The following is a 93022-nucleotide window of genomic DNA, read 5'->3' as shown; positions in this document are numbered from 1 at the left end:
GGCACGAACATACTCAGTTGCGTTTTGACTTCGGTCTGGTCGACGGTTTCAACCCACACGTTTTGCCCGGTGCCCCAATAGAGGGTCAATGTGTCGCCAACCGCCATGTTCCCCCACGGACCCGCCTGGCACAGCAGACCATAAAGTGGAAAATTGCCCAACGCGGCCGCGATGTTGATGCCCCAGATTTTCACAGGAGTTTGCGCTACCGGGCCGGTGCGACCAGGAATCACGAGTTCCGCGAGGACGAGGGGCTTGCTGGGGCTGGACATGGCGTTGACTCCGTGGGCAAAGGCGACGGAGTGAGTTAACGCGTAATGGTGGGCTTGCGCACCTGTCAGATCTGACAGGTGCAGGCCTGAATCCGACGGGTGGTGCGGAGTTCAAGTGGTACCTGTCAACGAGCGTGGTAATTGAACGTTAGCTTTCGCGACCAAGCTCGCTCCCACATTGGATCCTGATCGGACTCAAAAACCTGTGGTCACTGGAGGTCGGTCGAAGGCTGCCTGACAGGCAATACAGCGCCCCAGCGGTGTAAGACCCGCCTGCATTTCATGGGCATGGTTCCAAGTGGTGAAAATCGATACTGGAAAAAACCATTTGCGTTCAATCAGGGTAAATCCCATGACCGGCGAAATTTTCGTGGCCTACGATTGAGATATGACAGCGGTTAACAAAAGGGACGCTTATTCAGCGCATGCCAAACACGTTTCGCTGAAGATATTCCCAGCTAAAAAAACAAAAGATCGCAGCCTTGCGCTGGGATCTTTTGCTTTATCTGGTCACTGCGCCGTCAGAATCTGCCCGGGCTTGATTACGCCGAAGGCGAGCCTCGAACCCACCATGTACCGCGCCCCCCGAAACATCTTGAGCCCGCCGACATCCACCTTGTCTTCCTCCGTATACATACACACCACCACACTACCTGGCGAAGCGATGACGGGCATTTTCAGATGGCCTAGCATCAGGTTAAGCGCCCAGTTGAACGAGATGATCGGCAAATTTTCGATTTGAATCTTGCCGCTTCCATTCTTCAACCGGAAGTCCTGGCGTGCGGTGATGCGCAGTTTGCCTCCGCCGGGTTCAAACGCCGGCTCGCCATAACGCACTTCCAACTCCGCCCCTATCCCCCACTGGTTCATATAATAAGCTGGCGAAGCGAACACCTTGAACAACGCCTCACTGTCGTGAATGTTCCCGGCGTGACGGAACAGGTAGTTGTAGGAATAGTGGTAAGCGATACCGTCCAGTTCAGGCCTGATGGCGTTGATCGGATTGTTCAGGTAGCCAGGGATATAGGAATTAGCCATTTTTTCAAAATGGCGGAAGTCCAGGCCAAGGTCGAAGGTAACCTCGTAATAGATCGAACTCTCCTTGGGGTTGTCCTGTAACAGCCCTGAAACATACTCCAGCGTCATTCCTTCGAGTTTTTTGTAGGTGCGGTCTACCATGATCGTGGTCTCGGTGCCCCGGGGTTATTCCCGCGTCTATGGCAGCGCGACACAAGACTGCTGTCTACTGTCAGATCTAACAGGTAGCGAAGCCTTTCAGACAAACGGCACGTCAGGAATCACGCCGCAAATCCGGCGGAATCGGCAAATCATCCTTCAGCGGATCCGGGCGTTTGCCCTTGCCAGCGCGGTGCTGGCGGATCTGGTAGACGTAGGCCAGCACCTGAGCAACCGCCAGGTACAGCCCGCCGGGAATTTCTTCGTCGAGTTCGGTGGAGTAGTAGATCGAACGCGCCAGCGCTGGCGACTCGAGGAGCATGACGTTGTTGGCGACGGCGATTTCACGAATCTTCAACGCTAGAAAATCGCTGCCCTTGGCCAGCAGCATCGGCGCGCCGCCCTTCTCTGCGTCGTACTTGAGCGCCACGGCGTAGTGGGTCGGGTTGGTGATGACCACGTCGGCATCAGGGATTGCCGCCATCATGCGGCGCTGGGACATTTCGCGCTGGGTCTGGCGAATGCGCTGTTTGACCTCTGGCCGACCTTCCTGATCCTTGTGCTCGTCACGCACTTCCTGCTTGGTCATTTTGAGCTTTTTCATGCTCTCCCAGATCTGCACCGGCACATCCACCGCGGCGATGATGATCAGGCCGCAGGCCAGCCACAGCGAACTCCAGCCGACCAGCACGACGCTGTGAATGATCGCCTGTTCCAGCGGTTCATGGGCGATCCGCAATAGGTCATCGACGTCTGCCGACAACACCATCAAGGCCACTGACAGGGTAATCAGAAATTTGGCCAGCGCCTTCAGCAACTCGACCACGGCCTTGAACGAAAACATCCGCTTGAGGCCTGCCGCCGGGTTCATCCGGCTGAATTTGGGCGCCAGGGAGCTGGCGGCGAACAGCCAGCCACCCAAAGAAATCGGCCCAATCAGCGCGGCCAGCAACAAGGTGATCATGATCGGCTGAATCGCCAGCAGGGCGATCAGGCCCGACTGCAACAAAAACCGGCCCATGGCGCCCTGATCCATGACCACTTCGCGGGACAGATTGAAGTTCAGGCGCATCAGATCCATCAATTCTTCGGCGAGCATACCGCCGAAGATCAGCAGCGCACCGGCACCGGCCATCATCACCGCAAGGGTGTTGAGCTCTTTGGAGCGGGCAATTTCACCCTTCTCACGGGAGTCCTTTTTTCGTTTCTCCGTGGGGTCTTCTGTTTTGTCCTGACCGCTTTCGCTCTCTGCCATGACTCAGCGCGCCCGTGCCAGTTCGCGTAGCAACTGCAAGGCCTCAGTGGCCAGCGGTTGATACTGGTTGAGAATGTCCGCCAAACCGACCCAGACAATAAACAGCCCGAGCACCAGGGTCAGCGGAAAGCCGATGGAGAAAATGTTCAACTGCGGCGCCGCCCGGGTCATCACACCAAAGGCGATGTTGACCACCAGCAGCGCGGTCACTGCCGGCAACACCAGCAACAGTGCAGCCCCCAGAATCCAGCCGAGCTTGCCGGCCAGCTCCCAGTAATGCGCGGTCATCAAGCCGCTGCCTACTGGCAGCGTGGTGAAGCTTTCGGTGAGGACTTCGAACACCACCAGATGGCCGTTCATCGACAGGAACAGCAACGTCACCAGCATGGTGAAGAACTGCCCGATCACCGCCACCGAGACGCCGTTGGCCGGGTCGACCATCGAGGCGAAGCCCATGCCCATCTGGATCGCGACAATCTGCCCGGCCACCGCGAACGCCTGGAAAAACAGCTGCAGGGAAAAACCGAGCACCGCGCCAACCAGAATCTGCTCGGCAATCAGCAGCAAGCCGCTGAGATCAAGAGGGCTGACGGCCGGCATCGGCGGCAACCCCGGGACAATCACAACGGTGATCGCCACGGCAAAATACAGGCGCACCCGCCGCGGAATCAGGGTTGTGCCGAACACCGGCATGACCATCAGCATCGACGCCACACGAAACAGCGGCAGCATGAACGTCGCCACCCAGGTGCTGATCTGGGTGTCGGTCAGCTGAAGCAGCGACTGCATGGCTTAGCCGATGACCAGCGGAATGTTTTTGTACAGGTCGATGATGTACTCCATGAACGTCTGCACGATCCACGGACCACCGACGATCAGGGTCACCAGCATCACCAGCAGACGCGGCAAGAAGCTCAAGGTCTGTTCGTTGATCTGCGTGGCGGCCTGGAACATGGCGACCAGCAGACCGACGAGCAGGCTCGGCACCACCAGAATCGCGACCATCAACGTGGTCAGCCACAGCGCTTCACGAAAGATATCGACCGCGACTTCCGGCGTCATGGCGAGACACCTCCAAAACTGCTGGCCAGCGTGCCGATGATCAGCGCCCAGCCATCGACCAGCACGAACAGCATGATCTTGAACGGCAGCGAAATGATCAGCGGCGAGAGCATCATCATACCCATGGCCATCAGCACGCTCGCCACGACCAGGTCAATGATCAGGAACGGGATGAAGATCATGAAGCCGATCTGGAACGCGGTTTTCAGCTCGGAGGTGACAAACGCAGGCACCAGAATCGTCAGCGGCGCCTGATCAGGCGTGGCGATATCGGTACGCTTGGACAGGCGCATGAACAGCTCGAGATCGCTGGTGCGGGTCTGCGCCAGCATGAAGTCCTTGATCGGCACCTGAGCCTTTTCCACTGCCTGCTGGGCCGTCAGCGTTTCCGCCAGGTACGGCTGCAACGCGTCTTTGTTCACCCGGTCGAACACCGGCGCCATGATGAACATCGTCAGGAACAGCGCCATGCCGGTGAGGATCTGGTTCGACGGCGTCTGTTGCAGGCCGAGGGCCTGTCGCAGGATCGAAAAGACAATAATGATCCGCGTGAAACTGGTCATCAGGATGACCGCCGCTGGAATGAAGCTCAGCGCGGTCATGATCAGCAGGATCTGCAGGCTGACCGAATACTCTTGCGCGCCGTCGGCGTTGGTGCCCAGCGTGATCGCCGGAATCGACAACGGATCGGCGGCGAACGCCAGTGGCGCGGCCAGCAACAGGGCCAGCGTCAGGACGATGCGGAGCGCAGCCATTACTTCTTATCCTTCTGATCCTTGCCGAGAATCTTCAGCAACTGCTGGGCGAATTCCGGCGTGGCTTTTTCGCTGTTATCGGGCACTTCGACTGGCTCTTTGAGCACATGCAGCGCGGTGATGGTGCCGGGGCTGAGGCCGAGCAGAATCTGCTCGTTGCCGACCTGTACCAGCAGCAGGCGATCGCGCGGGCCCAGCGCGCGGGAGCCGATCAGTTCGATCACCTGACCCTTGCCCGCCGGCCCCGCCTGCTGGACCCGGCGCAGCAGCCAGGCGAGGAAGAAGATCAACCCCACCACCAGCAGCAAGCCGAACACCAGTTGCGTCAATTGCCCGGCCACGCCGCTGTTGACCATTGGCGCCGCCGCGACAGGCGCGGCGGCGGTGGCGCTCGGCTCGGCGGCCAGCACGCTCAAGGGCAGTGCCAGCAGCGCCCAGAGAAACCGTTTCACTCAGCGCAGCTTCTTGATGCGTTCGCTTGGGCTGATCACGTCGGTCAGGCGGATGCCGAACTTCTCGTTGACTACCACCACTTCGCCGTGTGCGATCAGCGTGCCGTTGACCAGCACGTCGAGCGGCTCACCGGCCAGACGATCAAGCTCGATCACCGAACCCTGGTTGAGTTGCAGCAGGTTGCGGATGTTGATGTCGGTGCTGCCCACTTCCATGGAAATGGACACAGGAATGTCCAGGATGACGTCCAGGTTCGGACCGTCCAGCGTCACCGGATCGTGGTTCTTCGGCACGCTGCCGAACTCTTCCATCGGCAGACGGTTGGAGCTCGACACGCCGGCATCGGCGGCCAGCAGTGCATCGATGTCGGCCTGACCGGCGTCACCGGTCTCTTCCAGGGCAGCAGCCCATTCATCGGCCAGTGCCTGATCGTCCTGGGCGTTCATATCGTCGTTCATCATGTGTCCTCGGCGGGCAACAATTCAGTTAAATACGGGGGTGAAAACGCCGCCTCAGCGACGCTCGATCGGCTCGATCACCTGCAACGCGAGGTTGCCTTTGTGCGAGCCCATCTTGACCTTGAAGGCCGGTACGCCGTTGGCGCGCATGATCATGTCTTCCGGCATTTCCACCGGGATCACATCGCCCGGCTGCATGTGCAGGATGTCGCGCAGTTTCAACTGGCGGCGAGCCACGGTGGCGCCAATCGGCACGTCGACATCGAGCACGTCCTGACGCAGGGCGTTGACCCAGCGCTCGTCCTGATCGTCGAGGTCCGACTGGAAACCGGCGTCGAGCATCTCGCGCACTGGTTCGATCATCGAGTACGGCATGGTCACGTGCAAATCACCGCCACCGCCATCGAGTTCGATGTGGAAAGTCGATACGACAATCGCTTCGCTCGGGCCGACGATGTTGGCCATGGCCGGGTTCACTTCCGAGTTGATGTACTCGAAATTGACTTCCATGATCGCCTGCCAGGCTTCTTTCAGGTCGACAAACGCTTGCTCCAGCACCATGCGCACCACGCGCAGTTCGGTCGGGGTGAATTCACGCCCTTCGATCTTGGCGTGACGGCCGTCGCCACCGAAGAAGTTGTCCACCAGTTTGAACACCAGTTTGGCGTCGAGGATGAACAGCGCGGTGCCGCGCAGCGGTTTGATCTTGACCAGGTTGAGGCTGGTCGGCACGTACAGCGAGTGCACGTATTCGCCGAACTTCATTACCTGCACGCCACCGACAGCAACGTCTGCCGAGCGACGCAGCATGTTGAACATGCTGATGCGGGTGTAACGGGCAAAACGCTCGTTGATCATTTCCAGGGTCGGCATGCGTCCACGGACGATGCGATCCTGGCTGGTCAGGTCGTAGCTTTTGACACTGCCGGGTTCGGCAGCGTTATCGGTCTGTACCAGACCATCGTCGACGCCATGCAACAGCGCATCGATTTCATCCTGGGACAGCAGATCCTGCACGGCCATGTCGTGTTCCTACTGCAGTACGAAATTAGTGAAAAGCAACTGTTCGATCACCACTTTGCCCAGCTCTTTCTGCGCCACTTCCTGAACGCTGGCGGTGGCCTTCTGGCGCAACATTTCCTGACCGACCGGGGTCGCCAGTGTGGCGAAATCCTGGCCGGAGAAGAGCATCACCAGGTTATTGCGGATCACCGGCATGTGCACTTTGAGCGCTTCCAGATCGGCCTGGTTACGCGCCAGCATGGTGATACTCACCTGCATGTAGCGCTGACGGCCATTCTGGTTGTAGTTGGCAACGAAGGCCGGCGCCATTGGCTCGAAGATCGCCGGTTGCTTGCCGACCGGCGCGGCATCGGCCGCCTCGGCGGGCTTGCTCTGGGCGCTGTGCATGAAGAACCAGGTCGCCCCCACGGATGCACCAATGGCCACCAGCAACGCCAGCACGATCACGATGATCAGCTTGAGTTTGCCTTTGGTTGCGGGGTCTTTTACTGCTGCAGCTTCGCTCTTCGCCATGCCAATAATCCGTCACTAATCGGGGGTTTCACAGTCGCACGGCAAGGCAAGAGCAAGTGTTATGCCAGAAGTGTCAGCGCTATCTGAACGGTGCCACAAAACCAATGTGGGAGCGGGCTTGCTCGCGAAAGCGCTGTGACAGACAACATCAATGTTGAATGTGACATCGCATTCGCGGGCAAGCCCGCTCCCACAGGGGGTACAGCGTCGTGTCAGGCGTAATAGTCGACCGCGCTGCTGCCAATCACGCTTGTGGTTTGAGCAGCCACTTCAGCCACGGTCGCCGGGGTCAATTCTTCGTCTGCCGAATCCAGACGCCCACCAGCCGCGCGGGCGCGGCCCTGCTGACCCTGTTGCGCCTGTTCCTGGCCCTGCCAGCCACGATTCTGATCAGACACGTTGACGTCGACCTGGCCCATGCCCTGCTGGGTGAACATCTCGCGCAAGCGGTGCATTTGCCCGTCGAGGGCTTCGCGCACACTCGGATGCGCACTCATGAACGTCACTTGGGTCTGCTGATCCGGGACCATGTTCACACGGATATCCAGACGGCCCAGTTCAGCGGGCTGCAACTGAATGTCGGCGGCTTTGAGGTTGACGCTGGACAGGTACATGACGCGGTTGACCACTTCCTCGGTCCAGCCGCTCTGGTGCATGGCGATCGGTTGGTTCACCGGCAGCGCATTCGCGGTTTTCGGTGTCGCGGCCTGGGTCAGCGCTGCCAGACGGTTGGCGAAGTCGTCGACGCGGGTGTCGCTGGTGGCTGCTTTCAAATCTTTCAGGCCATCGTCGATCAGTCCGCTGAAAGCCTTTTCGCCGCCCTGGCTGGTGCTGTCCTTGTCGGCCTGTACGTCAAGCATGCTGGCCATGCCGGCGGCAAAGTTCTGTGCCGAGGTCAATTCGCCATCGGCCTGAGCCTGGGCAGGGGATGCTTTGGGTTGCGCCTGGCTGGCGGCGGAAATGTGCCCGCCCTGCTCCATCGCCATGCGCACGGCCGGCAATGAATCGAGTGGGTCGGCCGAGGGGTCGAATTCGCTGTCGGTCGGCGCCGGATCTTTGACCATGCCCGGTAAGACCGCCAGCGCAGGGGCTTCGGTTTCCGGCTGGGCTGGCGTTGCGACTACCGGCGCTTGCACGACAGGTGTCGCCACCAGCGGTTGAACGACTTGCACCAACGCAGGGTCAAGCGCCGGGTCTACAGGCGCGGCATCCACCACAGGGGTCTGCACAGTTTCTGCGGCAGCGTCATCGGGAACCGTCTCGCCGTCGCTGGCAACCGGTTTTTCGGCAGGCAACGCTTTGCCGCTATCGGCAACCGTCGGCTCAGGCGCGGCAGCGTTATCGTTGCCGACATCCTTTTTGCCGCTGTTGTCAGCGGCCTTGTCACGTGCCGGTTTGACTGAACTGTCAGGGTTCACGGCAGGCTTGGCCGGCGCCTGATCGGCAAACACCTTTGCGAAGCTGGAAGCCTTGTCCCCGGCATCTGCGGCCACTGTCGACGTTTTGGCAGAGGCGGCTTGCGCCTTGGCCTGGGCGGCGGTCTGAAGAAGAATGTTAGGGGTCGCAGGCATGACACGGTCTCCGCTGCACTGGGATCGTAGGTACAGTTACGGAAGATGGCTGCAAGTGCCGGGCCAGTTTAGCCCGGCGCTTGAGAAAAGTGCCGGACGGCGGCGCTTAGTGGGTGTGGGTGTGGTGTTTTTCGTCTTCGTACACAGAGCGCACGTCAGAAAATTCCTTGTGGATGTCGGCGACCAGTTGAGCGAGTGCTTGCGGATTTTTGTCTTTGGCGTTCGACTCCAGCTCCTGGCACAACGCAGCCAGCCAAACCGCACCCATGTTGCTGGCACTGCCCTTGAAGCTATGGGCGATATCGGACAAGGCTTTGGCGCTGGTGGTGCCCTGTAACTCCTGCAGGCGGCTTTCCGAATCCGCCAGAAAGGTTTCCAGCAACTCCTGATAGCCGTCTTCCATCACCTCACGCAAGGTGTCGAGGACGTCGCGGTCTACATGTGGGTCAGTCACTTGCTCACTCCTTGATCAAGAATGGGCGGATTATGCCTCAATCTCCCAGAAAAACTCCACGCGAGCACTACGACCTTGGTCCGACCACCGGGCGTTATGCCCTAATTGGCGTACCAGACTGAGTCCGCGCCCCGACAAACGGACAGCGTCCAGCGGTCGCTCCATGACCTGATCCACATCGAAGCCTTTGCCGCTGTCTTCGACCCGGACGACCAGACGTCCGCCCTCGCCCAGCGGCTCAACCTGCAGATGCACGCGGACGAAACCGTCCTGCAGAGCCTGTAGCCGTTCGTTGCGCAATTCGTAGTAACGGGCGAAACCCGACGCATCGCGCTTGAGACTGGAATCCAGCCCCAACACACCGTGCTCCAATGCATTGGAATACAACTCGGCGAGCACGCTGTACAACGCGCCGCTCTGCGCGCGCAGTCCATGTACCTCCTGCAGCAATTGCAGGAGAAACGGTAACGGATTGAAACGCTTGAGCGTAGCGCCGCGAAATTCGAAGCTGACCGACCAGTCCAGCGGGCACGACTGGCCGCTGTCGGAATACATCGGCGCCGAGCCTTGCGCCTGCGCCGATTCGAGCAGGCTGACTTCAACCATGCTGACATCGTCGCGCGCCTGCCCGCGAAAATCGCGCAGGGCTTGTTCAATGTCCTCGAACAGCCGGTCTGGCTCTCGATTAGCGGCAAAAACCTGCTGCAAGCGCTCGACGCCGAACAACTGATCGTTGGCATCGCTGGTATCGATCACCCCGTCGGACAACAGAAATACCCGATCTCCGACCGCCATCGAATGCACTTGAGTGCGGTCGTCGAACGCCTGCGGACTCAACACCCCCAACGGCAAATGGCGCGCGGCCAGCGGTTCGCGCTCGCCAGTGGCAAGGCGGTGCAGATACCCGTCGGGCATGCCGCCGTTCCACACCTCCACCGAGCGCCGCTCGGAACTCAGGCACAGCAAAGTCGCGCAGCAGAACATGTCTACCGGCAGGATGCGCTTGAGCTTGGCGTTCATCTCGCGCAACGTTTCGGCCAGGCCGTAGCCCTTGGCGGTCATGCCATAAAACACTTCGGCCAGCGGCATCGCGCCAACCGCCGCCGGCAAGCCATGCCCGGTGAAGTCGCCAAGCATGACGTGCATGTCGCCGGCCGGCGTGTAGGCCGCCAGCAGCAGATCGCCGTTGAACAGCGCGTAGGGCGATTGCAGGTAACGGATGTTCGGCGCGCTCAGGCAACCGGAATGCGCGACCTTGTCGAACACTGCCTTGGCCACGCGCTGTTCGTTGAGCAGGTAATCGTGATGTCGGGCGATCTGGTCGCGTTGTTCCAGCACCGTCGCCTGCAAACGGCGCAAGCGATCCATCGCCTTGATTTTGGCGGCCAGGATCACCTGGTTATACGGCTTCGCCAGAAAGTCGTCGCCACCCGCCTCCAGGCAACGGGCCAGCGCCTCGCTTTCGGTCAACGAGGTGAGAAAGATGATCGGTACCAGCGCTTCCCCTGCCAGTGCCTTGATCTGCCGGGCGGCCTCGAAACCGTCCATCACCGGCATCATCGCGTCCATGAGTACCAGATCGGGCTGCTGCTGGCGAAAAACCGCAACGGCTTGCGCGCCATCAGCCGCGGTCAGCACTTCATGGCCCTGGCGACGGACGATCGTCGACAGCAGCAACCGGTCGGCCGCGCTGTCTTCCGCGATCAGGATCGTCAGCGGCTCAAGCGCCTGCATGGCCGTCAACTGATGTCGAACAGTTTGTCGAAATTGGAGATCGCGAGGATTTTCTTCACGTCGGAGCTGCTGTTGACGACGCGGATGTCCGCGTCGTCGCCGCCCGCGTGGTCACGCAGCAGAAGCAACATGCCCAGCGCGGAGCTGTCGAGGTAGGTGGCTTCTTTCAGATCGACCACAATGGATTCGGGTTTCGTATTGAGTTTTTCATACGACTCGCGAAATTCCTGGTGGCGACCGAAATCGAAGCGCCCTTTGATCGCGATTGTCAGCTTGTGACCATCTGGCGACACTTCTGTAACGACTGACATTGACTGGCTTCCTTGTCATTGACGAACCTGTACAAGGTTTAGCATCTGGATAGGGATGGGGCAAGGCGCAACGCTGGAACAAATGTGGGGGAAGTGTGGGAGCGAGCCTGCTCGCGAAGGCGTCATGTCAGTCAACATTTGCATCAATGGGTCGAATGCCTTCGCAAGCAGGCTCGCTCCCACAGGAGATTTGGGTGAAGGCTAGAACGCATCACGCCGTGGCAAGCGCTGCGACAGTTCATCGAGCAGCTTCTGCTCACGCTTGTCTTCGAGGCGTTGCGCCTCGTCGCGATAGCGCTGGACCAGCTTGCGCAGGCCTTCGACGCGAGCGAAGGCCTGTTGCCAGGCTTCGCGGGCCTTGTCCAGATTGTTCTGGTGCCAGACCAGACTCTGACGCTGTTGATCAACCGCGGTGTCGAGTTGCGCCAGAAAGCCCTGAAAGCCGAGCAACCACTGCCCTGACACGCCGGTGCTGCCGCGCACGATCCATTGCTGCGAATAATCCAGACGAAAGGCATTGAGGTCGGCCAGTTTGCTTTCAGCAACCTTCACCTGCCCCTGAAAATAGGCGAGGCGCTGCACGGCGGTTTTCTCGGCCTTCTCGGCCATGTCCACCACCGGTGCCAGGCGCGCGGCGCGGCTGACGGCCATGAGCGGTTACCCGCCTGCCGCGGGGGCGAACAGGGTTTCGAGATAAGCCTGGCTTTCGCCCATGTTGATTTTGTCGTTGAGGCCCTGGCGCTGATACCTGACCAACTGCGGTTGCAGGGAAATCGCCAGATCGGTCTCGCGATCGCCGCCAGCGACGTAGGCGCCGACGCTGATCAGGTCGCGGCTCTGCTGATAGCGCGACCACAATTGCTTGAAATACTGCGCGCGCTGCATGTGCTCGGCCGAAACCACCGCCGGCATCACCCGGCTGATCGACGCTTCAATATCGATCGCTGGATAGTGCCCTTCTTCGGCCAGACGCCGGGACAGCACAATGTGGCCATCGAGCACGCCCCGCGCCGAGTCGGCAATCGGGTCCTGCTGGTCATCGCCCTCGGACAACACCGTGTAGAACGCCGTGATCGAACCACCGCCCCTCTCGGCATTACCGGCGCGCTCGACCAGTTTCGGCAGTTTGGCGAATACCGACGGCGGATAGCCCTTGGTCGCAGGCGGCTCGCCAATAGCCAGGGCGATTTCCCGCTGGGCCTGGGCGAAACGCGTCAGCGAATCCATCAGCAGCAAAACGTTCTTGCCCTTGTCGCGGAAATACTCGGCGATGCGCGTGCAGTACATCGCCGCGCGCATACGCATCAGTGGTGCATCGTCCGCCGGCGAGGCGACCACGACCGAACGCTTGAGGCCTTCTTCGCCGAGGATGTGTTCGATGAATTCTTTAACTTCGCGACCGCGTTCGCCGATCAGGCCGACGACGATAATGTCGGCCTCGGTGAAGCGCGTCATCATGCCCAGCAACACCGATTTACCGACACCGGTACCGGCGAAAAGACCCAGACGCTGACCACGGCCGACCGTCAGCAAACCGTTGATGCAGCGGATGCCGACGTCCAGCGGCACGCTGATCGGGTCACGGTTGAGCGGGTTGATTGTCGGGCCATCCATCGGCACCCAGTCTTCGGCCTTCATGCCGCCCTTGCCGTCCAGCGCACGACCGGCGCCATCGAGTACGCGGCCGAGCATGCTCATGCCCATCGGCAGGCGCCCGGTATCGGCCAGCGGCACCACACGGGCACCGGGAGCGATGCCGGCGACACTGCCGACCGGCATCAGAAAGACTTTGCTGCCAGAAAAACCCATGACTTCCGCTTCCACCTGGGACGGGTGGTAGCTGTCGTCATTGATCACCATGCAGCGGGTGCCCATGGCGGCGCGCAGGCCTTCAGCCTCAAGGGTCAGGCCGACCATGCGCAGCAGACGGCCTTCGAGAATCGGCGCACCGGCAATCTCGGTGGCCTCGGCATAGGTGCTCAGGCGCTTGGCAAAGCTGGTGCGTTCAAGGCGCATCGCTGGCGTCCGCGCGCGGCTCGTCAGGGTCGACAGCCGCTGGGGTGTCCTCAGGGATTTCCAGGCTCAAGTCAGGCGCTGCGGGGTGCAGAGCCTGCTCGTGCAACTGGTCGAACAGTTTCGCCATAACCTGCGTCACCCGCGATTCAACGCTGGCGTCGATGCGGCTGTGCTCGGTTTCAACCCGGCAACCGCCCGGCAACAAGGACTCGTCTTCGACGATGCGCCAGCTTTCTTCATGGCGTTCGCGCAGGGCTTTGACCTGAGCGAAGTCCTGCGGGTTGACGTACAGGCGCACGTTTTCAACGCCCAGCGGCAACAGTTTGAGGGCGTCACGCATGACGTGTTCGATCTGGGTCGAATCGATGGCCAGTTCGCGCTTGATCACTTGTTTGGCGATGTGTTGCACGAGGTCGACCAGCGACTTTTCAATCTGGGTGTCTTGTTCGGCGATCGGTTCGAACAGGTTGGCCATCAGCAGCTCAAGGCTGGCGATTTTCGCCGCCAGCGCTGTTTCAGCTTCCTGACGTACCTTGAGCGTGGTGCTGTGAAAACCTTCTTTCTCGCCGATGGCAAAGCCCTCGTTGTAAGCCTCCTGACGGATGCTTTCGAGTTCTTCCAGAGTCAGTGGCTGGACTTCTTCCAGCGGCACTTCCTCCATTTCCGGCGGTTCGGGTTCCGGCTCAGGCTCGGGTTCCGGTTTCGGCGGATCGAAACTGGGCATTGCCCAGGATTCGAAGCCACGAACATCGCGGGCGCGGATCAGATCCGTCACAGACTCGTCAGGCTTGTCCATGGGCTTAGATCATTTCCTCGCCACCCTTGCCACCGAGCACGATTTCGCCGGCTTCGGCCATACGACGGGCAATGGTGAGGATTTCCTTCTGCGCGGTTTCGACGTCGCTGACGCGCACCGGGCCTTTGGCCTCGAGGTCGTCGCGCAACAGTTCGGCAGCACGCTTGGACATGTTCTTGAAGATCTTCTCCTTGACGCCTTCGTCCGACCCCTTGAGGGCCAGCACCAGCACGTCGGAAGACACTTCGCGCAACAGCGCCTGAATACCGCGGTCGTCGACGTCGGCGAGGTTGTTGAACACGAACATGAGGTCTTCGATCTGACCGGACAGGTCTTCGTCGACTTCGCGGATCGAGTCCATGAGCTGGCCTTCGATCGAACTGTCGAGGAAGTTCATGATGTCGGCCGCACGCTTGATGCCACCCAGGGTGGTGCGCGAGGCGTTCGAGTTGCCGGAGAACTGCTTCTCGAGAATCTGGTTGAGTTCTTTCAAGGCTGCCGGTTGCACGGTGTTCAACGACGAAACGCGCAGAATGATGTCCAGACGCACTTTGTGGTCGAAGTTGCCGAGCACTTCACCGGCCTGATCCGGGTCGAGGTACGCGACCACGATCGCCTGGATCTGCGGGTGTTCGTAACGGATGACGTCGGCCACCGCGCGCGGCTCCATCCATTTCAGGCTGTCGAGGCCGCTGGTGTTGCCGCCGAGCAGGATGCGGTCGATCAGGCCATTGGCCTTGTCCTCGCCCAGGGCCTGGGTGAGCATCTTGCGCACGTAGTCGTCGGAACCGACACCGAGGCTGGTCTGGTCGCCGACGATGTCGACGAATTCGCTCATCACCTGCTCGACCTGCTCGCGGTGGACGTTACCCATCTGCGCCATGGCTACGCCGACGCGCTGGACTTCTTTCGGGCCCATGTGGCGCAGCACTTGCGCAGCATCGGTCGACCCCAGGGACAGCAGCAGAATCGCGGCTTTGTCGACCTTGGTCAGTTTGACGGCGGCGGCTCGGTTATCACTCATCTGCGTTAATCCACTCTTTCACGACCTGAGCCACGCGACCCGGGTCTTCAGCTACCAGACTCTTGATTGCATTCAGTTGCGCGTCATAACCCTCGCTCGGGCTCGGCAACAGAATGCTCTGCGGACCACCGAGGCTCACGCGGTCGTTGGACAGTTCGCCATCCAGGCCGCCCATGCCACCGAGTTCCACGTCGCTGCCCAGACCGGCCAGCTCCTTGCCTTTGCCGCCACCGGTGATGTTGTTGAGCACCGGACGCAGCACACCAAACACCAGCACGAGGATGAACAGCACACCCAGCACTTGTTTGACGATGTCCCAGAACCAAGGCTGGGAGTAGAACGGAATATCGGCAATCACTTCGCCGCGCTCGGCGGAGAACGGCATGTTGATCACGCTGACACTGTCGCCACGGCTGGCGTCGAAACCGACGGCGTCCTGCACCAGACGAGTGAAGCGCGCCAATTCGTCGGCGCTCCACGGCGCACGGCTGGTTTCACCGTTGGCAGGGTTGATCTTGACCTGATCGTCGACCACCACCGACACCGACAGACGATTGAGGCGGCCCTGTTGTTGTTTGGTGTGGCTGATCGAACGGTCGAGTTCGAAGTTCTTGGTCGATTGCAGACGCTTGTCGGCCGGGTACGGCGCGAGCATCGGCTGGCCGGTGGCCGGGTCCATGATCTGCTGACCGTTCGCGTCAACCAGCGGTTGGCCCGGTTGAATCATGCCGGCCGGTGCGGCGGTGCCACCAGTGGTTTGCGGCGCCGAGGCCGGCGACGGTGGCTGGTTGCTCAAGGCACCCGGCACACCTTGCGGGCCATTGCTGGCGGTGCGTTGTTCATTGACCGACTGTTCGCTGCGCAACGCCGGTTGATCCGGGTTGAACTGCTCGGCAGTCGATTCAACGGCGCTGAAATCGACGTCGGCCGAGACTTCAGCCTTGTAGCGATCGTTGCCCAGTACCGGTTGCAGAATGTTGTGCACGCGCTGGGTGAGCATGCTTTCCATGCGGCGGCTGTAATCGAACTGCTTGCCGGCCATGGTCATTTCGGAATTCTCCGCCTGATCGGAGAGCAGGTTGCCCTTCTGATCGACGACGGTGATCTGCGATTTGCTCAGCTCGGGTACGGAGGTTGCCACCAGGTTGATGATCGCCACCACCTGACCCGGCTCCAGCGAACGCCCGCTGTACAGCTCGACCAGCACCGAGGCGCTTGGCTTGCGCTCGTCACGGACAAACACCGAACTTTTTGGAATCGCCAGGTGCACACGGGCACCCTTAACGTTGTTCAGGCTGGAAATGGTCCGCGCCAGTTCGCCTTCGAGGCCGCGACGATAACGGGTCGCTTCCATGAACTGGCTGGTGCCCAGACCTTGTTCCTTGTCGAGGATTTCGAAACCGATGTTGCCGTCGCTGGGAGTGACACCAGCGGCCGCGAGTTTCATCCGCGCACGGGACAGGTCGTCGGCCTTGACCAGCAAGGCGCCAGAATTGGGTTCTACGTTGTAAGGAATGTCAGCGGCGGCCAGGGTTTCCATGACCTGCTTAGCGTCCAGGCCGGCGAGGCTGCCGTACAGGGGACGGTAATCCGGCTGCTGCGACCACAGCACCACGGCAAAGCCAATCGCCACGCTCGCCGCCAGACCGACCAACAGGCCGACCTGACGCAGCACGGTCATCTGGGAAAGGTTTTCCAGAAAGGACAGGCCGAACAGCGGCGGTTTGCCGTCGATCGGGGTGGCCTTGGCCGGAACGTTATCAGCGACTGCTTCTGCCATGACTTATTTCGCCCTTAAACCGGCATCTGCATGATGTCTTGGTAAGCCTGAACCAGCTTGTTGCGCACCTGGGTCAGAGCCTGGAACGACACGCTGGCTTTTTGCGAAGCGACCATCACGTCCGTCAGGTCGACGCCGCTCTTGCCGATTTCGAAAGCGTTGGCCAGTTGAGTCGAGGCCTGCTGGGTATCGCTGACTTTATTGATCGCCTGACCGAGCATGTCGGAAAAGCTGCTGCCCGCCAGTTCAGGGACAGCGGCAGTCGATTTACGCGCAGACATGGCATCCACTTTCATGGCCTGCATGTCCATCATCAACCGATTAAATTCAATACCTTGGCTCATGGTCTACTCTCTTGGGCGGCCCGCAATTTTTTGACACTCACTCGGCGGGTACACAGGTATTAGCAACAAGGGTGCCAGCTCATGGGCACCCTTCCTAGAAAAGCATTCTGAATGTTTTGCAGGAGCGCTCAGGTGGCGAACAGATAGCCTTCGACATCCATTCCGGCATCGCGCATTTGCGCCAGTTTGTAGCGCAGGGTGCGCGGGCTGATGCCGAGCTTTTCTGCCGCTTCCTTGCGCCGGCCACGCTCGGCGCGCAGGGTGTCGATGATCATCTGAAACTCCCGGCGGCGCAGGTCATCGCCCAGGGCGCCGGCCGAATCCACGTCGATTTGCACTTCGCGAATCGCCGGCGCCGCGACCGGCAAAGGAGCGAATGTCACCGCACCGGCCAAGCAGAAATCCTGTGGCTGAATCAAACCGCCCTGCTGCAAGATCAGCGCGCGCTGGATGGCGTTGTCCAGCTCACGCACATTACCCGGCCACGGATAAGCGGTCAGGCAAGCTTGCGCTTCGGGCGACAGCTTCGCCGCTGCGTGCTTCATTTTATTGACGTGTTTGGCCAACAACTTTTCCGCCAGCGGCAGGATATCGGCAGTGCGCTCGCGAAGTGGACGCCAGGCCAGGGGGAAAACCGACAAGCGGTAAAACAGGTCTTCACGGAAGCGCCCCGCCGCCACTTCGCCGGCCAGATCGCGGTTGGTCGTTGCGACCACGCGGATATCCAGGCTGATCGGCTTGCGTGCGCCGACCCGCTCCACTTCCCGCTCCTGCAACACACGCAGCAGCTTGGCTTGCAGGCCCAAGGGCATTTCGGAAATTTCATCGAGCAGAATCGTGCCGCCTTCGGCCTGTTCGAACTTGCCGGCCTGTGAAGCGATGGCACCGGTGAACGAACCTTTCTCGTGACCGAACAACGTCGCTTCGAGCATGTTGTCTGGGATCGCGGCGCAGTTAATCGCGATAAAGGGCTGACTGGCCCGCGGCGATTGCTGGTGGATATAGCGCGCCAGCACCTCTTTACCGGTGCCGGATTCGCCGGAGATCAATACGGTCGAGTCACTGCGCGCAACCCGCGCCGCCAGCTCCAGCAACTGCGCGCTGGCAGGTTCGACCGCCACCGGGCCGTCGTCTGCGCTCGCACCGAGGCTACCCAACGCATGCCGCGCAACGAGGTCGAGCAACGCTTTGGGTTCGAACGGCTTGACCAGATAATCCGCCGCGCCCTGGCGCATCGCATCGACCGCACGCTCGACCGCGCCATGGGCGGTCATCAGGAGCACCGGCAACTGCGGCTGTCGCGCACGCAGCAGGGCGAGCAATTGATGACCGTCCATGCCCGGCATATTGACGTCGCTGACCACCAGGCTGAACGCTTCTTGCGCGACCGCCGTCAACGCCTCCTCAGCGCTACCGACCGCCTGATAATCATGGCCGGCGAGCAGCAGCGTATCGGCCAGCGCTTCGCGCAGAGAACGGTCATCCTCGACCAACAACACCTTGATGCCCATGAGGTTTATTCAGCTCCCTGTGCGGCGGAAAACAGCGGCAGGATGACCTGCGCACATGTGCCGCGTCCGACCCGCGAACGCAGCAGCAATTCTCCCTGATGCGCCCGGGCCACTGCCTTGACCACGGTCAGGCCAAGGCCCGTACCAGTGACTTTGGTGGTAAAAAAAGGCTCGCCGAGGCGCGCCAAAACGGTCGGTTCGATGCCACTGCCGCTATCGCTGACGCACAGGCGCAGCGTGTTATCGCGGGTGTAGCAATGCACTTTCAGACGTACATCTGCGGCGCTGGCTTGAATCGCGTTTTCAATCAGATTCAGCAGCGCGCCGACCAGTGTGTCACGGTTGCACAGCAACTCACCGGTATAGCTGTCGCACTGCCAGCGAATCGGCAAATCCTGCACATGGGTCAGCGCCGCGGCTTGCAGCGATTGCATCAAGGCATGAGGTGTAAGGCGGTCGGTCAGCGGCAACTCGCCGCGAGCGAATACCAACATGTCGCGTACTTGATGCTCCAGCTCATGCAGACGCTCCTTGAGGCGTCCGGCGAAACGCTGCTGGGTTTCCACCGGCAATTGCTGCTCAGTCAAATGACTGGCGTAGAGCAACGCGGCGGACAGCGGCGTGCGTATCTGGTGCGCCAGCGAGGCAACCATGCGCCCCAGCGAGGACAAGCGCTCGTGGCGCGCCAGTTGATCTTGCAGATGACGGGTTTCTGTCAGGTCGTTGAGCAGCACCAATTGCCCCGGTTCGGCATCCAGCGAGCGGGTGGCAATCGACAGGCGCCGACCGTTTTTCAGAGAAATTTCGTGACCGTCGTCTTCACGCGGCGCGAAGCAGCGAGCGATCACCTGACGCCACAACTCGCCTACCAGCGGCAAGCCGAGCAAATCGATGGCGGCCGGATTGGCTTCGCGCACGATGCCGCGACCGTCCAGCACAATGACGCCGCCGGGCAACAGATCAAGGAGGTTTTGCAAACGATTGGCCAAGCGCTCTTTTTCTGCCAGCTCCTGCATGCGCTGGGCGCTGACCACTTCCAGCTCACCCTTGAGCTCGGTGACCCGCGCTTCCAGCAGGCTGTAGGAGTCGGTCAACTGGCTGGACATCTGGTTGAACAGCGCGAACGCCTGCTCAAGTCCCTGACGGCTTGCCTGCTCCACGGATGAGGGTTGCCCCACGATGTTGGAGGCAGAAGAGATCTGGGCGACTTGGGGCATTGTGCTCTCTCGCTTGGCTGACCGTCAGTGAAACGGAACGTTGCGAGGGATGTAGCAATACCCGTGCCTAAAAAAAACGGCTTATAAATGAAGGCGTTGAAAAACAGGCGTCAATCATCCGCCTGTTCGTCTCCTCCGGCCCGGCTCATGCCGTACTTGCGCATCTTCTCCACCAGGGTGGTGCGACGGATGCGCAGACGCTCGGCAGCACGGGCAACAATGCCATTGGCATCGTCCAGCGCCTGCTGAATCAGGCCCTGTTCCAGACCACCGAGGTAGTCCTTGAGGTCCAGGCCTTCCGGCGGTAGCAGCGCGTTGGCGCCGAAATCCGGAGTGTGGCCGTTGATCGCCACACGCTCTTCGAGGTCGCTGCGCAGGCTGTCGACCATTTGCTCGTCTTCGTCGTCGACGTAGCGGAATTTCTTCGGCAACTCGACCACACCGATCACCCCGTACGGGTGCATGATCGCCATGCGCTCGACCAGGTTGGCCAGCTCACGCACGTTACCCGGCCAGCCGTGACGACACAGCGACATGATCGCGGCCGAGTTGAAACGGATCGAACCGCGCTTTTCGTGTTCCATGCGCGAGATCAGCTCGTTCATCAGCAACGGGATGTCTTCGACGCGCTCACGCAGCGGTGCCATCTCGATCGGGAACACATTCAGGCGATAGTAGAGGTCTTCGCGGAAACTGCCAATCTCGATCATGCTTTCGAGATTCTTGTGGGTCGCGGCGATGATGCGCACGTCAACGCTCTGGGTCTTGTTGCTGCCCACCCGCTCGAAGGTGCGCTCCTGCAACACGCGCAGCAGCTTGACCTGCATCGGCAGCGGCATGTCGCCGATTTCGTCGAGGAACAGCGTACCGCCGTTGGCCAACTCGAAGCGGCCGGCACGGCTGGTGATCGCCCCCGTGAAGGCACCCTTCTCGTGGCCGAACAATTCGCTTTCGAGCAGCTCTGCCGGAATCGCTCCGCAGTTGACCGGCACAAACGGCGCATCACGGCGCTTGGAGTGGTAATGCAGGTTGCGCGCGACCACTTCCTTGCCCGTGCCGGACTCACCGAGGATCAGCACGCTGGCGTCGGTATCGGCCACTTGCTGCATCATCTGACGCACGTGCTGGATCGCACGGCTGGTGCCGACGAGACTGCGGAATAAATTAGGTTCGCGATGACGGCCGCGCTCGCGGGCCTGGTCGTACATCTCGCGATAGACCTGGGCACGGTGCAACGAATCGAGCAATTTGCTGTAGCTGGGCGGCATTTCCAGGGTCGAAAGCACCCGGCGACGCTGGTCTTCAGGCAGGTCAACGGAAGAATTATCGCCCATCAACAAAACCGGAAGGAACTCATCCCAGGTTGCGAGTGTCTTTAGCAAGCCCAAAAGTGCACCAGGAGCATTCACGGTCCCGATCAGTACACAAATGACTTCACGACTAGACGACAAAGAGCCGACTGCCTGCTGCCAGTCATGGCTGCCGCAGGGTAAATTTTCTTCGCCAAGAAAATTTAATATCACCGCCAGGTCGCGGCGGCGGACGCTATCGTCATCGATCAGCAGAATTTTGGTTTCACGCCACATGCAATAGCAACTTCCCTAGTCAACTCAATGCCCGAAATCAGGGGCAAGCGAGACGCTTGCAGGACACCATGTGCCTGTAGACGCCTTAAATCTGGAAACAGCCACTAGTTAAGTCAAAAAACCGTGCACAGTCAAATTTATGGCGCATATGCCTGGATTAACTGGGGGTTAATTAACCAAACAGATGGTAAACCTTTGCCGCTTTCTGCGCCTGGGTGATCTGCGACATCTCGTTGGCTATCGCCTGCCGCTCACCCATCGCCACCTCAAGAAGCTCCTTGTAAACGAACAGCAGCTCTTCGAGGTTGTCGCGCAAGGCGACTTCGTCCAGCGCAGCTTCCGCCATGACGTCTTCCATGCAGGAACGGCAAGCCAGATCCAGCTCACCAATAGCTTCCCAGTTGCGTTCGGCCAGCGCACTGACCAGCGCCTCACGGGTATCGGCGATTCGCTGCAATACAAGACTCATGGTGATCTCCTTCAGAACTGCGGAGCCGGCACAGGTGCAATGGCATCCCAGCCTTCTTTTACCGTTGTCAGCAGGCCCGCCACCTCATCGAGGATACGCGGATCGCTGCTGATGTTCGCCTCGGCGAGGCGCTTCATCATGTAGATATACAGACCATCCAGATCGGCCAGCGCCTCTGCATTGTTTTCCAGGTCGAGGCCTTCACGCAGGCCACTGACGATACCGATGGCCTTGCTGATCGATGTGCACTTGGCGGGAATGTCCTTACGCTCGATGGCGCCTTTGGCCTGAGCGATACGCGCCAGACCACCTTCCATCAACATTTGCACCAGGCGGTGCGGGCTCGCTTCGGATGTCTGGGCGTGTGCGCCGACTTTCTGGTACTGCCGAAGGGCTAACATCGGATTCATGTTCTACCTCATTGCCACAATGACTCGTCTAACCAGTGTATCGCCAACGAGTCACAGAACTTTAGATCAAAAGACAAAAACCCGGCGCACGCCGATAAAGCGTAGCCGGGTTTTTGTCGTTACTACTTGTTACTTCGCAGACTGCTGAGCATTCAGCGAGCTGAAGAACGACGTGATGTTGCTCGCCGTCGCCTTCATTTGCCCCACGAGCAAGTCCATGGCGTTGTACTTGGCGGTCAAGGTTGCCGTCAGGTTGGCAACGCGCAGATCCAGCGCCACCTGCTGCTTTTGCAGGCTCGATGTCAGATTGGTCAGGTTGGAGCTGCGCTGATCGAGCAGACCGCCTGTCTTGACGTACGGATCAACCGCCGCGCTCATGCGCGCCAATAAACCATTCTTGGCGTCGGTGCCGCTGAACAGCTGCTGAACCTGGCCGGCCATGCCCGGCGTTTCCATACGCTTGTTGAACACCGCGGTGTCGAGCGTCAGCAAACCGGTCTTGTTGTCGGTCAGCACGCCCATCTGCGACAGCACGGACAATTGGCCTTGCCCGCCAGCCCCCGGATCGGTCAGCTGGGCACGGATATCAGCCATCAGCGAACGTGGCAGAGCGTCACCGGTAAACGCGGCAGACACGGTCAGATTACCGTCGGCATCCGCTGTAGCCTTGGACAGCGTATCGACCGTTTTCTTCAGCGTGTTATAGGAATCGATGAAGGTCTGCAGCGATGTCTGGATCCCGGCGGTATTAGTCGCGACCGACACAGTCGCCGGCGTTGGCACACCGCCCACGACAGGGCTCGCGGTGACCAGATTCAGGGTCATGCCGCTGATTGCACCGGTCACGGCATTGGTCTTGCTCGTAACGGCCAGGCCGTCAATGGTCAGGCTAGCATCCATGGCCAGGTTACCGACGGCTCCGGACGCGCCTGGCGCCGGGCTGTCGCCCATCTTCTGGGTGCCGTCGATTTCCAGGCCGGCGATGCCGCTGACCTTCAAATCCATGCCGGCGCCCGTCTTGTTCGAGCTCAGCACCAGACGCGAAGACCCGGTACTGTCAGTCACGATGTTCGCGGAAATACCGTTGCTGGCCTGTGCGGTGTTGATCGCATCACGCGTGGACTGCAACGTTGCATTGGCCGGAATCTCGACATTGTAATCAGTGCCATTCTGACTGATTTTCAGAGTACCACTCGGAATGGCACTGGCGGCCCCGCCGGCAAAGGCGGCACTGGCAACTTTCGAGCCGGTGGCCAGGTTTTTCACGACGACGCTGTAAGTACCCGGTACGGCGGTTTTATCCGAGGTAGCACCGACCACCGTTGGCGTGTCAGACGTTGCGGTAAAACCGGCAAACGCCGGGCTTGAGGCCTTGTTCAGATCGGCCATAGCCTTTTGATAAGCCGCCAGCGCGCTTTTCAGCGAACCGACGCCGGAAATTTTCAGGCTGTTGGTTTTGGTCGCGGTATCGATCTGCGTCTGCTTGGCAGACTTGTCGGCGTTGACCAGCGCGGTCACGATCGCGCCGATGTCCAGGCCGGAACCCAGTCCGGAACCCGGTAGAATTGGACTTGCCATGTGCATCTCCCTTCAGATTGTTGCCATTCTTTTGACCGTTACAGGCGTCTTGGGAACGAGCAAACACTATTCATGCCATTTATCAGACTTTGGCGTCGAACAACACGTGGCTTGCATTGGCAAGACTGTCCGCCAGTTTGAGGGCTTCGGCGGAGGGAATCTGCCGAACGACCTCACCCGTCTCGCTTGCGATCACCTTGACGATGACCTTTCCGGAGTGCTCATCGATAGAGAACTCCAGGTTGCGCTTGATCGATTGGACGAACTTCTCGATCTCCTGCACAGCCAGTTTCAACTTGGCGTCATCCGTACCCTGACGTTTACGGTCAGCGACCGGAGCATCGGCCTGCGTAACTTTTGGTGTCTCTGACGGCTTGTCAGCAACCGGTATCGCTGCCTTGGGAGCCGGATAAGACACGTTAAGCTTTACGCTCATGTCCATGCCCATCACCTCCTAACGTAAAAAAGCGAGAGAGCACGACAAGCGCACTCCCCCGCTCAAACTCATTCCGAATTACTGAAGCAGCTTCAGTACAGCGGAAGGCAGTTGGTTGGCTTGAGCCAGAACCGAAGTGGAAGCTTGCTGCAGGGTTTGCTGCTTGGTCAGGTTAGCAGTTTCTGCGGCGAAGTCGGTGTCCTGTACACGACCCTGAGCAGCGGTGGTGTTTTCAGTGATGTTCTGCAGGTTGGAGATGGTGCTGGTCAGACGGTTTTGCGAAGCACCCAGGCTGGCGCGGGTTGCACCGATGTTAGCGATAGCTGCGTCGATTGCAGTGATCGCGCTGTCGATGGCAACAGCAGCGTCAGAAGGGCTGGCACCGGTCAGAGCCAGAGTGCCGCTACCTACCGACAGGCTTACTGCGTCAAACTTGCCGCTCAGTACCAGGTCGATGTGGTTAGCCGAACCGGTGTTTGCACCCACTTGCAGGGTCACAGTACCAGCCGAACCGTCCAGCAGGTTTTTGCCGTTCAGGTTGGTCGAAGCCGAGATACGGGTGATCTCGTCGGACATCTGAGCGAATTCAGCGTTGGTAGCGGTCTGGTCAGCAGTGCCGTTGGTACCGTTACGGGCTTTAACAGCCAGTTCACGCATACGCTGCAGGATGTCGGTAGTAGCTTGCAGAGCGCCTTCAGCGGTCTGGGCAACGGAGATACCGTCGTTGGCGTTCTGGATGGCCTGGGTGTTACCGCGGATCTGCGAAGACATACGGTTGGAGATCTGCAGGCCAGCGGCGTCGTCTTTGGCGCTGTTGATTTTCAGGCCGGAAGACAGGCGCTGCATCGAAGTGGACAGAGCGTCGGAAGCGCGGTTCAGGTTCTTCTGAACGTTCAACGATGTGGTGTTGGTGTTTACTGTTAAAGCCATGACGAATTCCTCGTTGGTTGGGTACTGCGGCTTCCGGCCCTGGCAACCGCCGGGTATGGCCTAGAGAACCTTCGTAATAGTTATCGTCGGGTTTGCAGGTTGCTTGAGGGCTTTTTGAAAAAAATTTGCCATCACCCTGCCACCCCCGAGAAAACAAAGACTTAGCAGCACGTCCACCGTGAAAAAATGACGTCATAAAACCGGCTGTAGCGCGAAGCCGCGGGCCAGCGCCATGGAGCGCTTCAGCTCTGCACGCTTTCCAGCAATTCAACCAGCTCGTATTCCATAGAATCGGCCAGACTCAACCAGTCCTGACGCTCCTGACATTCGAGCATTTGCATCAGCACTTGTGCCCATGCCTGCTGAACATCTACAGATGAAGAGGACAGACATTGCTGGGCCTGTTCGAACACATCGACCATCGTCAGTGCCGCTTCGACGTCACGCCCCAGGCGAAACAAAGCCGCGCATTGGCGGCACTGATCCTGACTCTGCCTCAGCGCACTCATTGCATGAACTCCGGATTGAAGGAAGCCCCGGCGATCAACGCACCGGCGCGGCTGCTGTTGAAAAATTCGACATGGGGATTCGCGGCAATATAACGCTCCAGTACGCACAGATAACCGCGAAAATTCAGCTGAGTGCTGACCCGCTGGCCATGGCCGTCACGCACCCAGTGCCGCGCCTGATTCACCGGTGGCCCCAGATCGCCATCGTCCCAGCCGGCGTGGGTCTTGTTCATCGGGAAGGCAAAGTCAGCACCAAACAGGGTGATGCGCGCGGCACCCATTTTTACCGCCAGATCCACCGCCGGGTGAATCACGCTGCCGCCGACGTGCAACTGGCCTCGCGGATATTGCTCGCGCAAGTGCGCGTAGATCGGGCTTGCGCAATAGCCGCCGTAGCGTTTGCCTTTCCACGCGTTCAATACCGTCGGATCACTCATCGGCAGATACACCAGCGGGATGCCGTCGGACTCTTCAAAAGGCAGATGACGGAAACTGATGCGCTGGTCGATGCTCACCACCAGGTCCGGCGCAATACCGTGTTCGCGCAAGGGGCGATAAGCGGTGTCCACGCAAATGAACAACGGTCGCTCCGCCCGCTGGCGGATCGCTGCCAGACGTTCGAAATGTTGCTCCAGGCTCGGCCCGGTCGCAATCACATAGACCTCCCGGCCGGTGCAAGTGCCGAACAGCTGCGCCACATCTGCATCGCCGAGCAACACCGGCAGGCATTCTTGCAAACGCTGCTGAATGGCCGGTGACTGCGCATCGAATTCGCGGTTATTGAATGTCAGGTGGATTTCATTGACCAGCCGATCACGGACCTTCGCATTGAAGTCGTCGGCCAGCAGCAGCTCGGCGGGCAAAGCAAAAAACGGCGTGAACAGGTCCGGGTGATCACCGGCATAGAACAACTCGACGCGCGGATCGTCCAGCCACTGGCGCTGATCGAGCAGCTGCAGCACCAGCGCGAACAACGCGCCGTTGAGGATGTGCACGTACAGCCGTTGCAGTCCTGCGCGCTCCAGGAGCAGGCCGGGCAAATCGCCGAGGCCGGTGCCATAGACGTGCAGTTGCGCTTTATCGGGCAGGCTCGCCGCCTGAATTTGCGCTTCATGAAGACGGTCGTGGCGGCTGGTGAGTTGAATGCCGCCAACGCTCAGCGTCGAGCCCAGCCCTTGCACCAGTTCGGCCTGGACGGCCGCGCTGTCTTCAGCCATCAGTCGCTCGAACAGCGCAGGCCAGCGCCGTTGCAACACCTCGGCATTGGCTTGGAAAAACTCGCTCATGGCGCCCCGCGCTCCTTTCAGGCAAAAAAATAGCGTTCAAGGTTAACCTTGAACGCTATTTTTGTATCCGTGGTTTTTAACCCTGCTTACGGACGATAGATGATCGCCGAGCCCCACGACAGGCCGACGCCGAAACCGCTCAGCGCAATGCGCTGCCAGTCGGAGTCGAGCACGTGTTTTTCCAGCAGCAGCGGGATGCTCGACGACACGGTATTGCCGGTCTCGACCATGTCCTTGATGAACTTCTCCGGCTCGCCTTCGAAACGCCGCGCCACGGCATCGACAATTGCCGCGCTGCCCTGGTGGATGCAGAACGCGTCGATGTCATCGGCTTTGAGGCCAGAATCATCGAGCAGCTCGTGCAAGTGCGCCGGGACTTTCAGCAAAGCGAAGTTGAAGACCTGACGACCGTTCATGAAGAACACGCCGTTGCTGACCTTCAAGTGCGGAGCGCCGGAGCCGTCCGTACCGAACTTGGCCTTGCCCAGCGCCCACGTCGGTTTTTCGCCCATCCACGTTGCGGTGGCGGCATCGCCAAACAGCATGGTGGTGTTGCGGTCTTCCGGGTCAACGATTTTCGAATACGGGTCAGCGGTGATCAGCAAGCCATTCTTCAGGCCGGCGGCTTCCATGAAGCCCTTGATCGCGTAGATGCCGTAGACATAACCGGAGCAGCCCAGGGAAATGTCGAACGCTGCAACGTTGGTCGGCAGGCCGAGTTTGTCCTGAACGATGGCTGCGGTGTGCGGCAGGCCTTCTTCGTCACCGTTCTGGGTGACGACGATCAGCGCGTCGATCGATTCACGTTTCAGTTCAGGGTTGCTGGCAAACAGCGCATTGGCCGCTTCCACGCACAGATCGGAGGTTTCCTGCTCAGCGTCTTTGCGCGGCAGGAACGCCGAACCGATCTTGCCAAGGATGAATTCTTCATCCTTCTCGAATTTTGCACCTTGTGCGTAATTGTCCACGCCGGCTACAGGAACGTAGCTCGCAATGCTTTTTATGCCAATCATTACGGCTTCCCAATAAAAAACAGCCCAAAACCACCGCTCGCAAGGATTCGAGGGGCGCCGACAAACAGAAAACGGCCGCCATAACGGGCAGCCACGGGAAGCGCAAAGGGCTATCACTGGAACCGCAAAACGGGCCAGGCGCCATCTCCCCGGTCAATACAATACAGTGAAGATGCGCGTTATGACTCGCAGGTCACGCTATTTTGCCGAATCGATGGCAGATTGGCCTATTCGACCAGCGACCAGTCCAGCGGCGTGCCGCGCTTGATCGCGGTGCGTGCATGGCGACCGAGGACAGCTTCGGCGTGCTTGGGCGGCAGGCCGAGACCGGGGCGGATGGCGCGCAGATTGTCTGCGGTGAAGGGCTCACCGGCCGCCATATCAGCGGTGACGTACAGCGAGCGGCGATAGACCAGCGACTTGCGCTCGGCCTCGGTGACACCGTAATGCACCTGCCCGAGCGCCTGCCAGGCACGCTCGGTTTCGACGACCAGACTGGCCATTTCCGCAGGTTCCAGGGAAAAGCTGGCATCCACGCCACCGGCCGAACGGTCGAGGGTGAAGTGCTTTTCCACGACTGTCGCCCCCAGCGCCACCGCCGCCACCGACACGCCAACGCCCATTGAGTGATCCGAGAGCCCCACCTCACAGCCAAACAGCTCGCGCAGATGCGGAATCGTGCGCACGTTGCTGTTGAGCGGAGTCGCCGGATAGGTGCTGGTGCACTTGAGCAGAACCAGATCCTTGCACCCGGCCTCGCGGGCGGCGCGCACGGTTTCATCGAGTTCGGCGATGCTGGCCATGCCGGTGGAAATGATCAGCGGTTTGCCAGTAGCCGCCACACGACGTATCAGCGGCAGATCGGTGTTTTCAAAACTGGCGATCTTGTACGCCGGCACATCGAGGCTTTCGAGAAAATCCACTGCGCTGTCATCGAACGGCGTCGAGAATGCGAGCATCCCCAGCTCTTTGGCGCGGGCGAAAATCGGCGCGTGCCACTCCCACGGCGTGTGGGCTTTTTCATAGAGATCGTAGAGCGACGTCCCGGCCCACAGACTGCCCGGATCCTTGATGAAGAACTCGCCTTCAGCCAGATCCAGGGTCATGGTTTCGGCGGTGTAAGTCTGTAATTTCAAGGCATGCGCGCCGGCCTTGGCCGCAGCCTCGACAATCTGCAGAGCGACGTCGAGGGACTGGTTATGGTTACCACTCATCTCGGCAATGATGAACGGCGGCGCATCGGCACCGATCGTGTGGTGACCAATCTTGAAACTAGGCATGCGGGTGATCCTTCAAAACTCGGGTGAACGCGCAGGTCTCTTGAGTAAACCCGGCGTCGCGAAAAACTTTCATCGAAGACTGATTGGCCGGCACGACCCGGGCGCTGATGAGCGTCAGTTGCGGCCAATGTCTAACCACGAACGCCTCGCCACGGCTCAGCAACGCCCGGCCCCAGCCGAGGCCGAAACGCCCTTGCAGCAGATAGATCGAAACTTCGGCTTCGAACCCGCGCAAGTCGTAGCGCAGCACCCCGACCGGGCCGTCGTCCGCCTCGGCAATCAGCAGCAGCCGCTGCGGATTGCGCACACTCGCCGTCAGCCAGTTCACGTGTTGCGGCCAGTCGATGACGCCGGTTTCCAGTGACCAACGTCGCACTGGCTCGGCATTGCGCCCATCGAACAACAACTGCGCATCGTCCAGCGTTGCCGGGCGCAGCTTGAGCACCGCGCCAGCCAGTGCCGCCGCCACCCGTTCGGCACCGCGTCCGTCGACCAATTGCCGCGAGCGTTCGGCCAGACTCTGGCGCAGATAAAAATTGTTGGCGACGAAGCCGACCGCATCGCGCAACTGCGCAACGCTGACTTGCTCACGGGCGCCCAGAAAGACGTGCGCACCGGCGGCGGCCATGACTTCACCGTTGGCCTGCTGGTTGTTCGACACAGCGATGCAAATCGTCGGCAAGCCCAGCGCCGCGCGCTCCCAACTGGTGCCGCCGCCGGCGCCGATAAACAGATCCGCCTCAGTCATGCGCTGATGGAAATCGCTGACGAAACTGTGCAGGCGCCAGTTCGGCCGCGTCTCGGCCAACGCCTGCATCTGCGTCCACGCCGGGTTGTCGGCGCCAGCGACGAAATCAACCTGCAATTCAGTGAAATCAGACAGTGCCGACATCGCGTGATGGGTCTGCATCGCCGCATCGAACCCGCCGAAATTCACCAGTACCCGACGCGCCTTCGGCTTGATCTCGATGGCCGCGCAGTTGAACTCCTCACGCAGCATCGCGTAGCGCGGACCGAGCAAGGTGCGACAGCCTTCGGGCAGCAGCGGCGCGTAGTGTTCGCTGAGACCGGACAGGTTCTGATTAAGCAGCAGATCAACGCTGTAGCGCCGGGTGGCCAGATCGTCCACCGCGGCAATTCGGTGCGCCCAGCGTCGCGCGGCGGTTTGCCAGAGGTGATCGAGGCCGTAGTGGTCGGCGATGATCCAGTCGAGCATGGCCTGCCCGTCCAGCAGCAGGCCCAGGGCGTCGATGTCGAACTGCCACGGCAACATCGATTCAATGGCCTGCAGCGGGTCCTCATCGGGATAGCGCTCGGGCAGCGCAAAGGTCTCGAAGCCCTCGGCTTTCAGGGCTTCGAGTCGATGCCCTGGCAAACGCCGACAGGCAAACGCGACGTGACTGCCCTGCCTGCGCAGCACGCGCGCCAGGGTCAGGCAGCGGGCAATGTGACCGCTGCCAATAGTCGGCGAAGCGTCGGCGCGAATCAGCACTCTCATTGCAGTTCTCCGCCGGCCTTGAGCGCGGCGTACAGGTATTCGGCGCGCTTCCAGTCTTGCGGTGTGTCGATGTCTTGCACCAGATACCGCGGCAGAATCACCGGCAGGCTGGCGGGCGAATACAGCACATCACCGCGCAGCCACGCCTCGCTGCGCCCCCAATAAAACTGTCCGGCATCCTGAAACGCCTCGGACAAGTCCTGCGAGCGAGTGTTGCGAAACTCGGGATACAACGCGTGCAAGGCGCCCTGCCCGTCCAGTGTCAACGCCCGTTGCACCGGAAAAGCGAAATCGCAAACGGAGAAGGCAAATGATCGATCCGGATGTCGCTCCAGCAATTCGAAGCCCTGACGCAGATAGCGCGCCTGCAACAGCGGTGCAGTGGCGTAAATGCAGCAAGCGAAATCGAAGGATGGTAACTGCTGCAGTGCGTGCACGATGACCGCCGCAGTGCCGGTGAAGTCATCGGCCAGTGCTGCCGGACGCAAAAACGGCACCTGGGCACCGTGGGCTCGCGCAACGTCGGCAATCTCGACGTCGTCGGTGCTGACCACGACTTGTTCGAACAAGCCCGAATCCAGCGCGGTGCGGATCGAGCGGGCAATCATCGGCACGCCGTCGAACGGCAACAGATTCTTGCGCGGGATGCGTTTGCTGCCCCCGCGTGCCGGAATGATTGCGACGTTGCTCAAGGACGTTTTTCCAGCAGAAACCAGGTGACATCATCCGCCGGGAATTGCCCGTCGCGGTGATAAACGAAACCATAGTCGAGCAGTTGCAGATCGGCGTAGCGATCAAGCATTTCCCCGGCGAAATCGCGCTTGAACAGCTTGCCGCTGTTGCCGCGATAGGACACTTCAACCGGTGCCGGATTGTAGTACTCGGCGATGAGAATATAGCGCTGACTCAGCTCGTAAAGCTGCGCATAGGCGCTCGGCAACAACCCCGGGGCCAGATGGATCAGCACGCCTTTGCTCAAGGTCAGGTCATAGCGGCGCTCGCGGGGAAAGTCCAACAGCGAGCCGTGCCAGATCTGTGCAATGTCCAGCGCCCGGGCCTGCGCACAGGCGCTTTCATTGATCTCCACACCGAACAGCTCACAGCGCGGCAGCAAGTGATGCAGTGCCTGCAAATTGTTGCCGGCGTTGGTGCCCAGTTCCACCAGACTGTCGATGCGCCCGGCGCGGCTCAGCGCTTTGGCAAACAGCGCCAGATTGGCGGCCACCAGCGGTTGGCCGACGTTACGCTCGACGTACTGGTTGCCGAACTCACCCTGCCAGAATTTTTCCTGCTCGCTCAGTTCACGCATCACAGTCTCATTCATCGCCGCAGCGGTGGTCATTCGGTCAGTCGACGCAGTTGCTCGACTACATGATCCTGCTGCTCATCAGTGAGCAACGGGTACAGCGGCAAACTGATCGCTTCGGCGTAATAGCGCTCGGCCTCGGGGAAATCGCCTTCAGCAAACCCCAGATCACGATAGTAAGGCTGCAAGTGCACGGGAATGTAGTGCAGATTGACGCCGATGCCGGCGCTGCGCAAACCTTCGAACACCTGACGATGACTCAGGTTGCAGCGCTCGGCCTGCACGCGCACCACGTACAAGTGCCACGCCGACTCGGCCTCTGGTTGTGCGCTTGGCAAGGTCAGCGGCAAGTACGCCAGCAACTGATCGTAACGCGCCGCCAGTTCGCGGCGCCGGCCGATGAAATCGTCCAGCTTGCTCAGTTGTGACAAGCCCAACGCCGCTTGCAAATCGGTGATCCGGTAGTTGAAGCCCAGCTCGATCTGCTGGTAATACCACGGCCCGTGGCTGGGCTCGGTCATGTGTTGCGGATCGCGGGTCATGCCGTGGCTGCGCAGGCGTTGCAGACGCTCGGCCAGCGCCGGGCGATTGGTCAAGACCATGCCGCCCTCGGCGCTGGTGATGATTTTCACCGGATGAAAACTGAACACCGTCATCGCCGCGAATTCACCGCAACCGACCGGGCGCCCGGCATAGCTGGCGCCCACCGCGTGCGAGGCATCTTCGATCACCGTGAAGTTGTAACGCTCGGCCAGTTCGGCAATCTTGCGCAGATCACAGCTCTGCCCGGAGAACGCCACCGCGACGAGGACTTTAGGCAGCGTGCCGTCGCGCTCGGCCTGTTCGAGCCTGGCCTCGAGAGCGTAGGCGTCGAGGTTCCAGGTCAACGGATCGATGTCGACAAAATCAACGTCAGCACCGCAATAGCGCCCGCAATTGGCCGAGGCGAGAAAGGTGTTCGGCGAAGTCCACAAACGATCGCCCGGCCCCAGGCCCGCAGCCAGACAGGCAATGTGCAATGCCGCCGTGGCATTGCACACCGCCACGGCAAAATCGGCCTGACAGCGCTCGGCCATCGCCTGCTCGAAACGCTCGATGGTCGGCCCCTGGGTCAGCCAGTCCGATTGCAGCACCTCGACCACCGCGTCGATGTCCGCCTGATCGAGGCTTTGCCGACCGTAGGGAATCATGTCGACAGCTTCGCGTGCAGATCGGCGATCTGTCCGACCGAGAGAAAATGCGGGTTGGTGTCGGATCGGTACTCGAAATCTTCGCTCACCGCACGACCATGCTCGCCGAGTTTGTCGACAGCAAAATCGACATCGACGCTGGTAAAGCGAATCGACGGCTGAATGGTGTAGTGGTCATCGAACTCCAGAGTCATCCGCGCATCGTCCAGCGGCACCATCAGTTCATGCAGCTTTTCGCCGGGACGAATGCCGACGTTTTTGTGCGGCAGATGTTCAGCCATGCCGCGCGCCAGATCGACAATGCGGATCGACGGAATCTTCGGCACAAACACTTCGCCGCCGTGCATCCGCGCAAAGCTGTCGAGCACGAACTGCACGCCGTGATCCAGAGTGATCCAGAACCGCGTCATGCGTTCGTCGGTGATCGGCAACTCCTGCGCGCCGTCGGCGATCAGCTGGCTGAAAAACGGCACCACAGAACCGCGCGAACCGGCAACATTGCCGTAGCGCACCACGGCAAACCGGGTCTGCTGCTCGCCGGCAATGTTGTTGGCCGCAACGAACAGTTTGTCCGAGAGCAACTTGGTCGCGCCGTACAGATTGATCGGGCTGGCGGCCTTGTCGGTGGACAAGGCCACGACTTTTTTCACACCGTTGTCGATCGCGGCGGCGATGATGTTTTCCGCACCGTTGACGTTGGTGCGGATGCATTCGGTGGGGTTGTATTCCGCCGCCGGCACTTGCTTGAGCGCAGCGGCATGCACCACGTAATCGATACCGCGCATGGCCTGACGCAAGCGATCGGCATCACGCACATCACCGATGAAATAACGCATGCACGGCGCGTTGAACGTTTGCTGCATTTCGTACTGCTTCAGCTCGTCGCGGGAGAACACCACCACGCGCTTGGGCTGGTATTGCTCGAGCAAGCGACGGATGAAATTGCGCCCGAACGAGCCGGTGCCGCCGGAGATGAAAATCGATTTACCGTTGAACATGTCTTGGTTCCTGTCCGGCCAGCTCAGGCGAGCAACTGTGCCCAATTGATCGAGGCATTTTCGCCCAGAGTGAAACCTTTGCCGGTCAGGGCCAGGTTAGCGTTGTAGGCCGGGTCCTGTGCAAACGCTTCGGGCCATTTTTCACGCAATGCTGCCAGTGCCGCTGGCGCCTGTGGCAGCTCGCCGGTGTGCAGCACCTGCACCAGTGGCGTCCACACGGTGAGGTAACCGGCCTGCCCGGTCTTGAGGCACAGATCGACGTCAGCATAGCCTTCGGCGAAGGTCGCTTCATCCAGTCCGCCAAGGGCATTGAACAATTCCTTGCGCACCATCAGGCAAACCCTGGAAACGGCCGAGTAATTTTGCTCGGCGGCCAAACGCTGCATGTAGCCTGTGGCCGTGTGTCGTTCGCCGATGAAAGGCGAACCTACACCAGCGTTGAGGCCGAGGATCAAACCGGCCTGAGCGATGTTGCCGTCACGGTCGACCAGTTTGGCACCGACGATGCCCACTTCCGGACGCTGCGCATGATTGAGCAACGAGTCGATCCAGTTCGGATTGACCACCTCGCTGTCAGCGGCCAGCAGCACCAGGTATTCACCCTGTGCCTGTTCGCTGGCGGCGTTGTACAAGGCGACCTCGCTCAGCGGCTGATCGGCACGCAGTACATTGACCTTGGCGTGACGCAGCGTGCCCAGCCAGTCGTTGACCGCTGCCGACTGATTGGCGTTGGCTGCCAGTAGCACTTCGTAACGGCTGTAACGGGTCTTGAGCAGCACGCCTTCCAGGCAGCGACGCAGTACCGGCAGGTCATCGATGACCGGCACAATGATCGACACCAGTGGCTGCTCGGTGTGGCGATAATCGATCTGCCACGTGCCCGGCGTGGTCGATGTGACTTTGGCCTTGTAGCCGCGATTGCCCAAGTGCCGCAGCAACGCCTGACGCTCGTGGGCGTTTTCTTCCAGAGGCGCCTGCTCGGTGATCAGCAGCGGCTCGTCGAGATGCGCGAGGCCGTCAAGGCCGCCCTGCTCGATGATGCGTAGCAACAGATCGAGTTCCAGCGCCTTGCTGAAGTCGGCCTGATAACCGCCGGCCTCGAGCAAGACTTCGCGGCGGATCAGCCAATGCCGCGCCATCAGCGACGGCACGCTTTGCAGCAGGTCGAGATTGAAACCAGGGCGGAACACGTCGATCAGCGCGCCGTTTTCCTTGCGCTGGATTTCGTCGGTGGCGACCGCACGCACACCGTCGGCAGACATCAGTTCGAGGCTGGCGCGCAACAGGCCACTGGCGGTGAACTGGTCACCGGCCTGAGCCAGCATCAACCAGTCGCTTGGCGACTGCTGAACGCTCTGGTTGAGTTTATCGACGACATTGCCGGGGGTGACCCGGACAAAATGCAGGGTGTTTTGCGCCGTGGTCGCTGCCGGTGCTTCGCCAGTGGTGAACACGACAATCTTGAACGCTTTGCAATGGCCTTCGAGCAGGCTGTCGAGCGACACCTGCAACTTGTCGATGTCGTTATCCAGATCGAGCAGGAAAATGCCGAATTGCGGTCCGCCGTCTGTCGCCAGATGCTGCCCTATCGATTTCAGTTGCTCGATCGCCGGCGCGCGGGCGGCCAGCCATTGCAGCAGGCGACCGGATTTCATTTTGTCGAAGACCGCCTGATGGTCGCCAACCGTCAAGGTCTCAAGGCGGGCGATCCACTCTTTCAGAGCTTGTGCGGCTGACGGATCATCGGCAAGTTCCAGTTGCGCCGCCAGGCGCTTGGCCACAGTCAGGTTGAACGCATTCAGATCATGGGCTTGCCACAACCGGTCAACTACGCTGTCCGGCGTGTCGTTGTTGCGCGCCTGTAGCAAGTGCGCCTGACGCGTCCACACGCCTTCCAGCCCCTCCAGTTGAAGACGACCGGCCGGCAGGGTATGCAGCATGAATTCAAGCTGTTCCAGAAGATCGAAAAACGCCTGGTTGTAGAACGGCATCTCGACGTACTGCAGAGGACCGAAACGCCGATCAGGCCGTCTCAATTGCTGATTCCAGGTCGACTCGAAAATCAACTCCGCCGTCAACGCCCGGCGGACAGCCAGGCTATCAGCCATGGCCGCAAAGCTTTCCAGCACAAATGCCTTGGCCTGTCGGGCGTCGAGCCCTTCGATACCGGTGGGCAGCGAGACAAGAAAATCAGCAAAGGCTTCTCGTTCGGCGACCGACTTGGCATCGAGATAGGTCAGCGAGTGATACACATCGGTATTGTGCTCGGAAACGCCATAGTTGATTTCGCGCACCACATAGGGAATCGGCAAGATCCGTGCTTTGGCGCTGCCCAGCAGGAAATAAACGTGACCGATTTCCTGCCACTGAAAATTGGTCCCCGGCGGCAACGATGAGTGCCAGGTTTTCATCAGGTCGGTACGCGTCACTGCGTAAAACGGCGGGATGTACTGCGTCATGTAGTCAATGACGCGATCTTGCGCCCGGTCGGACGCATAGTCTTCCTGGACTTTTTTGTCGCGGCGGAAGTAGTGCACGCCGTCGGCCTTAGCCAGGTACATCAGGCAATAGCCATGGCACATGCCGTAGTCACGGTTGGCCTGAAGAAAGCCGACGGACTCGTAGAGCGAATCGAGCACGATGAAATCGTCGTCAGCCGCCAGCACCATGTACGGCGTGGTCAGCTGTTCCACACCGTAAGCCAGTTTGGCCTGCATGCCCCAGTAAGCGAATTGCGGAACGTGGTGATAGTCGACGGCGGAAAAATCGCCCTCGGGCCGCTCCGGCGTGGAGTCCAGCACCATGATCCTGCAGGGCAAGCTGCTGTAATATTTTACCGCCCGGCGCAGGAATGCCGGCCGATTGTGCGTAATCAGCACCACGGTCAACAGCTCGTCGAGCGGTAATTCAGAACGGTACTTGCCTTGCATAACTTCTCTCCACAACCGGCGACTCGCCGAAACAACGCTGGGTAATGTTGCGAATTAACGGACGCGACGCAGGTAGCCGTCGGGCGCCACGGTGATCAGCAGTTTGTTCTGCATCTGCCGATCGATTTCAAAGTCGTTGTTCTCTTCCAGGTATTTCCACACGGCGGTTTTCGGGTTATCGCCGTGGCCCCACGGGCGATCCGGAAAAAAGTCCGCCGGCATGTCTTCAACCACGGTGTCCATCACCACGCAGTAGCTGCCCACCGAAACCAGCGGCGCATACAGACGCAGCTCTTCGAGTACGTGGTCGTGGGTATGATTGGAATCGAGCACCAGAATCACTTTCTTGCCTTCGGCAATGGCGCGGACTTGCTGCGCGGTCGCCTCGTCAATGCTCGAGCCTTCGATCATCTGGATGCGCTTGGCCATCGGGTGGCTTTCGATCGCTTCGCGGTTGTGCGGACGAATGTCAAGGTCGATGCCCAGCACTTCACCGTGGCCTTGCAGCTCCAGCAACGAGGCGTAGTAGATGATCGAACCGCCGTGGGCGATGCCGCACTCGATGACCAGGTCCGGTTTGACCTGCCACATGATCTCCTGCATGGCCATCATGTCTTGTGGCAGCTGGATGATCGGGCGGCCCATCCACGAGAAGTGGTAGCTGTATTTATGGCGCGCCGACTCGTTGAAGAACTCCCGGGCCAGACCTACCACTTTCTGGTCGTCACCCTGACGCGCGATCTCTTGCTGGCATTCGTTTTCGAAGGCTTGATGGATGCTGTTTTCGGTCATCTTGATAGTCTCAGGGGTCACTGGAACGAAGCGCTGTCGACGGCGTGATAGACGAAGCGTGCGTCGGTCATCCGCTTGATCTCTTCGAGGTAATTGGAATTCATCACAAACAGGTTGGCGCCGTCCGGCAAGGCATCCATGGCCTCCTGCGGCGAGGACACCCGCGCACCGCTGAGCGGCAGGTAACGCCCCTGTTTGGCCGGGTTGATGTCGACGACGCGATCAACCGCCACACCGGCGCGCTGCAAGGCCAGCGAATAGATCACGCCTTTGGACGACGCGCCCCAGATGGCCGAGCCCTGTGCCGGCGCGGCCCGAATGATCTGCACGGCACGCTCGAGACTGGCGGTGAAGGTGTTCGCCAGCGTCAGCAAGGACGGTGTCTCGACCGGCGCCGGTTGCAACGTCGAGAGATCGGCGACGATGTACAGGTATTGACCGCCAAACAGATGTCCAGCCTCCAGCACGTTGCCAAACATGGCGCGCAGGTCGGCGAGGCGGAAGTAATTGACGTGCTCATAGAACACGTCGAACCAGGCGTTGTGCTCGACAATCCAGTCGAAACACGGCACTTCGATGTAGATCTGTCCGCCCTGATTGGCTGCCGCCATTTGCGCCAGAAACGCCAGCGGATCGCTGATGTGTTCCAGCACATGACGCAACACGATCGCGTCCGCCGCCAACCCCAGCTCGCGGGTGAACGGTGCCTTGATCACGTCAGGGTTATCACCTTCATAAGAGGGGTCGATCCCGGTAATGGCGTAGCCCTTCTCCCGCAACATCTCGAGGAAATAGCCTTTGCCGCAGCCGACTTCAATCAGGTTCCGGCCTTTGAAGTGTCGGGCCAGGATCGCTTCAACATCATTGAGGTGCTGCTGAAACTGCGCCGAGTGCGCCTGCTCGTTTTGATAGTCGGCGTCATAGCTCAGCTTGTTGGCATCGAAGGCCTGGTTGAAGATCAATCCGCTCTGGCTGTCCTGCACCAGAACGATATCTGCCGACGCTGAGGCTCGTGCTTCTTCGGCACTGGCAAACGTGCGGTTCTGCAACACCGGCAAGCCGGTCGCGCGATAAAGCTCATGCAGCATGTTCTTGCCCCTTCAGTTGCGAGATCCGCCGGGCATCGCCCCAGAACGCCATGGGCTCATGGGCGGAATAACCGTAATGGCCCAGATTCAATTCGATCGTGGACTGGCGTTCGCGGACTCGTTGCTCAACCAGCGCCCGTACGGAAATCGGCCGGCCACTGCAGCAGTTGATGACGCCATCGACATCTGGCCGGCCGATCAGCGAGGCCAGTTGTGAGGCCGCCTCGGTAATTTCCAGATAATCCCGGAGCTGGTCGCCCATCGACATATTGAACTGTGCTTCACCGCCATCGATGGCGCGGTCCAGGCTGGCCAACAAACTGTTGGCGTTCTGGCCTTCGCCATGGAGGTAGAACAACCGCGCCCATTGCAGGCAGAACGCATGCTCATGCTGCAAGGCTTGAAGAAACAGGCGCAAGGTGTGCTTGGCCAGGCCGTACGGTGTGCAGGGCTGGGGCGAGACTGACTCGGCCAACGGGCCGCTTTGCAAGCCGTATTCAAAACATGTGCCCGTGACCAGCACTTGGCTCACACCGGCAGCGACCGCGCGTTTGAGAAATGCGTAATCCGCCGGCAGGTTGCGTTCGAAATGGAACAGCGCCTGATAGTTTGGCAAGCCGCTCCAGGCCAAATGCGCGACGACATCCACGCCTTCAACCAAACGCTCGACATCAAGGTCCGGCGCGTGCAGATCGGCGGCGACAAATTCCACCTGCGCAAACCACGGCAAACTGCGGGCCGAGTCGAGGTCGCGCGCAACCGCACGCACCTTGAAGCTTCTGCAAAGCAAAGCGCTGACCAAGTGGCGACCGACGAAACCGGTGGCGCCAGTGACCAGCACAGTGGTGGTGGCCGCGGTCAAAGCTCGACTCCCTGAAAATGCTCGTCGAGCAGCGGATGACTGGCATCCTTGGCTGACAAATTCTTGACGGGCAGCGGCCAGGAGATCGCGAGTCCCGGATCAAGGGCCGACAACCCCGCTTCATGCTCCGGTGTGTAGTCCGCATCGGTGAGATACAACACTTCCGATTCGTCAGTCAGCGATTGGAAGCCGTGGGCAAATCCGGCAGGAATCAGAAAACTCCGGCCATCGTCAGCGCGCAGCTCTTGCGCATGCCATTGCAGATACGTCCGCGATTTCGGCCGCAGGTCGACCGCCACATCCCAGACCGCGCCGCGCAAGCAAGTGATCAGCTTGGATTCGGCGTAACCGGCTTTCTGATAATGCAGACCGCGCACGCTGCCCTGTCCGACCGTGCGCGAATGATTGATCTGGCGGATCGCAAAAGGACGACCCTGCGCGGTCAGACGGCTCTGGCAGAACAGTCGGGCGAAACGCCCGCGCTCATCGCAAAACACTTTCTGCTGGATGAGGTACAGGCCCTCCAGTGGTGTTTTCTGCAAGGTGTAATCGGTCATGAACGCTCTCTGTACAGATTCAATTGGTTCAAGGTCACGGCGCGCATGTCGTCGCCGTTCTGCCAGGCCAGATGCCAGTCCAGCGTTTGCGTCAGGCAGGCCTGTAACGACCAGCGTGGTTGCCAGCCGAGCACCTGACGCGCGCGGCTGCTGTCCAGACGCAGCAGACCGGCTTCGTGCAGTTCACTCGGTTCGATGCGCAAACCACGGGCTTGCGGCCAGCGGTTGGCGAGCAGTTCGACGACTTCGCCGACGCTGCACATGTCCGCCTCACCGGGACCGAAGTTCCAGGCGCCGGCGTATTCCGGGCCTTGCTCGTAAAGGCCCGCCGCCAGTTGCAGATAACCGGCCAGCGGTTCAAGGGCGTGCTGCCATGGGCGCACCGCTTGCGGGTAACGCAGGGTCACCGGCTCGTCTGCACTCCAGGCTTTGAGTACGTCGGGAATCAGGCGCTCCGGGGCAAAATCACCGCCGCCCAGCACGTTGCCAGCGCGCGCGGTGGCCAAGGCCAGCCCGTGTTCGGCGTGCTTGTCCGCCGGAAAGAACGATGCGGCGTAGGACTGCGCCAACAGCTCGCAACAGGCCTTGCTGCTGCTATACGGGTCGTGACCACCGAGGGCTTCGTCTTCGCGGTACGGCCACAGCCATTCCTTGTTGGCGTAGACCTTGTCGGTGGTGACCAGCACGCAGGCGCGCACGCCACCAACCTGACGAATCGCCTCAAGCAGGTTCAGCGTGCCCATGACGTTGCTGGAGTACGTACCGAGCGGGTCGCGATAGCCCTCGCGCACCAAGGGTTGGGCGGCCAGATGCAGAACGATCTCGGGCTCGGTCTCGGCGATGATTTCCAGCAAGGCGCCGAGGTCACGCAGATCGCCGCGCTGGTCGTTGATACCCTCGCTGACCCGCGCCAGTTGAAACAGGCTCGGCTCGGTCGACGGGTCCAGCGAAAAACCGCTGACTTGCGCACCGAGGCTTTGCAGCCACAGGGTCAGCCAACTGCCCTTGAAACCGGTGTGCCCGGTGATCAGAACGCGTTTGCCGCGCCAGAACTCTGCACTCAGGCCCATTGCTTCCATGGGGCCTCCCCGCTCTGCCACAACGCTTCGAGATGGTTCTTGTCGCGCAAGGTGTCCATCGGTTGCCAGAAGCCCGAATGTTCATAAGCATGCAGTTGTTCCAGCTCGGCCAATTGCATCAGCGGCTCGGCTTCCCAACTGGTGGCGTCGCCGGCAATGTACGGCAGCACTTGTGGGGAAAGTACGAAGAAACCGCCATTGATCCAGCCGCCATCACCACGCGGTTTTTCGGTGAAGCCCATGACCTGACTGCCAGTGCGTTGCAACGCGCCGTAGCGGCCGGGAGGCTGCACAGCTGTGACGGTCGCCAACTTGCCGTGCGCTTCATGAAAGCGGATCAGCGCGCCAATATCGATATCCGAAACGCCGTCGCCGTAGGTAAAGCAAAAGGCTTCCTCATCCTTGAGGTAAGGCGCAGTGCGCAACAGTCGGCCACCGGTCATGGTCTCCTCGCCGGTGTCGACAAGCGTGACGCTCCACGGCTCACTGTAATTCTGGTGCACCTCCATGCGGTTCTCGCGCATGTTGAAGGTGACGTCGGAGGTGTGCAGGAAGTAGTTGGCGAAGAAGTCCTTGATGGCGTAGCCCTTGTAGCCGAGGCAGATGACGAAGTCGTGAATTCCGTGCGCGGAATACTGCTTCATGATGTGCCAGAGAATTGGCTTGCCGCCGATCTCGATCATCGGCTTGGGCTTGAGGTGCGACTCTTCACTGATGCGCGTGCCGAGGCCACCCGCCAAAATAACTGCCTTCATCGTCTCCCCTCTTGTTCTTCACCGGGCTGCGCATGGCTTTGTTGAGCGTTGCGAGCCTTCTGGCTAACCCTTTTGCCGCCTGCGGCGCCGCTGCGATGACGGCAAGCGCTCGTTTTATGGCGATTTGCGGGGCACTTGCAGGAAACGCGCCAGCTCATGATGGGGCGGCGGCGGGAGGTGTTTGATCGGGGTTACCTTGCGAGTCATGCAGATGCTCAAAAGCCGGAGCAAAAGCCAGATCAAGAGCGAGATCAAAAGATCGCAGCCTTCGGCAGCTCCTACCGTTGGATCGTTTGTATCTGGTAGAAATTTGTTGGCCGGCAGGCCGTCATCGCGAGCAGGCTCACTCCTACAGTTGAATCGAGTACATCAGCGAGAACAGGTCGGCTGTCAGGCCGTCATCGCGAGCAGGCTCGCTCCTACAAAAGCAAAAGCAAGCAGCGCAGCTGCCCGCGGCGAAGCCGCCCCACTCAACAATGAGCGTTAGCTCGAGTGCTTTTGATCCACGGGCGACTTCGGGAGGCTGAGTGGAGGGATGGATCCGGGCGTGGGAGCGCAGCGACCGTTTGGCGCAGCCAGACACAGCGGAAGGAGGTGCAGCGAAGCAAACCGGAAACGCTGCGCCCGGATCAATCCCGCAGCGAAGGAACCCGAGCCTGCGAGGGCCGAACGCAGGAGCAAGCCTTTTTGGGTACTTTTTTCTGGGCCGGCATTCCGGGCGTCTGGAAAAAGTGCCTCGCCGTAAGGGCGAAACCGCCAGCAGCAGCCCCCGAAAAAACGGATACTCACCCAAAACCCCAAGAGCATGGCCGGCCCAAAAGCCGCCAGGTCAAACACAAAAAAGGGATGAATCAACCACGATTCATCCCTCCTTCAGATCAAGTCAGGCCAGACCAACGACCCGACCAATCACCCGAACATCGCAAACCCATCACCACCAACAGGCAGCTCAAAGACATGGCCATCTGCAGTCTGCAGATGCTCGATGGTGTTCCCCCCCGCGTACCAACCCAAAAGTTTCACGCCGTTGTCCGGCACACCACTACCTCCGCCGTTGGCGTTGTGCAGATAAGCGTCGTCACCGACACGGGTCACATTCAATTGGCTGACGTTGGCGATCGCATTAAGAATCAGCGTGTCGTTGAGATCCAGCCCCTCATCCTTGATCGTTACCAGCCCGGACGTGTTGACGATATAGGTGTCATCGCCCTGCCCACCATATGCTGTACCGCCGGCATTCGACTGCCCGGTGAGGTTAAGGATCAGCACATCGTTGCCTTCGTCACCAAATAACGTGTAATGGCTGCCCGCACCGGTAAGCACATCATTGCCCTCGCCGCCGCTCGCGCGGGTGAACAGGCTGTCACGCGCATCGACGATGACATCGTCACCCGCGCCGCCGGACAAGGTGTCGGACTGCCCGGCGGCATCAAGGCCGGACGCCAGGCCCCCATAGATGTAATCGTTGCCGTCGTCACCGTAAATCCGGTCATCGCCCGCCCCGCCCTCCAGAACGTTATTGCCCCACTCGCCTTCCAGAACATCGTCGTACTGGCTACCGCGCAGGCCTTCAATATCGATGTAGGTGTCATAAAGCGCGATGCCACTTTGCAGGCCCCACTTCAGCGAGGCGCTCAAGCCCTCCGTGCTGTCGCCGTAGCTGACGATATCGATGCCCGCACCACCCTCAAAGCGATCGCCACCGGCTCCACCCGATAACACATCGTTCCCGGCACCCGAGACGATGGTGTTGCCCTCGTCATTGCCGTACCCGGTGAAGTCACCCGTCCCGGTATAGGTCAGGTTTTCAACAAACGCACTGAGTTTCAATTCAGACAGACTGGTGTACACGTGATCAGTACCGCCCATGAAGTCGGCGTCCTCCTCCACCGTCACGCCGGTGCTGTCGATCGTATAGACGTCGTCGCCGCCACCGCCCGCAACCGTCACACCGCTGGCATTGACGGTGAAACGATCTGCGCTGCTGGAGCCGATAACCTTTTCCACGTCCAGCAGCGTGTCGCCTGTCGCATTGACGCCTTGGCCGACCAGGACGTTGACCGGATCGAAGGCATAGCGATAAACCACAGTGTCGTAACCGTCGGCACCGTCTATGACCATCGAATCATGATGGCGATAAATCACATCATCGAACCCTGATCCCTTAATCGCCTCGATGCCGGTGAACATGTCGCCATAGGCAATGGTCAGTCCGTCGTAGTTGGTAAAGTCTTCGACTCGCACCCCTTCCAGGCTGTCGCTGTAGCTGACGGTATCGTAACCCTCGCCACCAACGAAGTGATCGGCACCATCACCACCCCACAGCCAGTCGTTGCCGGCACCACCGATGATTTCGTTGTCACTGGCATTGCCATAAGCCTTGAAATCGCCGATGCCGGTGAAAGTCAGCTTCTCAATGAACGGGTCCATCTTCATGGTGTTGAGGCTGGTGCGTAGCTCGTCATAACCCAAATAATCTTCTTCGATGATCGTCACACCTTCACTGTCGACGATGTACAGGTCGTCCCCGGCGCTACCCTCCAGCGTCACCCCGCCAACCGAACTGGCAAACGTATCGTTGTGGAAAGTCCCGAAAATTTTTTCCACACCGATGAGCGTATCCACCTTGCCTTCAGGTCCTGAGGCCGTCGCCCCGGCATTGCCCAACTCGACATTGATGCCCGAAGACATCGCGTAATACGTCGCCGTATCAAAGCCTTCACCGCCATCCAGGACATCATTCCCTGCACTGCCGATCAGGACATCATCCGACTCCAGTCCATAGAGTTGGTCATTGCTCTCGGTGCCGGACAGGACGTCCGCTTCGCGCGTTCCATTCACTACTGACATTTGTGTCTTCCTTGCGTTGTTGTTGAAAGCGGATCTCGATCGGGGGGCCTGCGCTCCGACGGATGAACAAACGAATATAGAAATATCGACAGCGTCAGAGCAAACCTTGAGGTGCCAGGCAAGTTTTCAGCTGAATTGAGCGAGTGCTGATTCCAGGCAAAAAAAAGGCGACCGAAAGGTCGCCTCTTTAATGCTGTTCAAACCCAAGCGATCAATCCGCCAACCAGCCATATTCCCAATACCGCAGGTTATCCCCGCGCAAGACGTAGTCACGAAGCACCACCTCACGCAATTCATCGCCCATGCGATAACTCGCATCCGGGTCGGCCAAGTGCATGCGAATCGCTTGCAGCCATTCATCGGTGCTGTTGGTCTTGACCCGCGTGCACGGCAAATAACCACGATAAGCCTCGGTATCGGTGCAGACCACCGGGAAGCCGCAAGCTCCGTACTCAAGCAGCCGCAGGTTGCTCTTGCAGTCGTTGAAGATGTGGAACTCCAACGGAGCCAAAGCCAGATCCAGGTTCAGGCTGGCCAGTTTGGCCGGATAGACATCCAGCGGAATCACACCGTGGAATTCATGCATGTACGGCCGTAGATCGTCCGGGCACATGCCGAAGAACACCCAGTCGACTTCGTTGGCCAGCTCACGTACCACGTCGGCGATTACCGCCAGATCGCCGTGGTGACTGGTGCCACCGCCCCAGCCGACACGCGGTTTTTTCGAGGTGCGGCGCTGGCTGCGCAGATGCCCCCACAGATCCTTGGCCAACATGTTCGGCACCACGCGAATGTCGTGATGCATGTCCGACAGCGCGTTGGCCAGCGGCGCGGTCGAGACCACCACGCGATCGCACAAGCCGATCGCGCGGCGCACCATGCGCTCCATGTCCTGCTTTCCCGGCATGTTGCGGATGTGGGCATTGCGATGGGGAACGTCGATCACGTAGTCGTCGAGTTCAAAAATCCGTCTGGCGTGGAAGAACTTCTTCAGCGGCGGGATTTCATCAATGGTGTGCTCCGAGTAGCGCCCTTGCAGGACGATCACATCGGGGGACTGACGCTCGATATCGATGATCGACGGCAAACCATAGCAGACCCGCCCCTCCACCCGGTTGGCCGCTTCCAGCTCGATCATTGGCTGGCTCATGCGGTAGTGGCCGATTGCAGAGGCGTTGATCGGTACCGCCAGTACATTCGGCAGTTGCGCCTTGGAGAAGGCGCTCCAGCCGGTGCGCAGGCCCGGCTCAAGACTGAAGTTGGTGGCGCCCACGCCCTGCAGCGTCAGGTTGACGTTGTACGCTGGATCGCGCGCAACCAATGGTAGCCAGCGCTGATAAAACGTGTCCTTTTCCTCGGCGTGCTGCGCTTCCTCTTCCGGCGTCGTCGCCGTACTTGGCCGCGCGCCCAGCGCCAGCACGGCGTGCGGATTCATCACCACCAGATAACCGTCGCGGCCGACGCGCAGACACAGGTCCACGACATTGAGCGTTTGCTTGAGATCCTGCTCATCAAGGCCACCAGCGCTGTCGAAGACTGACTTGCGGATCATCAGGCAGTCACTGCCCACGGCGCTCAGGTCATGCACCGCCTGCAAGCGGTACATATAACCTTCCGACTGCATCGGCTGGCCATAGAACGGCAGCCCGACCGGCCCGTTCAAGCCGAGAATCAGGCCGGCGTGCAGCACGCCGCCATCCGGGTTGAATAGCTTGGCACCGACCACACCGACTTCCGGCCGCTGCGCATGATTGAGCAATTCATCGAGCCAGTCGGCCTGAGTGATCACGGCAAACGCATTGAGCATCAGCACGTACTCGCCGCGCGCCTGCTGCACGGCGAAGTTATGCACGGCGGCGGCATTGCCTTTCTGCGGGTACTTCAGCACGCGAATCCGGTCGCTGCCCAGTTGCGCCATGCCATCCAGCCACGCCAGCGCCTCGGCGCTTTCGCTGCCGTTATCGACCAAAAGCAATTCGTACTCGCCGTAGGCGGTCTTTTCCAGCAGTGTCTCGACACAGCGTTGCAAGGCTGCTGTCTGGTCCTGCGTGACGATGATCACCGAGACCAAGGGACGCTGGTTGTAGTGATAGTCGACACGATTGAGCAATTCGCGACTGCCGCGCCTGATGTCGTGAGCGATACCAAGGCGTTGCAGGTGCGCTTCAAGAATGCGCGGGCTTTGCTCGACGACGCCCGGTGCAGTCAGCCACTGCGACAGATCGAATTTCGATTCCAGCAACACCTCAGCGATGTGGCCGACGACCTGCAGGCCGTCGCTTTCGACCATCCGCCAGAGCATGTCGTGGGGCGCCAGTTCGGCGAACGCCGGGGCGAAACCGCCGAGCGCCAGAAAGCGCTCGCGCTGAAACGCCAGCGCCCGGCCGACATACGGATAACTGCGCATGAGGTCGAGGTTGAAATCCGGTTTGAATGCCGGCTCCGCCGATTCGCCGTCGCGCAGACTGCCCTCATCGCTATACAGACAACTCAGCGACCGCGAATGCGCGATGCGATCGGCCATCACCAGCAACGCCGGCGCCACCGGGCAGTCACCCGGTTGCAGCAGATAGAACCAATCGGCGCCTTCCAGTTGCGGCAGTAGCGTGTTGATCTGCTCCAGGCCGTCATCCTGCAACGGCATGTGAAACACCCGATCCTGCAACTGCGCTTCGGTACACGCCGTAGACAGCACCAGTACCAGTTCTGGCGGATAATCCTGGGCTGCGAGCGCAGCAAGGGTGCGTTCCAGACCATCGCGACTGCCCTGCGCGTCGATGATGATCGGTACGATTCTCGGCTGATGCGACCAGCCCGCGAGCGTTTCCGGCAGCCACTTGCGCTGCGCCTCGGTGAGTACCCGACATGCCAGCCACTGCGCATACAGCTCACCAAAACTGAAGCTGTCGACGCCCACACCCAGTTCCTGACGGCTCTGCTTGGTGCCTAGAGTGCGACTCAGCGGCAGCTCTTCCCAAACCCGAGGCGACGCATCCGCCTTGGTCAGTTGCACATAGCGAACCCAGCCTTGTGCCGGTGCCGACTCGCCGCTGCGGGCTTTGAGCATTTGCAAGATCCACTCGCGCTCAACCTCGGCGGCATCTTTCATCGGCTGCTGCGCGCTCAGACGTTCAGGGTAAAGTCGCTCGGCGCTCAGTACATTGTTGGATGTCACCATGTTGCCGCGCCGCAGCAGGCAGACATACAAGGCAAAATCCAGGGTCGCGACGAAGCACGCGCCCTCTTCGGTCAGGGCCGGCAACAATTCGGCGACATCGGCGCGCCGGAACAACGCGCTGCTGAAGCCGCCGAGTACGTTGACCGGGAATTTTTCGAAAATACTGAGAACATCGTCGCCTTTGAGCAAGGCGTTCACGGGCGACAACGGGCTGTTTTCCAGACGCGCCGGCAAGATGATGTCGTTGGCATCCCACAGCAGCCGTTGCGCCAGCACCAGACTGACTTCGTCGCGCTGCAACTCATGGGCTTGCTGTTCGATACAAGCCGAGTAGAGCAAGTCATCGTCACACAGGAACTTGATGAACTCGCCGCGCGCCTGTTCGAGGCAGGCCTTCAGATTACCCACCAGCCCCAAAGTCTTTGGATTGCGTACGTAGCGCACCAGCACACCCGTCTGCTCCGTGACTGAGCTGACGATATCCTTGATCTCGCTGCCACGACTGTCATCGCACACGACGATGTCGAGATTGCTGTAAGTCTGGCTGACAGCACTGTTCAGCGTCCGCTCGAAAAAACGCGGATTGAACGCGGGAATGGCAATGCTGACGAGGGGAAGTGAATTCACGGCGGGCTCACAGGCGGTACGAGCCCGCTCGGAAAAGCGAGCCCTGATTATCGCGAAAAAACATTGACTGAGGGACAGCGCAAACGGGCGCTGATGCGCCCGCTACACCGTCAGATCTTGTTGAACAGACCCAGCTGGCTGATCTTGCTGAACGCCAGTTGCGCGGCTTGTAGCATGGTTTGTTGCAAGGTCAGGCGGGTCATGACTTCGGCCGGGTCGGAATCGCGGATCGAGCCTTGCGTCGTGGTGTTCGCCATGCTCAGGCTGTCGTTGGTGGTGGCCTGCATGTCCAGCGCCTGGCCGCGGGCACCAATGGTGGTGACCGAGGCGCCGATCTGATTGGCGGCGGCGTCGATGTTGCCCAGACCCGCCTCCATCGCGCCTTGCAGCTTCTGCTTGGCGACCGGATCGCCATCGACCGGGATGTTCAATGCAGTAATCATCTGGCCCAGAGTGTCGAGCACATTCTGGGTCTGGTGATTGTTCGGCTGGATCGAGAACTGATCGCCAGTCGCCGGTGTACCGCCCAGCGCGAAGGTCACACCCGCCGCGGTCGCGTTGCCACCGACCACGGTGCCCGAGGACACCGGCTTGCTGTCAGCCGTCACTGGCGCTGCGTACAGATCGAAATCGGTGGCGCTGGTGAATTTGAGGACTGCGCCACCCTGCGGGAATGCTGCGGTGTAGGCGGCCTGGTCAGTAATGGTCGAGCCGGTAATTACCGAGGCCGAGGTATTGCCAGGGCTGCGCGTGGTGGTGAACGAGTCAGGCGTGCTCGACAGCTGGAAGCTGTGCCCGGCAATGACCGCATCCGGGTTGGTGTCACCGGCCTTCAGGTTGATGTTCAACTTAAGGTCAACGCCACGGAAGCTGACAGTCTGGTTGGCGCCGCTGCTGTTGCTGACCAGGCCGTTCTGACTGGCCTCGGCGGTCACATCGTTGCCCAACGCATCGGTGATTTTAAGTTGGGTGCTGCTGACGAAATCGATGGTATACGGCTGCCCGGCCGTGAACTTGGCGTCATACGTGGCGGCAGTGCCGACAGTGCCGTTGGACAGCACGACACGGCCGTCATCCAAAGCTGGAGCGGTCATTTTGGTGTTGGTGCGACCGGTATTGATGGTCTGCTGGAACGCGTCCCAACCGGTGGTATTGGTGCCGACGGTCATGCCATCGCCAATGCCCAGATTGATGGTGGTCTGGTCGCCGTTGTAAGTGAAAGTACCGTCGGCATTTTTCGAGTACGGCGCGGTATCGGTTTTAGAACCTGAGAACAGGTAATTGCCGTTGGCATCCTTGGCGTTCATCAGGCCCAGCACTTGTTGCTGGATCTCGCCCATTTCCGAAGCGTAAGCCTGGCGATCCTTGTCGGTGATCGTGCCGTTGTTGGCGGCCAGGGCCAGCTCTTTGGCTCGCGCCAATGCGGTGGTGATCGAGTCCAACGTGGACTCCTGCACGTTCAACGCACTCTTGGTGGTATCGACATTAGTCTTGTACTGATCGAGCATCGCCGCCTGCTGCCCCAGCTGCAGCAAACGCCCGGCACCGATCGGATCATCCGCCGCGGTGTTGATACGCTGCAGGCTGCTCGCCTCGCTGGCGGTGGCAACGGCCTTGTTGAAGTTACGCTGATAGTCCGAAGCTTGCGTTCCGTAATACTGGGCGGTGGAAATGCGCATGAATTACGACTCCTTAAAGGCTGTTGATCAGCGTGGCGAAAGTTTCCTGCGCAGCTTTGATGATCTGCGAAGACGCTGTGTAGTACTGCTGGTATTTGACCAGGTTGCCGGTTTCCTCATCCAGGTTGACCCCGGACAACGAATCGCGCGCGCCTTTGGCGTTATCCAGAATCGCTGTGGTCGCAGCGCTGTCGGATTTGCCCTGGGCGGTCTTGGTACCGACGTTGGTCACCAATTTGTTGTAGGCGTCGGTCAGGCTGATGCCCTTGCTCGCCGAACCGGTATCGACTGTCTGCCTGGTCTGCAGGCCGACCAGCGCCTGGGCATTGCGGTTGTCCGAAGACGCCGCGCCGGTCAGGTTCATGGTGAAGGTTTCGCCCGTCTTCGGCGTGCCGCCGACGGTGGTCTGCACGCTGAAGGTTTTCTGCACGTTCGGCGTGACGCTGGTGTCCAGCACCGGGTTGCCGTTGGCATCGACGATGCCGACTTTCAGGTCCAGGGTATTCGATTGGCCAGGCACGATGGTGCCGGTGCCCAGCGTCCCGCCCCTGGCGTCGACCAGGGTGTACGACTGGCTGCCGCCGCTGGCCGCGCCGAAGACCAGTTTGACCGGCGTCGAATTCTTCAGCGCCGCCTGCATGTCAGCCTGGGCGGTCGGGTTGTAGATGTCGATCTTGTCGCTGAGCGTCGGCTGGGTGTAAGTGCCCAGACCATTGGCGCTGGCGACTCCGGTCAACGGACCTGCGGCAGCGATTTTCTTCGGATCGGTGAGTACCGTCTGGATGCTCGCGGCCGCATTGCGGGTCGGAGTGACCTTGAAGGTGTCACCGGCGCTCAAGGCGCCACCCTTGAGGGCCAGGGTGAAACCGTCGATCACCGGCGGCGGATTGGTCGTGGTGCTGAAAGTGCCGAGGTCGGTGCCGTCGGAGCGCTTGACGGTGTAGTCGGTGGCGCTGGTAAACGTGACCTGATAATCGCTGGTGGTCAGCTTGCCGGTGTCCTTGATGGTCACATCGAGGTTGCCGGAGCCGGCGCTATTGCCATCCTGGGCAATGCTGCGCTGACTGATCAGCGCGGCACTGTTGATGTTGTTGAAAATCGCCGCGCCGAAGTCACCGTTCTTGTCGATGCCCTGGGCTTGCTGGCTGTTGATCTGATCGGCAATCACCAAGGCCACACGGCCCAGCTCATTGAGCGATGGGTCGAGGACTTCCTTGCGATAGGTCAGCAGACCGCCGATTTCGCCACCGTTGATTACCGAGGTGATATCGATGGTGCTCGAACCGCGATCCATCTGGATCGACATGCGCGACGGATCGGTTTTGCTGGCGACCATGCTCAGGCTGTTGGTGGTGTTGCCGATGACCAGCGGCTGACCGCTGCCGACATAAATGTCGAAGCTGGTGCCACGCTCCACGACCTGGGCACCGGTCAGCTCCGAGAGCTGGCGCACGGCTTCGTTACGGCTGTCGAGCAGGTCGTTCGGCGCCCCACCGCTGGTGGAGATCTCGCCGATTTTCTGGTTCAGGTTGGCAATCGAAGTGGCGAGCTTGTTCACCTGGGCGGTCATGTCGCCGAGGCTGCCATTGATCGTGGTGTTCTGATCGTTCAACTGTTTGGCGAGGGTGTTGAAACGGCTGGTCAGCGCCTGCGCACCGGTCAGCACCGATTGACGGGACGTGTCATCGGTGGCCGACGTCGAGACGCCCTGCATCGACGTGAAGAATTTCTGCAGCACACCGGTCAGGCCGGTGTTGGTGTCGGACAATATGGCATCCAGCGGCGTGGCCTGCGCCAGGTACGACGCCGCTTCGCTGTTGAGCGAGGTCGCCGTGTGCAGCTGGCTTTCCAGATACGAGTTGTACACCCGGCGCACGTCAGCCAGGGTGGTGCCCGTACCGATGAAAACGGTGCCGTACTGCTGCGACGCCTTGGTGCCCTGTACGGTTTGCTGACGTGAATAACCGGCGGTGTCGACGTTGGCAATGTTGTTGCCTGTCGTAGCCAGAGAGGACTGGCTGGCCGACAGTCCCGACATCCCGATATTGAGCAAACTCATGGTTCAGACCTTATTACCTGGTGCCTTATAAAGGCGTGGTGGAGACACCCGCCGCAGCGTAGTTTTCAAAACTGTTCATCTGCTTGGCAATTTGCGAAATCTTCGTCGCGTAGTTCGGGTCGGTCGCGTAACCGGCCTTTTGCAATTCGCGTACAAACTGTTCTGGGTTATCGGCGGACTTCAGCACTTCTTGATAGCGATTGTTGCTCTGCAACAACGTCACCAGATCGTGGAAGCTGTCCTTGTACGAGGCGTAGGAGCGGAACTCGGCCGTCTCCTTGACCATCGCGCCATTGCGGAACTCGCTGGTGATCGCCCGCGCGGAATCGCCCTTCCAGTTGCTGCTGGCCTTGATGCCGAACAGGTTGTGACTGCTGCTGCCGTCCTGGGCGCGCATGACCGATTTGCCCCAGCCGGTTTCCAGCGCGGCCTGGGCCACCAGATAACGTGGATCGACGCCGATACGCTCGGCGGCTTCCTTGGCCATCGGCAGCATGGTGTTGACGAATTGGTCGGCGGAACTGAAAGCTTTCTTCGCTGGCGCCAGCGGAATCTGCGCCATGGCGCGACCGTAAACCTGCATCTGCCCGCCCGCAGCTTTCTGCTCTTCGGCGCGGGCCAGCCAGTCGCCGTTGTACAGCGGACCGGTGCCGGGTACGGCACTGGTCGCGGCGCGCGAAGGCAGCGCGTTGGTCGGCGCCGTGGTGGCGGTCGTCGGTGCCGACGGCACCAGTCCGGCGAGCAAGCGATCGGCCAGTTTCGGCGGCAGCGCCAGGCGCCGCTGATTGATCAGCGCCATATCATTGCGATGAGAAATATCGGTGTTCGGCGCATTCACCGAGCGTGACGCCCACAATGGACGTTCGCCATTGAGGCGCGACAACGGACCGTTGGTGGCGACGGTGCCAGCGGCAATCGGTGTTGGCACGGCCGCAGCCTTGGCTTTGGCTTCTTCCTGCTTGGCAGCAGACGCGGCAGCGGCTTCACCCGGCGCCATGGGTTTGTTCTTCGACATCTGGCGCATCAGCACGTCGGCCAGGCCGATACCACCGCCCTCGCGGGACATGGAAACCGCCAGTTGCTGGTCGTACATTTCCTGATACTGCTTGGCCGCCGGGGTGTTGAGCGGATTGTCCTGACCGAGCGCATCGGTGGCCGAACGCATCGACTTGAGCATCTCACCGAGGAACAGCGATTCGAATTCCTGCGCCACTTTGCGCATGTTCGCTTCGCTGTTCTTGTCGCCGACCTTGAGCTGGCTCAGACGATTGAGGTCCGAGTAAGACCCCGAATCGCTGCTGCTGACCAGACCGCTTTTACGTATATCCATGGTGAGCAGCCTCAGATCACGATCAGGTCGGCTTGCAACGCGCCGGCCTGTTTCAGTGCTTCGAGAATTGCCATCAAGTCACCTGGCGCTGCGCCGACCTGGTTCACCGCCCGGACGATTTCATCCAGCGTGGTGCCCGGGCCGAACTTGAACATCGGCTTGGCTTCCTGTTCGGCATTCACCCGCGAACGCGGCACGACAGCAGTCTGGCCGTTGGACAGCGGGCCCGGCTGGCTGACAATCGGGTCTTCGGTGATGGTCACGGTCAGGCTGCCGTGGGTGACGGCGGCCGGCGAGACTTTCACGTTCTGGCCGATGACGATGGTGCCGGTGCGCGAGTTGATGATGACTTTCGCCACCGCCTGTCCCGGATCGACTTCGAGGTTTTCCAGGATCGACAGGTAGTCGACGCGCTGGCTCGGATCGAGCGGTGCGGTGACGCGGATCGAACCGCCGTCGATGGCTTGCGCAACACCCGGGCCGAGCATGTCGTTGATCTTGTCGACGATACGTTTGGCGGTGGTGAAGTCGGAACGATTGAGGTTCAGCGTCAGGCTGTTGCCCTGGTTGAAACCGCTCGGTACGGAGCGCTCCACCGAGGCACCGCCGGGAATGCGACCGGCCGAGGGAACGTTGACCGTGATCTTCGAACCGTCACGGCCCTCAGCGTCGAAACCACCGACCACCAGGTTGCCCTGGGCCACGGCATAGACGTTGCCGTCGATGCCCTTGAGCGGGGTCAGCAACAGGGTGCCGCCGCGCAGGCTCTTGGAGTTACCGATCGAGGACACAGTGATATCGACCTGTTGACCCGGCTTGGCGAACGCCGGCAGATCGGCACTGATCGACACCGCCGCGACGTTCTTCAATTGCACGTTGCCCGAGCCCGGTGGCACCTTGATGCCGAACTGCGAGAGCATGTTGTTAAAGGTCTGCAGGGTGAACGGGGTCTGCGTCGTCTGGTCACCGGTGCCGTTAAGCCCGACCACCAGGCCGTAGCCGATCAACTGGTTGGAGCGCACGCCGGAAATGCTGGCGATGTCTTTCAGCCGCTCGGCGTGGGCGTTGAAGGCCGCCGACAGGAACAGCGCAGCGACCATAAGGCTCTTGAAATTCAAAGTCGCCACCTAGAAAGGGAACAGCGGGCTGAGGAAGAAACGGTCGAACCAGCCTGGCTGACTCGCATCGGCAAACGCGCCAGTGCCCGAGTAGGTGATGCGTGCATCGGCGACACGGGTCGACGACACGGTGTTGTCGGTGGCGATGTCATCGGCGCGGACCAGACCGGCGATGCGCACCAGTTCGTCACCGGTATTGAGGGTCAACCACTTCTCGCCACGCACGGCGATGATGCCGTTGGGCAAAACGTCAGCCACCGTCACGGTGATCGAACCGGTCAGGCTGTTGCTCTGTCCGGATTTGGCGTCGCCCTTGGTCGAACGGTCGGCGCTGTAGCCGGCGTTCAGGCTCAAGTCACCGCCACCAATCGGGTTGTTGGTGGTCAGGCTGGAGCCGAACAACGAGGTCAGGCCGACCGAGTTATCGCTGTTCTTGTCCGTCTGCGAGTTGGCGTTCTTGCTCGCCTGGGTGCGCTCGTTCAGGGTGATGGTGATGATGTCACCGACGCGGAACGCCTTGCGGTCGCTGTACAGGTTCTGCTCGAAACCGGCCTGATAGATCGAGCCATTGTTGGCCGCCGCCGGCAACGGCGTGCGCGGCAACACCGGCGCGTAGTAAGGGTCATTGGGCTTGGGCGTCGGAGCGACGCAGCCCGCGAGCGAGACGACCCCACTCAATGCCAGAACAGATACAAAGCGATTCATGACCCTACCTCACGGTGTTGCCGGCGACCCTGCGGTCGCCCCAAAGACTTGATTACAGATTCTGCGTTACGAACGAGAGCATCTGGTCGGCGGTGGAGATCACCTTGGAATTCATCTCGTAAGCGCGTTGCGTGGTGATCATGTTGACCATCTCTTCCACGGTGCTGACGTTGGAGGTTTCCAGGGTGTTCTGCAGCGTGGTACCGAAACCGGCCAGGCCTGGTGTGCCGACTTGCGGCGCGCCGGAAGCCGCGGTTTCCAGGAACAGGTTGTTGCCCACGGCTTGCAGACCGGCCGGGTTGATGAAGTCGGCGGTTTGCAGGTTGCCGATCACTTGCGACGCCGGGTTGCCGGCGATGGTGACGGAAACGGTGCCGTCGCGGCCGACAGTGAAGGTCTGCGCGTCGTTCGGGATAACAATCGCCGGCTCCAGAGCGAAACCGCTGGCGTTGACGATCTGGCCATTGGAGTCGAGGTGAAAAGTACCGTCACGGGTGTAGGACGTGGTGCCGTCCGGCTGCAGAATCTGGAAGAAACCGCGACCGTCGATGGCCATGTCCAGCGGCTGCTCGGTGGTTTGCAGGCTGCCGGCAGTGAAGTTTTTCTGCGTGCCGACAATGCGCACGCCGGTACCCACTTGCAGACCCGACGGCAATTCGCTGTCCTGGGTCGACTGGGCGCCTGGCTGACGCTTGATCTGATAGAGCAGGTCCTGGAACTCGGCGCGGTCACGTTTGAAACCCGTGGTCGAGACGTTCGCCAGGTTGTTGGAAATGGTGGTCAGGTTGGTGTCCTGGGCGGACAGACCGGTTTTGGCAACCCATAGAGCCGGAAGCATTCGATTCTCCTCGTGCGCCTGTTTTACGGCGCGACGTTCTGATAATTAGCTGATCTGCAAGACCCGAGCCATGGCCTGGTCGTCGTCTTTGGCGGTGTTCATCATCTTGACGTGCAACTCGAACTGCTTGGCCAGGGCCAGCACCGAGGTCATTTCTTCCACGGCATTGACGTTGCTCGACTCAAGGAAACCCGAAACCAGTTTGACGTTGGCATCGGCCTGGGCCGGCTGGCCGTCCTTGGTGTAAATCGAACCGTCGAGGCCTTTGTTCATGTTCTTGATGTCCGGGTTGACCAGCTTGATGCGGTCGACTTCGGCCATGACACGCGGGCCTTCGCCCATCGCCCGGATGCTGATGGTGCCGTCTTCGCCGACTTCGACCTGCTGCTCCGGAGGCACGGCAATCGGCCCGCCATTGCCGATCACCGGCATGCCGTTGCCGGCGCGCAAGACGCCGAGGGCATCAATGTTGAGACTGCCGGTGCGCACGTAGCTTTCGCCACCGTTGGGGTTCTGCACGGCGATAAAACCGTTGCCGGTCACAGCGACATCGAGGTCGCGACCGGTTTCCACCAGCGAGCCTGGCGAGAAGTCAGTGGCCGGCCGTTCGCTCATGGCAAACGCGCGCGCCGGAAAGCTGTCACCAAATACCGGCATCGAACGCGCCTGCTCCAGGTCGCGCTGAAAACCGTTGGTGGAGATGTTCGCCAGGTTGTTGGCATGCGCCCGCTGCGCCAGTGCGTTCTGGCTGGCGCCGGTCATTGCCACATAAAGGTACTTGTCCACGCTCTTTCCTCTGCATGCCGGACGTTTGCCGCCCACTGCTGTACTGCTGAGCCATAAGCAATTTGCAGACCAACTTTTTATTGGCGGACGAAGGCCCGGTAAACAGGGGACTTGAGGGGCTTACAGGGGAAATTTGAAATGTGTCGAAGACGAAAAACCGGCGGTGTCATGCCGCTGCGCGGCAATCCCAAGTTTGGCGGGTGACGGAAATCTTGTGGCGAGGGGATTTATCCCCGTTCGGCTGCGCAGCAGTCGCAAAGCCTGCAAATGAGGTCGTCCTGCAGGAAAACCGGGGCGGCTTCGCCACCCAACGGGGATAAATCCCCTCGCCACAGAGACTGCATTCAGCTTTCGGGGTTCTTGCCCACTTCATACTCACGCAGCTTGTTGGCAATGGTGGTATGCGAAACGCCGAGCCGCTTACCCAACTGGCGACTGCTCGGATGCTCAGAATACAGGCGCTCCAGCACCGCTTTTTCGAAGCGCCCGACGATCTCGTCCAGGCCACCCTCCAGCGAAAAATCGCCAAGCGGCTGACGCACGCCGTAATCCGGCAGACGAATATGCTCGGCCTTGACCGTACCGCCCTCGCACAGCGACACCGCTTGAAACAGCACGTTCTCCAATTGCCGCACGTTGCCCGGCCAGTGGTAATGACTAAGGCGATCCATCGCCGCCGGGGCCAGTTTCGGCAACGGGCAACCGATCTGCCGGCTGGCCTGATCGAGAAAGTGTTCCACCAGCGGCGTCAACCCGTCGAGGCATTCGCGCAGCGGCGGGATGTGCAGCGACAAGACGTTCAGGCGGTGGTACAGGTCCTGGCGAAACTCGCCGCGCGCGCACAATTCAGACAAATCCACTTGGGTCGCGCAGATCACTCGCACATCCAGATAGACCTCTTCGTCGCTGCCGACGCGGCGGAAGCAACCGTCCTGCAGAAAGCGCAGCAGTTTGACCTGCAAGCGCGGGCTCATCTCGCCGACACCGTCGAGAAACAGCGTGCCGCCTGCGGTCAATTCCAGCAGGCCAAGTTTGCCTTCGGCACGCGCGCCTTCGAAAGCACCGGGGCCGTAGCCGAACAATTCGGTCTCGGCCATCGATTCCGGCAGCCCTGCACAGTTGAGCGCCATCAACGGCGACTGCCCGCGCGGACTCGCCAGGTGACAGGCGCGCGCCAGCAATTCCTTGCCGGTGCCGGTTTCGCCTTCAATCAATAACGGCGCATCCAGTGGTGCCATGCGCCGCGCTTCACGGACCACGGCAGCCATGACTTTGGAACTCTGAAAGATGCTGTCGAAGCCACGCAGTTCCTGCTTGCGCACGTTATAGATGCGCTCGCCGACGCGGTCGGCGCGGTGCAGGGTCAGAACGGCTCCGGCCATGGCCTCGCTGTCGTCATGCTCCGATTGCAACGGCGCGATGTCGGCGAGAAAGACGTCGCCCTTGACCTTGACTCGCATGCCGTTGATCCGCGACTTGTTCGCGCGCACCAACTCCGGCAAGTCGAAATCCTCGGCGTAGCGCGACAGCGCAATCCCCGGCACCTCATCGACGCGTACCCCGAGCAACTGCGCCGCCGCGCGGTTGGCCGCGACAATCGAGCCGCCCATGTCGATCGACAGCACCGGAAACTCCAGCGCCCCAAGCAACGCGTTCAACTCCATGTGCCGACGCTCGCTGGGCATCAGCCCGACGCGCTTGACGCCAAACACCCCGGCAATCGCCTCGAACTTGGGGCGCAAGGCCTGGAATTGAATGTTGATCAGGTTCGGGCAATGCAGATAGATCGCGTTGCCATGCTCGCCGCCAACCTCACCGCGCGCGACGTTGATGCCGTACGCCACCAGCAGATTGAGGATGTCGCGCAGGATGCCGATGCGGTTCTGGCAGTGGACTTTGATGCGCATAAAAACACCTGAATGAACGACGGAGAACCTGTAGGAGTGAGCCTGCTCGCGATAGCGGTATATCAGTCACATCATTTTTAGCTGGCCCACCGCTATCGCGAGCAGGCTCACTCCTACAAGGGATTGGTGCCCGACTTTCTGTCGAGGCACGCAGATAGTTGTCAAGATTATGTGACAGCACTAGCCATTTTCAAACCTGCCAATCACTGCAAATGCTGATTAGCCGACAAAGCGTAACGATAACTTTACGAAATTAGCCGAATTTTCCTACATGACTGCGTTTAAACGTGCTGCATCTCCTGCCACTCTCGGGTAATCCTTGAGCCATCGCTGGACATAACAAAAACGAATTCCCCTAGCAGGAGAGCAGCATGAAGCAGACGCAATACGTGGCCCGCGAGCCCGATGCGCAAGGTTTTATCGACTACCCCGCCGAAGAACACGCGGTGTGGAACACGCTGATCACTCGCCAGTTGAAAGTGATCGAGGGCCGTGCGTGCCAGGAATACCTGGACGGTATCGAAAAACTCGGTCTGCCCCACGACCGCATCCCGCAGCTCGGCGAGATCAATAAAGTGCTCGGCGAGACCACCGGCTGGCAGGTCGCCCGGGTGCCGGCGCTGATTCCCTTCCAGACCTTTTTTGAACTGCTCGCCAGCAAGCAATTTCCGGTGGCGACTTTCATTCGCACCCGCGAAGAACTGGACTATCTGCAAGAGCCGGATATTTTCCACGAGATCTTCGGCCACTGCCCGCTGCTGACCAACCCGTGGTTCGCTGAATTCACCCACACCTACGGCAAACTCGGCCTGCAAGCGACCAAGGAAGAGCGCGTGTACCTGGCGCGGCTGTACTGGATGACCATCGAATTCGGCTTGGTCGACACTCCGCAAGGCAAGCGCATTTACGGTGGCGGAATTCTGTCCTCGCCGAAAGAAACCGTTTACTGCCTGTCGGACGAGCCTGAGCATCAAGCCTTCGATCCGCTGGAAGCCATGCGCACGCCCTATCGCATCGACATCCTGCAACCGCTGTACTTTGTCCTGCCGAACCTCAAGCGCCTGTTCGACGTCGCTCATGAAGACATCATGGCCATGGTCCGCCAGGGCATGCAGCTGGGCTTGCACGCGCCGAAATTTCCGCCGAAACCCAAAGCCGCCTGAACCGCGACTTTTGCTGACAATTGCGTCTGTCAGTCGCCGTCACTTTGCTTTAGCGTGACGGCATATACGCTTTAATAAAAAAAACACACTCGATTTCAGGAATACACCATGTCCACTTTGAACCAAGCCCACTGCGAAGCCTGCCGCGCCGATGCGCCACAAGTCAGCGACGAAGAACTGCCGATCCTGATCAAGCAGATCCCTGACTGGAACATCGAAGTGCGCGACAGCATCATGCAGCTGGAAAAAGTCTTCCTGTTCAAGAATTTCAAACACGCGCTGGCTTTCACCAATGCCGTCGGCGAGATTTCCGAGGCCGAAGGCCACCACCCGGGCCTGCTGACCGAATGGGGCAAAGTCACCGTGACCTGGTGGAGCCATTCGATCAAAGGCCTGCACCGCAACGACTTCATCATGGCCGCGCGCACTGACGAAGTGGCCAAGACCGCAGAAGGACGCAAGTAATGCACTTCGACGCCATCGCCCGGGTGCCCGGCGACCCGATCCTCGGCTTGATGGAGGCGTATGCGCAGGACAGCAATCCGCGCAAGTTCGACCTCGGCGTTGGCGTCTACAAGGATGCCCAGGGCCTGACGCCGATCCCTGAAGCGGTGAAAATCGCCGAAGCGCGGCTGGTCGAAAGCCAGGACACCAAAACCTACATCGGTGGCCACGGCAACCCGCTGTTCGGCAAGGTCATCAACGAGCTGGTGCTGGGCGCCGACTCGCCACTGATCAGCGAACAACGCGCCGGCGTCACCCAGACCCCGGGCGGCACCGGTGCGTTGCGTCTGGCTGCGGACTTCATCGCTCAATGCCTGCCGGGCAAGGGCGTGTGGTTGAGCAACCCGACCTGGCCTATCCACGAAACCATTTTCGCTGCCGCCGAGGTCAAGGTCAGTCACTACCCGTACGTGGGCAGCGACAACCGCCTCGATGTCGAAGCCATGCTCGCCGTGCTCAAGGAAGTGCCCAAGGGTGACGTGGTGCTGCTGCATGCCTGCTGCCACAACCCGACCGGTTTTGACCTGAGCCATGACGACTGGAAGCGGGTGCTTGAGGTGGTGCGCAGCCGTAATCTGCTGCCGCTGATCGACTTTGCCTACCAGGGCTTTGGCGATGGCCTGGAGCAGGACGCGTGGTCGACGCGCTTGTTCGCCGCCGAAATTCCGGAGGTGCTGATCACCAGTTCTTGCTCGAAGAACTTCGGCCTCTATCGCGACCGCACCGGTGCGCTGATCGTCTGTGCAAAAAGCGCCGACAAGCTCATCGACATCCGCAGCCAACTGGCCAACATCGCCCGCAACCTGTGGTCGACGCCGCCGGATCACGGCGCGGCGGTAGTCGCGACCATCCTCGCCGATCCAGAGCTGAAAGCGCGCTGGGCCGATGAGGTGGAAGCCATGCGACTGCGTATCGCGCAATTGCGCAGCGGTCTGGTCGAAGCGCTGGAACCGCATGGTTTGCGCGAACGCTTTGCGCACATTGGCGTACAGCGTGGGATGTTTTCTTACACCGGGCTGTCACCAGATCAAGTGAAAAACCTGCGTGAGCGGCACAGCGTGTACATGGTCAGCTCTGGCCGGGCAAACGTCGCCGGCATCGACGCCACCCGCCTCGCATTACTGGCCGACGCCATCGCTGACGCCTGTAAATAGTTTCTGCAATACACAACCCTGTGGGAGCGGGCCCTGTGGTGAGGGGATTTATCCCAGACCGGCTGCGCAGCAGTCGTAAACCGTTGCTCGCGGAGTGTCAGACATTCCGCGAATGCAGGGTCTGGGGCCGCTTCGCAGCCCATCGGGGGTAAATCCCCTCACCACAAAAGCCCGCTCCCACATTTGTTTTTTGCGGTGGCCTCCGTGCCCTGCGGCCATCTGTCGCATTATTCTGAATTAAAAGTCTGATTGTCATTTTTCCTGCTGTATCCTGCGCAGGCTTTGTAAAAGCGCGGAGCACCTGATCTATCAACAGACTTAGCGAGGAGCGCGACCATGCACGAGATTCCTAATCTCCCCTTCCCAAGCCTGCACGTACCTGAGCAGACGACCCCGCAACACGCCGGCGCCCAACAGCCCGAGCCGCAAGAAGCCGCTGACAGCCGCAACGCCGACAGCGAAGAGTAAAGTCCCCGCCGTACAGACCGTGTGGAAAGCGCTAAGATGCGCTTTCCACACTGCCTGAAGCCGAGCCCGCCATGACCGATGAATTTTCTGCAAGCCAAGCTGCCGTGCTGATCGGCGCCACCGAGAAAATGATCGAGATCTGGAATCGCCTTCCCCCTGAGAAACAGGCCGCCCTGCTCGAACGTTTCGGCAGCGAAGAAAACGCCCTCGCCGCTCTCGTCACCACGCAATTGGTCGCCCCGGCGAAATCCTGAAACGGCCGCCCCGGCAAATAGTTTTACTTTTCCCCGCCCCTGATCGTTTCACGCCGGTATCATGAGCAGCCTATCTAATCTGCTGCTCCTGTGGATCGTTACCCATGTCGCCCTCTATATCCGAACCCCAGCGCCCCTTCGCGGTTACGCTGCAAGTGGTTTCCATCGTCCTCTTCACCTTTATCGGTTACCTGAACATCGGCATTCCGCTCGCCGTGTTGCCGGGCTATGTGCACAGCGATCTGGGCTTTGGCGCAGTGATCGCCGGGCTGGTGATCAGCGTGCAATACCTCGCCACCCTGCTCAGCCGTCCGTATGCCGGCAAGATCATCGACAACCAGGGCAGTAAACGGGCAGTGATGATTGGCCTCGCCGGATGCGGCTTGAGCGGTGTGTTCATGCTGATTTCGGCGTGGACGCACAGCCTGCCGATGCTCAGCCTGATCAGCCTGCTGATCGGCCGGCTGGTGCTGGGCAGCGCGGAAAGTCTGGTCGGTTCCGGCTCGATTGGCTGGGGTATCGGCCGTGTCGGCGCGGCGAACACGGCCAAGGTGATTTCCTGGAACGGCATCGCCAGTTATGGCGCGCTGGCGATCGGCGCGCCGTTTGGCGTGTGGCTGGTCAGCAGGCTGGGCCTGTGGAGCATGGGCGTAAGCATCATCCTCCTCGCCCTGCTCGGCCTGGCGCTGGCGTGGCCGAAGATCGCAGCGCCGATCGTCTCCGGTGAACGCCTGCCCTTCATGCATGTGCTCGGCAAAGTCTTTCCCCACGGTTGCGGACTGGCGCTGGGCTCGATCGGTTTCGGCACCATCGCCACCTTCATCACCCTGTATTACGCCACGCAGCATTGGGACAACGCGGTGCTGTGCCTGAGCCTGTTCGGCGCCAGCTTCATCGGTGCACGGCTGTTGTTCGGCAACCTGATCAACCGCCTCGGCGGCTTTCGCGTGGCGATCGCTTGCCTGTCGGTGGAAACCCTGGGCCTGTTGCTGCTGTGGATTGCACCGGACGCTAATTGGGCCTTGGCCGGCGCGGCGCTGAGTGGCTTCGGCTTCTCGCTGGTGTTTCCTGCGCTGGGCGTTGAAGCGGTGAATCTGGTGCCTGCTTCCAGCCGCGGTGCGGCGGTCGGTGCCTATTCACTGTTCATCGATTTGTCGCTGGGGATCACCGGACCGTTAGCCGGGGCGATTGCGGCGGGGTTCGGTTTTGCCTCGATCTTTTTGTTTGCCGCTTTTGCGGCCCTGAGCGGTCTGGCGTTGAGCGTGTATCTGTACAAGCACACGGCGAAATATCGCGAGGATTAGAAGTCGACCTTGCCGCGTCCGGCCTTGATACTGCCGCGCTTGGTCTTCGATTCGAGGCGGCGCTTCTTCGAGCCGAGGGTCGGCTTGGTCGGGCGGCGCTTCTTTTCCACTTTGGTGGCGCTTTGAATCAACTCGACCAACCGCTCCAGCGCATCGGCACGATTGGCTTCCTGCGTGCGGTATTGCTGGGCCTTGATGATCAGCACGCCGTCGCTGGTGATGCGACTGTCACGTAGCGCCAGCAGGCGCTCCTTGTAGAACTCCGGCAACGAGGAGTTGGGAATGTCGAAGCGCAGGTGCACGGCGCTGGAGACCTTGTTGACGTTCTGCCCGCCAGCGCCCTGGGCGCGGATGGCCGTCAGTTCGATCTCGGCATCGGGCAGATGCACATTGTTGGAAATCACCAGCATGGAAAAGCGTCCGTGTTCAGAGGGTGCAGGATAACGCGAAAACCATTGCAAGCCTGCTGGAGTTCCCCTGTAGGAGTGAGCCTGCTCGCGATAGCGGTATATCAGGTTCATATTTATTGACTGACACACCGCTATCGCGAGCAGGCTCACTCCTACAGTGGATTTGTGTGAGGCTCAGAAATGACAAACCCGGCACGCTGGCCGGGTTTGTCGTTTCTGCCTGCGAGGTTATTTCGCCGTCGCCGGCACCACCGGCTGCACACTGCGTTTGTTCTTGACCACGTAGCAGACCCACATGAACACGACCCACACCGGAATCGCGTACACCGAGATCTGAATCCCCGGGATCAGCAACATTACGCCGAGGATGAACGCAACGAACGCCAGGCAGATGTAGTTGCCGTACGGGTACCACAGCGCCTTGAACAGCGGCGTCTGCTTCGTCTTGTTCATGTGCTGGCGGAACTTGAAGTGCGAATAGCTGATCATCGCCCAGTTGATCACCAGCGTTGCAACCACCAGCGACATCAACAGTTCCAGCGCGTGCTGCGGGATCAGGTAGTTGAGCAGCACCGCCACCAGCGTCACCGCCGCCGAGGCCAGGATCGACCGCACCGGCACGCCGCGCTTGTCGATCTTCGCCAGGCCTTTCGGCGCGTCACCCTGCTCGGCCATGCCCAGCAACATGCGGCTGTTGCAGTAAGTGCCGCTGTTGTACACCGACAGCGCCGCGGTCAACACGACGAAATTGAGGATGTGCGCGGCGGTGTTGCTACCGAGCATCGAGAACACCTGCACGAACGGGCTGCCGCTGTAGGAGTCGCCGGACGCATTGAGGGTTTCCAGCAGGCTGTCCCACGGAGTCAACGACAGCAGGATTACCAGCGCGCCGATGTAGAAAATCAGGATGCGGTAGATCACCTGATTGATCGCCTTCGGGATTACGGTTTTCGGTTTGTCGGCTTCAGCCGCGGTGAAGCCGAGCATTTCCAGGCCACCGAAGGAGAACATGATGATCGCCATGGCCATCACCAGACCGCTCACCCCGTTCGGGAAGAAACCGCCGTGGGACCACAGGTTGCTGACCGACGCTTGCGGGCCGCCGTGGCCGCTGACCAGCAAGTAGCTGCCCAGGGCAATCATGCCGACGATGGCGACGACTTTGATGATCGCGAACCAGAATTCGGCTTCACCGAAGACCTTGACGTTGGCCAGGTTGATCGCGTTGATCAGCACGAAGAACGCCGCTGCGGAGGCCCAGGTCGGAATGTCCGGTGCCCAGTAATGGATGTACTTGCCGACCGCGGTCAGCTCCGACATGCCCACCAGAATGTACAGAATCCAGCAGTTCCAGCCCGACAGGAAACCGGCGAAACCGCCCCAGTACTTGTGCGCGAAATGGCTGAAGGAGCCGGCCACCGGCTCTTCGACGATCATTTCGCCCAACTGGCGCATGATCATGAAGGCGATGAAGCCGCAGATGGCGTAGCCAAGGATCATCGATGGACCGGCGGATTTCAGCACCCCGGCAGATCCCAGGAACAGGCCGGTACCGATCGCGCCACCAAGGGCGATCAGTTGAATGTGGCGATTTTTCAGGCCGCGCTTAAGCTCGCCTGATTGCGAGGGTTGTCCACTCATGAAAAAGGTCTCACGCAAGGTTTGATGATGTTCAGTAGACGTTGCTGCAAGGTTGCGATTTCAGGCAGCCCCGATCAAACCCCAGCGCAGGCACCAGGAGTTCAGCTCATTTACAACGGTCATGCGTCACCTGTTTGTTTTTATCTGTGACGAAATCGAACCCGACACGCTTGTGGCGCGGCGGAGTGAACAAGGCGGGTAGCCTTGAGATTGGCGCGATTACGCAGAGGGTCACAGTTAAAACGCGGCGCATTGTACACCGCTAACCCCCTGCTGCCAGACCCCGCTGGATCAGCGTGGCGGTTGCCGGGATTGCGTGTATCCGCCTCGAGACACTCGGGCGGCTGCAAAAATTGAGTCAGGCCTTTGCAGGCCATCGGCGTGGACGAGGAACAAACCGTCCCACGGGGAGAAGTGGAAATCAGTCGCGGCGTTCATTGCGCCTCCTTCTTGTTATGCGCCTGCACGACAGGCATGGGCGCATCACACCCTGCCCGAGCGCGGGAAACAAGCGCGCCAGAGCCTTGCGTGGCGCCTGCGCTGGCGGGTTTCGGAAGATTTTCCTTACAGCCTTGCAGGAGCAGGCAAATGCCAGCCGTTACCGGGCAATTTCGTCACGTTTTCTTTACGAGGCGTAACGTAAAATTTCCGAATCAGAAATTTCCGAAGGATGTCTGCATATTGACGGTAGCTAGCTTGCTATCGAAGCCAGCGGCTTAGTTTTTTGTTTTCAAATAAGAAAATCCATCCTGAAAAACAGAACAAAAAGTCTATTTAAAAATTAAATGGATAAAATTTTGCATTAACAAAAAGCCTCAACTAGGTTTTTCACGTCTCACCGGCCACCTCGACCGGTCAGTCATAAACCGTGAAAGTCATCTAGGAGATCGACCATGCAAGCACTGGAAAAAGACTTGGATACCGAACTGCAACTGGACGAATGGTTTGAAGCACCGACCCATGAGGCCGCCGTGGAAATGATGCAAGCCGACGCGGTGGTTCCGTTCGGCACGGCGATGTGGCCTCTGTAACACATCCCCGGGCAGGCACGGTCCGGCCGGTCGTGCCTGCCGCTTTCGTCACGGTCAGTCAGGGAGGATTCATGGATAAGTCCCGCGCGATCTCGCATTTCCTTTACTACCTCGAACATCACCCCGCCCTTGCCGGCCTCGACTCGGCGAAGGTATTGCTCGGCCACACTGCCGACTACGAAGCCCTGACCGGCGCCATCGCCGAACAGGCCGGCGAGCATCCACGCTTTCGCTTCAGCGCGCGACGCCTGGACCTGGAAAGCACCGCAGCGCTGGCTACGGCAATTGCCGACAGCGATCTGTACATTTTCTTCTACGACTCTTCCACCCTGCCCAACCCGCGCCCCGACGGCCCGGAGTTCGTCCGCGCTCTGCAAGCGGTGATGGCGGACAACTGGAAGAAGTCGCTGCTGTTCAAGGATTATGGCGACTATTTCTACGACACTTTCAGCATTACCCCGCAGCGCATTGCCGGACTCAACAGTCACCTGATCCAACGCATGTCCCAAGCGACCACGCTGAGCTTCAAGGATGACCACGGCTCGTGGTTCGAAACACCGATGAGCAGCATCAAGAAGTGGACCGACATCAACGGCGTCGGCAACTTCGACCTCGCCCCCGGCGAAATCGCCACCCACAGCGAAGCCATCAACGGCCACGTTAAATTCAAGGGCACCTTTCTCAGTACCATTCCGTTTGCGCGCAAATACGGCGTGCTGGAGTCACCACTGGAGTTGTGGATCGAAAATTCGACCATCAGCCGCATCGCCACCGACGTACCGGGGCTGGAGCACGATTTCAGCAAATACCTGGACGCCAACCCGTCGAACCGGCGGATCGAAGAACTGGGGATTGGCACCAATGAAGGCGTGAAAGACCTGTATGCGCGCAATGCCGGGTTTGAAGAGCGGCATTGTGGCTTGCATCTGGGATTGGGCGGTGGCGCCAAGGGCAGCCATCATCTGGACCTGATCTTTTCTGGCGGGGTGTTGGCGCTGGATGACAAGCCGGTGTTTGATGGGCGCTTTGTGTTTTAGGCGACTGACGCCTTCGCGAGCAGGCTCGCTCCCACAGGGATTTGTGTACGCCGCAGATCCAATGTGGGAGCGAGCCTGCTCGCGAAAGAGCCCTGTCAGACGCTGCATGAGTTGCGTCAGACGAAAAAAAAACGCCAACCCTGCGGTTGGCGTTTTTTCATTCGGCGCTAAACCCGATCACTCCGGTTTCTTGCGACCAAACCCCGGACGCTGACCCGAGCCCGCCGGTGCGCCGCGACGCTTGCCCGAGGGCTTGTCGCCGTCGACCAGTTTGATCCCCGGACGCTTCGGCGCCGGTTTGGCCGGACGCTTGTTAGTGGTGTCGGCTGGACGATCAGCCACCGGCGTACCGCGACCGGCAGGCGCGCCACGTTCGCCACGCTCGGTACGGCCATTGGCTGGACGCGGTGCGCGCTCGCCGTCACGGGCAACCGGCTTGCGACCTGGACGCTCGCCTTCGATCTGCGGCTCGCGGCCTGGGCGTGGACCGGTCGGTGCGCCAGCGGCTGGGCGCAAGGTGCGCACGCGCTCGGTCTTGGCCATCGGCCGCGACGATTTACGCTGCATACGCTCCAGCTTGTCCTTGCTCTTGGCGTTCAGTTGCGGCATGGCTACCGGCGTCAGGCCGACTTCAGCACTGAGGATGTCGACTTCGTACTGGCTCATTTCGCGCCAGCGGCCCATCGGCAAGTCGGAGTTGAGGAACACCGGACCGAAACGCACGCGCTTCAGACGGCTGACCACCAGACCCTGCGATTCCCACAGACGACGCACTTCACGGTTGCGGCCTTCCATTACCACGCAGTGATACCAGTGGTTGAAGCCTTCGCCACCCGGCGCCTGCTTGATGTCGGTGAACTTGGCCGGGCCGTCTTCCAGCACCACACCAGCCTTGAGGCGTTCAATCATCTCGTCGTCAACTTCACCACGGACACGCACGGCGTACTCGCGGTCCATCTCGTAGGACGGGTGCATCAGGCGGTTGGCCAGTTCACCGTCAGTGGTGAACATCAGCAAACCGGTGGTGTTGATGTCGAGACGGCCAATGTTGATCCAGCGGCCTTCTTTCGGACGCGGCAGCTTGTCGAACACGGTCGGACGGCCTTCCGGGTCGTCACGGGTGCAGATTTCGCCGTCGGGCTTGTTGTACATGATCACGCGGCGCACCGATTCGGCAGCCTCTTCGCGTTTGATCACCTTGCCATCGATGGTGATGGCGTCGTGCATGTCGACGCGCAGGCCGAGGGTGGCGTCTTTGCCATTGACCTTGATCCGGCCCTGGCTGATCCAGGCTTCGACGTCACGGCGCGAGCCGACGCCGATACGGGCGAGGACTTTCTGCAGTTTTTCGCCTGCTGGGCCGATTTCCTGGTCGTCTTTCTGATTGATGTCACTCATCTGGGCACCTCCCGGTGTGGTCTGTTCAGGCGGCGCCTGAAGCATTGAAAACTGTGTTTTCGGGCGAAGGGATCGCCGAAGGGTCGCGAATCATACGCGGATGTGCGCCATCGCGCATCAGAGACTAGCTGATCGATCGACAGTTATTTCTTTTTCCGCCGACCGGCACCGCCCAGTTTGATCAGGCGCAACGCGGCTTCGGCCAGCACCGTGCGCTTGTCGTCCTTGTCGAGCTTCTTCCAGGCCTTGATCTCGCGCTTGCTGCGGCCACAACCGAGGCAGATGTCGTCGGAGAATTTGCAGAGGCTGATGCAGGGGTCCTTGGTTGAGCTCATCGCGTTCTCCAGAAAAACACAGATCCCTTGTAGGAGTGAGCCTGCTCGCGATTGCGGTGTGTCAGTCGACATCTTCTTGTCAGAGACACCGCTATCGCGAGCAGGCTCACTCCTACAAGGGATGGCGGTGTTCTTGTGATCGGGTCAGTCCTCGAATTCGCGCCGCTCGGCTTCGATGGCTTCGGCCAGTGCGCGGGCTTCGGCTTCTTCTTCGCTGAGTTCGGGTTCTGGCAGTTCGAGGGCGGCAACGGCAGCCAGGAGTTTCTCGCGGGCCTCGGCGACACCGAGAATGTCTTCCTCCGGTTCGGCTTCAGGCGGTTCAACTTCTACCGCCGGCTCGGCGATCTCGGGCTCAGACACCGGCGCTTCGCCATCCGCCGCATCGCGCAGCAAATCGTCGAAGTCGGTTTTGATCCCCTCTTCCATGCTGTCCAGTTCCAGCAGCAGTGAATGGAAACTGGTTTCTTCCTTCTCTTCCTCCGGCTCGGCGCTGGCGTCGGCCAGTTCCTGCAGACTCTGCGGCACCGGTGCGTCGTCGAAATCCAGCACCGGCTCGGCTTCCATCTCGCGCAGTTCGGCCAGCGGCGGCAGGTCCTCAAGGTTTTTCAGGTTGAAGTGATCGAGAAACGCCTTGGTCGTGGCAAACATCGCCGGTTTGCCCGGCACGTCGCGGTAGCCGACGACGCGAATCCACTCGCGCTCCAGCAAAGTCTTGACGATGTTGCTGTTGACCGCCACGCCACGCACGTCTTCGATTTCGCCACGGGTGATCGGCTGGCGGTAGGCGATCAGCGCAATGGTTTCCAGCAAGGCACGCGAGTAGCGTTGCGGGCGCTCTTCCCACAGTCGACCGACCCAGGGCGAGAACTTCTCGCGGATCTGCAGGCGATAGCCCGACGAGACTTCCTTGAGTTCGAAGGCGCGGCCCTCGCAGGACTTGCCGAGCAGGGTCAAAGCTTTCTTGAAGACCGCCGGCTCCGGCCGCTCGCCTTCTTCGAACAGTTCGAACAGGCGCTCAAGTGATTGCGGTTTTCCCGAGGCCAACAGAAAGGCTTCAAGCAGGGGCGCCAGCTCGCGGGGTTCAGTCAGGTTCATGTTTGGACTCGTTATTCGGCTCGGGCTCGCACGTGGATCGCGGCGAACGGCTCATTCTGCACCAGCTCGACCAAGGATTCCTTGACCAGTTCAAGGATCGCCATAAAGGTCACTACCACACCGAGGCGGCCCTCTTCGGCGGTGAACAGTTCGACAAATGGCACAAAACCGCCGCCCTTGAGCCGTTCCAGCACATCGCTCATGCGCTCGCGCGTAGACAACGCCTCGCGGCTGACCTGGTGGCTTTCGAACATGTCGCCACGGCGCAGCACTTCGGCCATGCACATCAGAATTTCTTCCAGCGCGACATCGGGCAACAGCTTGCGCGCCCGCGCTTCTGGCGCGTCGAGTCTGGGCACGATCACATCGCGGCCGACCCGGCTCAGGCCATCGATACCTTCGGCGGCCGCCTTGAAGCGTTCATATTCCTGCAAGCGGCGGATCAGCTCGGCGCGCGGGTCGTCCTCTTCGTCTTCGACGGTTTCGGCGCGAGGCAGGAGCATGCGCGACTTGATCTCGGCCAGCATCGCGGCCATGACCAGGTATTCGGCGGCCAGTTCCAGGCGCACCGACTGCATCAACTCGACATAGCCCATGTACTGGCGGGTGATCTCCGCCACCGGGATGTCGAGAATATTGATGTTCTGTTTGCGGATCAGGTACAGCAGCAAGTCGAGCGGGCCTTCGAAGGCTTCTAGGAAGACTTCCAGCGCATCAGGCGGAATGTACAGGTCCAGCGGCATTTCCATGACCGCCTGGCCATAAACCATGGCAAACGGCAGCTCCTGTTGAGCGCCGGCCTGGGGATCGACCACGGTTTCCACTGCGGACATTCAGGCCTCGACCATGAACGGCGTCGGATCGCCGCAACCGACACGGACCACTTCCGGGTCGTCGCCGGTCAGATCGATGACCGTCGAGGCCTTGATACCGCCGAAGCCGCCGTCGACGATCAAGTCCACTTGGTGCTCAAGCAACTGGCGCATTTCGTACGGATCGCTGAGCGGGTCTTCGTCGCCGGGCATGATCAGGGTCACGCTCATCAGCGGCTCGCCGAGTTCGGCCAACAGCGCCAGGGCAATCGGATGGCTTGGCACGCGCAGGCCGATCGTGCGTTTCTTCGGATGCAGCAACAGACGCGGCACTTCACGGGTAGCGTTGAGAATGAAGGTGTAAGGCCCCGGCAGATGCGCCTTCAGGATACGGAAGGTGCCGGTGTCGATCTTGGCATAGTTACCCAGTTGCGACAGGTCGCTGCAGATCAGCGCGAAGTTGTGCTTTTCATCGAGCTGGCGCAGGCGGCGTACACGCTCGATGGCGGTCTTGTCGCCGATCTGGCAACCGATGGCGTAGGACGAGTCCGTGGGATAAACCACCACCCCGCCCTTGCGGATGATCTCTACCGCCTGTTTGATCAGGCGCGCTTGCGGGTTTTCCGGATGTATCTGGAAAAATTGACTCACGTTCTCTACCTGTTCAGACGGCGGCAATATCTGTGTCATGTTTGAACCGACACCACAGGGGTGGAAGGTCCTCGGGAACCGGCCGGTACTGGCCGATCTCGGACCAGCCGCCAGGGCCATGGAAGTCACTGCCGGCGCTGACCAGCAGACCGAACTCACGGGCAAGGATCGCCAGGCTGCCCACCTGTTCTGCGGGCTGATGTCCGTTAACCACCTCGATCGCATGCCCGCCTGCTTGAATATAGTCGGCAATCAGCTTCCGGCGCTTGCTGCGAGTGAAATCGTAGTGCCAGGGATGTGCCAGGCTGACCCAGGCGCCCGCGGCGCGCAGCGTGCCAACGGTGTCTTCCAGGGTCGGCCAATGCAGCTTGACGTCGCCGAGCTTGCCGGCGCCGAGCCATTTGCGAAACGCCTCGGCGCGATCCTTTACGTAACCTTCACGCACCATCCAGTCGGCGAAATGCGGGCGGGCCGGCGCGTTGCCGCTGTCGCCCAGTTCCTGCTGGACCTGTCGGGCGCCCTCAAGGGCACCGGGCATGCCCTTGAGGGCGAGCTTGCGGCTTATTTCTTCCGACCGTAGCCAGCGGCCATCGTGCAATTTGGCGATGGCCTCAACCAGCGGTGCAGCGTTGACGTCGAAACCGTAGCCCAGCACATGAATGGTCGCCCCGCCCCAGGTGCAAGACAATTCGACGCCATTGACCAGTTGCATGCCCAGCTCGTTGGCGGCCGTACGCGCTTCGGCGAGGCCTTCGAGGGTGTCATGGTCGGTCAGGGACAAGACTCGCACGCCGTTCTCGAACGCACGCGCAACCAGTACCGCGGGCGCCAGGGCGCCGTCGGAGGCCGTGCTGTGGCAGTGCAAATCAACATTCACGGGGAGTTGTAACCTCAAATCAGCCGGCGCTATCGCGCGCCCATATGTTTGTTATTATGCCGACACATCCAGCTTCTGGCTCTCACTGTGAAACAATTCATCGATTTCATCCCGCTTCTGCTGTTCTTCATCGTTTACAAACTTGACCCTCGGGTCGTCGACATCGCCGGGCATGAAGTGACCGTAGGCGGAATCTACAGCGCTACGGCGATGCTGATCATCAGTTCTCTGGTGGTGTACGGCGCGCTGTTCATCAAACAGCGCAAGCTGGAAAAGAGCCAATGGCTGACGCTGATTGCCTGCCTGGTGTTCGGCAGCCTGACGCTGGCCTTTCACAGCGAAACCTTCCTGAAATGGAAAGCGCCGGTGGTCAACTGGCTGTTCGCCGCGGCCTTCATCGGCAGCCACTTCATCGGTGACCGCCTGCTGATCAAGCGCATCATGGGCCACGCGCTGACATTGCCGGACCCGGTGTGGACGCGCCTGAACATCGCCTGGATCGGCTTTTTCCTGTTCTGCGGGGCGGCCAACCTGTTCGTTGCCTTCACCTTCCAGAGCATCTGGGTCGACTTCAAGGTGTTCGGCAGTCTGGGCATGACGGTGCTGTTCCTGGTCGCGCAAGGCATCTACCTGTCTCGTCACCTGCACGACGCGGACACTACAACACCAAAAACCGAGGACTGACATGCTCTACGCCATCATTGCCACCGACGTCGCCAACTCGCTCGAAGCACGCCTGGCTGCACGCCCGGCGCATCTGGAGCGCCTGCAAGCACTCAAGGGCGAAGGCCGCATCGTCCTGGCCGGCCCGCACCCGGCCGTCGACAGCAATGATCCGGGCGCAGCGGGGTTCACCGGCAGCCTGATCGTTGCCGAATTCGATTCGCTGAACGCCGCACAAGCCTGGGCTGACGCCGATCCGTATATCGCCGCGGGCGTCTACGCCAACGTGATCGTCAAGCCTTTCAAACAAGTCTTACCGTAATCCCCACTGTGGCGAGGGAGCTTGTCGAATCGTCGCACCGTCCCGCTGGGGAGCGAAGCGCCCCCCGCTTTTTCAACTCAAAAGCAGTGGGACTGCTGCGCAGTCCCGCGGGAGCAAGCTCCCTCGCCACAGTTTCAACATGTGCCATCCCTCTGCATGACTCGCAGCACTGAACCTTCTCGGTTCATCGCCCTCTCAATCGCTCATTATTCTCGTTTGCCTGCCGACAACCTGCCCAATATCCATTTGGAAACAGGTGTCGCGATGCGCAAGGGTCCGTTGTGTCTGATGTTGCTCACGTTGTCGATCATGGCGCCCGCCCATGGTGAGGAAACCACCGAGGGTGGCAGCTCCACGCCATTGTCGCTGAGTGCCGGCAGTCAGATCACCGAGTTGCAGCAGCGCCTCAAGGCCAGCGAGCAGCAACGCGAAGAACTGAACAAACAACTGCAAAATGCCGACAACACCCGCGAAAGCGCCCAACTCGCCCGGCTGCGCCAAGAGAATCAGCGCTTGAAGCTGCAACTCAAGGAAGCCCAGGCGAGTCCGTTGCCGCGTCTGCTGACCGATCAGCAGCAGTGGTTCGTCACTGGCGCTGGAGTAGCGCTATTGGCGCTGCTCTGCGGTATCTTTGCCAGTGGTGCAAGCCGAAAACGTCGGCAGTGGCTAAATTGAGTGAGTCATGAGCGAGCTGTTACTGATTGATGATGACCAGGAGTTGTGTGAACTCCTGAGTAGCTGGTTGAGCCAGGAAGGCTTCCAGGTGCGCGCCTGCCACGATGGCCAGAGCGCCCGCAAGGCCTTGGCCGAAACCGCCCCCGCGGCGGTGGTGCTGGACGTGATGCTGCCCGACGGCAGCGGTCTGGAACTGCTCAAGCAATTGCGCAACGACCACGCCGACCTGCCGGTGCTGATGCTTTCAGCACGTGGCGAACCGCTGGACCGTATCCTCGGCCTCGAACTGGGCGCCGACGATTATCTGGCCAAACCCTGCGACCCACGCGAACTGACCGCCCGCCTGCGCGCCGTATTGCGCCGCAGCCACCCGGCCGCCGTGTCGACGCAGCTTGAGCTGGGTGATTTGAGTTTCAGCCCGGTGCGTGGCGTGGTCAGCATCGACGAAAAAGAACTGACCCTGACGGTATCCGAGAGCCGCCTGCTCGAAGCCCTGCTCAAGCAGCCCGGCGAGCCGCTGGACAAGCAGGAGCTGGCGCAACTGGCCCTCGGCCGCAAGCTGACCCTGTACGACCGCAGCCTCGACATGCACGTCAGCAACCTGCGCAAAAAGATCGGCCCCCACCCCGACGGCCGCCCGCGCATCGTTGCGCTGCGTAGTCGGGGTTACTACTACAGCCTTTGAACCAGCGCACTTCACTTGTGCGAGCCGGCTGGCGATGGGTTCGTTTGGTCGAGTTTTTTGCGTATATATCCGTTGCTGCGGTAACGGCTGCTTAAGGTTCCGCTCTTACAGCGGGTCACCTTTTTCAAACGCCAAAAAGGTAACCCAAAAGGCTTGCTCCTGCGTTCGGCCCTCGCAAGCTCGGGTTCCTTCGCTGCGGGACTGATCCGGGTGCAGCGTCTCCGGTTTGCTTCGCTGCACCTCCTCCCGCTGTGTTCGACTTCGTCGAACGGTCGCTGCGCTCCCACGCCCGGATCAATCCCGCAACGAAGCCTTCCGACGTCGCTGGTGAAACAAGATCAACAGCGCGCGAGCTGGCGCTCACTGTGTGAGTGGTTAGATGCAGGCGGTTGGCTTTGGATTTTTCTGATCGTTCCCACACGCCGCAAAGGAGTGCAGCCGGGGACGCTCCGCGTTCCACAGCTTGAAGATCGCTGCCTTCGGTAGTTCTTCAGGGGGTCAGTCGGGCATCGAACGAATAATGTCGGCCAAATCGTCCTTGGTTATCTCATTAGCCTTGATGGCGGCAGCGATGTCTTTTTTGGAAAGTGGAAAACGCTTGAAAATTTCTTTCAAAATATCCGCATCAACATTTGCCAGCCAGAGCGGACCAATGAACGAACCGCCATACTCAGGTTTCATGGGTACTTCTTCGTGAGCAATCGTACCTTTATGGTTGAGGTACACAACATAACGATCATGCCCTTCTGGAAAGCTTTTATCGTGATATAGCGTAGTACCCATCGGCAGTAAATAGTAATTCTCATCGCCATTTGGGCCTTCGATCAGCAATGGTTCTTTAGTTTTGATCATCTTCATGTCGTGCCCCTCCGAACTATGATCAAGAATCAGTAAAGCCAAAAAAATCGCATTGACCGATAGAGCTGCCACCAGCCATGGGCCGAGTTGCCTTGTAAACGTTTTATTTGTCATAGGGAGTCTCGGTGCTCGCTGGTTTGAAGGCGGGGCAAAACGTGCTGACGACGCCTTTTTTGTTCTTCGTTGAGCGACGATGTTGTCGAAGAGCAATCACAATCTGTGTCTTTGCATTATCCAAAAGATCGCAGCGTTCGGCAGCTCCTGCACAGGATATGTGTCAGCTCGGGAACGAAGCGTCTTTACCGAAGCTTTACGCTGCCCTGACCGCCGCTGACCTTGATCTGCGTAATCTGCACTCATCCGGAACGTACCGGGAACGAGACAAGGAGATACACCATGCGCAAGACTCTTATCGCTCTGATGTTCGCTGCCGCTCTGCCAACCGTGGCCATGGCCATGCCGCAGGATGGCGGCCCGCTGGGTGGTCCGCTTGACGGCCCGCGCCACGGCGGTCAGATGCACGGCGGCATGCACGGCAAAGGCCCGTACAGCCAGCTCGACCTGTCCCGCGAACAACGCGAGCAGATCCGCAAGATCATGGGCGAGCAGATGCACGAGCGTAAGCAAGTGGTCGACAAGTACCTGGAAAAGCTCTCGCCGGCCGACCAGAAAGCCATGAAGGACGAGATCGCGGCCAACCACAAGAAAGCCGAGTCCGAGGTGCGTGGGCTGCTGAAGCCGGAGCAACAGAAGCAGTTCGACGAGATCCAGAAGAAACGCGCCGAACGCCGCGCCGAATGGGCCGAGTTCAAGGCCTGGAAAGCGCAGCAGGCACAAAAGGCGCAATAATGCGTTAACCCTAGGCCCGACGGCTCACCCCGTCGGGCCTGTTTCCACCGATCCAGATGTAGGAGTGAGCCTGCTCGCGATAGCGGTGTGTCAGATAAGCATTAATTGACTGACCCACCGTTATCGCGAGCAGGCTCACTCCTACAATGGTTTTTGTGTTGTCTGAGGAGTTTCTGTGCGTTCACTGTTCTGGCGAATTCTCGCAAGCTTCTGGCTGGCCATCGCTCTGGTAGCCGGGCTGTCGATTCTGCTCGGGCACATGCTCAACCAGGACGCGTGGATTCTCAGCCGCCATCCGGGCCTCAACACACTCGCCGCGCAGTGGACGCAAACCTACGAAACCCAGGGCGAAGACGCCGCGCAAGACATCCTCGAACAACGAAAACGCCAGTACCACATCGATGTTCAGGTGCTCAACGAAACCGGCGATCCGGTGGTCCGCGGCACCTTCCCGCGTCGCGCCGCTGCCTTCGAAGCGCGGCAGAATAACGATGACCGCCGCCTGCCATGGCGGCGTTTGACCGACGAGTTCACCAGTGCAAAAACCGGTGACACTTATTTGTTCATTTATCGCATCCCGCATCCGGAGCTTGATTCGTGGCACCGCGAAAGCCTGCTCTGGCCGCTGAGTGCACTCGGCATCGCCTTGGTGGTACTGACCCTGTTCAGCTTGCTGGTGACCCTCTCCATTACCCGCCCGCTCAGCCGTCTGCGCGGCGCGGTGCATGACCTGGGGCAAACCACGTATCAGCAGAACAGCCTGGCGAAACTGGCCAACCGCCGTGATGAGTTCGGCGTACTCGCTACCGACTTCAACCGCATGGGCGCGCGCTTGCAAAGCCTGATCAGCAGTCAGCGCCAGTTGCTGCGCGACGTGTCCCATGAATTGCGCTCACCACTGGCGCGCCTGCGCATTGCCTTGGCGTTGGCGGAACGGGCCAATCCTGAAGAACGCGAAAAGCTCTGGCCACGACTGACTCGCGAGTGTGATCGGCTTGAAGCGCTGATCAGTGAAATTCTGGTGCTGGCGCGGGTCGATGCCGACAATGCCAGCGCCGAAGACGTGGATTTGAACGCGCTCCTCGCCACGCTGCAGAAGGACGCACAACTGGCGTCGCCGGAACAGGTTGTGCAACTCAATGCCGAGCCGCAACTGAACCTCAAGGGCTGGCCGACGATGATCGAACGCGCCGTTGACAACTTGCTGCGCAATGCCCAGCGTTTCAACCCGCCGGATCAGCCGATTGAACTGCAGGCCTCACGCCAGGGCGAGCGGATGGTCATCAGCGTGCGCGACCACGGGCCCGGGGTGCAGGCCGAGCATCTGAGTCAGTTGGGCGAGCCGTTCTATCGGGCGCCGGGGCAAACGGCGGCCGGCCACGGGTTGGGACTGGCGATTGCCAAGCGGGCGGCGGAGCGGCATGGAGGCACCCTGACGCTGGCCAATCATCCGCAGGGCGGGTTTGTGGCGAGTCTGGAATTGCCGCTGGTGCCGGGAGTCGTGCCCCAGCCCTGAAGCAAAAATGTGGGAGCGAGCCTGCTCGCGAAAGCGGTGTGTCAGTCAACGAATATGACGACTGACACCGCTTTCGCGAGCAGGCTCGCTCCTACATTTGATAATCGGGGTCAGGCGTTACCGGGCCAGGCGCTGACGAATTGCGTCAGGTCGACCTTCTCCGCCACGCGCGGCTCCTTCTGCGGCGTGCCGAGGTACAGAAACGCAATCACCTCCTCGTCTGCTGCCAGCCCCAAGCCATTGGCGACATGCTTTGAGTACGCCAGCTCGCCCGTACGCCACACCGCGCCAATCCCCTGTGCATACGCCGCCAGCAGGATCCCGTGAGCCGCGCACCCGGCGGCCAGCAGTTGCTCGGCCTTCGGATATTTGACGTGTTCCTGCAATCTGGCGATCACCACGACCACCAGCGGCGCACGCAACGGGCCGTTGCGGGCCTTGTCGATCATCGCTTCGGTGACTTCGCCTTCCTGCATTTGCGCAGCCTCGGCCAGCAACTCGCCCATCTGCTCACGCGCCGCGCCTTCGACGGTCAGAAAGCGATACGGCTGCAAGTGGCCGTGATCCGGTGCACGCATGGCCGCCCGGAACAGGGCTTCGCGCTGCTCGGCAGTCGGGGCCGGTTCGACCAGTCGGGGAACGGAAACACGGTTGAGCAACGCGTCGAGAGCCTGCATCGGCCACCTCCTGAAAAAAATGTGCGGCTATTCTAGCTTTAACTGCGCACCGCCTGCCGGTTTACATGCCCTGCCCCACAGGTAGAATGGCGCCCTTCCCACATCAGCCCGAGCGGACTCCATGGCGTTGCCGACCTTACGGATCATTGGTTTTATCATCGGCATCTTCCTGATCACCCTGGCTGTCGCCATGGTCGTGCCGATGGCCACCCTGGTGATTTTCGAGCGCACCAGCGATCTGCCGTCGTTCCTCTGGGCGAGCATGATCACCTTCGTCGCCGGCCTGGCCCTGGTGATTCCCGGCAGACCCGAACACATCCACCTGCGCCCGCGGGACATGTATCTGCTGACCGTCAGCAGTTGGCTGGTGGTGTGTATCTTCGCCGCGCTGCCGTTTCTGCTGACCCAGCACATCAGCTACACCGATTCATTTTTCGAAAGCATGTCCGGCATCACCGCCACCGGGGCGACAGTGCTCAACGGCCTCGACAACATGTCGCCCGGCATCCTGATGTGGCGTTCGTTGTTGCACTGGATCGGCGGCATCGGCTTTATCGGTATGGCGGTAGCGATTCTGCCGCTGTTGCGCATCGGTGGCATGCGCCTGTTCCAGACCGAATCCTCGGACCGCTCGGAAAAAGTCATGCCGCGCTCGCACATGGTGGCGCGGCTGATCGTGGCGGCATATGTCGGCATTACCATTCTCGGCAGCCTGGCGTTCTGGTGGGCGGGGATGAGCCCGTTCGATGCGATCAACCACGCGATGTCGGCCATCTCCACGGGCGGGTTCTCAACGTCCGACCAGTCGCTGGCAAAATGGACGCAACCGGCGGTGCACTGGGTGGCGATTGTCATCATGATCCTCGGCAGCCTGCCGTTCACGCTGTACGTGGCGACGCTGCGCGGCAACCGCAAGGCGCTGATCAGGGATCAACAGGTACAGGGTTTGCTGGCGATGCTGCTGGTGACCTGGCTGGTGCTCGGCACCTGGTACTGGTGGACCACCCAACTGCATTGGCTGGAGGCGCTGCGGCATGTGGCGCTGAACGTGACTTCGGTGGTCACCACCACCGGGTTTGCCCTGGGCGATTACAGCCTGTGGGGCAATTTCTCGCTGATGCTGTTCTTCTATCTGGGCTTTGTCGGCGGCTGCTCGGGATCGACCGCGGGCGGGATCAAGATTTTCCGTTTCCAGGTCGCCTATATCCTGCTCAAGGCCAACCTTAACCAACTGATTCACCCGCGCGCGGTGATCAAGCAGAAGTACAACGGCCACCGCCTCGACGAAGAAATCGTGCGCTCGATTCTGACCTTTTCGTTTTTCTTCGCCATCACCATCTGCGTGATCGCCCTGTTGCTGTCGCTGCTCGGCGTGGACTGGATGACGGCATTGACCGGCGCCGCCAGCACCGTCTCCGGCGTCGGCCCGGGTCTGGGCGAAACCATCGGCCCGGCGGGCAACTTCGCCACGCTGCCGGATGCGGCCAAGTGGATCCTGTCGTTCGGCATGCTGCTCGGGCGACTGGAGATCATTACCGTGTTTGTGCTGTGTATTCCGGCGTTCTGGCGTCATTGATCGTGCCCGGCGCCTGCAACAGCCGCGTCCGGTAATCGCCGGGCGTGGTGTTGAACCAGCGGCGAAAGGCACGGAAGAAATTGCTCGGATCGGCGAACCCCAGCAGGTAGGCAATTTCCAGCAAGGTCATGCCCGGCTGCGCCAGATACTGCTCGGCCAGTTCACGTCGGGTGTCATCGAGCAACTGCTGAAAACTCGTGCCCTCCTCTTGCAAGCGTCGCTGCAGAGTGCGCTGGGACAGGTGCAAGGTCTGCGCCACGGTATCGCGCTTGGGTTCGCCCTGAGGCAGCAGCCGACAAAGCACCTGTCGCGCCTTGTGGGTCACGCGGCTTTCGGAAAACCGCGCCAGGTATTCCCCGGCAAAACGGTCGTGCAACAGCGCCATCGCCTCATTGGCCGTTGGCAGCGGCGCCTCCATGTCGGCCCGTTCGAAAATCAGTGCATCGTACGGCGCGCTGAAGGTCATCGGTGCATGGAAGGCTAGCTTGTAAGGCTCCAGGTCAGCCGGTTCATCGCCCTGCATCAAGACTTTCACCGGGTGCAGCGTGCGCCCGCTCAGCCAGCCGCAAAGCGCCAGGGCGCAGGCCAGTGACGCTTCGGCACTTTGCCGGGTCGGCGGCAGATGATCGCCGTGAACCGTCAGGATCAGGCCATACCCTTCATCGAGCAAACGAAAACTCAGGTCGGCACTTTCGGCGATGATGCGCTGATAACGCACCAGCCGTTGAAAGCCTTCGGCCAGAGTGTTGCTCGACATGAGCGCATAGCCGGCGACATGAAACGAGGCCGGTCGCACCACCTTGCCCATGTTCAGGCCGATCGCCGGGTTACCGGACAAGTCGACCGCGCGTTGCCAGAGTCGGGTCATGGAGTCTTGCGGGAAGCGCGCGTCCGGATCATCCAGCGCTGCGTAATCGAGCCCCAGTTGCTTGAACAGAACCCGGCAATCCAGGCCGTCCATCTCCAGCGCTTTGACAATCCCCATCGCCCAGCTTGCAGAAGTCGTTCGTTCGCTCATGGCGTCTTATTCTTTTACATGATGGGCTGCATCTTGCGAGCCGATTTGCAAAGGATACTAAAGTGGCGCCGATTGTCACTGGCCCACCCTCATGATCACTCTAGACTCAAATAAGCTACCCGCCGCACAACTCGTCGCCAGAACAATAACCACAGAGATCGCAGTCGTGGAAAACGTAAAGCGTTTCAACAGCTTCGCTGAGTTCTACCCGTATTACCTCAGCGAACACAGCAACAGCACCTGTCGGCGCTTGCATTTCATCGGCACCAGCCTGGTGATTTTCATCCTCGCCCTGACCGTCGCCAAAGGCGCGTGGCTGCTGTTGCTGGCCTTGCCACTGGCCGGCTACAGCTTTGCCTGGATCGGGCATTTCTTCTTTGAAAAGAACCGACCGGCGACTTTCCAGCATCCGCTGTACAGCCTGCTCGGTGACTTTGTCATGTACCGCGACATGATTCTGGGTCGCGTAGCGTTCTGAAGGAGGCTCTGCCCGTGAATGCGACTGCCCGCTTTACCCATATGAAGGACGGCACCGAGGAAGACTGGGCGATCATCGCCGCCGACTTCAGCGCCTATGCCAGACAGCTGCCGGCGCGGATCATCACTCATTTGAAATTGCTCGAAGGCGACTTCGGTGGTTTCCCCGTGGATCGCCTGACCCACTCGTTGCAAACCGCGACCCGTGCCTTTCGTGATGGCCGCGACGAGGAGTATGTGGTTTGCGCGCTGCTGCACGACATCGGGGACACCCTCGGCTCCTACAACCACCCGGACATTGCTGCGGCGATTCTCAAGCCGTTTGTCAGCGCCGAAAATCTGTGGATGGTCGAGAAGCACGGGATATTTCAGGGGTACTACTTCTTTCATCACCTGGGCATGGATCGGCACCTGCGCGAGCAGTTCAAGGACCATCCGCAGTTTCAAGCGACGGCCGAGTTTTGCGCCAAATACGATGCGGCGGCGTTTGATCCGGATTACCACAGCCTGCCGCTGAGCTTTTTCGAGCCGATGATGGAGCGGCTGTTTGCGCAGCCGAAGAACTCGATTTACAAGGCGGCGATGGAGCAACACAGCCCGGCCTGAGCACACCGCAGATGAAGAAATGTGGGAGCGGGCTTGCTCGCGAAAGCAGTGTGTCAGTTGATATTTCCTTGTCTGACACAGCGAATTCGCGAGCAAGCCCGCTCCCACATCTGGATCTGTGTGGATCAGGCGATTTCGGCAACCCTGGCCGCTTTCAACTGCGCCTCGCGAGCCTGCGCATCCGCCAGCCGATACAACTCGATCGTGCCATCCCAATGCTCGATCAGCGCCGTGCACGACTCCACCCAATCGCCGCAGTTGAGGTAATCGACCTCGCCCACCTTGCGGATTTCGGCATGGTGAATGTGTCCGCAAACCACCCCATGCAGTCCACGCTTCACGCATTCATGGGCGATGGCTTCCTCAAAATCACTGATGAAACTCACCGCCGTCTTGACCTTGTGCTTGAGGTACGCCGACAACGACCAGTACCCATAGCCATACCGCGCCCGCCAGTGATTGAGCCAGCGATTGAGGGTCAGGGTGAACTCATAGGCGGAGTCGCCGAGAAAGGCCAGCCAGCGGTGATAACGGGTGATCACGTCGAACTGATCGCCGTGAATCACCAGCAAATGCCGGCCATCTGCCGTGACATGCACCGCCTCGTCGACCAACTGGATATTGCCCAGAATCAGCTTCGAATAGCGTCTTAGAAATTCATCGTGGTTGCCGGTGACGTAAATGACCTCGGTGCCGCGCTTGCTCATGGTCAGCAGACGGCGGATGACATTGGTGTGTGCCTGCGGCCAGTACATGCCGCCGCGCAGTTTCCAGCCGTCGATGATGTCGCCGACCAGGTAGATCTTGTCGGCGTGGTAGCCCTTGAGAAACTGCGATAAATGCTCGGCCTGGCAATCGCGCGTGCCCAGGTGCACGTCGGAGATCCACAGGGTTCGCACCCGTTGTTTGCGGCTGGGTCTGGCGAGCTCGGCGCTGGTCATGGGCAACCCTCTGCGATGTTTTCGCCAGCTTGCGCGCGTCCGGTTAATCGACCGTGACAGGCGTGCGTCAGTCGTGTGACAGCGCACATCGTTCACAAAATGAGGATTCGGATGACAGACGCGACGGCGCCAGCGCTTTAGACTGGCGCTCTTTTGATGATCGTTCCCATGCTCCTGCATGCAGCCGTGACGCTCCGCGTCATTGGACGCAGAGCGTCCCTGGAGGCATTCCTTTGCGGCGCCTGGGAACGATCAAAACTGTGTCTGGATCAAGGATTGCAATGACTCCGCGTACCGCCCTCGGCGCCCTGCATATCGGCGCTTTGATGTTCGGCCTGACCGGTGTGTTCGGCAAACTCGCCGCCGCGTCGCCGGCAGTTATCGTCTTCGGCCGCGCCGCGTTTGCCGTGCTCGCGCTGGCTTTCTTCGCCCGTTTCGCCAGCCAGAACGGCTGGCAAAAACTGCAAGCGGTGGACTGGCGGCGCCTGGGGCTCAGCGGCGTGTTGCTGGCCGGACACTGGGTGAGTTTTTTCGTCTCGGTGAAGATTGCCGGTGTCGCCATCGCCACGTTGGGCTTTGCCAGTTTCCCGGCCTTTACGGTGATTCTCGAAGGGCTGATTTTCCGTGAGCGCATCCGCGCCAATGAAATCGTGCTGGTGGTGCTGGTGAGCCTCGGGCTGGTGCTGGTGACGCCAGCGTTCGACCTGGGCAGTGGCGCGACCGTCGGTTTGCTCTGGGCGGTGCTGTCCGGCCTGCTGTTTTCCCTGCTGTCGCTGACCAATCGCGCCAGCTCAGGGCGCATCCCGGCGGTGCAGGCGGCGCTGTGCCAGAACGTGGTGGTCGCGTTGTGTCTGTTGCCGGTCGCAGCGCCACAACTGAGTGAGGTCCGCGCTTTGGATTGGCTGTGGATCGCTCTGCTCGGGGTGTTCTGCACCGGCGTGGCGCACAGTCTGTTCGTCGCCAGTCTCGCGGTGATCAAGGCGCGCACGGCGGCGGTGGTGTTCGCCATGGAGCCGGTCTACGGCATCACCATCGCCTGGTTGCTGTTCAGTGAAACCCCGACGCTGCGCATGCTCATCGGTGGCGCGTTGATCATCATCGCCATCGTGGTGTCGGCGCGGATGTCAGGCTCGGCCAACAAGAAAACCGTCGCAGCCGAAGCTGCATCTCACTGAGCGCGGTCGTTGTGCCCAAGATCACGGTCAGGATCAATCTGATCGCGAACCCGCTGTTTCAACACTTTGGCTTCGGGGAAACCGCCATCGGCCTTGCGCTCCCAGATCTGCACACCCGCGCAGGTGATGTGAAATACCCCGCCGGTGCCGGGCACCAGTGAGACTTTGCCGAGATCATCGGCAAACGTGCTGAGCAACTCCTGCGCCAGCCACGCGGCGCGCAGCAGCCACTGGCATTGGGTGCAATAGGTGATAACAACTTCTGCTTTGGCGACAGTCATGTTCGCTGGACTCATGAGACAGAGGGCGCCGCTATAATAGCCGGCTTTACCGCTCGCCCCGAGACTCACAATGCGCCGTTTGCTGTTCTGCCTGCTGCTTGGTTTGCTTCCCGTGTTGGTTTACGCCAGTGAAACGCCGCGACCGAAAGTCGGCCTGGTGTTGTCCGGTGGCGCGGCGCGCGGGCTGGCGCACATTGGCGTGCTCAAGGCCCTGGAAGAGCAAGGCATCAAGATCGATGCAATCGCCGGCACCAGCATGGGCGCGGTGGTCGGCGGACTCTACGCCTCGGGCTATCAGATCGATGAACTCGAAAAACTCGCGCTGAACATCGACTGGCAAGCCGCCTTGTCCGACGCCCCGCCCCGAGAAGACGTGCCGTTTCGACGCAAGCAGGACGACCGCGACTTTCTGGTCAAACAGAAACTCAGCTTTCGCGACGACGGCAGCCTCGGCCTGCCGTTGGGGGTGATTCAGGGCCAGAACCTGGCGCTGTTGCTTGAGAGCCTCTTGGCGCATACCAGCGACACCCGGGATTTCGACAAGCTGCCCATTCCGTTCCGCGCCGTGGCGACGGACATTGCCAACGGCGAGAAAGTGGTGTTTCGCAAAGGTCATCTGCCCCAGGTGATCCGTGCCAGCATGTCGATCCCGGCAGTGTTCGCCCCAGTTGAACTCAACGGCCGCCTGCTGGTGGACGGCGGCATGACCGACAACATCCCTCTGGATGTCGCGCGGGAAATGGGCGTCGACATCGCCATCGTCGTCGACATCGGCACGCCGCTGCGCAACCGCAAACAATTGAGCACCGTGGTCGATGTGCTGAATCAGTCAATCACCCTGATGACCCGCAGCAACTCTGAAGAACAGTTGGCCACTCTTAAACCCACCGACGTGCTGATCCAGCCGGCGCTGGCAGCGTTTGGCGTGACCGATTTCGGCAAAGCCCAGGAAATGATCGACGCCGGCTACCGCGCCACCCGAATTCTCGACGCACGCCTGGCTCAGCTCAAGCCCGACGAATCCCAGGATGCCGAACTCAACGCCGCCCGCTCGCCAGGCCAACGGACGCCGGTCATTACCGCGATCCGTGTCGAAAACGATTCGAAAGTCGACGATGACGTGATTCGCTATTACATCCGCCAGCCCGTCGGTGAGCCGCTGGACCTGAGCCGCTTGCACTCGGACATGGGCACCCTGTACGGCCTCGACTATTTCGAGCAGGTGCAATACCGCGTGGTGCACAAGGGTCAGGATCACACGCTGGTCATCAGCGCGCGCGGCAAACGCAGCGGCACCGACTACCTGCGAGTTGGCCTGAACCTGTCAGACGACATGCGCGGCGACAGCGCTTTCAATCTCGGCGCCAGCTATCGCGTCAACGGTATCAACCGCCTCGGCGCCGAATGGCTGACCCGCGCGCAGATTGGCGACAAACAGGAACTGTACAGCGAGTTTTATCAGCCGCTGGACGTCGGTTCGCGCTATTTCGTCGCGCCCTATGCCGCGTTTGAAGCACAGAATGTCGATTCAGTGCTTGATAACGATCCGGTCGCGCAGTATCGCGTCGAGCGCTATGGCTTCGGCCTCAACCTCGGCCGCCAGATCGGAAACAACGGCGAAGTGCGCTTCGGCGTCGGTCAGGCCTGGGGCAAGGCTGACGTGCGCATTGGTGATCAGGACCTGCCGAGCGAAAGCTTCAACGAGGGTTTTTACTCGCTGAAGTACTCTTACGATTCGCTGGACAACGTGTATTTCCCTCATGAGGGCAAGGACGTCAGCCTGACCTTTGCGCAGTTCGAGCCGGGCCTGGGTTCCGACACACGTTACCGGCAGTGGGAATTCAAACTCGACAAAGCCATGAGCCATGGCCCGGACACGCTGATTCTGGGTGGGCGCTACGGCCGCACGCTGGATGACGCGAATGTGGTGACATCGAGCTTCCTGCTCGGCGGTGCGCGGCAGTTGTCAGGCTTTCGCGAAGACGCCATTTCCGGGCAGAACGTCAGCCTGATGCGCGCCGTGTATTACCGTCGGCTGACTCCGCGATCGTACCTGCCACTGGACTTCCCGCTGTACGCCGGTGCTTCGCTGGAACGCGGCCGGGCGTGGAACAACGACAATGAATTCGACAGCGGCTACATCAACGCAGCCAGCGTGTTTATCGGTTTCGACACGCCGTTGGGGCCGTTGAACTTCAGCTATGGACTCAATGATGCGGATGAGCAGGCGGTGTATCTGAATCTGGGGCAGACCTTTTAATCACGTCGCTTCGCAATCAGCCATCGCGAGCAGGCTCACTCCTACATTTGAATGGTGTTCACAGATCCATTGTAGGAGTGAGCCTGCTCGCGATAGCGGTTCCAGACACGCCACCAACAATCGGTTCTCAGCGAATCCCCGCCAACAACGTCCGCGCCGTTTGCTTCAAAGGCTCGTCGCCCTCCTTGAGCAATTCAGTGAGCAAGGCAATCGCACTGTCGATATTGCCGTCATCGATGCAGGTTTGCGCCTGCTCCAGCTTTTCCGAACCAGCGGCCGGCTCCCCCATCAGAGGTCGCTGCGAATCATCGAACTCATTGAGAAAGTCATCATCCAGCGGCTGCGCGTCCGGCTCGGAGAACCATTCGAGTTCCACGTCGTCCTTGCTAGCCACCTCTCCCAGGTCGAAACCCTCGGGCAATACTTGCAGGTCTGACAGTGAGACGTTTTCGTCCGCCACGGGCGGAACGGGCGTTTCTTTACTCGCTTCCAGATCCCAATTGGCATCCATCGACAGCTCACCCAGATTCAGCTCGAAATCATCTTCAGGGGCTGTTGGAACGGAAGCACCGTCGGGGGCGAGCGCCACCACCGGCGCCAATGCGGCAGTGCTGACCAGTTTGGCATGGCGACCGCGTGCTTCCTGAAGTTGCCGGTCCTCGACACCCAGTTCGCGCAAACGGCTTTCCTGCTGATCATAGGCGGCGCTGTCGCCCTGACGACCGTACACTTCGAGTAATTGCAGGCCGAGGTCAATGCGCTCCGGCTCCTTTTGCAAGGCATCGCGTAACAGCCCGGCGGCTTCCCCGAGTCTTCCGTAAGCCAGATAAATGCCCACGGCTTCGAGTACGTCACCCGCGCCCGGCTCTTCGCGGGGGTCGGGCGTCACGTTGGCGGTGACGGGCGCGGCAGCGTCGACGGGGTCGGCGTCAGGCTCGGGCCCCTGCGGCAATAGCGTCAGCGGCTCGCCCGTTTGCTCTGCTTGCTGGCGCCGGCGCTGCACGAACAACGCGCCCAGCGCCCCGAGCGCCAACAATAGGCCGGCGAGCAGTGGCCAGTTCACACCGCCCTCAGGCTCGGCAGCAGGTGCAAGCGCTGGCGGCGATGCAATCGGCGGCGCGACGGGCGCTGGCGGCGGTTGTTGCAATTCCGCCAGACGGGTTTGCAAGTCACTGACCTGCTTCCTGCCGTCGGCAATCTGCGCCTCCTGTGCCTGCAACCTCGCGTTCTGTTCATCCACGGTTTTCTGCAGTTGTTGATTCAGCAACACACTGGCGGCCAGTTGCTCGGCCAGGCCATCGTTGGCGGGAGTCGTTGTCGATGGCGGCGACGCGGGCGCGGCTTCACGCTTGCCCTGTGCCGCCTGGGGCTTCGCTGTAGCGGGTTCGACCGCAGGAAACCCGGAAGTCTGCATCGGCGGATCCGGCTCATCGCTGGCCGGCACGATACCGGGCGAACCCGGCGGGTCAATCAGCACGGTGTATTCGCGCAACAGGCGGCCATTGGGCTGGTCGAGTTGCACAAGGAAACTCAAAAACGGTTCGCTGACCGGTTTACGAGACGTCACCCGGATCATCTGGCGCTTGCCACGCAGAATCGGCGTGAACCTGAGATCGTTGAGAAAGAACACGCGCTCGACGCCCGCCCGGCCGAATTCATCCGCCGAGGCCAGGCTGGCCGAGAGATCGTTCTGCGTCAAAGTGCCGACATCGACCAACGCGATGTCGGCCTTGAACGGCTGATTGAGGGCTGAGTGAACCGTTATTTCGCCCAACCCCAACGCCATCGACCAGGTCGAATAGCTGAATACGCCCGCGAACAGCAGCCATTTGGCGCCCTCGCGCAGCACGTGCCGACTTGCAAGCATGGGCATCCCTTAATAAGCAAAACCGGTTTCCAGGCGTTCGTACATCCGGTACGAACACGATATTGCCCAGTAGTTCTTATAGTCTGCTCAGCGCGATCCCTCAAAAAACCGGTGCGGTGTTATGCCTCAGGATTTTTCCAGATTGGCCAGAATGTGCCCGTGAACGCGCATGCACACCTTTAAATCCGCCTCGTCGACGCCATCGAACAATTCGTGGCGCAGCTGTGTGGCAATGGTTTCAATTTGTTCGATCAACGGCAGCGCAGGTGCGCACAGGACTATTTTTTTCGCCCGGCGGTCTTCGAGCACGGACTGGCGTTGCACCAGCCCCTGGCTTTCAAGACTATCGAGCAAGCGTGCCAGAGTCGGGCCTTCGACGCCGACACTCTGCGCCAGTTCACGTTGGGTCGGCGCTTCTTCAAAGCGCGCCAGGTGCAGCAGCACCAGCCAGCGCGCCTGGGACAGCCCGAGGCCAGCAAGGCGCCGGTCCAGTTCGGCACGCCAGCCACGGGACATCTGGGCCAGTTGCATGCCAAAGCGGTGTTGATCGGTTAACGGCATAAAACACTCACGGTTAGACTGAAAATACGGAAAATCTAATTATTAGTCAGCTAAGCATGAGCGGCAGTTATAGGCAAGAGACGCTCTGTACTGAATCGTTACAACTGCACAGGGCTTGGCGCAAACGCCGTCTCACATCTCAAATTCAGACTGCAACGCCGCCCGCACACAATAAAGCACACCCTCGGGCACCCTCCCGGCGAACAGCTCTGCAATTTCGGCGACCGGGGGCAACTCGCCCTCCCCATCGAGAAACGCGTCCTGCACCTCACCCATCAGCTCTTCAGGCAAGTCCAGCGCCTGCTCCAGCGACAGCTGCTGCTTGCCGATGGCCTCGGCGAGCATGCTGTAAACGTTCTTCTCCGAGCACTGCAACTGCCCGGCGATCTGCATCGGCGTCATCCCGGCGCGGGCCAGGGTAATCAGCTCGTGGCGTACGTCGGCCACCACCTTCGGCGCCTCCACCTCGCCGCCGAGCACTTCGAGGAAGGCCTCGCCGTAGCGCTCCAGCTTGCGCGCGCCAACACCGCTGACCCGGGCCATTTCCGCCAGCGAGGTCGGTTGGCTGCGGAGCATTTCCAGCAAGGTCGAATCGGGAAAAATAACGTAAGGCGGCACACCGTGTTCTTCGGCCAGTTTACGCCGCAGGGCGCGCAAGGCTTCCCACTGTTCGCGCTCTTCGCCGCGCACCAACTGACTGGCCGGGCTCTTGCTGGTGGTCTTGGCGGTGACCTGCGGTTTGAGATCGCGGCGCAACTCCAGACTCACTTCGCCCTTGAGCAGCGGTCGGCAGCTGTCGTTCAGGCGCAGACCGCCGTAGCCTTCGTGGTCGACATCCGCCAGCCCACGCGCCACCAACTGGCGGAACAGCGAACGCCATTCGCTCTCGCTCAGGGCCTTGCCGACACCGTACACCGACAGATGCTGATGGCCGAAGCTGCGGACTTTTTCGTTGTCCTTGCCCAGCAACACGTCGACCAGATGGCCGACGCCATAGCGCTGCCCGGTGCGGAAAATCGCCGACAACGCCTGGCGCGCCGGCTCCGTCGCGTCCCAGGTTTGCACGCCATCGACGCAGTTGTCGCAGTGGCCGCAGGGCTCAGGCATGTCTTCGTCGAAGTAGGCCAGCAACGTCTGGCGGCGGCAGCGGGTTTCTTCGCACAGCGAGAGCATGGCGTCGAGCTTGTGCTGCTCCAGACGCTTGTGCCGCTCGTCGCCTTCGGAGTTTTGCAGCATCTGCTTGAGCATCACCACGTCTTGCAGACCGTAGGCCATCCACGCATCCGCCGGCAGGCCGTCACGACCACCGCGACCGGTTTCCTGATAATAGGCTTCAAGGGATTTCGGCAGATCGAGGTGGGCGACAAAACGCACGTTGGGCTTGTCGATACCCATGCCGAACGCCACGGTGGCGACCATGATCAGGCCTTCCTCGTTGAGAAAGCGCTTTTGGTGATAGGCGCGCAAATCATTGGGCAGGCCGGCGTGGTAAGGCAGCGCCGGAAAGCCCTGCTCACTGAGGAACGCCGCGACTTCCTCGACCTTCTTGCGCGACAGGCAATAAACGATGCCGGCATCGCTGCGCCGCTCGGCGAGGAACGCCAGCAACTGCTTGCGCGGCTGCTCTTTGGGGACGATGCGGTAGAAGATGTTCGGGCGGTCAAAACTGGACAGGAAACGCTCGGCGTTCTGCAAGTGCAGACGGGTAACGATTTCTTCGCGGGTGCGCTTGTCGGCAGTGGCCGTCAGGGCGATACGCGGCACATTGGGAAACATCTCGGCCAACTGGCCCAGTTGCAGGTATTCCGGACGGAAATCATGGCCCCATTGCGATACGCAGTGGGCTTCGTCAATCGCGAACAAGGCGATGTCCAGGCCCTGCAGGAACGCCAACATGCGCGGCTGCACCAGACGCTCGGGCGCCAGATAGAGCATTTTCACTTCACCGCGCTTGATCCGCACCGCCAGATCGCGCTGCTGCTCGGCGCTCAGCGTGGAGTTCAGCGCGGCAGCGGCGACGCCCAGCTCTTCAAGGGTGGCGACCTGATCGTCCATCAATGCGATCAGAGGCGAAACCACCACCGCCAAACCTTCACGCAACAGCGCCGGCACCTGGAAGCACAAGGACTTGCCGCCACCGGTAGGCATCAGCACCAGCGCATCACCGCCGCTGGCCACACGCTCAATGATTGCACCCTGACGGCCACGGAAACTGTCGTAGCCGAAGATGTCCTTGAGGACGCGTTGAGCCTGTTCGAGCATAAAAACTCCAAAAATCTACCGATACATCCCTGCTCAGGCTGGTTCAGAACAGCCGGGGCTGCTTAAACAAAACGTAAGAACGCATTGCATGAAACGCACAATGCGAGCAGGAATCGCAAAACGCGGCAGTATACCCGAGGCCTTCACTGCGCAGGGTGCCGCTGATAAGACCACTCTGCAATTCGCCTCAGAACCCTGTGGGAGCGAGCCTGCTCGCGAAGGCGGCGTGTCAGGCACGTTTGTCTCAACTGACCCACCGTATTCG

Annotated in this window: 89 protein-coding genes; 19 read left to right on the top strand and 70 right to left on the bottom strand. The window is 60.3% G+C overall.

The annotated features are described in order from the left end of the window. The 54 genes from HU765_RS16845 to HU765_RS16580 all read right to left on the bottom strand — a co-directional run. The coding region (locus HU765_RS16845) for a hypothetical protein (protein WP_186621811.1) at positions 1-272 on the bottom strand (272 nt) is incomplete at its 3' end. Between the two features lie 510 nt (positions 273-782). After that, the gene (locus tag HU765_RS16840) at positions 783-1451 is read right to left on the bottom strand and encodes a hypothetical protein (RefSeq protein ID WP_186621810.1); all 669 of its coding nucleotides are present in this window, start codon (positions 1449-1451) and stop codon (positions 783-785) included. Between the two features lie 112 nt (positions 1452-1563). Further along, positions 1564-2703, bottom strand: a complete 1140-nt coding sequence (gene flhB, locus HU765_RS16835) for a flagellar biosynthesis protein FlhB (protein ID WP_186621809.1) — start codon at positions 2701-2703, stop codon at positions 1564-1566. 3 nt (positions 2704-2706) lie between these two features. Further along, a complete protein-coding gene (gene fliR, locus HU765_RS16830; RefSeq protein ID WP_186550682.1) occupies positions 2707-3492 on the bottom strand; it encodes a flagellar biosynthetic protein FliR in 786 nt (261 codons plus the stop codon). Between the two features lie 3 nt (positions 3493-3495). Further along, positions 3496-3765, bottom strand: coding sequence for a flagellar biosynthesis protein FliQ (fliQ, locus tag HU765_RS16825; RefSeq protein ID WP_186550684.1), 270 nt, complete (start codon positions 3763-3765; stop codon positions 3496-3498). Further along, positions 3762-4520: a flagellar type III secretion system pore protein FliP gene (gene fliP / locus HU765_RS16820; protein ID WP_186550686.1), complete on the bottom strand. Its 759-nt coding sequence runs from the start codon at positions 4518-4520 to the stop codon at positions 3762-3764. Before fliP ends, fliQ begins: the two co-directional genes overlap by 4 nt. Then, positions 4520-4972: a flagellar biosynthetic protein FliO gene (gene fliO / locus HU765_RS16815; RefSeq protein WP_186621808.1), complete on the bottom strand. Its 453-nt coding sequence runs from the start codon at positions 4970-4972 to the stop codon at positions 4520-4522. The genes fliP and fliO overlap by 1 nt, the downstream gene beginning before the upstream one ends. Beyond that, complete coding sequence (gene fliN / locus HU765_RS16810; protein ID WP_186550690.1) at positions 4973-5434, bottom strand: flagellar motor switch protein FliN; 462 nt, start codon at positions 5432-5434, stop codon at positions 4973-4975. It abuts the gene before it with no gap. A gap of 51 nt (positions 5435-5485) precedes the next feature. Then, positions 5486-6454 (bottom strand): flagellar motor switch protein FliM, encoded by a 969-nt coding sequence (fliM, locus tag HU765_RS16805; protein ID WP_003222890.1) that lies wholly within the window; start codon positions 6452-6454, stop codon positions 5486-5488. Between the two features lie 9 nt (positions 6455-6463). Then, the gene (gene fliL, locus HU765_RS16800; RefSeq protein WP_186550692.1) at positions 6464-6967 is read right to left on the bottom strand and encodes a flagellar basal body-associated protein FliL; all 504 of its coding nucleotides are present in this window, start codon (positions 6965-6967) and stop codon (positions 6464-6466) included. Between the two features lie 212 nt (positions 6968-7179). Further along, positions 7180-8538 (bottom strand): flagellar hook-length control protein FliK, encoded by a 1359-nt coding sequence (locus tag HU765_RS16795; RefSeq protein WP_186621806.1) that lies wholly within the window; start codon positions 8536-8538, stop codon positions 7180-7182. 106 nt (positions 8539-8644) lie between these two features. Continuing rightward, positions 8645-8992, bottom strand: coding sequence for an Hpt domain-containing protein (locus HU765_RS16790; RefSeq protein WP_186621804.1), 348 nt, complete (start codon positions 8990-8992; stop codon positions 8645-8647). 30 nt (positions 8993-9022) lie between these two features. Further along, positions 9023-10726, bottom strand: coding sequence for a fused response regulator/phosphatase (locus HU765_RS16785; protein WP_186621803.1), 1704 nt, complete (start codon positions 10724-10726; stop codon positions 9023-9025). 5 nt (positions 10727-10731) lie between these two features. Then, positions 10732-11037 (bottom strand): STAS domain-containing protein, encoded by a 306-nt coding sequence (locus HU765_RS16780; protein ID WP_186550701.1) that lies wholly within the window; start codon positions 11035-11037, stop codon positions 10732-10734. Between the two features lie 201 nt (positions 11038-11238). After that, positions 11239-11688 carry a flagellar export protein FliJ gene (gene fliJ, locus HU765_RS16775; protein ID WP_186550703.1) on the bottom strand — a complete coding sequence of 150 codons (450 nt, stop codon included), beginning with the start codon at positions 11686-11688 and terminating at the stop codon, positions 11239-11241. Between the two features lie 6 nt (positions 11689-11694). Continuing rightward, complete coding sequence (fliI, locus tag HU765_RS16770; protein WP_186621802.1) at positions 11695-13053, bottom strand: flagellar protein export ATPase FliI; 1359 nt, start codon at positions 13051-13053, stop codon at positions 11695-11697. Further along, positions 13043-13849 carry a flagellar assembly protein FliH gene (gene fliH, locus HU765_RS16765; protein WP_186621801.1) on the bottom strand — a complete coding sequence of 269 codons (807 nt, stop codon included), beginning with the start codon at positions 13847-13849 and terminating at the stop codon, positions 13043-13045. Before fliH ends, fliI begins: the two co-directional genes overlap by 11 nt. A 4-nt stretch (positions 13850-13853) precedes the next feature. Further along, positions 13854-14873, bottom strand: a complete 1020-nt coding sequence (fliG, locus tag HU765_RS16760) for a flagellar motor switch protein FliG (protein WP_039761172.1) — start codon at positions 14871-14873, stop codon at positions 13854-13856. After that, a complete protein-coding gene (gene fliF, locus HU765_RS16755; RefSeq protein ID WP_186621800.1) occupies positions 14866-16653 on the bottom strand; it encodes a flagellar basal-body MS-ring/collar protein FliF in 1788 nt (595 codons plus the stop codon). The genes fliG and fliF overlap by 8 nt, the downstream gene beginning before the upstream one ends. A 14-nt stretch (positions 16654-16667) precedes the next feature. Then, the gene (fliE, locus tag HU765_RS16750) at positions 16668-16997 is read right to left on the bottom strand and encodes a flagellar hook-basal body complex protein FliE (RefSeq protein ID WP_186550711.1); all 330 of its coding nucleotides are present in this window, start codon (positions 16995-16997) and stop codon (positions 16668-16670) included. A gap of 128 nt (positions 16998-17125) precedes the next feature. After that, on the bottom strand, positions 17126-18508 hold the full coding sequence (locus HU765_RS16745) for a sigma-54 dependent transcriptional regulator (protein WP_186621799.1): 1383 nt from the start codon (positions 18506-18508) through the stop codon (positions 17126-17128). A 5-nt stretch (positions 18509-18513) separates the two neighbouring features. After that, positions 18514-19725 carry an ATP-binding protein gene (locus HU765_RS16740; RefSeq protein ID WP_186621798.1) on the bottom strand — a complete coding sequence of 404 codons (1212 nt, stop codon included), beginning with the start codon at positions 19723-19725 and terminating at the stop codon, positions 18514-18516. Positions 19726-19835: 110 nt separating this feature from the next. Continuing rightward, positions 19836-21311, bottom strand: coding sequence for a sigma-54 dependent transcriptional regulator (locus HU765_RS16735; RefSeq protein WP_186550717.1), 1476 nt, complete (start codon positions 21309-21311; stop codon positions 19836-19838). Between the two features lie 172 nt (positions 21312-21483). Beyond that, entirely contained in the window at positions 21484-21780 is a 297-nt protein-coding gene (locus HU765_RS16730; protein WP_186550719.1) for a flagellar protein FliT, read from the bottom strand. Positions 21781-21791: 11 nt separating this feature from the next. Continuing rightward, the gene (fliS, locus tag HU765_RS16725; RefSeq protein ID WP_186550721.1) at positions 21792-22190 is read right to left on the bottom strand and encodes a flagellar export chaperone FliS; all 399 of its coding nucleotides are present in this window, start codon (positions 22188-22190) and stop codon (positions 21792-21794) included. A 129-nt stretch (positions 22191-22319) separates the two neighbouring features. After that, a complete protein-coding gene (gene fliD / locus HU765_RS16720; RefSeq protein WP_186621797.1) occupies positions 22320-23768 on the bottom strand; it encodes a flagellar filament capping protein FliD in 1449 nt (482 codons plus the stop codon). Positions 23769-23850: 82 nt separating this feature from the next. After that, positions 23851-24210, bottom strand: a complete 360-nt coding sequence (locus HU765_RS16715) for a flagellar protein FlaG (protein WP_186621795.1) — start codon at positions 24208-24210, stop codon at positions 23851-23853. 72 nt (positions 24211-24282) lie between these two features. After that, on the bottom strand, positions 24283-25134 hold the full coding sequence (locus tag HU765_RS16710; protein ID WP_186550727.1) for a flagellin domain-containing protein: 852 nt from the start codon (positions 25132-25134) through the stop codon (positions 24283-24285). A 242-nt stretch (positions 25135-25376) separates the two neighbouring features. Continuing rightward, positions 25377-25643 (bottom strand): hypothetical protein, encoded by a 267-nt coding sequence (locus tag HU765_RS16705; protein ID WP_186550729.1) that lies wholly within the window; start codon positions 25641-25643, stop codon positions 25377-25379. After that, positions 25640-26929, bottom strand: a complete 1290-nt coding sequence (locus HU765_RS16700; RefSeq protein WP_186621793.1) for a 6-hydroxymethylpterin diphosphokinase MptE-like protein — start codon at positions 26927-26929, stop codon at positions 25640-25642. Before HU765_RS16700 ends, HU765_RS16705 begins: the two co-directional genes overlap by 4 nt. A gap of 86 nt (positions 26930-27015) precedes the next feature. Beyond that, positions 27016-27942, bottom strand: coding sequence for a ketoacyl-ACP synthase III (locus HU765_RS16695; protein WP_186621791.1), 927 nt, complete (start codon positions 27940-27942; stop codon positions 27016-27018). 227 nt (positions 27943-28169) lie between these two features. Next, positions 28170-29222 carry a pseudaminic acid synthase gene (pseI, locus tag HU765_RS16690; RefSeq protein ID WP_186550734.1) on the bottom strand — a complete coding sequence of 351 codons (1053 nt, stop codon included), beginning with the start codon at positions 29220-29222 and terminating at the stop codon, positions 28170-28172. Continuing rightward, on the bottom strand, positions 29215-30720 hold the full coding sequence (pseG, locus tag HU765_RS16685) for a UDP-2,4-diacetamido-2,4,6-trideoxy-beta-L-altropyranose hydrolase (protein ID WP_186621789.1): 1506 nt from the start codon (positions 30718-30720) through the stop codon (positions 29215-29217). The genes pseI and pseG overlap by 8 nt, the downstream gene beginning before the upstream one ends. After that, the gene (gene pseF / locus HU765_RS16680) at positions 30717-31412 is read right to left on the bottom strand and encodes a pseudaminic acid cytidylyltransferase (protein WP_186621787.1); all 696 of its coding nucleotides are present in this window, start codon (positions 31410-31412) and stop codon (positions 30717-30719) included. Before pseF ends, pseG begins: the two co-directional genes overlap by 4 nt. Further along, entirely contained in the window at positions 31409-32029 is a 621-nt protein-coding gene (locus HU765_RS16675) for a pseudaminic acid biosynthesis-associated methylase (protein ID WP_186621785.1), read from the bottom strand. Before HU765_RS16675 ends, pseF begins: the two co-directional genes overlap by 4 nt. A 29-nt stretch (positions 32030-32058) precedes the next feature. Then, positions 32059-33216, bottom strand: a complete 1158-nt coding sequence (gene pseC, locus HU765_RS16670) for a UDP-4-amino-4,6-dideoxy-N-acetyl-beta-L-altrosamine transaminase (RefSeq protein WP_186621783.1) — start codon at positions 33214-33216, stop codon at positions 32059-32061. Continuing rightward, positions 33213-34214 carry a UDP-N-acetylglucosamine 4,6-dehydratase (inverting) gene (pseB, locus tag HU765_RS16665; RefSeq protein WP_186621781.1) on the bottom strand — a complete coding sequence of 334 codons (1002 nt, stop codon included), beginning with the start codon at positions 34212-34214 and terminating at the stop codon, positions 33213-33215. Before pseB ends, pseC begins: the two co-directional genes overlap by 4 nt. A gap of 23 nt (positions 34215-34237) precedes the next feature. After that, complete coding sequence (locus HU765_RS16660) at positions 34238-37144, bottom strand: TIGR00180 family glycosyltransferase (RefSeq protein ID WP_186621779.1); 2907 nt, start codon at positions 37142-37144, stop codon at positions 34238-34240. 54 nt (positions 37145-37198) lie between these two features. Beyond that, the gene (locus tag HU765_RS16655) at positions 37199-37936 is read right to left on the bottom strand and encodes a cephalosporin hydroxylase family protein (protein ID WP_186550748.1); all 738 of its coding nucleotides are present in this window, start codon (positions 37934-37936) and stop codon (positions 37199-37201) included. A gap of 17 nt (positions 37937-37953) precedes the next feature. Further along, on the bottom strand, positions 37954-39024 hold the full coding sequence (locus HU765_RS16650) for a class I SAM-dependent methyltransferase (protein WP_186621777.1): 1071 nt from the start codon (positions 39022-39024) through the stop codon (positions 37954-37956). Continuing rightward, positions 39014-39886, bottom strand: coding sequence for an NAD(P)-dependent oxidoreductase (locus HU765_RS16645; RefSeq protein WP_189684277.1), 873 nt, complete (start codon positions 39884-39886; stop codon positions 39014-39016). Before HU765_RS16645 ends, HU765_RS16650 begins: the two co-directional genes overlap by 11 nt. Next, positions 39883-40443, bottom strand: coding sequence for a dTDP-4-dehydrorhamnose 3,5-epimerase (gene rfbC, locus HU765_RS16640; RefSeq protein ID WP_186621776.1), 561 nt, complete (start codon positions 40441-40443; stop codon positions 39883-39885). Before rfbC ends, HU765_RS16645 begins: the two co-directional genes overlap by 4 nt. Next, positions 40440-41522, bottom strand: a complete 1083-nt coding sequence (rfbG, locus tag HU765_RS16635; protein WP_186621774.1) for a CDP-glucose 4,6-dehydratase — start codon at positions 41520-41522, stop codon at positions 40440-40442. Before rfbG ends, rfbC begins: the two co-directional genes overlap by 4 nt. After that, a complete protein-coding gene (gene rfbF, locus HU765_RS16630) occupies positions 41504-42277 on the bottom strand; it encodes a glucose-1-phosphate cytidylyltransferase (RefSeq protein WP_186621771.1) in 774 nt (257 codons plus the stop codon). Before rfbF ends, rfbG begins: the two co-directional genes overlap by 19 nt. 909 nt (positions 42278-43186) lie before the next feature. Further along, positions 43187-45127, bottom strand: a complete 1941-nt coding sequence (locus HU765_RS16625) for a calcium-binding protein (RefSeq protein WP_186621769.1) — start codon at positions 45125-45127, stop codon at positions 43187-43189. Between the two features lie 211 nt (positions 45128-45338). Next, complete coding sequence (locus HU765_RS16620) at positions 45339-48932, bottom strand: glycosyltransferase (protein ID WP_186621767.1); 3594 nt, start codon at positions 48930-48932, stop codon at positions 45339-45341. Positions 48933-49042: 110 nt separating this feature from the next. Further along, the gene (locus HU765_RS16615) at positions 49043-50611 is read right to left on the bottom strand and encodes a flagellar hook-associated protein 3 (protein ID WP_186621764.1); all 1569 of its coding nucleotides are present in this window, start codon (positions 50609-50611) and stop codon (positions 49043-49045) included. 13 nt (positions 50612-50624) lie between these two features. Then, positions 50625-52670: a flagellar hook-associated protein FlgK gene (flgK, locus tag HU765_RS16610; RefSeq protein WP_186621762.1), complete on the bottom strand. Its 2046-nt coding sequence runs from the start codon at positions 52668-52670 to the stop codon at positions 50625-50627. 25 nt (positions 52671-52695) lie between these two features. Beyond that, entirely contained in the window at positions 52696-54000 is a 1305-nt protein-coding gene (gene flgJ, locus HU765_RS16605; protein WP_186550768.1) for a flagellar assembly peptidoglycan hydrolase FlgJ, read from the bottom strand. Between the two features lie 11 nt (positions 54001-54011). After that, complete coding sequence (locus HU765_RS16600; RefSeq protein ID WP_225922843.1) at positions 54012-55100, bottom strand: flagellar basal body P-ring protein FlgI; 1089 nt, start codon at positions 55098-55100, stop codon at positions 54012-54014. Positions 55101-55127: 27 nt separating this feature from the next. Next, positions 55128-55823, bottom strand: coding sequence for a flagellar basal body L-ring protein FlgH (gene flgH / locus HU765_RS16595; protein ID WP_186621758.1), 696 nt, complete (start codon positions 55821-55823; stop codon positions 55128-55130). 52 nt (positions 55824-55875) lie between these two features. Next, on the bottom strand, positions 55876-56661 hold the full coding sequence (gene flgG, locus HU765_RS16590; protein WP_186550774.1) for a flagellar basal-body rod protein FlgG: 786 nt from the start codon (positions 56659-56661) through the stop codon (positions 55876-55878). 45 nt (positions 56662-56706) lie between these two features. Beyond that, positions 56707-57447 carry a flagellar basal body rod protein FlgF gene (locus HU765_RS16585; RefSeq protein WP_186550776.1) on the bottom strand — a complete coding sequence of 247 codons (741 nt, stop codon included), beginning with the start codon at positions 57445-57447 and terminating at the stop codon, positions 56707-56709. 344 nt (positions 57448-57791) lie between these two features. Next, the gene (locus tag HU765_RS16580; RefSeq protein ID WP_186621757.1) at positions 57792-59354 is read right to left on the bottom strand and encodes a sigma-54-dependent transcriptional regulator; all 1563 of its coding nucleotides are present in this window, start codon (positions 59352-59354) and stop codon (positions 57792-57794) included. 371 nt (positions 59355-59725) lie between these two features. Here HU765_RS16580 and phhA point away from each other — a divergent pair, with 371 nt between their 5' ends. The 6 genes from phhA to HU765_RS16555 all read left to right on the top strand — a co-directional run bounded on the left by phhA (position 59726) and on the right by HU765_RS16555 (position 64201). Beyond that, positions 59726-60517 carry a phenylalanine 4-monooxygenase gene (phhA, locus tag HU765_RS16575; protein ID WP_186550780.1) on the top strand — a complete coding sequence of 264 codons (792 nt, stop codon included), beginning with the start codon at positions 59726-59728 and terminating at the stop codon, positions 60515-60517. 108 nt (positions 60518-60625) lie between these two features. Then, positions 60626-60982 carry a 4a-hydroxytetrahydrobiopterin dehydratase gene (locus HU765_RS16570; RefSeq protein ID WP_003222798.1) on the top strand — a complete coding sequence of 119 codons (357 nt, stop codon included), beginning with the start codon at positions 60626-60628 and terminating at the stop codon, positions 60980-60982. Beyond that, on the top strand, positions 60982-62175 hold the full coding sequence (locus HU765_RS16565) for an amino acid aminotransferase (protein WP_186621754.1): 1194 nt from the start codon (positions 60982-60984) through the stop codon (positions 62173-62175). Before HU765_RS16570 ends, HU765_RS16565 begins: the two co-directional genes overlap by 1 nt. A gap of 336 nt (positions 62176-62511) precedes the next feature. Then, a complete protein-coding gene (locus HU765_RS27045) occupies positions 62512-62643 on the top strand; it encodes a hypothetical protein (protein WP_264082146.1) in 132 nt (43 codons plus the stop codon). 71 nt (positions 62644-62714) lie between these two features. Continuing rightward, complete coding sequence (locus tag HU765_RS16560; RefSeq protein WP_186550784.1) at positions 62715-62897, top strand: hypothetical protein; 183 nt, start codon at positions 62715-62717, stop codon at positions 62895-62897. Between the two features lie 104 nt (positions 62898-63001). Then, entirely contained in the window at positions 63002-64201 is a 1200-nt protein-coding gene (locus HU765_RS16555; protein ID WP_186621752.1) for an MFS transporter, read from the top strand. Here the strand turns inward: HU765_RS16555 and arfB are convergent. Then, positions 64198-64611, bottom strand: coding sequence for an alternative ribosome rescue aminoacyl-tRNA hydrolase ArfB (arfB, locus tag HU765_RS16550; protein ID WP_186550788.1), 414 nt, complete (start codon positions 64609-64611; stop codon positions 64198-64200). The genes HU765_RS16555 and arfB overlap by 4 nt on opposite strands. A gap of 228 nt (positions 64612-64839) precedes the next feature. Next, a complete protein-coding gene (locus HU765_RS16545) occupies positions 64840-66252 on the bottom strand; it encodes an amino acid permease (RefSeq protein ID WP_186621750.1) in 1413 nt (470 codons plus the stop codon). Positions 66253-67145: 893 nt separating this feature from the next. On the opposite strand from HU765_RS16545, the gene HU765_RS16540 reads away from it, so the two are divergent. Both HU765_RS16540 and HU765_RS16535 read left to right on the top strand, forming a co-directional pair. Beyond that, positions 67146-67283, top strand: coding sequence for a hypothetical protein (locus tag HU765_RS16540; protein ID WP_003222780.1), 138 nt, complete (start codon positions 67146-67148; stop codon positions 67281-67283). Between the two features lie 71 nt (positions 67284-67354). Further along, entirely contained in the window at positions 67355-68320 is a 966-nt protein-coding gene (locus HU765_RS16535; RefSeq protein ID WP_186621748.1) for a leucyl aminopeptidase, read from the top strand. A gap of 177 nt (positions 68321-68497) precedes the next feature. Here HU765_RS16535 and rluB read toward each other — a convergent pair whose 3' ends face one another. From rluB to HU765_RS16505, 6 genes are all read right to left on the bottom strand, one after another. After that, positions 68498-69718: a 23S rRNA pseudouridine(2605) synthase RluB gene (gene rluB, locus HU765_RS16530; RefSeq protein ID WP_186550794.1), complete on the bottom strand. Its 1221-nt coding sequence runs from the start codon at positions 69716-69718 to the stop codon at positions 68498-68500. Between the two features lie 143 nt (positions 69719-69861). Continuing rightward, positions 69862-70053, bottom strand: a complete 192-nt coding sequence (locus HU765_RS16525) for a DUF1289 domain-containing protein (RefSeq protein ID WP_016771121.1) — start codon at positions 70051-70053, stop codon at positions 69862-69864. A gap of 144 nt (positions 70054-70197) precedes the next feature. Continuing rightward, entirely contained in the window at positions 70198-71148 is a 951-nt protein-coding gene (scpB, locus tag HU765_RS16520) for an SMC-Scp complex subunit ScpB (protein WP_186621746.1), read from the bottom strand. Between the two features lie 11 nt (positions 71149-71159). Further along, positions 71160-71858, bottom strand: coding sequence for a ScpA family protein (locus HU765_RS16515; RefSeq protein ID WP_174245102.1), 699 nt, complete (start codon positions 71856-71858; stop codon positions 71160-71162). Positions 71859-71981: 123 nt separating this feature from the next. Continuing rightward, positions 71982-72611, bottom strand: coding sequence for an L-threonylcarbamoyladenylate synthase (locus HU765_RS16510; protein WP_038363745.1), 630 nt, complete (start codon positions 72609-72611; stop codon positions 71982-71984). A gap of 13 nt (positions 72612-72624) precedes the next feature. Next, the gene (locus HU765_RS16505; protein ID WP_186621743.1) at positions 72625-73488 is read right to left on the bottom strand and encodes a PHP domain-containing protein; all 864 of its coding nucleotides are present in this window, start codon (positions 73486-73488) and stop codon (positions 72625-72627) included. Between the two features lie 87 nt (positions 73489-73575). Between HU765_RS16505 and HU765_RS16500 the strand changes: the two genes are divergently transcribed. The 4 genes from HU765_RS16500 to HU765_RS16485 all read left to right on the top strand — a co-directional run bounded on the left by HU765_RS16500 (position 73576) and on the right by HU765_RS16485 (position 75833). Continuing rightward, positions 73576-74172 carry a septation protein A gene (locus HU765_RS16500; protein WP_186550800.1) on the top strand — a complete coding sequence of 199 codons (597 nt, stop codon included), beginning with the start codon at positions 73576-73578 and terminating at the stop codon, positions 74170-74172. A gap of 1 nt (position 74173) precedes the next feature. Then, positions 74174-74473 (top strand): YciI family protein, encoded by a 300-nt coding sequence (locus HU765_RS16495; RefSeq protein ID WP_186621742.1) that lies wholly within the window; start codon positions 74174-74176, stop codon positions 74471-74473. Between the two features lie 264 nt (positions 74474-74737). Then, positions 74738-75148: a translation initiation factor 2 gene (locus HU765_RS16490; protein WP_039761083.1), complete on the top strand. Its 411-nt coding sequence runs from the start codon at positions 74738-74740 to the stop codon at positions 75146-75148. Positions 75149-75155: 7 nt separating this feature from the next. Then, positions 75156-75833 carry a response regulator transcription factor gene (locus HU765_RS16485; RefSeq protein WP_016771129.1) on the top strand — a complete coding sequence of 226 codons (678 nt, stop codon included), beginning with the start codon at positions 75156-75158 and terminating at the stop codon, positions 75831-75833. Between the two features lie 498 nt (positions 75834-76331). On the opposite strand, the gene HU765_RS16480 is transcribed toward HU765_RS16485, so the two are convergent. After that, the gene (locus HU765_RS16480; protein ID WP_186550806.1) at positions 76332-76805 is read right to left on the bottom strand and encodes a hypothetical protein; all 474 of its coding nucleotides are present in this window, start codon (positions 76803-76805) and stop codon (positions 76332-76334) included. 282 nt (positions 76806-77087) lie between these two features. Between HU765_RS16480 and HU765_RS16475 the strand changes: the two genes are divergently transcribed. Both HU765_RS16475 and HU765_RS16470 read left to right on the top strand, forming a co-directional pair. Further along, on the top strand, positions 77088-77540 hold the full coding sequence (locus tag HU765_RS16475) for a Spy/CpxP family protein refolding chaperone (protein ID WP_186550808.1): 453 nt from the start codon (positions 77088-77090) through the stop codon (positions 77538-77540). 175 nt (positions 77541-77715) lie between these two features. Continuing rightward, positions 77716-79056: an ATP-binding protein gene (locus HU765_RS16470; RefSeq protein WP_186621740.1), complete on the top strand. Its 1341-nt coding sequence runs from the start codon at positions 77716-77718 to the stop codon at positions 79054-79056. A 110-nt stretch (positions 79057-79166) separates the two neighbouring features. On the opposite strand, the gene HU765_RS16465 is transcribed toward HU765_RS16470, so the two are convergent. Further along, positions 79167-79733 (bottom strand): NAD(P)H nitroreductase, encoded by a 567-nt coding sequence (locus HU765_RS16465; protein ID WP_186621738.1) that lies wholly within the window; start codon positions 79731-79733, stop codon positions 79167-79169. 121 nt (positions 79734-79854) lie between these two features. On the opposite strand from HU765_RS16465, the gene HU765_RS16460 reads away from it, so the two are divergent. Beyond that, a complete protein-coding gene (locus tag HU765_RS16460) occupies positions 79855-81309 on the top strand; it encodes a TrkH family potassium uptake protein (protein ID WP_186550814.1) in 1455 nt (484 codons plus the stop codon). On the opposite strand, the gene HU765_RS16455 is transcribed toward HU765_RS16460, so the two are convergent. Beyond that, a complete protein-coding gene (locus HU765_RS16455) occupies positions 81266-82327 on the bottom strand; it encodes an AraC family transcriptional regulator (protein ID WP_202883675.1) in 1062 nt (353 codons plus the stop codon). The two genes, HU765_RS16460 and HU765_RS16455, sit on opposite strands and share 44 nt — an antisense overlap. 166 nt (positions 82328-82493) lie before the next feature. Here HU765_RS16455 and HU765_RS16450 point away from each other — a divergent pair, with 166 nt between their 5' ends. Beyond that, positions 82494-82805, top strand: coding sequence for an Mpo1-like protein (locus HU765_RS16450; RefSeq protein ID WP_186621737.1), 312 nt, complete (start codon positions 82494-82496; stop codon positions 82803-82805). 14 nt (positions 82806-82819) lie between these two features. Continuing rightward, entirely contained in the window at positions 82820-83410 is a 591-nt protein-coding gene (locus tag HU765_RS16445) for an HD domain-containing protein (RefSeq protein ID WP_186621736.1), read from the top strand. Between the two features lie 125 nt (positions 83411-83535). On the opposite strand, the gene HU765_RS16440 is transcribed toward HU765_RS16445, so the two are convergent. Beyond that, positions 83536-84351 (bottom strand): UDP-2,3-diacylglucosamine diphosphatase, encoded by an 816-nt coding sequence (locus HU765_RS16440; RefSeq protein ID WP_186550820.1) that lies wholly within the window; start codon positions 84349-84351, stop codon positions 83536-83538. A gap of 281 nt (positions 84352-84632) precedes the next feature. Here HU765_RS16440 and HU765_RS16435 point away from each other — a divergent pair, with 281 nt between their 5' ends. Then, positions 84633-85526: a DMT family transporter gene (locus tag HU765_RS16435; protein ID WP_186621735.1), complete on the top strand. Its 894-nt coding sequence runs from the start codon at positions 84633-84635 to the stop codon at positions 85524-85526. Here the strand turns inward: HU765_RS16435 and HU765_RS16430 are convergent. Further along, positions 85520-85807, bottom strand: a complete 288-nt coding sequence (locus HU765_RS16430) for a SelT/SelW/SelH family protein (RefSeq protein ID WP_160768200.1) — start codon at positions 85805-85807, stop codon at positions 85520-85522. The two genes, HU765_RS16435 and HU765_RS16430, sit on opposite strands and share 7 nt — an antisense overlap. Before the next feature lie 70 nt (positions 85808-85877). On the opposite strand from HU765_RS16430, the gene HU765_RS16425 reads away from it, so the two are divergent. Further along, positions 85878-88067: a patatin-like phospholipase family protein gene (locus tag HU765_RS16425; RefSeq protein WP_186550826.1), complete on the top strand. Its 2190-nt coding sequence runs from the start codon at positions 85878-85880 to the stop codon at positions 88065-88067. A 127-nt stretch (positions 88068-88194) separates the two neighbouring features. On the opposite strand, the gene HU765_RS16420 is transcribed toward HU765_RS16425, so the two are convergent. The 3 genes from HU765_RS16420 to recQ form a co-directional block, all read right to left on the bottom strand. Further along, entirely contained in the window at positions 88195-89934 is a 1740-nt protein-coding gene (locus HU765_RS16420; protein WP_186621734.1) for a FimV/HubP family polar landmark protein, read from the bottom strand. A gap of 126 nt (positions 89935-90060) precedes the next feature. Continuing rightward, a complete protein-coding gene (locus tag HU765_RS16415) occupies positions 90061-90495 on the bottom strand; it encodes a MarR family transcriptional regulator (protein ID WP_186621733.1) in 435 nt (144 codons plus the stop codon). Between the two features lie 132 nt (positions 90496-90627). Then, positions 90628-92757, bottom strand: coding sequence for a DNA helicase RecQ (gene recQ, locus HU765_RS16410; protein WP_186621732.1), 2130 nt, complete (start codon positions 92755-92757; stop codon positions 90628-90630). Between the last annotated feature and the right edge of the window lie 265 nt (positions 92758-93022).

The sequence above is a fragment of the Pseudomonas sp. SWRI81 genome, from assembly GCF_014268545.1.
GTDB classification, from domain to species: domain Bacteria; phylum Pseudomonadota; class Gammaproteobacteria; order Pseudomonadales; family Pseudomonadaceae; genus Aquipseudomonas; species Aquipseudomonas hamedanensis.
The sequence above is the reverse complement of the archived record's forward strand: the minus strand, read 5'-3'. Positions and strand labels throughout refer to the sequence as shown.

What these genes read in the sequence shown, in the direction of transcription:
- HU765_RS16840 (WP_186621810.1), bottom strand. Translation starts at nt 1,451, where the DNA reads ATGGTAGACCGCACCTACAAAAAACTCGAAGGAATGACGCTGGAGTAT.
- flhB (WP_186621809.1), bottom strand. Translation starts at nt 2,703, where the DNA reads ATGGCAGAGAGCGAAAGCGGTCAGGACAAAACAGAAGACCCCACGGAG.
- fliR (WP_186550682.1), bottom strand. Translation starts at nt 3,492, where the DNA reads ATGCAGTCGCTGCTTCAGCTGACCGACACCCAGATCAGCACCTGGGTG.
- fliQ (WP_186550684.1), bottom strand. Translation starts at nt 3,765, where the DNA reads ATGACGCCGGAAGTCGCGGTCGATATCTTTCGTGAAGCGCTGTGGCTG.
- fliP (WP_186550686.1), bottom strand. Translation starts at nt 4,520, where the DNA reads ATGGCTGCGCTCCGCATCGTCCTGACGCTGGCCCTGTTGCTGGCCGCG.
- fliN (WP_186550690.1), bottom strand. Translation starts at nt 5,434, where the DNA reads ATGATGAACGACGATATGAACGCCCAGGACGATCAGGCACTGGCCGAT.
- fliM (WP_003222890.1), bottom strand. Translation starts at nt 6,454, where the DNA reads ATGGCCGTGCAGGATCTGCTGTCCCAGGATGAAATCGATGCGCTGTTG.
- fliL (WP_186550692.1), bottom strand. Translation starts at nt 6,967, where the DNA reads ATGGCGAAGAGCGAAGCTGCAGCAGTAAAAGACCCCGCAACCAAAGGC.
- HU765_RS16795 (WP_186621806.1), bottom strand. Translation starts at nt 8,538, where the DNA reads ATGCCTGCGACCCCTAACATTCTTCTTCAGACCGCCGCCCAGGCCAAG.
- HU765_RS16785 (WP_186621803.1), bottom strand. Translation starts at nt 10,726, where the DNA reads ATGCAGGCGCTTGAGCCGCTGACGATCCTGATCGCGGAAGACAGCGCG.
- HU765_RS16780 (WP_186550701.1), bottom strand. Translation starts at nt 11,037, where the DNA reads ATGTCAGTCGTTACAGAAGTGTCGCCAGATGGTCACAAGCTGACAATC.
- fliJ (WP_186550703.1), bottom strand. Translation starts at nt 11,688, where the DNA reads ATGGCCGTCAGCCGCGCCGCGCGCCTGGCACCGGTGGTGGACATGGCC.
- fliI (WP_186621802.1), bottom strand. Translation starts at nt 13,053, where the DNA reads ATGCGCCTTGAACGCACCAGCTTTGCCAAGCGCCTGAGCACCTATGCC.
- fliH (WP_186621801.1), bottom strand. Translation starts at nt 13,849, where the DNA reads ATGGACAAGCCTGACGAGTCTGTGACGGATCTGATCCGCGCCCGCGAT.
- fliG (WP_039761172.1), bottom strand. Translation starts at nt 14,873, where the DNA reads ATGAGTGATAACCGAGCCGCCGCCGTCAAACTGACCAAGGTCGACAAA.
- fliF (WP_186621800.1), bottom strand. Translation starts at nt 16,653, where the DNA reads ATGGCAGAAGCAGTCGCTGATAACGTTCCGGCCAAGGCCACCCCGATC.
- fliE (WP_186550711.1), bottom strand. Translation starts at nt 16,997, where the DNA reads ATGAGCCAAGGTATTGAATTTAATCGGTTGATGATGGACATGCAGGCC.
- HU765_RS16745 (WP_186621799.1), bottom strand. Translation starts at nt 18,508, where the DNA reads ATGGGCATCAAGGTGTTGTTGGTCGAGGATGACCGTTCTCTGCGCGAA.
- HU765_RS16740 (WP_186621798.1), bottom strand. Translation starts at nt 19,725, where the DNA reads ATGCCCCAAGTCGCCCAGATCTCTTCTGCCTCCAACATCGTGGGGCAA.
- HU765_RS16735 (WP_186550717.1), bottom strand. Translation starts at nt 21,311, where the DNA reads ATGTGGCGTGAAACCAAAATTCTGCTGATCGATGACGATAGCGTCCGC.
- HU765_RS16730 (WP_186550719.1), bottom strand. Translation starts at nt 21,780, where the DNA reads ATGAGTCTTGTATTGCAGCGAATCGCCGATACCCGTGAGGCGCTGGTC.
- fliS (WP_186550721.1), bottom strand. Translation starts at nt 22,190, where the DNA reads ATGAATCCGATGTTAGCCCTTCGGCAGTACCAGAAAGTCGGCGCACAC.
- fliD (WP_186621797.1), bottom strand. Translation starts at nt 23,768, where the DNA reads ATGGCAAGTCCAATTCTACCGGGTTCCGGACTGGGTTCCGGCCTGGAC.
- HU765_RS16715 (WP_186621795.1), bottom strand. Translation starts at nt 24,210, where the DNA reads ATGGACATGAGCGTAAAGCTTAACGTGTCTTATCCGGCTCCCAAGGCA.
- HU765_RS16710 (WP_186550727.1), bottom strand. Translation starts at nt 25,134, where the DNA reads ATGGCTTTAACAGTAAACACCAACACCACATCGTTGAACGTTCAGAAG.
- HU765_RS16705 (WP_186550729.1), bottom strand. Translation starts at nt 25,643, where the DNA reads ATGAGTGCGCTGAGGCAGAGTCAGGATCAGTGCCGCCAATGCGCGGCT.
- HU765_RS16700 (WP_186621793.1), bottom strand. Translation starts at nt 26,929, where the DNA reads ATGAGCGAGTTTTTCCAAGCCAATGCCGAGGTGTTGCAACGGCGCTGG.
- HU765_RS16695 (WP_186621791.1), bottom strand. Translation starts at nt 27,942, where the DNA reads ATGATTGGCATAAAAAGCATTGCGAGCTACGTTCCTGTAGCCGGCGTG.
- pseI (WP_186550734.1), bottom strand. Translation starts at nt 29,222, where the DNA reads ATGCCTAGTTTCAAGATTGGTCACCACACGATCGGTGCCGATGCGCCG.
- pseG (WP_186621789.1), bottom strand. Translation starts at nt 30,720, where the DNA reads ATGAGAGTGCTGATTCGCGCCGACGCTTCGCCGACTATTGGCAGCGGT.
- HU765_RS16675 (WP_186621785.1), bottom strand. Translation starts at nt 32,029, where the DNA reads ATGCGTGAACTGAGCGAGCAGGAAAAATTCTGGCAGGGTGAGTTCGGC.
- pseC (WP_186621783.1), bottom strand. Translation starts at nt 33,216, where the DNA reads ATGATTCCCTACGGTCGGCAAAGCCTCGATCAGGCGGACATCGACGCG.
- pseB (WP_186621781.1), bottom strand. Translation starts at nt 34,214, where the DNA reads ATGTTCAACGGTAAATCGATTTTCATCTCCGGCGGCACCGGCTCGTTC.
- HU765_RS16660 (WP_186621779.1), bottom strand. Translation starts at nt 37,144, where the DNA reads ATGCAAGGCAAGTACCGTTCTGAATTACCGCTCGACGAGCTGTTGACC.
- HU765_RS16655 (WP_186550748.1), bottom strand. Translation starts at nt 37,936, where the DNA reads ATGACCGAAAACAGCATCCATCAAGCCTTCGAAAACGAATGCCAGCAA.
- HU765_RS16650 (WP_186621777.1), bottom strand. Translation starts at nt 39,024, where the DNA reads ATGCTGCATGAGCTTTATCGCGCGACCGGCTTGCCGGTGTTGCAGAAC.
- rfbC (WP_186621776.1), bottom strand. Translation starts at nt 40,443, where the DNA reads ATGACCGATTACACCTTGCAGAAAACACCACTGGAGGGCCTGTACCTC.
- rfbG (WP_186621774.1), bottom strand. Translation starts at nt 41,522, where the DNA reads ATGGAAGCAATGGGCCTGAGTGCAGAGTTCTGGCGCGGCAAACGCGTT.
- rfbF (WP_186621771.1), bottom strand. Translation starts at nt 42,277, where the DNA reads ATGAAGGCAGTTATTTTGGCGGGTGGCCTCGGCACGCGCATCAGTGAA.
- HU765_RS16625 (WP_186621769.1), bottom strand. Translation starts at nt 45,127, where the DNA reads ATGTCAGTAGTGAATGGAACGCGCGAAGCGGACGTCCTGTCCGGCACC.
- HU765_RS16615 (WP_186621764.1), bottom strand. Translation starts at nt 50,611, where the DNA reads ATGCGCATTTCCACCGCCCAGTATTACGGAACGCAAGCTTCGGACTAT.
- flgK (WP_186621762.1), bottom strand. Translation starts at nt 52,670, where the DNA reads ATGAGTTTGCTCAATATCGGGATGTCGGGACTGTCGGCCAGCCAGTCC.
- flgJ (WP_186550768.1), bottom strand. Translation starts at nt 54,000, where the DNA reads ATGGATATACGTAAAAGCGGTCTGGTCAGCAGCAGCGATTCGGGGTCT.
- HU765_RS16600 (WP_225922843.1), bottom strand. Translation starts at nt 55,100, where the DNA reads ATGGTCGCTGCGCTGTTCCTGTCGGCGGCCTTCAACGCCCACGCCGAG.
- flgH (WP_186621758.1), bottom strand. Translation starts at nt 55,823, where the DNA reads ATGAATCGCTTTGTATCTGTTCTGGCATTGAGTGGGGTCGTCTCGCTC.
- flgG (WP_186550774.1), bottom strand. Translation starts at nt 56,661, where the DNA reads ATGCTTCCGGCTCTATGGGTTGCCAAAACCGGTCTGTCCGCCCAGGAC.
- HU765_RS16580 (WP_186621757.1), bottom strand. Translation starts at nt 59,354, where the DNA reads ATGCGCATCAAAGTCCACTGCCAGAACCGCATCGGCATCCTGCGCGAC.
- phhA (WP_186550780.1), top strand. Translation starts at nt 59,726, where the DNA reads ATGAAGCAGACGCAATACGTGGCCCGCGAGCCCGATGCGCAAGGTTTT.
- HU765_RS16570 (WP_003222798.1), top strand. Translation starts at nt 60,626, where the DNA reads ATGTCCACTTTGAACCAAGCCCACTGCGAAGCCTGCCGCGCCGATGCG.
- HU765_RS16565 (WP_186621754.1), top strand. Translation starts at nt 60,982, where the DNA reads ATGCACTTCGACGCCATCGCCCGGGTGCCCGGCGACCCGATCCTCGGC.
- HU765_RS27045 (WP_264082146.1), top strand. Translation starts at nt 62,512, where the DNA reads ATGCACGAGATTCCTAATCTCCCCTTCCCAAGCCTGCACGTACCTGAG.
- HU765_RS16560 (WP_186550784.1), top strand. Translation starts at nt 62,715, where the DNA reads ATGACCGATGAATTTTCTGCAAGCCAAGCTGCCGTGCTGATCGGCGCC.
- HU765_RS16555 (WP_186621752.1), top strand. Translation starts at nt 63,002, where the DNA reads ATGTCGCCCTCTATATCCGAACCCCAGCGCCCCTTCGCGGTTACGCTG.
- arfB (WP_186550788.1), bottom strand. Translation starts at nt 64,611, where the DNA reads ATGCTGGTGATTTCCAACAATGTGCATCTGCCCGATGCCGAGATCGAA.
- HU765_RS16545 (WP_186621750.1), bottom strand. Translation starts at nt 66,252, where the DNA reads ATGAGTGGACAACCCTCGCAATCAGGCGAGCTTAAGCGCGGCCTGAAA.
- HU765_RS16540 (WP_003222780.1), top strand. Translation starts at nt 67,146, where the DNA reads ATGCAAGCACTGGAAAAAGACTTGGATACCGAACTGCAACTGGACGAA.
- HU765_RS16535 (WP_186621748.1), top strand. Translation starts at nt 67,355, where the DNA reads ATGGATAAGTCCCGCGCGATCTCGCATTTCCTTTACTACCTCGAACAT.
- rluB (WP_186550794.1), bottom strand. Translation starts at nt 69,718, where the DNA reads ATGAGTGACATCAATCAGAAAGACGACCAGGAAATCGGCCCAGCAGGC.
- HU765_RS16525 (WP_016771121.1), bottom strand. Translation starts at nt 70,053, where the DNA reads ATGAGCTCAACCAAGGACCCCTGCATCAGCCTCTGCAAATTCTCCGAC.
- scpB (WP_186621746.1), bottom strand. Translation starts at nt 71,148, where the DNA reads ATGAACCTGACTGAACCCCGCGAGCTGGCGCCCCTGCTTGAAGCCTTT.
- HU765_RS16495 (WP_186621742.1), top strand. Translation starts at nt 74,174, where the DNA reads ATGCTCTACGCCATCATTGCCACCGACGTCGCCAACTCGCTCGAAGCA.
- HU765_RS16490 (WP_039761083.1), top strand. Translation starts at nt 74,738, where the DNA reads ATGCGCAAGGGTCCGTTGTGTCTGATGTTGCTCACGTTGTCGATCATG.
- HU765_RS16485 (WP_016771129.1), top strand. Translation starts at nt 75,156, where the DNA reads ATGAGCGAGCTGTTACTGATTGATGATGACCAGGAGTTGTGTGAACTC.
- HU765_RS16480 (WP_186550806.1), bottom strand. Translation starts at nt 76,805, where the DNA reads ATGACAAATAAAACGTTTACAAGGCAACTCGGCCCATGGCTGGTGGCA.
- HU765_RS16475 (WP_186550808.1), top strand. Translation starts at nt 77,088, where the DNA reads ATGCGCAAGACTCTTATCGCTCTGATGTTCGCTGCCGCTCTGCCAACC.
- HU765_RS16465 (WP_186621738.1), bottom strand. Translation starts at nt 79,733, where the DNA reads ATGCAGGCTCTCGACGCGTTGCTCAACCGTGTTTCCGTTCCCCGACTG.
- HU765_RS16460 (WP_186550814.1), top strand. Translation starts at nt 79,855, where the DNA reads ATGGCGTTGCCGACCTTACGGATCATTGGTTTTATCATCGGCATCTTC.
- HU765_RS16455 (WP_202883675.1), bottom strand. Translation starts at nt 82,327, where the DNA reads ATGAGCGAACGAACGACTTCTGCAAGCTGGGCGATGGGGATTGTCAAA.
- HU765_RS16440 (WP_186550820.1), bottom strand. Translation starts at nt 84,351, where the DNA reads ATGACCAGCGCCGAGCTCGCCAGACCCAGCCGCAAACAACGGGTGCGA.
- HU765_RS16435 (WP_186621735.1), top strand. Translation starts at nt 84,633, where the DNA reads ATGACTCCGCGTACCGCCCTCGGCGCCCTGCATATCGGCGCTTTGATG.
- HU765_RS16430 (WP_160768200.1), bottom strand. Translation starts at nt 85,807, where the DNA reads ATGACTGTCGCCAAAGCAGAAGTTGTTATCACCTATTGCACCCAATGC.
- HU765_RS16425 (WP_186550826.1), top strand. Translation starts at nt 85,878, where the DNA reads ATGCGCCGTTTGCTGTTCTGCCTGCTGCTTGGTTTGCTTCCCGTGTTG.
- HU765_RS16420 (WP_186621734.1), bottom strand. Translation starts at nt 89,934, where the DNA reads ATGCTTGCAAGTCGGCACGTGCTGCGCGAGGGCGCCAAATGGCTGCTG.
- HU765_RS16415 (WP_186621733.1), bottom strand. Translation starts at nt 90,495, where the DNA reads ATGCCGTTAACCGATCAACACCGCTTTGGCATGCAACTGGCCCAGATG.
- recQ (WP_186621732.1), bottom strand. Translation starts at nt 92,757, where the DNA reads ATGCTCGAACAGGCTCAACGCGTCCTCAAGGACATCTTCGGCTACGAC.